Source organism: Lactobacillus sp. ESL0677 (genome assembly GCF_029392875.1).
Classification (GTDB): domain Bacteria; phylum Bacillota; class Bacilli; order Lactobacillales; family Lactobacillaceae; genus Lactobacillus.
Window position 1 is genome coordinate 1,384,114 of the sequence record NZ_CP113946.1, and the last position, 115,343, is coordinate 1,499,456.

Annotated in this window: 91 protein-coding genes, 8 tRNA genes, 3 rRNA genes, 3 pseudogenes and 1 riboswitch (2 of these 106 only partly in view); of the genes and pseudogenes, 21 read left to right on the top strand and 84 right to left on the bottom strand. The window is 38.4% G+C overall.

Annotated features, from left to right (window positions below; genetic code table 11):
* The 12 genes from OZX76_RS06710 to OZX76_RS06765 form a co-directional block, all read right to left on the bottom strand.
* A protein-coding gene (locus tag OZX76_RS06710) for an amino acid ABC transporter ATP-binding protein (protein ID WP_277178917.1) crosses the window boundary here: on the bottom strand, nt 1-29 show its 5' end (the start). Its footprint begins 709 nt before the window's first position; 29 of the gene's 738 nt are visible here — the first part of the coding sequence; the start codon lies at nt 27-29; its stop codon lies off the left edge, out of view.
* 176 nt (nt 30-205) lie between these two features.
* Entirely contained in the window at nt 206-2,140 is a 1,935-nt protein-coding gene (gene thrS, locus OZX76_RS06715; protein ID WP_277178919.1) for a threonine--tRNA ligase, read from the bottom strand.
* 296 nt (nt 2,141-2,436) lie between these two features.
* Nucleotides 2,437-3,339, bottom strand: coding sequence for a primosomal protein DnaI (gene dnaI / locus OZX76_RS06720; protein WP_277178921.1), 903 nt, complete (start codon nt 3,337-3,339; stop codon nt 2,437-2,439).
* A gap of 8 nt (nt 3,340-3,347) precedes the next feature.
* Nucleotides 3,348-4,697: a DnaD domain protein gene (locus OZX76_RS06725; protein WP_277178923.1), complete on the bottom strand. Its 1,350-nt coding sequence runs from the start codon at nt 4,695-4,697 to the stop codon at nt 3,348-3,350.
* Nucleotides 4,690-5,169 (bottom strand): transcriptional regulator NrdR, encoded by a 480-nt coding sequence (nrdR, locus tag OZX76_RS06730; RefSeq protein ID WP_277178925.1) that lies wholly within the window; start codon nt 5,167-5,169, stop codon nt 4,690-4,692. The genes OZX76_RS06725 and nrdR overlap by 8 nt, the downstream gene beginning before the upstream one ends.
* On the bottom strand, nt 5,156-5,770 hold the full coding sequence (gene coaE, locus OZX76_RS06735; protein ID WP_277178927.1) for a dephospho-CoA kinase: 615 nt from the start codon (nt 5,768-5,770) through the stop codon (nt 5,156-5,158). Before coaE ends, nrdR begins: the two co-directional genes overlap by 14 nt.
* Nucleotides 5,767-6,597, bottom strand: a complete 831-nt coding sequence (gene mutM / locus OZX76_RS06740; protein ID WP_277178929.1) for a bifunctional DNA-formamidopyrimidine glycosylase/DNA-(apurinic or apyrimidinic site) lyase — start codon at nt 6,595-6,597, stop codon at nt 5,767-5,769. The genes coaE and mutM overlap by 4 nt, the downstream gene beginning before the upstream one ends.
* A gap of 12 nt (nt 6,598-6,609) precedes the next feature.
* A complete protein-coding gene (gene polA, locus OZX76_RS06745) occupies nt 6,610-9,279 on the bottom strand; it encodes a DNA polymerase I (RefSeq protein WP_277178931.1) in 2,670 nt (889 codons plus the stop codon).
* A 130-nt stretch (nt 9,280-9,409) separates the two neighbouring features.
* Nucleotides 9,410-10,726 (bottom strand): UDP-N-acetylmuramate--L-alanine ligase, encoded by a 1,317-nt coding sequence (gene murC, locus OZX76_RS06750; RefSeq protein WP_277178933.1) that lies wholly within the window; start codon nt 10,724-10,726, stop codon nt 9,410-9,412.
* A gap of 150 nt (nt 10,727-10,876) precedes the next feature.
* Nucleotides 10,877-12,274 carry an ISLre2 family transposase gene (locus OZX76_RS06755; RefSeq protein ID WP_277178935.1) on the bottom strand — a complete coding sequence of 466 codons (1,398 nt, stop codon included), beginning with the start codon at nt 12,272-12,274 and terminating at the stop codon, nt 10,877-10,879.
* Nucleotides 12,275-12,433: 159 nt separating this feature from the next.
* Entirely contained in the window at nt 12,434-15,043 is a 2,610-nt protein-coding gene (gene lanKC, locus OZX76_RS06760) for a class III lanthionine synthetase LanKC (protein WP_277178937.1), read from the bottom strand.
* A gap of 14 nt (nt 15,044-15,057) precedes the next feature.
* Complete coding sequence (locus tag OZX76_RS06765) at nt 15,058-16,782, bottom strand: ABC transporter ATP-binding protein (RefSeq protein WP_277178939.1); 1,725 nt, start codon at nt 16,780-16,782, stop codon at nt 15,058-15,060.
* A 695-nt stretch (nt 16,783-17,477) separates the two neighbouring features.
* Between OZX76_RS06765 and OZX76_RS06770 the strand changes: the two genes are divergently transcribed.
* Nucleotides 17,478-18,320, top strand: coding sequence for an Rgg/GadR/MutR family transcriptional regulator (locus OZX76_RS06770; protein ID WP_277178941.1), 843 nt, complete (start codon nt 17,478-17,480; stop codon nt 18,318-18,320).
* A 91-nt stretch (nt 18,321-18,411) separates the two neighbouring features.
* Here the strand turns inward: OZX76_RS06770 and ytpR are convergent, their stop codons facing one another.
* From ytpR to OZX76_RS06795, 5 genes are read right to left on the bottom strand one after another with little or no spacing between them, the layout of a single operon-like run.
* The gene (gene ytpR, locus OZX76_RS06775) at nt 18,412-19,059 is read right to left on the bottom strand and encodes a YtpR family tRNA-binding protein (protein ID WP_277178943.1); all 648 of its coding nucleotides are present in this window, start codon (nt 19,057-19,059) and stop codon (nt 18,412-18,414) included.
* A gap of 16 nt (nt 19,060-19,075) precedes the next feature.
* The gene (locus tag OZX76_RS06780; protein WP_277178945.1) at nt 19,076-19,396 is read right to left on the bottom strand and encodes a thioredoxin family protein; all 321 of its coding nucleotides are present in this window, start codon (nt 19,394-19,396) and stop codon (nt 19,076-19,078) included.
* A gap of 35 nt (nt 19,397-19,431) precedes the next feature.
* Complete coding sequence (gene trmB / locus OZX76_RS06785; RefSeq protein ID WP_277178947.1) at nt 19,432-20,091, bottom strand: tRNA (guanosine(46)-N7)-methyltransferase TrmB; 660 nt, start codon at nt 20,089-20,091, stop codon at nt 19,432-19,434.
* A 3-nt stretch (nt 20,092-20,094) separates the two neighbouring features.
* Entirely contained in the window at nt 20,095-21,294 is a 1,200-nt protein-coding gene (locus OZX76_RS06790; protein WP_277178949.1) for an ABC transporter permease, read from the bottom strand.
* Complete coding sequence (locus tag OZX76_RS06795; RefSeq protein WP_277178952.1) at nt 21,287-22,027, bottom strand: ABC transporter ATP-binding protein; 741 nt, start codon at nt 22,025-22,027, stop codon at nt 21,287-21,289. Before OZX76_RS06795 ends, OZX76_RS06790 begins: the two co-directional genes overlap by 8 nt.
* A 91-nt stretch (nt 22,028-22,118) precedes the next feature.
* On the opposite strand from OZX76_RS06795, the gene OZX76_RS06800 reads away from it, so the two are divergent.
* The 3 genes from OZX76_RS06800 to OZX76_RS06810 all read left to right on the top strand — a co-directional run bounded on the left by OZX76_RS06800 (nt 22,119) and on the right by OZX76_RS06810 (nt 23,901).
* Nucleotides 22,119-22,550: an HIT family protein gene (locus OZX76_RS06800; RefSeq protein WP_277178953.1), complete on the top strand. Its 432-nt coding sequence runs from the start codon at nt 22,119-22,121 to the stop codon at nt 22,548-22,550.
* 10 nt (nt 22,551-22,560) lie between these two features.
* Nucleotides 22,561-22,893 carry a hypothetical protein gene (locus OZX76_RS06805; RefSeq protein ID WP_277178955.1) on the top strand — a complete coding sequence of 111 codons (333 nt, stop codon included), beginning with the start codon at nt 22,561-22,563 and terminating at the stop codon, nt 22,891-22,893.
* A gap of 114 nt (nt 22,894-23,007) precedes the next feature.
* On the top strand, nt 23,008-23,901 hold the full coding sequence (locus OZX76_RS06810; protein WP_277178957.1) for a peptidylprolyl isomerase PrsA: 894 nt from the start codon (nt 23,008-23,010) through the stop codon (nt 23,899-23,901).
* 50 nt (nt 23,902-23,951) lie between these two features.
* On the opposite strand, the gene OZX76_RS06815 is transcribed toward OZX76_RS06810, so the two are convergent.
* From OZX76_RS06815 to OZX76_RS06835, 5 genes are read right to left on the bottom strand one after another with little or no spacing between them, the layout of a single operon-like run.
* Complete coding sequence (locus OZX76_RS06815; protein WP_277178959.1) at nt 23,952-24,929, bottom strand: HD domain-containing protein; 978 nt, start codon at nt 24,927-24,929, stop codon at nt 23,952-23,954.
* Complete coding sequence (locus OZX76_RS06820; protein WP_277178962.1) at nt 24,922-27,420, bottom strand: AAA family ATPase; 2,499 nt, start codon at nt 27,418-27,420, stop codon at nt 24,922-24,924. The genes OZX76_RS06815 and OZX76_RS06820 overlap by 8 nt, the downstream gene beginning before the upstream one ends.
* Nucleotides 27,407-28,618 (bottom strand): DNA repair exonuclease, encoded by a 1,212-nt coding sequence (locus OZX76_RS06825; protein WP_277178964.1) that lies wholly within the window; start codon nt 28,616-28,618, stop codon nt 27,407-27,409. Before OZX76_RS06825 ends, OZX76_RS06820 begins: the two co-directional genes overlap by 14 nt.
* Nucleotides 28,619-28,626: 8 nt before the next feature.
* Complete coding sequence (locus OZX76_RS06830) at nt 28,627-28,977, bottom strand: YlbF family regulator (RefSeq protein ID WP_277178966.1); 351 nt, start codon at nt 28,975-28,977, stop codon at nt 28,627-28,629.
* A gap of 18 nt (nt 28,978-28,995) precedes the next feature.
* On the bottom strand, nt 28,996-31,053 hold the full coding sequence (locus OZX76_RS06835) for a PBP1A family penicillin-binding protein (RefSeq protein WP_277178968.1): 2,058 nt from the start codon (nt 31,051-31,053) through the stop codon (nt 28,996-28,998).
* A gap of 86 nt (nt 31,054-31,139) precedes the next feature.
* Between OZX76_RS06835 and OZX76_RS06840 the strand changes: the two genes are divergently transcribed.
* Entirely contained in the window at nt 31,140-31,997 is an 858-nt protein-coding gene (locus OZX76_RS06840; RefSeq protein WP_277178970.1) for an RluA family pseudouridine synthase, read from the top strand.
* Between the two features lie 49 nt (nt 31,998-32,046).
* On the opposite strand, the gene OZX76_RS06845 is transcribed toward OZX76_RS06840, so the two are convergent.
* The 8 genes from OZX76_RS06845 to OZX76_RS06880 all read right to left on the bottom strand — a co-directional run bounded on the left by OZX76_RS06845 (nt 32,047) and on the right by OZX76_RS06880 (nt 40,550).
* The gene (locus OZX76_RS06845) at nt 32,047-32,802 is read right to left on the bottom strand and encodes a MerR family transcriptional regulator (protein ID WP_277178972.1); all 756 of its coding nucleotides are present in this window, start codon (nt 32,800-32,802) and stop codon (nt 32,047-32,049) included.
* Between the two features lie 66 nt (nt 32,803-32,868).
* Nucleotides 32,869-33,414, bottom strand: a complete 546-nt coding sequence (locus tag OZX76_RS06850) for a histidine phosphatase family protein (protein WP_277178975.1) — start codon at nt 33,412-33,414, stop codon at nt 32,869-32,871.
* Between the two features lies 1 nt (nt 33,415).
* The gene (locus tag OZX76_RS06855) at nt 33,416-34,600 is read right to left on the bottom strand and encodes an MFS transporter (RefSeq protein ID WP_277178977.1); all 1,185 of its coding nucleotides are present in this window, start codon (nt 34,598-34,600) and stop codon (nt 33,416-33,418) included.
* A gap of 141 nt (nt 34,601-34,741) precedes the next feature.
* Complete coding sequence (fba, locus tag OZX76_RS06860) at nt 34,742-35,656, bottom strand: class II fructose-1,6-bisphosphate aldolase (protein WP_277178979.1); 915 nt, start codon at nt 35,654-35,656, stop codon at nt 34,742-34,744.
* A 107-nt stretch (nt 35,657-35,763) separates the two neighbouring features.
* Nucleotides 35,764-37,449 carry an arginine--tRNA ligase gene (gene argS, locus OZX76_RS06865; RefSeq protein ID WP_277178981.1) on the bottom strand — a complete coding sequence of 562 codons (1,686 nt, stop codon included), beginning with the start codon at nt 37,447-37,449 and terminating at the stop codon, nt 35,764-35,766.
* A 257-nt stretch (nt 37,450-37,706) separates the two neighbouring features.
* Nucleotides 37,707-38,351 carry a L,D-transpeptidase gene (locus OZX76_RS06870; protein WP_277178983.1) on the bottom strand — a complete coding sequence of 215 codons (645 nt, stop codon included), beginning with the start codon at nt 38,349-38,351 and terminating at the stop codon, nt 37,707-37,709.
* Between the two features lie 63 nt (nt 38,352-38,414).
* Nucleotides 38,415-39,257, bottom strand: a complete 843-nt coding sequence (locus OZX76_RS06875; RefSeq protein WP_277178986.1) for an NAD(P)H-hydrate dehydratase — start codon at nt 39,255-39,257, stop codon at nt 38,415-38,417.
* A gap of 3 nt (nt 39,258-39,260) precedes the next feature.
* A complete protein-coding gene (locus tag OZX76_RS06880) occupies nt 39,261-40,550 on the bottom strand; it encodes a serine hydrolase (RefSeq protein ID WP_277178988.1) in 1,290 nt (429 codons plus the stop codon).
* A gap of 99 nt (nt 40,551-40,649) precedes the next feature.
* Here OZX76_RS06880 and OZX76_RS06885 point away from each other — a divergent pair.
* Nucleotides 40,650-40,733 (top strand) — tRNA-Leu (locus OZX76_RS06885).
* Nucleotides 40,734-40,800: 67 nt separating this feature from the next.
* Nucleotides 40,801-41,022, top strand: coding sequence for a PspC domain-containing protein (locus OZX76_RS06890; RefSeq protein WP_277133393.1), 222 nt, complete (start codon nt 40,801-40,803; stop codon nt 41,020-41,022).
* A gap of 121 nt (nt 41,023-41,143) precedes the next feature.
* Here the strand turns inward: OZX76_RS06890 and OZX76_RS06895 are convergent, their stop codons facing one another.
* Nucleotides 41,144-42,787 carry a polysaccharide biosynthesis protein gene (locus OZX76_RS06895; protein ID WP_277178990.1) on the bottom strand — a complete coding sequence of 548 codons (1,644 nt, stop codon included), beginning with the start codon at nt 42,785-42,787 and terminating at the stop codon, nt 41,144-41,146.
* 97 nt (nt 42,788-42,884) lie between these two features.
* Entirely contained in the window at nt 42,885-45,299 is a 2,415-nt protein-coding gene (gene leuS / locus OZX76_RS06900; RefSeq protein ID WP_277178992.1) for a leucine--tRNA ligase, read from the bottom strand.
* A 286-nt stretch (nt 45,300-45,585) separates the two neighbouring features.
* Between leuS and OZX76_RS06905 the strand changes: the two genes are divergently transcribed.
* A complete protein-coding gene (locus OZX76_RS06905; RefSeq protein WP_277178994.1) occupies nt 45,586-46,224 on the top strand; it encodes a phosphatase PAP2 family protein in 639 nt (212 codons plus the stop codon).
* A gap of 134 nt (nt 46,225-46,358) precedes the next feature.
* Here the strand turns inward: OZX76_RS06905 and OZX76_RS06910 are convergent, their stop codons facing one another.
* The 5 genes from OZX76_RS06910 to OZX76_RS06930 form a co-directional block, all read right to left on the bottom strand.
* Nucleotides 46,359-47,810: an MDR family MFS transporter gene (locus OZX76_RS06910; protein WP_277178996.1), complete on the bottom strand. Its 1,452-nt coding sequence runs from the start codon at nt 47,808-47,810 to the stop codon at nt 46,359-46,361.
* Between the two features lie 17 nt (nt 47,811-47,827).
* Nucleotides 47,828-49,027, bottom strand: coding sequence for a methionine adenosyltransferase (gene metK / locus OZX76_RS06915; RefSeq protein WP_277178998.1), 1,200 nt, complete (start codon nt 49,025-49,027; stop codon nt 47,828-47,830).
* Nucleotides 49,025-49,112, bottom strand: a riboswitch (SMK box riboswitch). It overlaps the preceding gene by 3 nt.
* Nucleotides 49,113-49,179: 67 nt before the next feature.
* Nucleotides 49,180-49,252: transfer RNA gene (locus OZX76_RS06920), tRNA-Val, on the bottom strand.
* 4 nt (nt 49,253-49,256) lie between these two features.
* Nucleotides 49,257-49,328, bottom strand: a tRNA-Glu gene (locus OZX76_RS06925).
* A gap of 137 nt (nt 49,329-49,465) precedes the next feature.
* A tRNA-Val gene (locus tag OZX76_RS06930) sits at nt 49,466-49,538 on the bottom strand.
* A 191-nt stretch (nt 49,539-49,729) separates the two neighbouring features.
* Here OZX76_RS06930 and OZX76_RS06935 point away from each other — a divergent pair.
* A pseudogene (locus tag OZX76_RS06935) lies at nt 49,730-50,325 on the top strand (sugar O-acetyltransferase).
* A gap of 281 nt (nt 50,326-50,606) precedes the next feature.
* Here the strand turns inward: OZX76_RS06935 and OZX76_RS06940 are convergent.
* From OZX76_RS06940 to OZX76_RS07025, 18 genes are all read right to left on the bottom strand, one after another.
* Nucleotides 50,607-50,698 (bottom strand) — tRNA-Ser (locus tag OZX76_RS06940).
* 6 nt (nt 50,699-50,704) lie between these two features.
* A tRNA-Asn gene (locus tag OZX76_RS06945) sits at nt 50,705-50,777 on the bottom strand.
* Between the two features lie 12 nt (nt 50,778-50,789).
* Nucleotides 50,790-50,906 (bottom strand): 5S ribosomal RNA (rrf, locus tag OZX76_RS06950).
* Between the two features lie 81 nt (nt 50,907-50,987).
* Nucleotides 50,988-53,896, bottom strand: a 23S ribosomal RNA gene (locus OZX76_RS06955).
* Nucleotides 53,897-54,021: 125 nt separating this feature from the next.
* Nucleotides 54,022-54,094 (bottom strand) — tRNA-Ala (locus OZX76_RS06960).
* Between the two features lie 37 nt (nt 54,095-54,131).
* A tRNA-Ile gene (locus OZX76_RS06965) sits at nt 54,132-54,205 on the bottom strand.
* A 136-nt stretch (nt 54,206-54,341) separates the two neighbouring features.
* Nucleotides 54,342-55,909 (bottom strand): 16S ribosomal RNA (locus OZX76_RS06970).
* Together the 16S, 23S and 5S rRNA genes with 4 tRNA genes alongside form the textbook arrangement of a ribosomal RNA operon.
* 445 nt (nt 55,910-56,354) lie before the next feature.
* Nucleotides 56,355-56,867, bottom strand: a complete 513-nt coding sequence (locus OZX76_RS06975; protein WP_277179001.1) for a hypothetical protein — start codon at nt 56,865-56,867, stop codon at nt 56,355-56,357.
* 159 nt (nt 56,868-57,026) lie between these two features.
* On the bottom strand, nt 57,027-58,388 hold the full coding sequence (locus OZX76_RS06980) for a DEAD/DEAH box helicase (RefSeq protein ID WP_277179003.1): 1,362 nt from the start codon (nt 58,386-58,388) through the stop codon (nt 57,027-57,029).
* Nucleotides 58,381-59,337 (bottom strand): bifunctional oligoribonuclease/PAP phosphatase NrnA, encoded by a 957-nt coding sequence (locus OZX76_RS06985; RefSeq protein WP_277179005.1) that lies wholly within the window; start codon nt 59,335-59,337, stop codon nt 58,381-58,383. The genes OZX76_RS06980 and OZX76_RS06985 overlap by 8 nt, the downstream gene beginning before the upstream one ends.
* A gap of 54 nt (nt 59,338-59,391) precedes the next feature.
* On the bottom strand, nt 59,392-60,528 hold the full coding sequence (gene dinB / locus OZX76_RS06990) for a DNA polymerase IV (RefSeq protein ID WP_277179007.1): 1,137 nt from the start codon (nt 60,526-60,528) through the stop codon (nt 59,392-59,394).
* Nucleotides 60,521-61,969, bottom strand: a complete 1,449-nt coding sequence (gene zwf, locus OZX76_RS06995) for a glucose-6-phosphate dehydrogenase (protein ID WP_277179009.1) — start codon at nt 61,967-61,969, stop codon at nt 60,521-60,523. Before zwf ends, dinB begins: the two co-directional genes overlap by 8 nt.
* A 670-nt stretch (nt 61,970-62,639) precedes the next feature.
* Nucleotides 62,640-63,077 (bottom strand): preprotein translocase subunit YajC, encoded by a 438-nt coding sequence (gene yajC, locus OZX76_RS07000; RefSeq protein WP_277179010.1) that lies wholly within the window; start codon nt 63,075-63,077, stop codon nt 62,640-62,642.
* Between the two features lie 68 nt (nt 63,078-63,145).
* Nucleotides 63,146-64,159: a Holliday junction branch migration DNA helicase RuvB gene (gene ruvB / locus OZX76_RS07005; RefSeq protein ID WP_277131617.1), complete on the bottom strand. Its 1,014-nt coding sequence runs from the start codon at nt 64,157-64,159 to the stop codon at nt 63,146-63,148.
* Nucleotides 64,160-64,204: 45 nt separating this feature from the next.
* Complete coding sequence (gene ruvA / locus OZX76_RS07010) at nt 64,205-64,789, bottom strand: Holliday junction branch migration protein RuvA (protein ID WP_277179012.1); 585 nt, start codon at nt 64,787-64,789, stop codon at nt 64,205-64,207.
* 3 nt (nt 64,790-64,792) lie between these two features.
* Nucleotides 64,793-66,673 carry a DNA mismatch repair endonuclease MutL gene (mutL, locus tag OZX76_RS07015; RefSeq protein WP_277179015.1) on the bottom strand — a complete coding sequence of 627 codons (1,881 nt, stop codon included), beginning with the start codon at nt 66,671-66,673 and terminating at the stop codon, nt 64,793-64,795.
* Nucleotides 66,674-66,675: 2 nt separating this feature from the next.
* The gene (gene mutS / locus OZX76_RS07020; RefSeq protein WP_277181520.1) at nt 66,676-69,249 is read right to left on the bottom strand and encodes a DNA mismatch repair protein MutS; all 2,574 of its coding nucleotides are present in this window, start codon (nt 69,247-69,249) and stop codon (nt 66,676-66,678) included.
* 165 nt (nt 69,250-69,414) lie between these two features.
* Entirely contained in the window at nt 69,415-70,014 is a 600-nt protein-coding gene (locus OZX76_RS07025) for a hypothetical protein (protein WP_277179018.1), read from the bottom strand.
* An 843-nt stretch (nt 70,015-70,857) separates the two neighbouring features.
* Between OZX76_RS07025 and OZX76_RS07030 the strand changes: the two genes are divergently transcribed.
* On the top strand, nt 70,858-71,634 hold the full coding sequence (locus OZX76_RS07030) for a matrixin family metalloprotease (RefSeq protein ID WP_277131623.1): 777 nt from the start codon (nt 70,858-70,860) through the stop codon (nt 71,632-71,634).
* A gap of 259 nt (nt 71,635-71,893) precedes the next feature.
* Here the strand turns inward: OZX76_RS07030 and OZX76_RS07035 are convergent, their stop codons facing one another.
* From OZX76_RS07035 to OZX76_RS07060, 6 genes are all read right to left on the bottom strand, one after another.
* Nucleotides 71,894-72,673, bottom strand: coding sequence for a hypothetical protein (locus OZX76_RS07035; RefSeq protein ID WP_277131624.1), 780 nt, complete (start codon nt 72,671-72,673; stop codon nt 71,894-71,896).
* A gap of 10 nt (nt 72,674-72,683) precedes the next feature.
* Nucleotides 72,684-73,214, bottom strand: a complete 531-nt coding sequence (locus OZX76_RS07040; protein WP_277179020.1) for a hypothetical protein — start codon at nt 73,212-73,214, stop codon at nt 72,684-72,686.
* A complete protein-coding gene (locus OZX76_RS07045; protein WP_277179022.1) occupies nt 73,195-73,839 on the bottom strand; it encodes an ATP-binding cassette domain-containing protein in 645 nt (214 codons plus the stop codon). The genes OZX76_RS07040 and OZX76_RS07045 overlap by 20 nt, the downstream gene beginning before the upstream one ends.
* A 10-nt stretch (nt 73,840-73,849) precedes the next feature.
* Nucleotides 73,850-74,569, bottom strand: coding sequence for a rhodopsin (locus tag OZX76_RS07050; RefSeq protein ID WP_277179024.1), 720 nt, complete (start codon nt 74,567-74,569; stop codon nt 73,850-73,852).
* The gene (locus OZX76_RS07055; protein ID WP_277179026.1) at nt 74,569-75,168 is read right to left on the bottom strand and encodes a hypothetical protein; all 600 of its coding nucleotides are present in this window, start codon (nt 75,166-75,168) and stop codon (nt 74,569-74,571) included. Before OZX76_RS07055 ends, OZX76_RS07050 begins: the two co-directional genes overlap by 1 nt.
* Nucleotides 75,169-75,343: 175 nt before the next feature.
* Entirely contained in the window at nt 75,344-75,751 is a 408-nt protein-coding gene (locus OZX76_RS07060) for a hypothetical protein (RefSeq protein WP_277179028.1), read from the bottom strand.
* A 271-nt stretch (nt 75,752-76,022) separates the two neighbouring features.
* On the opposite strand from OZX76_RS07060, the gene OZX76_RS07065 reads away from it, so the two are divergent.
* On the top strand, nt 76,023-76,859 hold the full coding sequence (locus tag OZX76_RS07065) for a helix-turn-helix transcriptional regulator (protein ID WP_277179030.1): 837 nt from the start codon (nt 76,023-76,025) through the stop codon (nt 76,857-76,859).
* 61 nt (nt 76,860-76,920) lie between these two features.
* Here the strand turns inward: OZX76_RS07065 and groL are convergent, their stop codons facing one another.
* Both groL and groES read right to left on the bottom strand, forming a co-directional pair.
* The gene (gene groL, locus OZX76_RS07070) at nt 76,921-78,549 is read right to left on the bottom strand and encodes a chaperonin GroEL (RefSeq protein WP_277179032.1); all 1,629 of its coding nucleotides are present in this window, start codon (nt 78,547-78,549) and stop codon (nt 76,921-76,923) included.
* 17 nt (nt 78,550-78,566) lie between these two features.
* Nucleotides 78,567-78,851, bottom strand: coding sequence for a co-chaperone GroES (gene groES, locus OZX76_RS07075; protein ID WP_277131648.1), 285 nt, complete (start codon nt 78,849-78,851; stop codon nt 78,567-78,569).
* A 179-nt stretch (nt 78,852-79,030) separates the two neighbouring features.
* Between groES and OZX76_RS07080 the strand changes: the two are divergent.
* Nucleotides 79,031-79,181 (top strand): annotated as a pseudogene (locus tag OZX76_RS07080) (glutathione S-transferase); the annotation flags it as partial.
* Nucleotides 79,182-79,280: 99 nt separating this feature from the next.
* On the opposite strand, the gene OZX76_RS07085 reads toward OZX76_RS07080, so the two are convergent.
* The 4 genes from OZX76_RS07085 to OZX76_RS07100 all read right to left on the bottom strand — a co-directional run bounded on the left by OZX76_RS07085 (nt 79,281) and on the right by OZX76_RS07100 (nt 84,332).
* A complete protein-coding gene (locus OZX76_RS07085; protein ID WP_277179034.1) occupies nt 79,281-79,907 on the bottom strand; it encodes a hypothetical protein in 627 nt (208 codons plus the stop codon).
* A gap of 237 nt (nt 79,908-80,144) precedes the next feature.
* A complete protein-coding gene (locus OZX76_RS07090) occupies nt 80,145-82,037 on the bottom strand; it encodes a M13 family metallopeptidase (protein ID WP_277181522.1) in 1,893 nt (630 codons plus the stop codon).
* Nucleotides 82,038-82,332: 295 nt separating this feature from the next.
* Nucleotides 82,333-83,517 (bottom strand): MFS transporter, encoded by a 1,185-nt coding sequence (locus OZX76_RS07095; protein WP_277179036.1) that lies wholly within the window; start codon nt 83,515-83,517, stop codon nt 82,333-82,335.
* A 167-nt stretch (nt 83,518-83,684) separates the two neighbouring features.
* Nucleotides 83,685-84,332 (bottom strand): redox-sensing transcriptional repressor Rex, encoded by a 648-nt coding sequence (locus OZX76_RS07100; protein ID WP_277179038.1) that lies wholly within the window; start codon nt 84,330-84,332, stop codon nt 83,685-83,687.
* Between the two features lie 306 nt (nt 84,333-84,638).
* Here OZX76_RS07100 and OZX76_RS07105 point away from each other — a divergent pair, with 306 nt between their 5' ends.
* The 5 genes from OZX76_RS07105 to abc-f all read left to right on the top strand — a co-directional run bounded on the left by OZX76_RS07105 (nt 84,639) and on the right by abc-f (nt 89,260).
* On the top strand, nt 84,639-85,505 hold the full coding sequence (locus OZX76_RS07105) for an ABC transporter ATP-binding protein (protein ID WP_277179040.1): 867 nt from the start codon (nt 84,639-84,641) through the stop codon (nt 85,503-85,505).
* A complete protein-coding gene (locus OZX76_RS07110) occupies nt 85,505-86,344 on the top strand; it encodes an ABC transporter permease (RefSeq protein WP_277179042.1) in 840 nt (279 codons plus the stop codon). Before OZX76_RS07105 ends, OZX76_RS07110 begins: the two co-directional genes overlap by 1 nt.
* Nucleotide 86,345: 1 nt before the next feature.
* A complete protein-coding gene (locus OZX76_RS07115; RefSeq protein ID WP_277179044.1) occupies nt 86,346-86,804 on the top strand; it encodes a LytTR family DNA-binding domain-containing protein in 459 nt (152 codons plus the stop codon).
* 9 nt (nt 86,805-86,813) lie between these two features.
* Complete coding sequence (locus OZX76_RS07120; RefSeq protein WP_277179047.1) at nt 86,814-87,221, top strand: DUF3021 family protein; 408 nt, start codon at nt 86,814-86,816, stop codon at nt 87,219-87,221.
* Nucleotides 87,222-87,322: 101 nt separating this feature from the next.
* Nucleotides 87,323-89,260, top strand: coding sequence for a ribosomal protection-like ABC-F family protein (gene abc-f, locus OZX76_RS07125; RefSeq protein ID WP_277179049.1), 1,938 nt, complete (start codon nt 87,323-87,325; stop codon nt 89,258-89,260).
* Between the two features lie 501 nt (nt 89,261-89,761).
* Here the strand turns inward: abc-f and OZX76_RS07130 are convergent.
* From OZX76_RS07130 to OZX76_RS07155, 6 genes are all read right to left on the bottom strand, one after another.
* Nucleotides 89,762-91,093 carry a PTS transporter subunit EIIC gene (locus tag OZX76_RS07130; RefSeq protein ID WP_277179051.1) on the bottom strand — a complete coding sequence of 444 codons (1,332 nt, stop codon included), beginning with the start codon at nt 91,091-91,093 and terminating at the stop codon, nt 89,762-89,764.
* A 131-nt stretch (nt 91,094-91,224) separates the two neighbouring features.
* Complete coding sequence (locus OZX76_RS07135) at nt 91,225-92,553, bottom strand: alpha-L-fucosidase (protein ID WP_277179054.1); 1,329 nt, start codon at nt 92,551-92,553, stop codon at nt 91,225-91,227.
* A complete protein-coding gene (locus tag OZX76_RS07140; RefSeq protein WP_277179056.1) occupies nt 92,546-93,529 on the bottom strand; it encodes a LacI family DNA-binding transcriptional regulator in 984 nt (327 codons plus the stop codon). Before OZX76_RS07140 ends, OZX76_RS07135 begins: the two co-directional genes overlap by 8 nt.
* Nucleotides 93,530-93,531: 2 nt before the next feature.
* Nucleotides 93,532-94,395 (bottom strand): ROK family protein, encoded by an 864-nt coding sequence (locus tag OZX76_RS07145; RefSeq protein WP_277179058.1) that lies wholly within the window; start codon nt 94,393-94,395, stop codon nt 93,532-93,534.
* An 11-nt stretch (nt 94,396-94,406) separates the two neighbouring features.
* On the bottom strand, nt 94,407-95,783 hold the full coding sequence (locus OZX76_RS07150; protein ID WP_277179061.1) for a glycoside hydrolase family 1 protein: 1,377 nt from the start codon (nt 95,781-95,783) through the stop codon (nt 94,407-94,409).
* Between the two features lie 299 nt (nt 95,784-96,082).
* Nucleotides 96,083-97,531, bottom strand: coding sequence for an FAD-dependent oxidoreductase (locus tag OZX76_RS07155; protein WP_277179063.1), 1,449 nt, complete (start codon nt 97,529-97,531; stop codon nt 96,083-96,085).
* Nucleotides 97,532-97,645: 114 nt separating this feature from the next.
* Here OZX76_RS07155 and OZX76_RS07160 point away from each other — a divergent pair, with 114 nt between their 5' ends.
* The gene (locus OZX76_RS07160; RefSeq protein WP_277179065.1) at nt 97,646-98,560 is read left to right on the top strand and encodes a LysR family transcriptional regulator; all 915 of its coding nucleotides are present in this window, start codon (nt 97,646-97,648) and stop codon (nt 98,558-98,560) included.
* Between the two features lie 29 nt (nt 98,561-98,589).
* On the opposite strand, the pseudogene OZX76_RS09840 reads toward OZX76_RS07160, so the two are convergent.
* The 9 genes and pseudogenes from OZX76_RS09840 to OZX76_RS07210 all read right to left on the bottom strand — a co-directional run bounded on the left by OZX76_RS09840 (nt 98,590) and on the right by OZX76_RS07210 (nt 108,164).
* A pseudogene (locus OZX76_RS09840) lies at nt 98,590-100,058 on the bottom strand (hypothetical protein).
* An 11-nt stretch (nt 100,059-100,069) separates the two neighbouring features.
* Nucleotides 100,070-100,858: a DUF4982 domain-containing protein gene (locus OZX76_RS07175; RefSeq protein ID WP_277179071.1), complete on the bottom strand. Its 789-nt coding sequence runs from the start codon at nt 100,856-100,858 to the stop codon at nt 100,070-100,072.
* Complete coding sequence (locus tag OZX76_RS07180; RefSeq protein WP_277179073.1) at nt 100,794-101,768, bottom strand: glycoside hydrolase family 2 TIM barrel-domain containing protein; 975 nt, start codon at nt 101,766-101,768, stop codon at nt 100,794-100,796. The genes OZX76_RS07175 and OZX76_RS07180 overlap by 65 nt, the downstream gene beginning before the upstream one ends.
* A gap of 42 nt (nt 101,769-101,810) precedes the next feature.
* On the bottom strand, nt 101,811-102,518 hold the full coding sequence (locus tag OZX76_RS07185) for a sugar-binding domain-containing protein (RefSeq protein ID WP_277179075.1): 708 nt from the start codon (nt 102,516-102,518) through the stop codon (nt 101,811-101,813).
* A 52-nt stretch (nt 102,519-102,570) separates the two neighbouring features.
* Nucleotides 102,571-103,536: an alpha/beta hydrolase gene (locus OZX76_RS07190; protein ID WP_277179077.1), complete on the bottom strand. Its 966-nt coding sequence runs from the start codon at nt 103,534-103,536 to the stop codon at nt 102,571-102,573.
* A 433-nt stretch (nt 103,537-103,969) separates the two neighbouring features.
* The gene (locus OZX76_RS07195) at nt 103,970-104,293 is read right to left on the bottom strand and encodes a PTS sugar transporter subunit IIB (RefSeq protein WP_277179079.1); all 324 of its coding nucleotides are present in this window, start codon (nt 104,291-104,293) and stop codon (nt 103,970-103,972) included.
* Between the two features lies 1 nt (nt 104,294).
* A complete protein-coding gene (locus tag OZX76_RS07200) occupies nt 104,295-105,713 on the bottom strand; it encodes a glycoside hydrolase family 1 protein (RefSeq protein WP_277179081.1) in 1,419 nt (472 codons plus the stop codon).
* A gap of 1 nt (nt 105,714) precedes the next feature.
* The gene (locus OZX76_RS07205) at nt 105,715-106,998 is read right to left on the bottom strand and encodes a PTS transporter subunit EIIC (protein WP_277179083.1); all 1,284 of its coding nucleotides are present in this window, start codon (nt 106,996-106,998) and stop codon (nt 105,715-105,717) included.
* Nucleotides 106,999-107,132: 134 nt separating this feature from the next.
* The gene (locus tag OZX76_RS07210; RefSeq protein ID WP_277179085.1) at nt 107,133-108,164 is read right to left on the bottom strand and encodes an AraC family transcriptional regulator; all 1,032 of its coding nucleotides are present in this window, start codon (nt 108,162-108,164) and stop codon (nt 107,133-107,135) included.
* A 138-nt stretch (nt 108,165-108,302) separates the two neighbouring features.
* On the opposite strand from OZX76_RS07210, the gene OZX76_RS07215 reads away from it, so the two are divergent.
* From OZX76_RS07215 to pgmB, 3 genes are read left to right on the top strand one after another with little or no spacing between them, the layout of a single operon-like run.
* Nucleotides 108,303-110,006, top strand: coding sequence for a glycoside hydrolase family 3 N-terminal domain-containing protein (locus tag OZX76_RS07215; RefSeq protein ID WP_277179088.1), 1,704 nt, complete (start codon nt 108,303-108,305; stop codon nt 110,004-110,006).
* Between the two features lie 18 nt (nt 110,007-110,024).
* The gene (locus tag OZX76_RS07220) at nt 110,025-112,847 is read left to right on the top strand and encodes an alpha-L-rhamnosidase (RefSeq protein WP_277179090.1); all 2,823 of its coding nucleotides are present in this window, start codon (nt 110,025-110,027) and stop codon (nt 112,845-112,847) included.
* Nucleotides 112,828-113,493, top strand: a complete 666-nt coding sequence (gene pgmB, locus OZX76_RS07225) for a beta-phosphoglucomutase (RefSeq protein ID WP_277179093.1) — start codon at nt 112,828-112,830, stop codon at nt 113,491-113,493. The genes OZX76_RS07220 and pgmB overlap by 20 nt, the downstream gene beginning before the upstream one ends.
* Nucleotides 113,494-113,529: 36 nt before the next feature.
* Here pgmB and OZX76_RS07230 read toward each other — a convergent pair whose 3' ends face one another.
* Together OZX76_RS07230 and OZX76_RS07235 are read right to left on the bottom strand one after the other, a co-directional pair.
* Nucleotides 113,530-114,912, bottom strand: a complete 1,383-nt coding sequence (locus OZX76_RS07230) for a DHA2 family efflux MFS transporter permease subunit (protein ID WP_277179095.1) — start codon at nt 114,910-114,912, stop codon at nt 113,530-113,532.
* Between the two features lie 98 nt (nt 114,913-115,010).
* On the bottom strand, nt 115,011-115,343 hold the 3' portion of the coding sequence (locus tag OZX76_RS07235) for a TetR/AcrR family transcriptional regulator (protein WP_277181524.1). Its footprint extends 213 nt past the window's final position; only the last 333 of its 546 coding nucleotides appear in the window; the start codon falls outside the window, past its right edge — the gene reads right to left on this strand; it ends in the stop codon at nt 115,011-115,013.

The window sequence follows — 115,343 nt, forward strand, 5'->3', positions numbered from 1 at the left end:
TGCACATTGTTGAATTCGATCATCGACATAAATTTCTCCTTATTAGTAGAAAATTTAAGTATCAAATTGAACACTCAGCTAGCTAAAATCCAATAAAGCCAATCGTCTACACCACTGTTGTAACTCGACGAACAATATTTTTAGATTTTTTAAATTTAAAAGTGCCGAAATTATTAATACGTTTTCTAATTCTTATTATTGCTGATTATTTTTCACGTGAATATGACTTAACGTCAGCATCAATTTCTTTAATAAATTCATCTAAACTCTTGGCAATCTCATTGTCAGTACCGTAAGGACGGACATTAACACTGTTATCTGCCATCTCCTTATCACCCAAAACAAGAGTGTAAGGAATCTTTTGAGTTTGAGCTTCACGAATCTTGTAACCCAATTTTTCATTTCTAAAGTCAACTTCTGCTCTGAAGCCACGCTTGTTGAGTTCGTCGCGAACCTTCTTAGCATAATCGCCATGAGCATCAAGGTTAACTGGAATAATTTCTGCTTGAACCGGTGCAAGCCAAGTTGGAAAGGCACCCTTGTAAATCTCGATTAAGTAGGCGATAAATCTTTCCATCGTACCAACAATTCCACGGTGAATCATAACTGGACGATGTTCTTCACCATCTTGACCAACGTAAGTTAAGTCAAATTGTTCTGGCAACATGAAGTCAAGTTGAATCGTTGACATGGTTTCGTCACTACCCAAAGCAGTCTTAGTTTGAATATCAAGTTTAGGACCATAGAAAGCAGCTTCACCTTCAGCTTCAACGTAGTCAAGACCCATGTCATCCATGGCACCTTTAAGCATTGATTGACTTCTTTCCCACATTTCATCGTTTGCGAAGTACTTCTTAGTATTCTTCGGGTCACGGTATGAAAGACGGAAGTAGTAATCAGTAATGTCAAAGTCCTTGTAGACATCCATGATTAATTGTAAAGTTCTAGCAAATTCGTCTTTGACTTGATCTAAAGTAACAAAAGTGTGACCATCGTTCAAAGTCATTTCCCGAACCCGTTGCAAACCTGACAGAGCACCAGACTTTTCATATCTGTGCATCATCCCAAGTTCAGCAATTCGAACTGGCAGTTCACGGTATGAACGAATGTGGTGCTTGTAAATTTGAATATGTGATGGGCAGTTCATTGGTCTTAATTCAAGCATTTCGCCGTCGCCCATGTCCATTGGTGGGAACATGTCATCACGGTAGTGTGCCCAGTGACCTGAAGTCTTGTAAGCATCCAAGTTCATCAATACGGGTGTGTAAACGTGTTGGTAACCGCGAGCAACTTCTTTATCAATGATGTAGCGTTCAATCACACGGCGAATGGTTGCACCCTTTGGCATCCAGTAAGGAAGACCAGCACCAACCTTAGGGTCAACGAAGAATAAGTCAAGGTCGCGGCCGATTGTCCGGTGGTCGCGTTCCTTAATTTCTTCGCGTCGTTTAATGTCGGCATCAAGGTCAGCCTTCTTGAAAAAGGCAGTTCCTGAAATTCTTTGCAACATTGGGTTGGAAGATTGTCCTTGCCAATAAGCGCCGGCAACACTGAGCAATTTAAACTGCTTAATCTTACCAGTATTTGGCAAAAGTGCATCGAAGCCAAAGTCAACAAAGTCACCTAATTTATATGCTGCAACTGTGTCGCTTGGTTCAGCCTGCAGTAATTCCAACTTGAACTTGTCATCTTTGAAAATATTTTCTAATTCACTCTTAGATATCTCTACTTGTTCAATCTTAGCGCCACTCTTAACAGCCTTTTGGATAGCCTTTTCTAATTGTGGTAATTCACTAATCTTGATTTGGTTTGCCTTGTCAGTATCAACAAAAAAGCCGTCGTTATCTGCAGCGTGCTCACCTATCCGTAATTCTGGATAAGCCTTTTTAGCAACTGCTTCAAAGACAAAGGCAACAGTTGCACGTAAAACGTTCAAGCCGTCTTCATCTTTATCAGTAATAATTGCTACTTCTGCATCGTCATTTAATTCGTAATCAACTGACTTCAATTCGCCGTTAACTTTTCCGGCCATTGCAGCCTTACCAAGTGAAGTTGAAATATCATGTGCTAAATCAGCAATTGAAATAGCGTGGTCATAGTCACGGTTTGACCCATCAGGCAAAGTAATTGAAAAACTCATGTTTACCTCCATAAACAAAAAAAGCCCCAGTGCAATTAAGCACTGGGACGTATATTAGCGCGGTTCCACCCAAATAGATTAGAGCATCTCTAACCCTCTCTTAAGATTGATAATGGAATCCAGCCTTTGTTAAAACCTTTATTAGTAGAATGAGTGGGGTCTTGCTCATGAAGGACTTCCAGAAAAAGCGTCCTTTTCTCTGAGTTGAGCAACATCATGTTCATTCATTGCACTTAATTATACGCAAACAACGGTTAAATGCAAGAACTTTTTAATAGAATTTGATTAAAAATAAATTAATGCCGGCGATTGGGTCCCGACACGACTATTTCTTTAGCCAGTGTCCGCACCCGTTCCATCAGGCGTTTGGCCTTAATTGGATCAAGAGCATTTTTGGTTTCTTTAAAATGGTCTTCCAAGTCAGCCATCGCAAAATTCGATGAGAAAAATGTCGGCAGAACATTATCCATCCGCGCTTGCAGAATTACACCTAGGACATCATCACGCGACCACTGGCTCAGAGTTTCTGCACCAATATCATCTAGTAGTAATACATCAGCTTGGCTCACGCGGTCAATTTCTTTTTGCAAGCTATTATCTTCAAAATGGCTGGATAAACCAGCGATAAATGTCGGCACATGTAAAAAGACTACCTGCTTACCCATCGCTGCAACCGAATTTGCTACTCCAGCTAATAAGTATGTCTTACCAACGCCGAAACTTCCTGATAGATACAGCCCTTGCTCGTGAGGATTTTGGGAATAGCCAGCCAAAAACTTACCAATAGCTGCCAATGCTGGTCCACGTCCTGCAGCTGTATCATCCACTTGACTCAAGCGCACATCATGCAACGTTTCTGGCAAATTAATCAGGTGCAAATGCTTCTTAGTATTAGCGCGCAAGCTTTGTTCAATTTTGTTTTCATCGGGTACATAACGCAAATCAATTGCATGATCATTTAAGAACAGTTCTGGTCGATAACCCGCTGTTACGGGGTCTTGCTTGTGTTGTGCCAAGTAATATTCGTATAAATTCGACCAGCTCTTCTTGATCATTTCGGATGTAATTTGACCTTTGTGCTGGTTCAAAAACTGCTGCACATTTCTATCCGCCAAAACCTGTTGGTAAATTTGTGCCAAATTATGCTTTTTAGCAATTTCTGGATTTAAATTATTAATAATATCGCCGATTGATTGCATAATTTCACCTACTTCATGCCATTTTTATCTTCTAAATCCTTAAAGAACTTCTTCAAGTCAGCGGAAGAAACATTAGTGCTTTGCGTTGCCGTCTTTTTACTCCAGTCAGTCCCCTTTTCAACACGTTTAGGTTTTGTCGAATAACGGGGGTAATAACTCTTCTTTTGCTGACGTTTCTCCATATATTCCAAAGCCTGGCTCCCAGTCTTAACGCCATGCTGCAGCCAATCATGCAAGATCGTATTGGCCAAACGGTAAGACACAGACGGTCCACTATTCAAGCAGGCATACGTCAAAATATTGAGCAATTCCGCTGGAATATCCTTTTGGTTAAACAAATTATCTAGCACCTTATACTCACTAGCATCAACATAATCATGTTTATCGGTTTTTAAGCGATACAAAAACTGGGCCGGCGACTTAGTCTGCGCCAATTGTAAAATTCGCTGGTCACGCAAGCTCAAACTAGAATTATCCTGAATTGTCGCTTGTGGATCCTGCGTTTGCTGCAGATTTTTCCGCGTGCCCTCTGCGTGAATATTTTCCGCAATAGTTCGCTTAATTAACGGCATGTCAAGCTGATAACTGTCATGCAAACACGGCAAAGTTTCATCCACAAATTCCTGCTCTGACAAGCCATAAGTACGCATTATTCCCCGAATAGCCGGACGATTTTTATCAATTTCACTAGCTGCAATCTGGTAAATTTCAAACTGTTCTTTCATAAACTGCCAGTCAATTTGATCCTGCTCATTAACACTGGCTGTCGCAGCCTGCTTGACCTGATTTTCCTGTGCAGCTCGCTGAACATCAGACGACGGACTAATTGCTTCTTCATCTGGCAAGCGAAAGACATCCATAAATGAAGCAGAAACATCCTTAGCGGTTTGCACACCGTTAACCTGATTCTCACTACGCTTATTTTCTTGCGCAAATAAATGGCTTAATCGCTGAAAAGTTGTCACGCCAACTTTTTCTTTTAACAAACTTGCCAGTAATGCCGTCGCAAAAAACTCACTACTGTCAGGTACGCGGTTTAAAGAAAACAGCAGCACTTGCCCCATGATCTCATTCTTGATAATGCGGGTCTTAACCAATCCTACTGCTTCTAACTTATGCAGCGCCTGAAATAATTCTTTCAAACTGCAGTCAAGTTGCTCCTGCAGATGGTAAATACCCTTGCTATCTGACAAAATTGCGGCAGCATCGTAGTCTGCCATTAGCGTTAAATAAAGAGCAACCCCACTAGCACCAATTAGCGGCTGATAAAGCTTAATTAAAACTTGTAAATCTTGCGGAAAAACCGTCACGCGATTAATGATAAAAAAGGGCTGCTTGGGATTAGAAGTCTCAAACATCAGTAGTTCCCTTCTCCTCACGTTTAGCAATCATGTCTTCCATGGTCTTCATAAAACTGGACATATCTTTAAATTCTCGGTAAATGGAAGCAAAGCGAATGTAAGCAACATCGTCAATATCAGCCAGCTCATCCATCACAACTTGACCGATTTTCTTTGAAGAAATCTCACTAACGCCTTGTTTTCTTACCTTATTTTCAACATGGTCAACCAGTTGCTCAAACTGCGCGCTAGTAATCGGCCGCTTTTGACCGGCAGCCATCACACCATGCAAAATCTTTTTACGACTGAATGGCTCTCTTGTACCATCATTTTTAATAACTAACAACGGGGTCGTTTCAACACGTTCAAAAGTTGTAAAACGAAAGCCACAATTTTCACATTCACGTCTGCGTCTAATTGCCCGGTTTTCATCGCTGGGCCGAGAATCAATGACACGTGAGGCATTTTGCCGACAATTAGGACATTCCATTCTTCTCTCCTTTTAACTTAAGTAACAACTCAGCCAATTTGGCTTCTAATTCTTCTATTGTACCAGTATTTGTAACTACATAATCGGCCAACTTGATTTTTTGTGCAAGTGGCATCTGACTTTTAATCCGATTTAGTGCCGCTTGGCGCGTCAATTGATCACGCTGCATTAACCGCTCAATCTGCATGTCTTCGGGAATTGCAATTAGCAAAGTTTTATCGCAGTATTTTTGACCGCCTGATTCAAATAAGACCGGGGCATCAACAATGATTAACTGCTTGCCCGCTTGCTTATTTTGCGTAATTTTAGCCTGAATTGTTTGAAAAATCAATGGATGAGTAATTTTATTCAGGATTGCCAGCTGCTCAGGACTACTAAACACCACTTTGCCAAGCTGATGCCGATTAATTGTTTGGTCTGAATTTAAAAACTTTTTGCCAAAATATTGGATAACTTGCAGATAGCCAGCTTCACCAACATTTAAAATTTGATGAGCAATTAGGTCGCTGTCGATAATGGGCAGCCCCTTTTTTCTAAAAAAGGCATCTGCCGTACTTTTACCACTAGCAATACCACCAGTTAGGCCCAACACTAGTGTCATTTGTAGACCACCTGACACTTAGGACAAAAAGTAGTACCACGACCATTAACCTTGATTTTTTCGAGCAAATTGCCACAGCGCGCACACGGCTCCCCCTGATGACCATAGACTCGCAGCATCTTTTGAAAGCCACCGGTTTCGCCGTTAGCATCAAGATAAGTATGTACAGTAGTACCGTGTTTTGTAATCGCCAGTGCAATCAGCTCATTAATATTATCATGCAGCTCTGCCACTTTCTTTTTAGGAATTTTATTAGCGCTACTTAACGGGTGAATTTTGGTTTTCCACAAAACTTCATCGACATAAATATTACCTAAGCCCGCCACAATGGTCTGATCAAGCAAAGTGCTTTTAATATTTTTCTTCTTGCGACTAAGACCTGCTGCTAAAAATTCCGTTGTAAAGGCGGCAGAATTCGGCTCAAAGCCCAACTTGCTAATTCCAGTAACTACCCGTTCAGTTCCCGTTGCTACTAACTGCATCCGCCCAAATTTGCGCACGTCATTATAGCGTAGCGCCGTATCATCGGTGAAAGCAAACTGCACGTGATCATGTTTATCTTTAGGTGCAGCAACCATTGTCAGCCGATATTTACCTTCCATGCGCAAATGCGACACGATTGTCAGATCACCACTTAAGCGAATTAATAAATACTTGGCATAGCGATCAATCGTTAAAACCTGCTGTCCTGCAACTTGCTTAACAAATTCATCGGGATCACTAGCAATAATTTTGGGATACCACAGTGTTACCTGTTTGATTGTTTTTCCCTTAATTAAAGGAAGCAAGGTGCGGCGCACTGTCTCAACTTCTGGCATTTCTGGCATTAATCTATCTCCTTACTTTGCATCGTACCAATTATGGCCCCAACCTGAGTCAGCAATCAGCGGAATATCAAGTCGAACTGCAGACTGCATCACTTCTGGGACAATCTTCTTAATCGTTTCTAGTTCATCCTTAGGAACATCAAAAATCAACTCATCATGCACCTGCACCACCATCTTGGTCTTAAGGTGCAACTCGTCTAACTTTTGTTGCATGTTAATCATGGCAATCTTAATAATGTCGGCAGCTGACCCCTGAATTGGCGAATTAATCGCGGTTCTTTCCGCAAATGACCGCACATTAAAGTTCTTGGCATGAATGTCAGGCAAATAGCGCCGCCGGTGCATGATTGTTTCGGCGTAGCCTTTTTCACGTGCTTCCTGAACAGCCTTGTCCATATAATCGCGAATTTGCGGATATTGTTCAAAATAATTATCAATAAATTCTTTGGCTTGCTTGCGGCTAATGTTCAAATTCTTGGACAGGCCATAATCGGAAATGCCATAAACAATCCCAAAGTTAACGGCCTTGGCCCGGCGACGCATCAGCGGTGTGACTTCATCTGGAGAATCTAAATGGAAAATCTTCATCGCGGTATGTGAGTGAATATCATACCCGGTCTTGAAGGCTTCCTGCATATGCTCATCACCAGAAACCTGCGCCAATACCCGCAATTCAATTTGCGAATAATCGCAAGAGAAAATATAGCCATCAGGAGTACTTGGCACAAACGCCTTGCGAATTTGCTTGCCTTCCTCTGTTCTTGTTGGGATATTTTGCAAGTTAGGATCAACTGAAGACAATCGACCTGTTGCCGTTAACGTTTGTAAATAACGCGTATGGACGCGACCATCTTTTTGAATTACATCCAGCAATCCCTTGACGTAAGTTGACTGAATTTTAGCAATTTGCCGGTAAGTCAAAATCTCGTCAATAACCGGGCTCTGCTCTTTTAACTGGTTTAAAACATCAACTGAAGTGGAATAACCAGTTTTAGTCTTTTTAACCGGTGGCAAGCCCATCTTTTCAAACAAAATGTGCCCTAATTGCTTAGGCGAGTTAAGATTAAAGCGCTCCCCAGCCTCTTGGTAAATTTTGTTCTCAAGTTCCTGTAATTCAACTGCAAACTCGTTCTGCAACTGAATTAAAGTGCCAGCTTGCACCTTAATGCCGTTTATTTCCATCACCGCTAAAACGCGTGCTACTGGAATTTCAATGCTAGCATACAGATCGTCTTGCTCATGATCCTTAAGGCGCTTGAGTAATTCATTCTTTAATCTAACAATTGACTGAGCCTTGCTGGCCAAATGACTGAACAAAATCTGGTCGTCATCAGGAATGTGTTCCTTTTTGCCCTTACCATAAACTTCAAAGTCACTCTTAACAGAATAGTCACCATACAAATGGCAAACCTCACCCATGTCATTGGAGTTGTTTTCATTATTTACCAAGTAAGATGCTAGAAGCATGTCGTAATCAATTCCATGAACATGAATATCTAATCGGTTAAGGCCAACCATTGTCCGTTTAAGGTCAAAGACATCCTTCTTAATTTGAGCATTTTCTAAAAGTTGCTTTAACGGCTGGATTTGCAACAACTCAATATCACGACTGACATAAGTTTGCTCACCAATTTTAAGAGCAAAACCGACAAAGTCAGCCAAGTGATAATTAGCACCCAGCATCCCCAAATAAAAACTAACAGTCGTCTGCTCGTCAACCTTAATTTGTTCTAATTGCTCCTTAGTCAGTTCAACATAGTCAATCTTAACTTCTTCTTTCGGGACATCATCATCGCCAGTAGCAGCGGCATCTAGTTGACTTAAAAATTTGCGAAAATTCATCTTTTCGTAAAATTGCCGCAACTTGTCCTGATCAACTTTTTGCCACTTAACATCTGCCAAATTAATGGTCACTGGACTTTCACGGTCAATTGTCGCCAACTTTTTAGCTAAAAATGCCTTGTCCTGATCATTAATCAAGTTTTCCTTTAACTTGGACTTCTTCATGTCGGCGACATGCTCATAAAGACCTTCAACCGAGCCATATTGCTGGATTAAGCGTGAAGCCGTCTTCGGACCAACCTTGGTTACGCCAGGATAATTATCAGAATTATCACCCATCAATGCCTTCATATCAATGAATTCGGTTGGTGTGACACCATTAACTTCCTTCATGTGCTCAGGAGTGTAGGCTTCGAGGTCTGAAACTCCAGACTTAGTTACCATGACTGTCGTCTTTTCTGAAGCCAGCTGGGTTAAGTCCTTATCCCCAGTAACAATCGTCACCGTCATATTTTGTTCTTCACCAAGACGCGCAAAAGTACCAATAATATCATCGGCTTCATAATCTTTCAATTCGTAGGTGGCAATCCCCAAATCATGCAGCAATTCCTGAATATATGGTAGCTGCTCCAATAATTCTGGTGGTGTCTTTTGCCGACCACCCTTGTAGTCGCCATACATTTTATTTCTAAAAGTTGTCTTGCCGGCATCAAAGGCAACCAGGACATAATCTGGCCTAACGTCTTTTAATAAAACATCCAGCATATTTTTAAAAGCATAAATAGCATTGGTGTGCAGACCCTCAGCGTTTTTGAAATTTTCGAGCTGCCGATAAAGTGCATAAAACGCACGAAAGGCAACAGAGTTACCATCAATTAAAAGTAATTTTTGATCAGCCATAATTCTCCTCATTATTCAATCGTCAGTTAATTCACATACCATTCTAACAGTTTTAACGGCTTCTAGCAGGTTACTGACTTAATTATGGTTTAAAAAAACTAGTCGCATTGCAACTAGTTTCTTAGTTAATTTATTTCTGCAATAATTTAGCGAAGGCATCCTCGTATTTTGGAATGTCACCGGCACCCATGAAGATAATGACGCTGTCATGATTCTGGGTTAAATCAGCGATATTTGCTAAATCAATTACTTCAGAACCCGGAATTTGTGCGGTTAAGTCTTCACTAGAAATATCACCGGTATTTTCACGAGCTGAAGCGTAAATCGGTGTTACATAAGCCTTGTCGACACTACGCAAGATTTCCTCAAAATCCTTAGCATATTTTTTAGTTCGAGAAAATGTGTGTGGTTGAAAGACAACAACTAGGCGTTTACCCGGGAACTTTTGGCGAGCAGCTTGAATGGTAGCCCGCATCTCAGTTGGGTGGTGAGCGTAATCATCAATCACATTAATGTCGCCATAATCAGTTTCGGTGAAGCGGCGCTTAGCACCATGATAAGTTAACAAGCCCTCTTGAATATCTTTTAACGGAATATTTTCAGTATGCGCAACCGCAACAACCGCCGTTGTATTCAAAATATTATGGTCACCAAACAAATGAACAGTAAAGCGACCAATGTTTTCACCATGAGCCAACACATCAAAGGTTGAACCAGTCGTTGACCGTTCAATGTTCACAGCTTGAAAGTCATCACGATCATCAAAACCATAAGTGTACTTAGGAATACTGGTCTGCAATGCTTGCAGACGGCTGTTGCCACCCCAGACAAAGAGTCCCTTCTTAGTTTGATCGGCTGCCGTCTGAAAGGCTGAGGTGTAATCAGCTTGATCTTTAAAATAATCGGGATGATCGAAGTCAATGTTAGTCATAATTTGATAATCTGGGTGATATGCCAGGAAGTGGCGGCGGTATTCATCAGCCTCATAAACAAAGAAGCGCGAGTTCTGAACTCCCTTGCCCTCGCCATCACCGATTAAATAAGATGTCGGTGCAGCTTCACCAAGCACATGAGCTAATAATCCAGTGGTTGAAGTCTTACCATGCGTTCCAGAAATACCGATACTGGTATGCATAGCAACAACTTCCTCAACTGTATCTGGATAGCTCTGCCAAGCAATTCCTTGGTCCTCACATGCTTTAACTTCAACGTTATCATCTTTAAAAGCATTGCCTTTAACAATTACCTGACCAGTAGGCTTAATATTAGCTGCCGCAAAGTCAGCAACTTCAATTCCAGCTTTTTCCAGCGGCACTTGAGTAAAGGTGTACTTCGTAATGTCACTGCCAGCCACATTGTAGCCCAAGTCGTGCAGCAATAATGCTAAGGAAGCCATTCCTGTACCCTTAATTCCAATAAACCAAATTTGTTTGTTTTTATCTAACATTTCATTTGCTCCAAATTTTATTCAATAATCGTTTATTATTTTACCATTATTGCAGACAAAAGAGTAACAAGTGCCGAATATAGTTAGTGTCAACTTTTTGTGGGTAATAAACTTTAAGCCTTTACCTGCTGCTATTTGTAGTTTTTGCTTTTAAATTATTTGCTCGGGTAAATCAAATATCTGCCCGCCATTAATGATCCCTTGATTCCAATAATGTATCTTGGTCGTTTCGCCAAAGTCTGCTTGAAAATGCTCATAATACGGTCTGTTCTTTGCCTTAAAACGATGGTCTACTTGTCTAATTCTTTGCTCTTTAGCAGCTTTTCGTTGCTCGTTAAGCAAATATTGGCTAATATCGCCGCCATTTAACTGGAAGATAATGCTTCTGGCTACACTTTCAGCTCCTACCTTACTCCAGCCCATTGGTCTTGAACTCAATCTTTCTGACAAATAATGACTGATGTGGCCTTCAGCGGTGCAACGCTGATAATCAGGTTCTTGCGTATTGAGAATAGCTTGCCAATTACTTAAAAGATAAGTTTTAGCTTGGTTAAGAGCTGCAGTTTGGCTTGGCGTTAAGCTAGGATCACTAAAACGAGTTTCAAAGTATAATTCTACTTTATCCCGCTGACCACTTAAAGCCCAATGATATAAGCAATAAGCGGCGGCTGCCTTAGTATTAACAGCGGCTTGACGGCAATACTTTAATAAATGAAAGCGATCCAAGACAAACTTACAGTTAGGTAGATATTTAGCGCCCGCCTTAATCCAAGGCGCGCCATCACCAGCAAGATAAAACTGCTTAGCTTGCGGATAATTGGCTTCTAAATAACACAGCACCTCGTCCCACAGCTGTTCATTAGCCGCGCCAGCATAAGTACCAGTAAAATATTTGGGCTGAATTAAACAATGCCGTTTTTGGCTCTCATCATAGCCTTCATGTAAGTATACTAACTTCATAAAATGGTTACTGCCATCTTGAAAAGCGACATGATCTTCATCAGCTTCTAAATAAACAATTTGCTTATTTCGTGGTTGCACCTGATCAGGTTGATTAGGCAATAGCTGGCCTGCACGATGAACAATATTCATAACCGTTGTTTTAGAATGGATATCACTGTATTTAAGTAAATCAATGGCTGCCTGATAATGATATTTAGCTACGTTTTCTAAAACAGCCGCCTTAAAGCCTAAGGTCATCCGGCTATACTTGGTGAAAGCTAAGGCTTGATCAAGCCAAAAGAAATAATGTTGGTCTTGTTTATCTTGGTAATAAGTACGCTTAAAAGTTAATTGCCCATACAAAGTCTGCTTAATACATGTACGCATGGCTTTAACTTCATACTGCTTTTTGCGACTAGGCAACTGCTTATAACTAGCATCAAGCTGCTCAAGATAAGAACCAATTAGCTTTAAACCCCAATGGCGCAATTTCTGCATGAATGCTTCTAAGACATCATCGAAAGTAAGCTGACAGTCCAGCAGCTTATTAGTATCAGTAGTTAAATTATCTAACAAAAGCTGTAAATCTTGTAGTAAACTAGTCATATAGAAGAAAACCTTTCTGAATGTAAATTTTGTTCAAACTACATTTTAGCAGAAGGTTCTCTTCTATTTTTTATTTTCCCCACAAATACTTTACGCTAACCCGAATATAATCAATAAAGCATCAGGAACTATGAAATTTGATTTGCCATTTCAATTTATTTAACAGAATAATTTAAATTGATCGCTTTTAAAAAGTGGCAGCCATGATCCCCACTTATGCTGCTTAATATCATTAAGTACTAGTAATAAGCCACTATTACCAGTTGTCAAATCAAGTGATAGTTTATAGCCGAATCTTCCCTGAACGAAAACTGCATCTCCTTGACCTACAATATAATTATTAAGCAATTTTAGCTTGTGCGCTAATCGATTATCATCGGTTAAATTGGCAACTGCAGTATCCAAAACTATTAAGCTAATAAAGCCATCAAATAAGCCATCTAAATATGTTACAAAAACATCATTGGTTTTAATTAATTTTTGTAATATAGCTTTTTCATTCTGACTAATACTTTCGGGGCTGTCTTGCATAAATTCTATTAATAATAGCGCCAAACCCGCATTACCATGATTTACATACGGCATCAACCGTTCATAAGATAGTGTATTGTCTTTAATATAAGCAACTGTTTGATTAATTTCGAGTGAATTGTTCAATACCAAATGCAATATTCTTAAAGTCTCTATTCGATATTTTTCAGACTGAGTAGCAACATGCATTTTCCACAAAAACAGAGCTGCACCTAACCAGCCTGTTAACAAACCACTATCACATTCTTTAGTATATTTTTCTGATTGAGTAAGTTCACTAACCTTCTTAGCTAATAATTGTGCTTGCCGTAAATATTTCTGATCGTTATTCTGCAAATAAAACGTTAAGTAAGCTAGACCTACTCCAGAAATCCCAGAATAAATTGAAATATCTTGCTTTAATTTACAAGACAACAATTTGTCCATAATTAACTCGCTCAACTCTTGATAGCCCTGTTCAGCTAAAACCACTGCAATACCTGTAAATCCTGTAAGTAACCCGCTATTATTATCCTGATTATCTAGCAATTTTTTAATAATAGGAATCTGCTGGTCAATCCAATTATGAATCTGGTGATTAATCTTGCTATTTAAACAATTGGACCTTGTCAACGCCATAATTGCACCAAAAGCACCGTTAGCTACTGAATAATAACTAATTTGAGAATCATATTCAGGAATATCACCACGAATTAAGCCCCGAAAATCAAAATCAAGATGTTGGATAATCCCTTGTGCTATTTCTGAGATATTTTTATCAAGGTTATCTATATCAAAACTTGTTTTTGGCTTAGATAAATTTGCTTGATAATGTTGTGGGTGTCGTGTAGCAGTATTAAAGTCTAGGCTCAACTTATTTTTCAAGCAATGAAAAAAGTCTATAATTTCAGGACCAAATTCATCAGCAATATTTTTATCCTGTTCTTGCTCGATTTCAGGAGCCCAATCAAAACCACTGGCTATCGGTAAAATCATATAACGTGCAATCTTATACAAAGCAATGTTATCAGCTTCCTCAAAAGTGTGAGCATTAACATCAGCATAACCTGGTGTTGCCATCCCCGGCTGATATTTAGCAGTCAATTTTTGCGAGTTTTCAAAGTCAATTAATTTAATGATATTGTCTGTTAAATTAAGTAAAATAACATTATCTGGCTGTAAATCACCAATCGCTATGCCATAACTATGGATATGCTCAACTGCCACTGTCAATGCATTAATAATTGCAATACATTTTTGGGCATACTTCTTTTTTTCAGCTTTACTTGCAGTAAACGGATACTGACTATCAATAAAGTCAGCCAATGTATCTCCTTCAAGATATTCTTCTACCAAGTATAAATGCTTCCATGCCTTAAATTTTTCAAAGACATTAACTGTCTCTGGAACATCATGCAACTTTGCCAAAGCCTTATATTCGCGTTCTACTCGCTCAAAACCATCCAAGCCATTAGCATCAAGACCGGCATGAGCACGACCTTCTTTTAAGACGCACTCATTACCATTTAAAGTTGCATGATAAACTCCACCAGCATTACTAAAATGCAACGCAGAGTCAATTCGATACTTCATCAATTGCTTAAATTCAGATTTGTTATATTGTTGAACATTAGATTGCAATTCAGCAGGTTCCACAATGAACTCAGGAACTTGATAGTATGGCGCTCTTTTATCTTCAATTAGATTTCCACGATTATCCCTGATGCAATATACTTCTTTACCATTAATTTTTGCTTTGATTTCTTTAAATGCACCGTAGCGATAAAAAATATGGGTATCGTGCCATTCCTTATCGCTTAAAATATATGGACCCTCTAAAAAGTCACTCGTAACTTGCGCTAGTTCATCAAGCAGCTCCACAAATTCTTTATCAGTTCTTGGGTAAACGGTAATGAACTTTCCTGAGCTTGCGCGGTCGCCATACTTTGAATTGCTTAGGACCAACTCATCAAAAGTATTCACAAATTTATATGTTACATGTTTAACTGCCAAATATTTACTAACAGCTAATAAGAGTTGCTGAGCATCCTTAATATTAGCTGAAATATGGATTTTCCAACCTTGTTCAGGCAATTGATGATCAAACAAAATGTAATGCCAATAATTATCACTATAATCATAAAGCTTGCCAGTTGGCTTAATATATTTAAAACCATCCTGCTGATTATTGTTAGGTTGATAAAATAATGTCTTGTCATCCTTGATAAACCCGAGATAGTCATTACCCGTTAATTCCATTATTGCCCTACTTTCTATTCATTAACTGCTAAAATTTGTTCCTTAACAAACTGCTGATACTTAGGAACTTTTTGCATTAAGTCTTTATGCGTGCCACTGCCAATAACGCGATGTTGATCCAAAAAGTAGATTTTGTCTGAATCAACAATTGTTGACAGTCTGTGTGCGATCACAATTAAGGTTGTCTTCTGCCCCATCATAATTTTATTCAATGCATCCGAGACAATTTTTTCGGAATCAGGATCTAAGTTGGATGTTGCTTCGTCTAATATTAAAAAGTTAGCGTTTCTTAAATATGCACGTGCCAATTGCAAACGCTGCCTCTGACCACCAGATAGACCCACACCTTGCTCCCCAACAACCGTTTGCAATCCTTGCGGTAATTTTTTGATTTCAGCAGCTAAGTTAGCTTTTTCAAGTGCCGACCAAATTTCACTGTCTTTTGGTTTTTGGGCTAAACCAAAGGTTAAATTCAAATAAATTGTTCCAGAAATAATTGTATTTTCTTGTGTCACAACAGCAAACATGTCCCGCCAAGTGCTCAACTTATATTCTGACGCTTGTTCTTGACCCAAAAGTAGTTTTCCATGTTCTATCTCATACAGTCTTGCTAATAAGTTAATAATTGTTGTTTTCCCTGCACCAGATGGACCGACAATTGCTGTCTTCTTACCCGCTGCAAACTCAAGTGACACATTTTGTAAAACTGGTTCTTGATCGTTATAAGAAAAAGACACATTTTGCAAAACTAAATCGCCACATACAGGTAATTGTGATATTTGTTTTGTATAAACATCCTGTTCACCTTGCGTATTTAGAATCTTATTAAGCTTGACAGTCGCACCTTTAGCTTGCTTATATCCCGCATAAAAGTTGCCTAAAGAGTTAATAGGATCAATTACCTGGAAAAGATATATTAAAAAAGAAACTAATGTTCCAATACTCAAACTCTGCTGCTGGACACGAATACCACCATAAATAATAATCATTAAAATGATGCCAAGAGTAAAAACGGTTTGGATTGGCCCAACAATTGAAAAAATCTTGTCAGTTCTCTTAGATACCTTAAAGAGATTATTAACAACGTCTTTAAAATTAGCTAAAACTGGCCGATAGGCATTATTTAACTTAATGCTGCGAATATTGTAGAGATTTTCTGTACTTTGACCTGACAGTTCACTCAGCTTATTCTGCGTAATTACTGATAACTTTTCGCTAATCTTCCCGATAGGAATAGCAATAAAAATAATTAATGAAAAAGACAAAATAATAAATAATGTTAATCGCCAATCAAGACTAAAGAGAATTAAAAATGAACCAACAATCGTAATCAAACTATTAATCGTCGTTGGAATACTGCCAGTCATAAAATCCTGTACAACCTCAGCATCATTAATTACTCGACTTGAAAGCTGACCACTTCTTTTATCAGCGAAAAAGCTCATTGGCAGTGTAAGTAAATGCTGCTCAACCTGCATCCGCACAGCAGCAATCTTGCGATCGCCAGCAACACTGATGAGATACTCACTAATTGCACTCACAATAGCACTTAGAATAATTGCCACGGCAACTACTAACGCCAAATTGATATTCAAATGATGAACAATCTTGGTTTTAGCATCCACTAACTGCTTAATTACCAATGGTACCCAAATATTGACAAAGGTTCCACAAACACTAAGCAATATCCCGAAAACAAATCCCCACGATAAAGTATATAAAGTTATCTTCTTTTCCATAAGTAGACTCTCATTCTATTTCAACTAGTAAAGGCACATCCTAAAATAGCCTAAAGATGTGCCCTTAAAACTTAAAACAGAATTTATAATATCGGTGGCAATTTTATACTTCCGAGTGTATGCCCACAAATCAAAGACTTATATGTATTACCATCCGCATCTACACAAACATGAAATTTTAGTTTTTTCTTTCGCTTATGACATTTATGCTTTTTTTGTAGCTGCAAAATATTATTACTCATTATTATCACCTGCAATATTAATAATAAATATCAGAAATTTTATGTCCATGAACTACATTTCCACATAAAAGTGAAACATTGCCATGCTTTTTGTTATTCCTGTGCTTATGACCCTTATGCTTTAAAGCATATTTTTGTAAGGCTAAAATACATTCAAGCATAATTTACACATCTCCTTACATCAACTTATAATTTCAAGAATTTGAAATCATGATAACAAATATAAGTTCTATTCTTATGCTTTATTCCATGAATACCACTTTTCTTTTTGTTACCATCATGAGCTAATTTTTCTATTTGATTAATAAAGTTATCTATAATTTCATTCAATTTACATCACCTTCCTTTCAATTTAATAAATTTTTATTGACATTTTTATTAAATCAGGGTTATAAATACAAATGACAATTTGTTACCAAATTTCACATTTGTATATTTTTAGAAAGAGAAATTATGAAAACTTTTGGTGAAACCCTGCAGAAAATCCGTAAGTCACGAAACATTACTCAACAACAGTTAGCAAGTAATACTCAGATAAATAGATCAACAATCTCTAAAATTGAGCATTCAGCTGAAGAACCTGCTTATGAATTGGCAGTTAAATTAATAAATAATTTAGGAATTACACAAGAGGAGTTCTCTTATATTCGCAATAATTATCAGCTTGATACACATGACAAGATAATTTACGATTTTCTCAATATCGCTTACAGCTCGGAAACAGATAAGATCGACAAAATAATTGAGCAAATTGGACAACGTAACATATCAATTTCAGACCCAATTATGAATATATTGGTAACTATTCTACAGGGGCTAAAGGCTATTAATGCAAATGAATTGAACTTAGCTAAAGAGCTCATTTTACCTATTTGGAATGATTATTTAGCTAAAATTGAAACATGGACTATTTTAGATTTGTACGTAATAAATTTGATTTTTATTATTTTCGATGAAGAAACTATGGCTAGTATATCCGAACAGGCAATTCAGACAATTGAAAATAATTATCCATTTTTAAAATCATTAGAAGTCAATTTTCTTCTTAATCAAGCCATTCTTTATATGGAACGGCAAGATTTCAGCACTGCAATTACTAGTTTAAATAGAGCATTACCACTTATTGAGCATTCTTTTCGTTATGACAAACTGTTTTTAGCCAAAGGCAGACTAGCTATCTGTCATCATAATCAAAAAGAAGCTCTACATTGTTTAAGTGTTCTAAAGGAAATGGAGGCTACCAGTGTCTATCAAGCACTAAGCGAAGAAATAACCAAATTCAATAATCAATTTTAAAAAAGTATACGTAAAAAGGCTGTCACAATCGTGATAGCCTTTTTAATTACTATTTAACTTTATAGAGTAAAATTCAAATTTTCCAGACGACTTATAGCTTAATCTTGCCGCTAGCTAGCAGTTCATCGCATTTTTCTGGTTCAAAAGCAGCGCCAACCGTAAAGTCATCAGGAACAACCATGATCCCGCGCTTTTGTTCTGCATGTTCCAAGCCTAATTCACGAGCCGAACAAATCATCCCGTATGAGGCAACACCGCGCAAGTCACCGGGCCAGATTTGTTGACCATTAGGCATTAAAGTACCAGGAAGGGCAACGACAACTTTTTGACCTTGAGCAATATTAGGGGCACCACAAACGATTTGGTGTTCCTCGCCATCGCCAACTTCAATTGTTGTGACGTGCAAATGGTCAGAATCTGGGTGCTTATCGCAAGTTTTAACCAAGCCATAGACAAGTGTTGGCTTGCCATAGGCTAATTCAGCGTCAAAGCCTGCTTCTGCCAATTTTTTATTCAAAGCAGTCAGGTCATCAGCGGTTAACTTAACTTGTCCATCTGGCAATTGAGCGTAGTCAATTACTTGGTCAACGTTAAAAAAGTTATAACCAGTAACGTTGCCCTTTTCATCAATAACTTGGGTAATGTCACCCTTTTGGACGTATTCACTCTTACCACTATCTTGACCCAAAATCACGATTAAGGTGTTAGGGTAACTGCGTTTATTAATACTAGTAATCATTAAATTATCTCCTTCATTAGTCGAGTGACCGCAAAAAGTCCTCAACTTCGTCTTTAGTCTTGCGATCCTTATTTACTAGTCTACCAATTTCTGCGCCATCTTGGTAGACAACAAATGAAGGAATTCCCATAATATTTAATTCTTTAGCCAAATCAATTGAGCCATCACGGTCAATTTGATAGAACTTACTATCGGCAAAATCTTGCTCAATCGCAGGCATAAATGGGTCTAAGAAGCGGCAGTCTGGGCACCAATCAGCCGAAAATTCCAAGACAGTCCGGCCATTTTTAGTAATTTCAATTAATTTTTCTTGAGTTAATTCTTTAATTTGTTCCATCAGTAAAACCTCTTTTATTGTTATTCAATACTTAACTATTTTACTCCAAAATCAGCATGAAGAGCATAAATTGGATTACCTTTAGCAGCAAATTTGTGTTCATATTCTGTTTCAACGTTTTGCGTCACAATTTCTTCTGCCTCATGGTGTAAATCAACAGACACAAAGTCAAAGTGCATCCCGTAATTGTTCATACTCTGCAGCGAATACGCAAATAGCCCAGCATTATCCGTTTTAAACTCAATCTGGCCTGTGTCAGTCAGGACTTTTTCATATTTACTTAAAAATGATTGGTAAGTCAAGCGGCGTTTTTCGTGACGCGTCTTTGGCCACGGATCGCTAAAGTTAAGGTAAATGACATCTGTTGAATTGGGTGCAAAAAACGCATCAATTGCTGCCGCATCGGCACACAAAATCTGCAAATTATCTAGTTGCTTATCAAGCTTTGTGCGCAAGATAATGCCAGCAGCCGTAATTTGCAGTTCAACCGCCACAAAATTTTTCTCTGGGTGCATCTCGGCCAAGGTGGTAATAAAATGCCCTTTCCCTGAGCCTACTTCAATTTCTAAAGGTTGTTCAGGCTTAGGGAACCGCTTTGCCCAGTCAATCTTTACTTCTGGGTCTGGTCGGTCTAGAACACTCTCTGGATGGTTCTTCACTAATTCTACGGCCCACGGCTTGTTACGTAATCTCATTTATTAAATCTTCCTCTTCTTAATCTTATATGGTAGATACAGCTGCACAATAGATACACTAAAACAGGCTAGTAAACCAATTGCCTCCAGCAACTGTAAGTTAATCGGCAATAATAGCAGCCATGACACGCTAATCAATAACCATTGTAATAACATTGGTAAACTTAAAGCAACAATTAAGTCGTGGCCCCGATTTTGACGCATAATTGGTGCAACGCGATACATAATATTATCATCGAACTCGTCAGCCATAGGCAATAATTGATAAGCCGTCAAAAAGATTACTAGGCAAGATAATCCAAGTGCCCACGCCCAATTTTGGACAAGCCATGAGATAAGAATTGCAAAAGCGGTCATTCGCACCAACAAATTTAAATTTTCCGGATTCCGCAATAGCGCACGCCGATACAAAAAACGGTTAGGATTTTCGCTTTTAAGTGACCGCGGCAACAAAAAGTCTAGATACTTCCGCCGCTTGATAGTGACTTGCTTTTCTTTAACATCGGTAAACATGCTGAAGCCTGTATAGACCCGATTTTTACGTTTTTCTTCTAGAGCTACAGCATAACGCCAATCAAATAGTGTTTTCCGTTCCAAAAAGAAGTACATCGCAACAATGCCAGCTACTAATAAGACCAGTAACAACCAAATTAATATCGGCTGCATTATTGCTAAACACAGAACAATTAATAATGCCAAGTTAACTAAAACTAATGAAATTTTCCGACCAAAATACAGATTTTGCTGGGTGATTTTTAATTGTAAAATCTTACTAAGCCATACGGCAACTGCAAATTCCCAATAGCTTACCGGTGCTAGTCCCGCCTTAATCGTTGCAAACGGAAATAAAATGCCGGCTAGCAGCACAATTAATAATGTTGGCAGTACCATACTGTACTTAACTAAAGGACTTAAATATAAGTTCATCTGCTCATCTTGCGGCAATAAAAATTGTAAATCTGCACGCTGCAGGAGTGTAACTAGATTGCCGGTTAATAAGGGCAGCCATAATAACGCCGCAACTAGTGGCCGGTAAAACCATAATCCTTGCGGAATTGTCTTCATGCTTTGTGCATACCAATACATCAAGGCACCAAAGAGAAAAATTAACGCTAGGATAAAAAAATCGTTGAAAACTAACATTAAATATTTTAATGACTGTCGTAAATTACTCTGAAGTCGAATTTGAGCCAATCTACGCATGGTGCTGCTCCTGATTCAAAACTTGATAAAGCTTATCAAAAGCATCGCTGGGCTTCAAACCATAATGTGCCCGAATTTCATCAAGGCTGCCAATTATTTCAATTGTCCCATTATTTAAAACCGCATAGTTAGAGATTGCCTGTTCAGCGTCCGCTAAAACGTGGGTCGTCATCAAGACCATCTTATCGTCAGCAATTGCCTGTTTAATTAAGTCAATTAAATTAGCAACTGCCAACGGGTCAAGACCAGTGAACGGCTCATCAATCACCAATAAGCTGGTATCGGCTAAAAAGGCCGTCACAATCATTACCTTCTGCTTCATCCCTTTTGAAAAGTGAATTGGCAGCCAATCCAACTTGTCATCTAAGCGGAATAATTTTAATAATTTCTCTGCTCGCTCCCAAGCTGTTTGCGGAATTAGTTGGTAAGCCAGCATTGTCAATTCCAAATGTTCCGCCAAGGTTAATTCTGGATATAAAACCGGTGTCTCTGGAATATACGCAACCTCTTGCTTAAACTGCGTCGGCTGCTTAGTTAGTTCCACGCCATTAAGTCTGATTTTCCCCTTTTGCGGTCTTAATAAACCCAAAAGATGCTTGATTGTTGTGGACTTTCCCGCACCATTTAGTCCAATTAAACCCAAGGCCTCGCCCGGTTTAATCTCTAAGTTAATATTTCTAATTACTGGCACGCCCGTGTAGCCACCAGTTAAGTGCTCAATTTTCAGAACCATATTTCCTGTCTTTCTTTTAATGAATTTACTCATTTTATATGATAGCATGATATTAAAAGAAACTAAATTTTGAAATAAAAGAGGTATAAAAATGAATGAATTAAACGAAGACTGTTTATTTTGTAAAATTATCCGTGGTGACGTTCCTAGTTACACTGTTTTTGAAAATGATGATGTCAAGGCTTTCCTTGACCTATCACAAGTAAACCCGGGTCACACCCTGATGGTTCCCAAAAAGCATATTACCAACTTTTTTGATTACACATCAGAAGATGCGCGGCGCTTTTTGCAATATATCCCAGAAATTGCCAATGCAATCAAAAAGTTTGACCCTAAAATTACTGGCATGAATATTAATACCAATAATGGCAGTAGCGCCAACCAAGTTGTGATGCACTCACACATCCACTTTGTTCCCCGGTTTGAAGGCGACGGTCTTAAGCTTGCCACACGCAACAATGCAGATAAGTACAGTGAGGCCGATTACCAAAAGATTGCTGACGCAATTAAAGCCCAATTTTAAGGAGTAACTTATGAAACATTTTAGTTTAGGTATTGCTGCTGGTGCGGCTCTTGGCATGGTCTTATCGATACTAACCGATAATAAAGGCACTAGATACAGTGCACCAATTAAACATGAAGTTGATGGCACCGTAGAAGACACTAATAATCTTGTCTCGTCTGTCGCTAATTTAAAGGAAGCTAAACAAAGATTAACTGCGGTTATTCCTGAGACGCAAAAGGCAATTATCTCCTTACAAAATGATATTGGATATTATCAAGCAAAATTGGCCCGTCTAGTCGAAGATTTAAAGGGTCAAAGTGACGAATTAACTGCTGATTTGAATACTAAAGCCAAAAAATAGTAAAGAAAGTTTGAATTTTCTGTGAAAATAGAAAAATTAAAAACGCTGCCAGCTAATTTATGTTATATTAGTTGTCGATGACTTAATTTATTAAGGATGTGGAGAATCTATTTTATGAAAAAATATTTGAAAAAGGCAGCCGCAGTAATCGCTGTAGCTGGAATTGCATTATCAACTGCTGCTTGTTCTAATGGCGGTAAAACTGTTGCTTCATATAAGGGTGGTAAGATTACTCAAAATGATTACTACAACGAAATGAAGAAGTCCCAAGCTGGTCAATCAGCTTTGGCTAACATGATTATCAACCATGTTTTGGAACAACAATACGGCAGTAAAGTTTCAAAGAGCCAAGTTAACAAGCAATTTGATAACTACAAGAAGCAATACGGTTCTCAATTTAGCGCTGTTTTACAACAACAAGGCATGACGGAATCAAGCTTCAAGGATAATTTGAAGACTACTTTGCTTTCCGAAGCAGCTTTGAAAGACATCAAGAAAATTTCAAAGAGTCAAGAAGACAAGGCTTGGAAGTCATACCAACCTAAAGTTACTGTTCAACATATCTTAGTTACTAAGAAGTCAACTGCTGAAGACATTATCAGCCAATTAAAAGACGGTAAAAGTTTCAAGGCTTTGGCTAAGAAGTACTCAACAGATACTGGTACTAAAGCAAACGCTGGTAAGTTACCTGCCTTTGATTCAACCGACACAAGTTTAGATGCTGGCTTCAAGAAGGCAGCATTCCAATTGAAGACTGGTGAAATTACTAAGACTCCAGTTAAATCACAATATGGTTACCATATTATCAAGATGATTAACCACCCAGCCAAGGGTTCATTTGCTTCACATAAGAAGGAAATTGACAACCAAATTTACCAATCAATGTCACAAGACCAAGAAACAATGCGCGATGTTATCGCAACTGTTTTGAAGAAGGCTGATGTTTCTATCAAGGATAACGACTTGAAGAATGTTTTGGCATCATACGTTTCTACTTCAAAGAATTAATTTGAAATTAGTAATAAAAAAGAAGTTCGCTTGCGAACTTCTTTTTTTGTTTATTCTAACTTGTGCGACTTACTTAATGGCTCATCAACCTTAGGACGGTAAAATTTCCGTCCACCTTGGCTCATAATATTGTCAGTAAAATTGCCGGGCCGCGTATGTTGTAAGGCATTGGTAATGGCATAAACTGCCGCATCCATGTCATCAATACGGTGCAGTAATTCTGCTTCAAGCAGGGCCGGCAACTTTGGCGAGCCATACTCAAACTTACCGTGGTGCGACAATACCATGTGCCGCAATAATAATAAGTCTTCTGACTCAGTGTCAATCTTCATATCTTGTGCGGCCATCATAATTTGTTCATCAATCAATACCAAGTGACCAATAAGGTTACCTTCTGTTGTGTATTGCGTAGCTGCAGGGCCAGTTAATTCCAAGACTTTACCCATATCATGCAAAATGCAGCCAGCGTATAATAGCGACCGATTAACCTGCTGGTAATTATCCGCAATTCCCTTTGCATCCCGCAGCATCGACACCGTGTGAAAGGCTAAGCCGCCGCGCACAGCATGATGGTTACTCTTACCTGCAGGATAATCAAAGAAACGCTGATCCCACTTTTTCAATAAATAACGCACTATACGGTTCCATGTTGGATTTAAGATTTCAAACACATATTGGTTGATCTCTTCCTTCATGTCCGCAATCTTTTCGGGAGCCGACTTGATAAATTCTTTCAAATCATAGCCCTCCTCTGGTCCAACCACTCGTAAACTGTAAATCTTAATCTGCGGCTGATCTTGATATTCTTCGCGTCTACCATTGAGCTCAACAAGTGTGCCAGCACTAAAGGTTGCTGCATCCTGATTATTGGCATCCCAAAAATTACCACGAATTTCACCAGAGCTATCGCCAAAAGACATTGCTAAATATAACTTGCCCTTTTTGGTGTGGCGCAACTGGGAATTTTTAATTAAAACTACTAACTCTAATTCTTCACCATCATTGTAATCCAATAGGCGTCTAAACATTTTCAGTTCCTTTCGTAAAAGTCAGCGGTTGCAGCTTTAATTGCTTAACTAATTTCGTTTGTGCCGTAAAAATCAAAACTTGTGTAGTTTGTGCAATTTGCTTTAAAAGCTGTTCAATTTGGCCCGTTCTTTGATCGTCAAAATTAACAAATGAATCATCAATTAGGATTGGCAAATTAATTTGGTCCTTAACCTGCTGAACAAAAGCCAGCTTTAAGGCAAAGTAAAGTTGTTCCTGCGTACCGCGCGAGAGGTATTTCACCTTGATAGTCTTACCATCAGCTCGTGTGACAGATAATTTTTTATCAATTTTAATATCATTATACCGGTTATTTGTTAACAGTCGCAAATATTCTTTTGCATCGGTTAACATTTTGGGAAAACGTTCATTGGAAGCAAGGTCTAACGCACGACTAATCCACTTACTGGCAAACAAATTAGCTAAATATTCAGCGCTTTGATTGCGAAATAGCGTTTGTGTGTTGGCCAGTTCTTGTTTAGCCGTAAAGACAGCCGTCGAGCTAGCGAGATTAGCCATCTTAACGTTGGTTTCGGCAACCTGACCTTGAAGTTCATGATTTTGTTCTTCAGCCGCAGCGATTTTTTGTCGCAAAACATTTTCCTTTGCCTGTACCTTAGGCGCATCTTGTAAAAATTGGGCTAACTGTGATAAATCATTTTGCAAATTAGCCGTCAAAGCTGCAATCTGAGTTTTAATTGTTTCTTGTTGCTGCTTAAAAATTTGGAGCTGATCATAATCAGCTAAGGTTTTAACACCAGCTTCGGCTAACGCGGCTTTCAATTTTAATTGTACTCGCTGCAACTCGGCATTATTTTCTGCCAAGCTACTTTCCACTGTTGCCTTAACTTCTGCTTGATGCTGCTTTTGCTTTTCTTGTTCAGCCAGTGAATCAAGTGCAGTAATCACACCTGCAAAATCTGTTGGTACATTGTGGTTTAAGACCATACTCAATTCGCGTGCTAATTGGTCAACTCGCTCTTGCAAATCAGCTAGCTGCTCGCGATTGGTCTGCTCATTTTGCTTCTGCAATTGATATTGTCGCCACTGATTGAGCAAATTAGACAAGTCCAAGGTTTCCGGATTAAGGTGATACTTTTGGCTAAAAGCAGTTTGCATTTGCTTAATTTTAACTTGCTTTGCACGCACGGCTGCTTGCCTATTCTCCTGCATTTTTTGCTGCTTAATAGCCCACCCAGCACCAATAATTCCGCAAACTAATAGAAGACCGCCGACAATTTGCGGACCAGTCATTAGTAAAATCACACCAATGAGTGCCAAAATACCAGTTACTACCAGCCAAATTCGATTATTAGAATTATCACTTTGAACTGCCGGCTGCTTAGATGGTAATTCTCGATAATCTTGCTGCAACTTAATAATTGCCTCTTGATTAAGCCCAATAATCTGGCGTAAATCTGGCGTTAGCGCCAATAATTGTTGCTCAGCCTGCGTAATCTGTTGCGCCTTTTGCACACATGAAGAATACTCTGCTTTCCATTGCAATAATTCTGGCTTTTTCTGAACCAATTTGGCTGCTCTAGCATTTTCAGCAATATCAGTAAACTGCGTTAGTCGCTTTCTTAAGCCCGCAATCGTCTGTTGTAAGTTCTGTTGCTGGACAGCAAATTTTTGTGCAAGTTGATACTGCTCTGGATCAAACTTAACCTCTTTTAACTGCTGCTTCAACTCCTGCAGTTTTTGATAATTCGGCAGCTGCTTACGCAACTGCTTAATCTGATTCAGTTCACTTTGCAACTTGTGTAATTCCGCTTCACTATTTTTTTGCGAATTTTTCTGCTCAAGTGCGCTAGACTCTAAGACCTGATAATCAGTAAATTCACCCTCGGTTTCATCTAACTGTGCTCTTTGCTCCTGCATCTTCGACAGCAGCTTATTTACTGGCGGAAGTGATCCTCGACTCTTAAATAATTTATCCGCAGCTTTGGCAAACTTGTCCCGCAAATCAATGAGTTGGTCGCTATTGGCAGCACCCAAATAATAAATCCGCTCCAAGAGATCTGTCTGGCTAATGTCAATTACTTTAGCCAACATATCTTGATTAAAAATAAAACTTGCAGCATAAAAATCACCGTCAATATTTTTAATTTGGTCAAAAAAGACACTTTCAGGAACAACTTGCCCGTCACATTTAACGGTCAATGTTCCCAATTTTGATCCCTTACCGCTGGCATACAACCGTTCTAGTTCAAACTGCTGCCCATTTTCCGCAGTAAAAAATAGCGAGCCACCCATTGGACTGACACGTGCCAACGGTTTGTAATCTTCAAAAAAGTCGCTAGTGCGTTTGCCCAAATGAAAGCCAAACAAGACTTGTTTAATAAAGGCCACAACCGTGCTCTTGCCCGCTTCATTAGCACCAAAAAAAACATTCAGATTTTCAGCTGCTAAATCAAAGGTAAAATTTGAAAACTGGCCAAAATTAATAATTTTTATCTTAATCAGTTTCATCGTTAATCCCCTTTAAATTATTGTTCAGCTTAACTGCAGCTAAATCCTTAACCTCTTGTAAAAATTGCGGATCTTGTGCAAGTATTGCAGCTAATTCATCCTTTTTAATCCAATCTTGACTTAACTTAGCAAATGTTTCTGGCTCAAACAGCTCCTCCTCGGCTTGCGTGAAATAAGCTTGGTCATTGGCAGCAATTTCTAAGCGACTATTAGTAGTGAAACGCACATCTACTAATTGCGACTCAAAAGCCAATTTTCGCGAAATTCCCTGCCAATAATTAGTATCCTGCACCAGTTCCCGCTCTTGATCGTTCAAATATTCGGCGCCAATAATTTGCAAGCTATAATAAGTCGTTGCTTCTGGTTTAAGGCTTGCCAAAATATGCATTTGTAAATCATTAGGCGTAATTTCAGCAGTTAAAGTCAGTGTTGCTTTTGCCCAACCAATTGGACTAGTTGGCATGAATTTAATTTGCGTCTTCTTGGTCTGCTCGTTAATTATTCCCAGATAACAGCCCTTAACGCCCAACTCGTTAATGTGGCGGCCCTGAATATTACCGGGGTAAACAATTAGCGGTGTTTCTGACAAAATTTGCCGCAAGTGAATATGGCCAAGAGCAAAATAATCATAATTTAGATTTTTTAATTCGCTTAAATTAAACGGTGCATAAACATTTTGACTGGCTTGCCCCGCCTTTTCTTGGGCGTGCATCATCCCAAAGGTATAGTGCGCAGTTTTAGCAGGAAAGTGCGGCACGAGGTCAGAAGTAATGTGATTGTTAAGATAAGAAAAACCGCTAACGTCGTAGTCAAAGCCGCTTCTAGTTTGGCAAGACACAGTTTCAACCTGCTCACCATCGCCCAACAATTTGAAGTACGGACTAGCTGCCACTAATAAATCTGCTGCCTGCATGTGATCATGATTACCAAAAATCATTACTACCTGAATTTGAGCATCTGTTAGGCGCTTAATTTGGTCAGCCAAAAACAACTGACTGCGGGGATTAGGCCGGCTGCTATCAAAAGTATCGCCAGCAATTAATACTAGATCAACCTGTTCTGCTAAGGCGAAATCAACAATCTTACTTAAAGACTGATTGGGTGCTTGTTGAATTTGAGAAAATCGCTTAGATGGCAAAAAAGATAGCCCCAAAAATGGACTATCTAAATGTGCATCCGCAAAGTGGATAAATTTCATAATTTTTTCTAGTTTCTAAGACCTTCATAAAGATCATTAATCGGCTTGGTAATTGCCTTTTGAACATCATCAATTGTCTTATACAACCCTTGTTCTGCTTGCAAAAGTTTTAAAATTTGTGGATCCTTTTGTACTTTTTCATTCAATTGCTTATATTCGTCTTGAATATCCTTGCCAATATCCTGACCTTGAGCTTGGGCTTGCATAATTTGCGCTTGCATCTTGTCCATTTCCTTAAACAAGGCTGAACTGTCAGCGTTCTTCTTAACGCCGTCAATTGCTTCTTCTAAAGCCTTGTATTCGTCGATTTTCTCCAAGTCAGAAGCTAATTGATTAGCTGAGTCGTAGATGTTTACCATATAAAAAGTCCTCCTAAATTAATGGCCAATTAGGCCCTTAACATCATTATACCATTCATTGAGCTTTTGACTCGCCGAACCAAAACCTTTTTCAATTTTATCGCCAAGACCACTGGTCCAATCCGAGCCAGCACCATTTTGCTTAATAATTTGGTTAGGCGCCTTCTCAGTAAACTGATTTTGCGCGGTATACGGTAAAATGCCTTCCATTTCGGCCTTATAAAGCCGCGTAATGCCAGTTTCCGAAACGCCATGCATGTAATGCTCCCTGTTGGTCTTATCAAAACCAACCCAAGTTGCTACAACAACATCCGGCGTGTAGCCAACAATCCACTGATCCTTGGTACCAAAGCCATACGAGTTCGGTACTTCTGTTGAACCCGTCTTTCCGGCAACGCGGTAACCATTTGGTTGCGCCGAAGTTGCTGTCCCGCTACTGAAAACGCCTAGTAACATTGTCGTCATTTCTTTAGCAGTATTAGTTGAAATCACACGGTGAGTACCCGGATTGTGATTTTCAGCCAAGACATTGCCGCTGGCATCAGTTATCTTCGTAATAAAGTACGAGCTATTTGGCAGATTACCCTTATTGGCAAAGGCAGAATAAGCTCTAGCCATTTGCAAAGGTGACACACCACTGGACAAACCGCCAAGAGCCAAAGCTAAGTTTTGGTCGGACTTAGGCACCTTGAGGCCAAAGTTACTAGCCGACTGTACACCCTTGGCAACACCAATTTTATCGAGTAGCCAGACTGCTGGTACATTCTTACTTTGCGCTACAGCTGTGTACATCGGAATTTTGTCAGAATAACCATTATCAACATTATGCGGCTCATAGCCATTCTTGCCAAAGCGTTGCAGCTTATTTGAAAGTTGTGAGTCGTAGTGATAACCCTCTTGCAGTGCTGGCGCATACGTAACTAGCGGCTTAATCGACGACCCTGGCTGGCGCTTCATTTGCGTTGCCCGATTATAACCGCGAAAGACGTGCTTGCCGCGGCCACCAATAACTGCCCGCACAGCACCAGTTGCCGGATCCATCACGACACTGGCCCCTTGAGTTTGGGCACCATCTGCCGCATTTTGTGGAAACAGCCAATCCTGATTAAATTTATCCTGCAATTGCGCCTGATAATTTTGGTTCAATGTCGTATAAATTTTCAGGCCCTTGTTCATCACGTCTTCTTCTTTTAAGCCATAACGGTTAATCGCCTCATCAACCACCGCATCAAAAAAGTACGGATAACGGTAACCATCTTGATTATGGTAAGCATCGACCAGCATTAAGCCCTGTTTTTGGGCAGTCTTAGCTTCTGATTGAGAGAGCTTTTTATTTTCAACCATTAGCTTTAAAATTAAATTTCGCCGCGAAAGTGCATATGACATGTGGTCAATCGGATTATATTGGCTAGGATTACGTAAAATCCCAGCCAAAGTAGCACCCTCACTGGCAGTCAGCTGGCTAGCATCCTTGCCAAAGTACTTTTTACTAGCATCCTGCACGCCCCAAACGCCATTGCCAAAATAGGCATTATTGAGATACATTGTTAAAATATCTTTTTTAGAATAAACGTGCGTAATCTCAATAGCAAAAAACAGTTCCTCTAATTTACGTGAAAATGTTTGCCGCTGCGTTAACAGCGCGTTCTTGGCAAGTTGCTGGGTAATAGTTGACCCACCACCAGAAATTTGCCCATGATGAATAACAATGCCTAAACCAGCCCGAGCCATCCCCTTGATACTGAAGCCTGGGTTAGTCCAAAATGTCCGGTCTTCAGTCGAAATGACGGCATTCTTGACATTTGGCGAAATTTTATTATATTCGACAAAGGAACCTTTTTGTGAATACAGCGACCCTGCCTTTTGACCTTTATAATCATAAATGGCAGTCGTTGTTGACAAAGAGGCCTTTAAATTAGATATATTCGAAGTTTTTACTTTAACGGTATAATACGTACAAACCAAAAGGATCACGCTAAGCAGGATTAAAATAATCCAGCGACCGATATAAAAACGGTTATCAAAGCGACGCCACGCCCCACTCAAACCGTTTTTCTTTGGTTCATTATTGTCCATAAATTCTGCTCCTTTTAGAAACACCTAAAATTGTATCATATTAGAAGAGGATTAGTTTTATTTACAAAAAGACTTAATAAATATTTATGAGCTATTATTTTACACTTAATTATCCCAAAAATCTCAAACCATGTTCTGTTGGTGACTTGTTACGCCAGCTGTTAGTGCCGCGCAAGTGGCGTCATTTCTTACGAATTGAGCAAAAAATCCGCGTCAATGGACATTATCGGTATTTTAACCAATTGGTTTACCCAAATGACAAAATCGAATTAGAATTGGACTGCGTTGAATCTGAGCAAGGTGCTTATCCAGCTAGTGGCAATCTGCCCGACGTTATTTATGAAGATCGTGATGTGCTTGTGATTAATAAGCCTGCTGGGCAAAAGACACACCCTAACTTAGCCGAAACCGATACGGCACTAAATGACTGCGCTACTTATTTAGGCTTCAGTCCCTTTGTGGTTCACCGCCTAGATATGTTAACCAGCGGCTTATTGCTAGTTGCCAAAAATCCGGCGGTTGTGCCGATTCTTAACCGCGAATTGACTACTAAAATTTTTCATCGTGAGTATATGGCGGTCGTTAATCACCCAGAGAAATTGCAAGCAAGTGATACAATTACTCTACCTATCGGTCATAACCCCAATGACCAACGCAAGAGAATGGTCCGTGCAGATGGTCTGACCTCAATTACCCATTATCAAGTTTTAAGCCAAACATCTGACACAGCACTAATTAAATTGCAGCTTGAAACCGGCCGAACACACCAACTTCGTGTTCACCTAGCTGCCATTGGCTGCCCAATTGTTGGTGATCCACTCTATAATCCGGAATGCAGACCAGATGAATTTTTACACTTAACTGCCTACCAGATGTCGTTCACTAAGCCGTTTGCCTTTGATCAAGTTCAGGTTAAACTGCCGCAAGAAAAGCTAAAATTTTAAGATGCGCAAACTAAAAAGACTTCTTTTCCATTTTGGAAAAGAAGTTTTTTTATGATAAAAATGATCGGCAAATTTTTACTAACAAGTTAGTCGCACCTACCCCAGCCCGCTTATCATAATATGCACTAAAGCGGCTGTCACATTGATAGAGCTGAATAATTCCCAAGTGAATTTTAGTCGAATATTGCGGCAATAATTGTTTAAGCCAAGACTGGTGTTCTGTAAAAATATCTTGTTTCAGTTCTGCTTCTTTTTCTGGATTAAGCAGCACAGTATGTAAGTTTTGGATTAATTTTGTTTCATTATTAACTAGACCGCGATATGAACTCTCTGAAATTTTGGTGAATTTTTCTTGAGCTGCTTCATAAGTAGCCTCACCATATTTTTGCCTAAGCTCGTCACCATAATTTGCTTCATTTTCTTGCAATAATGTTTCTTTCAGTCCGGCAAATTTTTCTATATCTGTCATTGTAATTTCTCCTTTTCTTGCCTGAATAGTTTGTTTAACATTATTGATTACTTGCTCCAGTTCTTGCTTTTGCTTATTCAGCATTTTCATTTGTAAATCTAGCGCTGCATCAAGATTAAATTCTGGATTTTGTAAAATATCCTTAATGACGCTTAATTTGAAGCCCATCTTTTTGAAAATAAGGATTTGCTGTAAAGTAGTCACATCATTTTCCCGATATACGCGATAATTTGATGAAGCATCCCGCTCAGGCTTAATCAGTCCAAGTTGCTCATAATAGCGCAAGGTGCGTGCAGATAAACCCGTTAGTGCCTGAATTTTTTTGCTAGTAATCAATATTGGTACCTCCTATTCACAACTATAGAGGTTGACGCAAGGTCAGGGTCAAGAGAATTATCGTAATTAAATAAAATCTGCTGCAATCAGATGCGTCTTTGTCATTTTCAAGCACAAAATCGCCGCATACGGTAAATTTTGCCAAACACTGAATCCTTGGCCGTGATGTAAATAATCATAGACCAAACTCATTACTGTTCCGTGAGTACCAATTGCAACAGTACCTGATTCAGGTATTTTCTTTAAAAAATCAAGATACCTTGTCTGCGCTTCTACTAAAGATTCACCGCCTTTTGCAGTATAAGTAAAATCCTGCCACTGCCTTTGAATGTATTCACGAAAAGCTTTTGCATTACTAAACCACTCTGGCATTCTGCGCTCAATAAGTAAATTGCTGGTTTGAATTACCAGATTTTGTTGCCGCGATAGCGGTGTTACTATTGCCACAGCTCTAGCAAACGGACTTGAATAAATGGCAGTCAAAGTTACGTTTTTAAATTTAGAAGCAACTTCTGTTGCTTGCTGCTGTCCCAGCTTGGTTAACGGTCTTGTCCAATCATCATGCACGCGCGTGTCAGGTTCACCATGCCTGATTAAATAAATTGTGGTCATTTTAGTTCTCACTTCTTTGTAATAATGGTACAGCTAATAAAATTAAGGCAAAGTAAGCAGCCGAAACCCAGTACATAACGGTTAAATTACTATTTGCAGCAATAATTTTGTCATCAATAATTAGCGACAAGCTGACAATAATTTCCACCAAGAACGAAACGACAGATAACATCAACGACTTGTTATTTTCGCCATAAATTGCCCGATTGCTAAGAGCAGAAATTTGTCCAGATATTAGACCCATTAACAATTCAACAAGCAAAAAGATAGCTAAAAGTATATACCGATTGCTGAAAATAGAATTACTGCATAGCAGCAACATCATGCACAATGTACTGGCGATCGTTAATTTCGTAAAATTTTGTCCAGACATTTGCTGAAATACCCACGCTCCACCAATCGTCGCACACATAAAAGCTGTATAGACTATCGACAAGTTAAACCCCAACTGTTTAACATAAATGATCGACCAATAAATCATTAAAAATTGAGTCCCACAATCGTAACCAATATTAACCAGAAACAGAATCCAAAATGCTTTTTTCCTAATGATTATTGCTATCGCTTTAAGAAAATTAATGTGCTCAGTAGTAACTTGTGCCCGATTATCATGAAAACCCATGACTTTAATAAAAATTAAGACAAACAATGGATACACAGCCAGACCAAGCAGACCGAACCAGACAGGAGCCGTTATTTTAAAACCAAACAGCCACGTTCCAATATTGCCACCAATTAGCGTGGCAATATTTAAGAGGGCTGCTTGCTGACCCATCAATCTACTACTAGGCTTAATCTGATTTATTTCTTGTAAATCTGTAATGTACGCTAGCAAAGCTCCAGAATTAAATGCCAAACCAATGCCATACAAAAATTCCGCCAGAGAAAATATGATAAAACACGGATTTATTATCAATAAAAAGAAACTAAAACTAATTATTATTGCAGACAGGTTAAGCACTTTCAGACGGCCAATTTTATCTGCTAAGAATCCTGATGGCAGCATCCCTACTAAAATTCCCACACTTTGCCAAGACTTAATTGCAGAAATTTGAGCATCAGGAATACCACTATTTGCATAAAATAAAGAAAATATCCCGGCCATTGAAGAACGAAACAAAGTGAAAAATGTGGTAAATGTTAAAAAAGTTATCGCAATTTTATCGGCAACAGTTCTAGCTTTCATTTTATTAATCACCTCTTTTTAATATTTTATTAATATAGCACAAGAAAAAATCATTTTCAAAATTTGCTAGATATGTCTTATATCAAAAAAGCCCTACCTGACTTCAATTAGTCAAATAGGACTTTTATTGGTTATTAAAAATTATTCTTCGTTCAATGAGCTTCTGTCAAAAGCAGCATTTTTAAGCTCTTCGTCGATTGAAGGAGTTCCAAGCCAGCCAATCATTTCTTTCATGGCATCAGTAATGGCTTCAGTACCTGGCAATAACAACTTACGTGGGTCATAACCCTTGTTAGCTTTATCTTCATCCTTGTGAGCTTCGAAGTACTTACGAGTAGCACCTTGGAAGGCCAATTGGAATTCAGTATTGATGTTAACCTTAGAAATACCAAGTGAAATAGCTTTCTTAACTTGGTCTTCAGGAATACCTGAACCACCATGCAAAACAAGTGGTACAGGAACAGCGTCAGCAATTTCCTTCAAACGGTCAAAGTTCAAGCCCTTCCAGCCAGCTGGGTAAACACCGTGGATATTACCAATACCACAAGCAAGCTTGTCAACACCAGCAGCAACGAAAGTCTTAGCGTCTTCAACAGATGCTAATTCACCACCATCGGCACCTTGGTTCTCACCAATTTTACCAATTTCAGCTTCAACAGAAATGCCACGTTCATGAGCTAACTTAATGATTTCCTTAGTCTTAGCCAAGTTCTCATCAGTTGGAAGTGCGTGACCATCAAACATAACTGAGGAGTATCCAAGTGCGATACATTCCTTAGCTGATTCAAAATCACCGTGGTCCAAGTTCAAGACAACTGGAACAGAAATGTTCATTGCGTCCATTGTATCTTCAACAATGTCCTTAACAATCTTGTAGCCACCCATGTACTTAGCAGCACCAGTTGAAACTTGAATTAAAACTGGAGTTCTAGTTTCTTCAGCAGCACGCAAAATTGCACGGGTCCATTCTAAGTTGTTAGTGTTATATGCACCTACTGCATAATGGTTTTTACGAGCGTCTTTAAAGATCTGATTACCATTATCTAAATAAGCCATTAAAAATACCTCCTATATAAACTTACATTGATATTGTACCGTAATAATTAATCATTGAACAATCTTTTATTTTATGTAAGCGCTTGTTTTGGAAAAATATTTTTCAATTACATTTCCTTTGGTGCGTTAACTCCTAGAAGGCGAAGGGATTCTGTTAACACAATTGATGTTGCTTCAACTAGCGCAAGGCGGGAAGCAATTTGCTCATCAGTGGTCAAAATCTTGACATTGGCATAATACTTGTTGAATTTTTTAGCTAAATCCAGTGCATACTTGGCAATAACTGATGGCTCAAATTTTTCACTGCTGCGGGCAATAATTCTAGGGAAATCAGCTAAGGCTTTAGCCACACTAAAGGACCAGTCATCTGCCAAACTCATGTTAGTTATATCTGGTTTTTGATCCATCTTTGCGGCTTTACGCAATACACTCTGTGCGCGGGCATTAGTGTATTGCACATAAGGACCAGTATCCCCTTCAAAACGGACAACTTCTTCTAAGTCGAAGTCAAAGTTATCTGTCCGGTCATTCTTTAAATCGTGGAAGATGACAGCCCCAACACCAACATCATGAGCAACTTGCTTTTGCTCAGCTAAGTCTGGGTTCTTTTGTTCAATTTGCTTCTGAGCAAGTGCTACAGCATCTTTTAAGACCTTGTCTAAGAAAACAACGTTACCTTTACGCGTTGATAGTTTCTTGCCGTTTTGCGTAATTAAGCCAAATGGCACGTGGTGGATTTCATCAGCCCAGTCATAGCCCATCTTTTTCAAGACAGTCTTCAGTTCCACAAAGTGTTGTGATTGCTCATTACCAACAACGTACAACATTTTGACAAAGTTGTAGGTCTTCATCCGGTAGATAGCAGCAGCTAAGTCCCGTGTCAAATAAATACTGGTACCATCTGACTTCACAATCAAGGCCGGATTTTCACCTTCACCCATATCAACGACTTGGGCACCCTGAGACTCATGCAACAAGCCCTTTTGCTTTAACTCATCAATTACCGGCTGCATCTTATCATTGAAGAAAGCCTCACCCTTATAAGAATCAAACTCAACGCCTAATTCCTTGTAAATACGCTTAAAGTCAACAAGTGAAACTTCACGGAACCATTGCCACAACTCAACTGCTTCTGAGTCGCCATCTTCCAGCTTTTTAAACCAAGCACGGCCCTCATCATCAAGTTCTGGATGCTTCTCAGCTTCCTGATGGAACTTAACGTAATATTTAAACAAGTTCATGATTGGGTCTTTTTTAACGTCTTCTTCAACGCCCCAATGCTTATAAGCCGCAATCAACTTACCAAATTGCGTGCCATAGTCACCTAAATAGTTAATCTTAATTGGTGTATAGCCAACCTTTTGCAGCGTTTTAGCAATCGAATTACCAATCACTGTTGACCGCAAATGGCCCATTGACATCGGCTTAGCAATGTTCGGACTGGACATATCAATTGGAACGTTGCCTGTACCTAGTTCCTGATCACCATAGTGTTCTTTTTGCGTTAAAACATCGGTTAATGTTTGTGCAATCAGCTTTTCATGATTGATGGCAAAGTTAACATATGGGCCAACTGCTTGAATGTCGGCAAAATTCGGACTAGACAATTGTGCTGCAATTTCCTTAGCGATTTCAGCCGGATTTTTGTGCATTACTTTAGCTAACGCAAATGCTGGAAAGGCATAATCACCCATTTTTTCATTTTTTGGCCGCTCAATTAAAGCCGCAATTTTTTCTTTTGGTAAGTCAACTTGCGGTGCTAGTAGCGCAACTACTTCATTTTTAAAATCCATTTTTACCTCACTTTACGAAAAAAGTCCCTTCCTGCCATGCAGAAAGAGACGAGTTTTTACCCGCGGTACCACTCTATTTGATACAAAGTATCCGCTTATTAAATTTACTAAATTATCGGTTAGACACGCCTTCACACAATTTTTCTAGCCTGCCTTACACCACTCGCAGACTCGCTAATTAGGAAATTGCTTACTACTTCTAACTTCTCCAAAACACGATTATAACAGGAAAAAGAGTACTCGCCAACTCTTTTCACCTAATTATTCTTAATAATCACCTTGGTGCCAGTCCTGATATTGGTCATTATCCACGCCGAGTCCGGCACGCTCAAGCGAACGCAGCCGTGCGAACCAGATTGTTTACCCAACTTTTTGGCTTCTTTTAAATTATATTTGCCGTTGTCTTTAGTTGGTACCGAATGGAACAGATAGACATCTTTTTTATCCCAGCTCGTCCAATTATTGCCACCCTCATTTAAATTAGGATTGTAAAAGGACTCACCGCGATTATCCTGAATGCGAAACGTGCCTGTCGGCGTTAGCGACTTACCGTTTTTGAAGACGCCACCACTGGCTAGCATCGTATAAATGCGCTGATTATTACGCAAAATGTAAACCCGGTTACCTTTAAGCGAAACCCGAATTGTAATGTCATTTTCTAGCGGTTTAATCTTAGGATACGGCTTACGTTCGCTCGACTTACGCCAATTATATGGCTGGCGCAAATCACTAGGATCTTGATAAGGACGAAAAGAAGCGGCTGTCTTTTTAACTACAGTTTCTTTTTTAGTAGGCCTACTTGCTTTTTCTTGGGTTTGCGGCATTGAAATTCGCGCCAAGCTGATGACACAGATTAAAATGACAAAACAAAAAGTAAGCGGCTTTAATAGACTCTTTTTCATTCTCATCCTTTCTTTCTAGCACGTAGCCTTATTCTACAACAAAACTTAATTTATATAACTATTTTAACCTGCGTATTTTTTCATTATTTGCGGCAATAATGCACTGACTTTAGTTGGCCGAACCACGTAATCCGTTTGGGCAATCCGATCACCAGCCAGCGAATGAAGGTAAACAGCAGCTAAAATTGGCTCAAGGCCATTACCAAATTGTGCGCAAAAGCCGCCAATAATCCCGGCAAGTGTATCGCCCATTCCGCCTGTCGCCATCCCAGGATTACCTAACGGATTCACATAAACAGCCCCATCAGCACAATAAACATGCGTATGGTTCGATTTTAAAACCAAAATTGCGTTCTGCTGCGGAAATAATTCATTTAATGCTGTTAAATTAGCACTGTCAGTTTGAAAGGCAATCTTTAGTTGGCTCAACCTCTGCCACTCCATTTGGTGCGGCGTCAAAATAATTTTACCAATATGCTGCGGAATCAAACTATGTTGTTTGGCAATTAAATCAAGACTGCTAGCGTCTAAAACCAACGTCTGCTTCTCAGTTAAATTAGCGCACAGCACCTGCATTAATTCTTGAGCAAAATTGCTGAATCCCAATCCTGGACCACAGACAATAACGTCTATCTTTTTAATTAACGCGGGCAAATCATGATCACGCCAATCAATGTACATCACTTCAGGGTCACGCGCGTGTAACGCTGATAGATTAAGCGAGTGTGTCGCCACCGCTACAAGCCCCGCACCACTGTTTAAAGCGCCTTCGGCACTCATAATTATTGCGCCGCCATAATTTTCACAACCACCAATTAATAATACGCGCCCGTAATCGCCTTTATGGGTATCGCTGCGTCTTTTTTTGATTACTTTAGTTAAAATATCTGCTGAAATTGCTGTCACTTTTTAACCTCCAATGAGCCAACGCCAAAAGCGAACTAAAAAATTAACCCTTGTTGTTCCCTGAAACGCCTTGGCTGGCAGGCGAACTCCACTAGGATTTGATAGTGAAATTAACGGGGCTCTGCCGGCTTTAAACAGATAATTCGTTGCTGTCTGTCCGACTTTTACAGGTGCTTCAACCTGGTCATCGGCTAATTCAACGTGCAGCTTGGCACCGCTAATCGGAGCCCAGACTTCGCTGTTTTCTTTCATACCAATATTAATTTGCCGCGCTTTACCGTTATGAACTTTCATCCTGGTTAGCCCCGTAATTACTTCGTTTTTGGTAAAAATAATCGGTCGATAAGTACGATAAAGATAGCTTAATAGCTCTTTAGTCTGGACAAAGCGCGACGGGTCGCTGCCATCACGGTGTGCGGCACCCATTACAACGGTAATAATTCGAGCACCGTTATGCTTGGCCGTTGCGATAAAGCAGGCGCCAGCCGCATCCGTTGTTCCAGTCTTTAAGCCGTCAACTTTTAACTGAGGATTATACTGCGACAGTCCCTTAAGCATCCAGTTAAAGTTCACCATTGCTGTTCGCGTGTTTTGATCTATAAAATCCAAGCGAGCAATCTTCGCCGTCTTAATAACTTGCGGAAAATCAGTGAGTAAATGCTGCCCAACAATTGCCATATCCTTAGCTGAAAGTTCATTTTCAGCCTGACTTGCGGCACCCGGATAAGCATCAGCACCCACATCCTTATTCGGCAAGCCACAACTTGTATAAATTTGGGCATCATTAATCTGCCATCTGGTCAGTTGCTGCCGCATCTTTTTGACAAACGGCTCCTGGTCGCCGCTGACAGCTTGTCCTAATAACATCGCAGCACCATTAGCCGACTCAATTAAAGTCGCCTGATATAGCTGCTTAATGCTATATTCGTGGCCCACATGCAGTGGCACGTTAGAAAAATCCTTGTTGTTGGCCACCCGGATAATCGCATCAGTTGGCTTCATCTTAGTTTGCCACGTTAATTTTCCCTCTTTAATTGCCGTCAAAGTCAAATAAACCGTAATCAACTTGGTCATCGAGGCGATTGGTAGTGGCTGATTAATATTCTTGCCGTACAATAACTGACCGGTCTTGCTATCAATTGCAATTGCCGACTTAACATTTAAATTCAACTGGTTAGTATTATAATCATTTGGCACTTGAGTTGCTGCAGAAATTGGAACTGCCGGCAACATTAGTAACACAATTGCCACCAAAGCAACAATAATTCTGTTAAATTTATGCTTAAAAGTCATAAATCCTCCTTAATTAGAAAAAATTTTAGATATTTTCTGTTTTATGCTTACATTTTACCAAATTTTTGGTATTATTATTACTGTGCTAAAAATATTTAAGCCCCGATGGCGGAATTGGCAGACGCGCAGCGTTCAGGTCGCTGTTTAGGTAACTAAGTGAAAGTTCGAATCTTTTTCGGGGCATTGTAAAAGCTGATCTGTGATGATTGGCTTTTTTTTATAACCTAAATCATGGTAAAGGAGCAGAGTAATGCAAAAACATTTAACAAAATCGCACGACAAAATTTTGACTGGCGTTCTAGGTGGCATCGCTGAATATTTCGATTGGGACAAGGCTTGGACAAGAATTGCCGGCGGTGCCCTAATTTGCTTTACTGGTTGGGGGTTAATACTTTACATTATTGCTGCCTTTGCAATTCCAGAGCACGGCCATCGTGACAATATTCTTAATGGCGAATATCATAAGCATTGAGTTATTAGCTATCTAAGTATTATGGTATAATAGAATTCCTTGGCAGGGGCGTACAAAGCAGCTTTGACGCTATTTTGTAACCAAAAAAGGCGCTATCACAATTACGTGATAACGTCTTTTTTTATGCTCGAATATGTAATTTTCTTAAAATAGGAACAATCTTGTCACCTAAAATCTTTTGCGCCAAGTCAGACTTAATTGCCGCAAAGACGTAGAAGACGCCACCAACAAGAACAGGAACAGCAACAATCAATAGTGCTTGCCAACGAACTGCTGGGTTTAATACAAGTTCCATAGCCTTTTCAACTGCTATCACAAGTAGAAACATAATTACGGAAAATGAAGTAATGCCGATAAACCGCCGGCTGGTTCGGCTGCTATTAAAGTCATAACTCACTTGCAAATGCTTCAGAGCCAAGAAAATAATAACTAGCATCCCCAAATTAGTAGCTACTAACGGGCCATAGATTTTGAAAACGTACACCATTGGGTACTGCGTGATAACTTTAATTATCAGTCCTAGCACAAGATATTTTATCGCCAGACCATTTTCTGATAATCCTTGCAGGATAGCCATTAAAACGGTAAACAACCCTAGCGAAATCGCCGTAAAGGATGATAAATATAAAACATCTGCGCCCAACTTATCATAACCATAAAAGATGGTGTAAATCGGTGTCGCTATCGCTGCCATCCCAAATGCTGCTGGGATCATCACGAACAAAAATAAGTCTAGCGTATTACCAATTTGCTTTGAAATACCACGAAAATCGTGCTTAGCATGGGCTGCTGACAATAATGGAATTGCCGTAACTGCCATTGCACTAGCTAGGGACACAATAATCATGATTAACTTATTCGCATTAAGCGCGAACAAGGCATACCAAGTCTCAATTGTGTTGTAACGAGCCTGCACTAAGCTTGCAATCATTGGGTGGAAAGTATATTGGTCAACTAAGTAAAATAGCTGAATTCCCGCATCAATAATAATGAACGGAATTGCCTGAGCGATGATTTCGCCAAACAGCCCCATTGTTGAAACTTCAACTTCATTATTTGAATTAGCAACAAGGTTATTCAACTTGTGCCGCCGCGTAAACAAAAACCAGACTAAAATTGCAATTCCAAAAACTGCTCCAATGGCCGCTGCTAAGTTTGACTGGACAACTGCGTTAACAAAAGAACCGTGCTGCACCTGCATAATAATATATGCAGTTAGCAGCATCCACACGACACGCGCAAGCTGTTCCACAAATTGTGAAATTGCCGATGGCATCATATCTGCATACCCTTGGAAATATCCCCGCATGATACTCAAAATCGGAATAATCAAGATGGCATAAGACAGACTGCGCATTACCGCCACTTGTCGCGGATCACTACGTGACCCATTCGAAGCTAAAAGTGGTGAGGCAAAATACATCACAGCAGCTGAAACAATGCCTAAGACCACCATCAAAATTAAACCTTTACGAAATAATTTACGACCAACGCCATATTCATTAAGGGCGTTATATTTGGCGACCTGCTTAGCTACTGCTCCGGGAATCCCAGCTGTTGAAATCAAGATAAAAATACTATAAATGTTATAACTTCTAGCCGTCAGCGCGTTAGCAATATTGCCATACGGCTGCATCCAGATGAACCACGGAATGATGTACAATGCACCCAAAAGTCGTGATGTAATCGAGCCAAAAGTCATCCACGCACTACCCTTAATGAAGGTATCCTGCGTGTTTTGCTCTTTTAAATTATTTTCTTTCATTAATTTTCCCTAAATCTAGTGTACTAACTATCCTATTTTGCAAGCAAAGCTAATAATTCTCAATCACATAGCTATTCATTTTAGGAAAAATTAAATTTTATTTGGCAACAATGTTAACAATCTTATTCGGTACGACGATGACCTTTTTGACATCTTTACCAGCTAAGAATTTTTGAACATGTGGCAATGCCAAAGCCTGCTCTTGCAGCTCATCCTTAGCTGTATCCTTAGCAGCGTTGAAATTGCCGCGCAACCTGCCGTTTACTTGAACCATAATTTCTACCGTTGATTCAATTAACTTAGCTGGATCATAAGTTGGCCATTTAGCAAAGGTAACTGATTGGTCATGACCCATGATTTGCCAAATTTCTTCCATCATGTGTGGTGCAACTGGTGCCATCAGAGTAATAAAGCCTTCTGCGTATTCCCGTGGGATTGTCTTAACCTTTTGGGCTGCATTAACAAAGACCATCATTTGCGAAATCGCAGTATTGAAGTGCAAAGCCTCAAAGTCTTCGGTTACCTTCTTAACGGTTTCGGCATATACCTTGTCCAGCGTACCGTCATTTTCGTTAACGATGTTTTCTTGTGGGATTGCCTTCAAGTCCAAATCGTTTACAAATAGACGCCAAACGCGATCCAAGAACTTCTTGGTCGAAGCAGGACCATTGTCATCCCAATCAATTGAGGCATCTAATGGGCCCATGAACATTTCGTAAGTTCTCAGGCTGTCTGCGCCGTATTCATCAATCACATCGTCTGGATTAACAACGTTGCCTTTAGACTTAGACATCTTTTCGTGGTTCTTTAAAATCAAACCTTGATTGTATAGACGCTGGAACGGTTCCTCATTTGGTACAACACCCAAGTCGTAGAGAACCATGTTCCAGAAACGTGCGTAGAGCAAGTGCCGCACTGCGTGCTCTGCCCCACCAATGTACAAGTCAACTGGCAACCACTTCTTAAGCAAGTCATAGTCAGCTAGCTTTTGGTCATTATGCGGATCAACGTAACGGATAAAGTACCATGATGAGCCAGCCCAGTTAGGCATCGTGTTTGTCTCTCGTTTACCCTTGCGGCCATTTTCATCAACAACGTTAACCCAATCTGTCAAGTTAACAAGTGGACTTTCAGGTGTTCCTGAAGGTTTAATATCAGTTGCGTGTGGCAAAACTAATGGTAATTGGTCTTCTGGAACCAAAGTTGTTTCGCCATCTTCCCAATGAATAACAGGAATTGGTTCACCCCAGTAGCGCTGGCGACTGAATTCCCAATCACGCAGCTTGTAGTTGACCTTCTTTTCACCAACATTGTGTTCTTCTAGCCAAGCTACAATTTTCTTCTTCGCATCTTCAATCTTTAAGCCGTTTAAAAATTCGGAATCAAAGTGGACACCATCACCAGTATAAGCTTCCTTAGTGATGTCGCCGCCCTTAATAACTGGCTTAATTGGTAAGTCAAACTTTTTAGCAAATTCATAATCACGGTCATCATGTGCTGGAACGGCCATTACCGCACCAGTACCATAAGTCGCTAAAACGTAATCAGAAATCCAAATTGGAATTTCTTCATCATTAACCGGATTGATTGCGTATGCACCAGTGAAGACACCAGTCTTATTCTTGTTCAGATCAGTTCTTTCCAAGTCAGACTTGGACTCGATTTCCTTAACATATGCTTCAACATTTGCCTTGTAGTCAGCTGTTGTGATTTTTTCAACTAGTTTGTTTTCTGGCGCCAAAACCGCATAGCTGGCACCAAATAAGGTATCAGGACGAGTGGTAAAAATGTCAAAGGTCTGATCAGAATTCTTAATTTTGAACGTAACCTGTGCACCAACTGAACGACCAATCCAGTTCCGTTGCATTTCCTTAACGTTTTCCGGCCAATCAAGCTTATCAAGACCAGCAAGTAACCGATCAGCATAAGCCGTAATCTTCAGCATCCATTGCTTCATATTACGACGATAAATTGGAAAGCCGCCCCGCTCCGTCTTACCGTCAACAATGTCTTCATTCGCAACAACTGTTCCTAAATCCGGTGACCAGTTAACCGGTACTTCTGCTTCATAAGCCAAACCATGCTTGTACATTTGTTCAAATGTCCATTGGGTCCACTTATAATATTTTGGATCACAAGTTGCAAGTTCACGATCCCAATCATAAGAAAAGCCAAGCTTGTGCAGCTGTTTTTTAAAAGTAGCGATATTTTCCTTAGTAACAACAGCCGGATCCTTACCCGTCTTTAACGCATATTGTTCTGTTGGCAAACCAAAGGCATCCCAACCCATTGGGTAAAGCACATTATAGCCCTGCGCCCGCTTCATTCTGGCGGTAATATCAGTTGCTGTATAACCTTCTGGGTGACCAACGTGCAATCCCTTACCAGATGGAAATGGGAACATGTCCATGACATAATAATTTTTCTTCTTCGGATCGTTACCCGTTTTGAAAGTTTTATTTTTGGCCCAATAATCTTGCCATTTTTTTTCGACGACTTTGTGATTGTACATCTGCTTCACCTCATAAAAAAAGTCCTATGAAACTAATCATAGGACGAATAATCGCGGTGCCACCTAAGTTTCATGCTGCAGCATGACCCTCTATCGCTCCTTAACGCGGTAGCACAACGAAAGGTTTTTTCTCAGGCTCAGTTCACAATTAGTTTTTTTAGTCTTGCACCAACCGACTTTTCTCTAAGGAAAAACATCATTGCTACTAGTTCCTGACCTTTATTTTTTTATCAATAATGATTATAATTTACCACAAATACTAAAAAAAACAAGGGGAGAAAAACATTTGAGTAATACAACACACACTAAAAGAGACACAATTGTGCCTGCAACAATTTTTTTGGTCATTTATGCAATCTGGGCCATCCTAGTTTCTTCAAGCAATCAAATTATTCATCAATTTGACAATGCAATAATTGGAATTATCTGTAATACGAACTCGGCCAATATTAAATTCGCAACGACTTTTACCAATTTAGGTAATACGAGTGTCATTATGGTTGAGACGCTTATCTTATTCATTATTCTTCTGATTTTTAAAAAATACGCTTATGCCTTCTTTACGGCAGGAACCATGATTGCGGCTAATGGCTATAACTGGATTATCAAACACGCAATCGCCCGCCACCGACCATATGTGCACCACTTAGTTGCCGCTCACGGCTATAGTTTCCCATCTGGCCATTCTGTCGGAAGTGCTACTTTATTCGGAATTTTAATTGTGCTAACTATTTTATTAATTAAGAACAAGGCCATTAAAACAGTTCTGTGCATTATCTGGGCTTGTTTCCCATTACTAATTGGCTACACCAGAATCTTCACGCACGTTCACTATCCGTCAGATGTTCTCGGTGGCTTCTTAGAAGGGATTACCTTTGTCCTGATTGGTTATTCCTTCTTGTATCATTACTACCTAAAAGAATAAACTGCTAACAAAAAAGTCGACTAACGTCGGCTTTTTTTCTACTCAAACTCAAGTACATCAAGTACTTGTTTTGTGATTTAAGCAAAAAAAGACCAACTTTTAACAAAATTGTTGGCCTTTTTAAATAAATTTACTTAATTCTCTTTTTGCCTTTTATAACTGGCATTAATCAAAATTGAAATTACAATGGCAATCATTGAGACAACGTATACTCCCTTTAGGGCGCTAAACAACACCTGCCGCAATTGTGGAACCAAGTTAGCAGCCAATTCCTTGGCTTTAACTGAAGATACAATTTTGTTCATCATCGCTTGGGTTAAAGCCGGATGCTTTGCAATTTGTCCAGCAACAATCGTATTAAAGGTGATGCCATAAATTGAAACTAACATCGTCTGCCCTAAATAACGCATTAATGTATTAAATGACGTAGCAACCCCCACATTTTCAGGCTCTACTAGAACTTGCGAACGAACTTGGGACGCAGTGATAATTGCCCCGAAAGCTAAACCATTCATTGTCGCAATGATACAAAATACCCAAAATGGTGTTTGCATTGGCACAATCAGCAATAACAGGTCTGCAATTACTAGTAATCCCAGCATACCGAAGAAAGTTTTGCGAATGCCAAAGCGACCAAGCAAGCCACCAATTAAGAACGAACCAACAACCCACATTACAGAACTTGGCGTAACGGCAAAGCCCGCAATTGTTGCGCTCGTTCCCTTAATTCCCTGCATCCAGGTCGGAATATAGAATTCAAAACCGATTACGACACCTGAAATAAATAGGGTAATCAGGTTTAATGCGAGGAACTCTCTGCCTTTAAGCATCGAGAGTGGCATTATTGGGTCGTCTGCGTTCTTTTCAGCGTGATAAAAGGCAACTGCACTAATGATAATTACAATCACTAGAGCGGCTGTTATCAGCCAATTAAGCGAGCCTAATTCTTGCAGTACATACATCAAGGTTAACAATAGGACAGTTAACCAACATGTACCCTTAACGTCCAGCTTAACTGCTACCTTCTCCTTTGGTTCATGTAAAAAGAACACAACTAGCAAGAATGCAATTAACCCAATCGGCACATTGATATAAAAGACCCAGTGCCAAGATAAACTTTGAACAATAAAACCACCCAAAAGCGGCGCGATAACAGAAGCAACTCCCCAGAAGCCAGAATTAAGTCCAAGCATCTTGGTACGCTTTTTTAAAGTATACAAATCTGCAATAATAGTCATTGCCACAGGCTGAACTGCACCAGAACCAAGCCCCTGCACAACTCGAAACAGAATTAACTCCATCATATTGTGTGCTTGCCCGCAAAGAGCTGACCCAACAACAAACAACGCAATACCAAACAAAAAAACTGGCTTGCGACCAATGCTGTCTGCCAGTTTTCCGTATAAAGGAGTCGATACAGCTGTCATAAATAAGAAAATTGAAACAACCCAGTTCATAATTTCCAACCCATTCAGGTCAGAAACAATGGTTGGCATTGCAGTTGAAACAATGGTTCCTTCAATCGCAGCCATAAAAGTTGTCATAAAAATCGCAAGCGTAACAACAGGTACGTTTGTTTTTTTCATAATGCTCCTCCTTAAAATTATTTATTTTTCTTTACAAAATCCAAGATTGCTTGAACTTTATCGGTCTTTTCCCACGGCAAATCAATATCAGTGCGACCAAAATGGCCGTAGGCTGCAGTTTGCTCATATATTGGTCGCCGCAAGTCAAGCATCTTGATAATACCAGCTGGTCGTAAATCAAAGATTTCTCGAACCGCTTTCGTCAAGAGCTCATCGCTAACCTTTCCAGTGCCTGCAGTATCAATCATTACTGATACTGGATGAGCTACACCAATTGCATATGCTAACTGCACTTCACAGCGGTATGCTAGACCAGCTGCCACAATGTTTTTGGCAACATAACGCGCCGCATAACTAGCACTGCGGTCAACCTTTGTTGGGTCTTTACCAGAAAAGGCGCCACCACCATGGCGAGCATAACCACCATAAGTATCAACGATAATCTTGCGACCAGTTAAACCAGAATCACCTTTAGGTCCGCCTATTACAAAGCGACCAGAAGGGTTAATCAGGTATTTTGTTTGCTCATCCAAATACTTAACTGGAATAACCTTGTTAATGACTAAATCAATCATTGCCTGACGGATTTCTTCATTAGTAACTTGATCATCAGTTTGCGTTGAAATGACAACCGTATCAACCCGCTTAGGCTTACCGGTTTCATCATATTCAACGGTAACTTGCGCTTTAGAATCTGGACGTAACCATGTCAAAGTTCCATCTTTACGCAATTGTGCAACTTGACGCATTAACCGGTGCGCAAGTGAAATTGGCAACGGCATCAACTCTGGCGTTTCTTTAATAGCAAAGCCAAACATTAATCCTTGGTCGCCTGCACCAATTTGATCTAAATTATCTTCGTCAGATTGATTTTCACGAGTTTCTAGCGAATGATCAACACCATCAGCAATATCAGACGATTGCTCATCAATATCAACTAATACAGCGCAATTATTACCATCAAAGCCAAGTTCTGGCTTATCATAACCTATCCGTAAAACTGTTTTACGAACGATTGATTGAATATCAACGTAAGCACTAGTCGATATTTCACCAAACACATACACAATTCCCGTGGTAACAATAGTTTCACAGGCAACGTGTGCATCTGGGTCTTGAGCAATAATTGCATCTAAAATTGCATCAGAAATTTGGTCTGCAATCTTATCTGGATGCCCTTCAGAAACAGATTCCGAAGTAAATAAACGTTTTTCCACAATAGTCCCCCTATATAGACAATAGCTATTCGGTTACAAGGCATCTCCACTTACCTAGCAGATCCTCTCAGGACTTGAACCGATAAATATTAAATTGTTTCGTTCTTTTTGTATAAAAAAAGACTACCGTAGATTCGGTAGTCTTAGAACGATGGAGGATACAGGGCTCGAACCTGTGACCTCCTGCTTGTAAGGCAGATGCTCTCCCAGCTGAGCTAATCCTCCAAAGTGACCCGTACGGGATTTGAACCCATGTTACCGCCGTGAAAGGGCGATGTCTTAACCACTTGACCAACGGGTCATAGCCTGAATCAAAGCACTTTAACTAGTATACAAGATACTTAGAAAAATGCAAGAATTCTTTCTCAATTCTGAAAAATAATATTTAATTATTTCCATAAATAATGGCGGTGCAAATCTTTCACACCACCATTATTATGGAGGATACAGGGCTCGAACCTGTGACCTCCTGCTTGTAAGGCAGATGCTCTCCCAGCTGAGCTAATCCTCCGAGGTCGTTGTCATCTCATGACTACTCTTAATACTATAACAAAAGGTCGCGGTCTTGTCTATCTTTTTTTTGCTTTTTTTGTAAAATTCGTAATTTTTTACTTAACTATAATTAAAAATCTAGCAAAATAAAATCAATTTAAAAAGTTTTTAGGAAGTAAAATTATAGCCAAAGATTTTAAATATTAGCAGATATTAAAAATAAAAATTATATCAAGCTGTACATATTAAACCAGAAAATAACTCAATTCATGGTAAAATAATTGCGCAAAAAATTAACCAAGAAAAAATCACTGATAAATAAAAAATAATAGCCCTAGAAAGGCAACTTTTTGCTAATTTGGGCAAAAATAGTTACGTAGTTCCCCCTCTTTATGTCGATTACGGACGTCATACAAAAATAGGCAATAATTTTTACGCCAACATGGACTGCATTTTTTTGGATGTTAATCAAATTATTATTGGTGATAATGTTTTAGTTGGTCCACGTGTTAGTTTTTATACCGCTGGTCATCCTACTGATGTTCAAATTCGCCAAACTGGGCTTGAATTTGGAAAAATAATTGTTGTCAGCGACAATGTTTGGATTGGTGGTAACGCGGTAATCCTGCCAGGAGTTACTATTGGCGAGAATGCGATTATTGCTGCTGGAGCAGTGGTAACTAAAGATGTAGTTGCTAATCGGTGGTAATCCCGCTCATTTGATTAAACAGCTTGGTAACCAAGAACATGATTTTTGGCTAAATGAGGAAAGAAACTACTTTCAAGCTAGAGATGAAATGAAATAATTTAAAATCATTTTATTCAGTCAAAAATTAGTCCATACGTTTAAGTAAGATCGAAGTTAATCCTAAGGCATGTTTAAACTCTCATTAATCTCTTTACACATTTAATTTGAACTACTTTTATATAACTAGCAAAATGTAAGCCTGTTAAGCCATATTCAACAGGCTTTCCATTATTTTATTATAAGGCATGGGCTTTTTTATTTTTTTGTATCAATTAATAATGTGGAAATAAATATAAAAGAAAAGAAGCCCTGATAAATCAAGACTTCTTAACGTATATACGGAGCGTGAGAGATTTGAACTCTCGATACAGGATTAAAACCCGTATACATGATTTCCAATCATGCTCCTTAAGCCACTCGGACAACGCTCCAATATACTCCGGCTGTCAGACTCGAACTGACGACATCTTGATTAACAGTCAAGCGCTCTACCAACTGAGCTAAGCCGGAATATTAAAAAAAGCACGGCAGCGTCCTACCCTCGCAGGCAGTCTCCCACCAACTACTCTCGGCGTGAAGAAGCTTAACTGCTGTGTTCGACATGGTTACAGGTGTTTCCTTCTTGCTATTGCCACCGTACTTTTTCTTTTGAGTTCTTACACTCAAAACTAAATATAATCTCTTGAAAAAACTGTTCCGCAATCCCAGACTGCTCAAGCTCTGGTCAAGTCCTCGACTGATTAGTACTAGTCCGCTCCAAGTCTCACGACTCTTCCACTCCTAGCCTATCTACCTCTTAGTCTTAGAGGTGTCTTACTACTTTCGTATGGGAAATCTCATCTTGAGGGGGGCTTCGCACTTAGATGCTTTCAGCGCTTATCCCTGCCATACTTAGCTACCCAGCTATGCCTTTGGCAAGACAACTGGTACACCAGCGGTATGTCCATCCCGGTCCTCTCGTACTAAGGACAGCTCCTCTCAAATTTCCAACGCCCACGACGGATAGGGACCGAACTGTCTCACGACGTTCTGAACCCAGCTCGCGTGCCGCTTTAATGGGCGAACAGCCCAACCCTTGGGACCAACTTCAGCCCCAGGATGCGACGAGCCGACATCGAGGTGCCAAACCTCCCCGTCGATGTGAACTCTTGGGGAGATAAGCCTGTTATCCCCAGGGTAGCTTTTATCCGTTGAGTGATGGCCCTTCCATGCGGTACCACCAGATCACTAAGCCCGACTTTCGTCCCTGCTCGAGTTGTCTCTCTCGCAGTCAAGCTCCCTTATACCTTTACACTCTGTGAATGATTTCCAACCATTCTGAGGGAACCTTTGGGCGCCTCCGTTACTCTTTAGGAGGCGACCGCCCCAGTCAAACTGCCCATCTGACACTGTCCTATATCTCGCTTAGAGATACTAGTTAGAGTAGCCATCAAACAAGGGTAGTATCCCAACATTGCCTCCAATAAGACTAGCGTCCTATCTTCTCTGGCTCCTACCTATCCTGTACATGTTTAACAGCTACCCAATATCAAATTGCAGTAAAGCTCCATGGGGTCTTTCCGTCCTGTCGCGGGTAACCCGCATCTTCACGGGTATTATAATTTCACCGAGTCTCTCGTTGAGACAGTGCCCAAATCATTACACCTTTCGTGCAGGTCGGAACTTACCCGACAAGGAATTTCGCTACCTTAGGACCGTTATAGTTACGGCCGCCGTTTACTGGGGCTTCAGTTCGAACCTTCGTCTTTCGACTAAGCTCTCTCCTTAACCTTCCAGCACCGGGCAGGTGTCAGCACCTATACGTCGTCTTACGACTTTGCAGATACCTGTGTTTTTGATAAACAGTTGTTTGGGCCTATTCACTGCGGCTGGCTCTTACACCAGCACCCCTTCTTCCGAAGTTACGGGGCGATTTTGCCGAGTTCCTTAACGAGAGTTCTCTCGCTCACCTTAGTGTTCTCCACTCGACTACCTGTGTCGGTTTGCGGTACGGGTACGTTATCTCTCACTAGAAGCTTTTCTTGGCAGTGTGACTACAGAACCTTCGCTACTTTATTTCGCTCCTCTTCACGACTTGTGATTATCGAAAGCAAGCATTTGACTCACTCTCTCACTTATCGCTTGAACATGGCTTCCAGCGCCATGCGTTCCTTGCCTCCTGCGTCCCTCCTTCGCTATTAACGATTTAACGCAGTACAGGAATCTCTACCTGTTGTCCATCGGCTACGCCTTTCGGCCTTACCTTAGGTCCCGACTTACCCTGGGCGGACGAGCCTGCCCCAGGAAACCTTAGTCTTTCGGCGGATAGGATTCTCACCTATCTTTCGCTACTCATACCGGCATTCTCACTTCTAAGCGCTCCAACTATCCTCTCGATTAGCCTTCACCGCACTTAGAACGCTCTCCTACCACGTGTATTACTACACATCCACAGTTTCGGTACTATGCTTAGCCCCGGTAAATTTTCGGCGCAGCGTCACTCGACTAGTGAGCTATTACGCACTCTTTTAATGATGGCTGCTTCTGAGCCAACATCCTAGTTGTCTACGCAACTCCACATCCTTTTCCACTTAGCATAGATTTTGGGACCTTAACTGGTGATCTGGGCTGTTTCCCTTTCGACTACGGATCTTATCACTCGCAGTCTGACTCCAGTGCTTTGATATCTGGAATTCGCAGTTTATCTGAATTCAGTAACCCCTGACGGGCCCTTCGTCCAAACAGAGCTCTACCTCCATTATCATCCTCGCACCAGGCTAGCCCTAAAGCTATTTCGGAGAGAACCAGCTATCTCCAAGTTCGTTTGGAATTTCACCGCTACCCACAGCTCATCCCCGCAATTTTTAACTTACGTGGGTTCGGTCCTCCAGTGCGTTTTACCGCACCTTCAACCTGGCCATGGGTAGGTCACTTGGTTTCGGGTCTACATCAACTAACTATCTCGCCCTCTTCAGACTTGCTTTCGCTGCGGCTCCGTCTTTTCTGACTTAACCTCGCTAGTTAACGTAACTCGCCGGTTCATTCTACAAAAGGCACGCCATCACCCTTTAATGGGCTCTGACTACTTGTAAGCACACGGTTTCAGGTTCTCTTTCACTCCCCTTCCGGGGTTCTTTTCACCTTTCCCTCACGGTACTGGTTCACTATCGGTCACAAATTAGTATTTAGCCTTGCGAGATGGTCCTCGCTGCTTCAACCGGAATTCCTCGTGTTCCGGCCTACTCAGGATCCTGCTCGGCGTGACTTCAATTTCGCTTACGGGGCTCTCACCCTCTCTGGCTTACCTTCCCAGATAATTCTGCTATCTCTGCCACTACCTTCTTGCAGTCCTACAACCCCGATTGATAAATCAACCGGTTTGGGCTCTTTCCTCTTCGCTCGCCGCTACTAGGGAAATCGATTTTTCTTTCTCTTCCTGCAGCTACTTAGATGTTTCAGTTCACTGCGTCTTGCCCTACCTGACTATGTATTCATCAGCTAGTAATATGATTGCTCATACTGGGTTCCCCCATTCGGATACCTCCGGATCTCTGCGTACTTACTGCTCCCCGAAGCATTTCGCCGTTCGTCGCGTCCTTCTTCGCCTTCTTGTGCCTAGGCATTCACCGTGCGCCCTTCTTTACTTGACCTTACTCTTAAGATCTACTCTCTCGGTCGCTCTTGCAATCTGTTTCTTATCTCTTTGATTGTCTCTCGGTTTTTTCTTGGATTATATTCAGTTTTCAATGTACTAACCATGAGTCTCTCGACTCAATGGAGGCTAACGGGATCGAACCGATGACCTCCTGCGTGCAAAGCAGGTGCTCTCCCATCTGAGCTAAGCCCCCAAATACTCTTCTGCGACAGTCAATAACCTGATGTCAATGGGCCTAAATGGACTTGAACCATCGACCTCACGCTTATCAGGCGTGCGCTCTAACCAACTGAGCTATAGGCCCGTCTCTTGCGTATCTGTTCTTTATTCTGCTGTGAGGTACTACCCTCAAAACTAAACAATGTTCTCGCTCCGTGTGCTTCCGTTGCTCCTAGGCTTCCTTTAGTATCCCTACTCTCCACCTATTCGCTCTTCCTTAGAAAGGAGGTGATCCAGCCGCAGGTTCTCCTACGGCTACCTTGTTACGACTTCACCCTAATCATCTGTCCTACCTTAGACGGCTGACTCCCCGAAGGGTTATCCTACCGGCTTTGGGTATTACAGACTCTCATGGTGTGACGGGCGGTGTGTACAAGGCCCGGGAACGTATTCACCGCGGCGTTCTGATCCGCGATTACTAGCGATTCCAGCTTCATGCACTCGAGTTGCAGAGTGCAATCCGAACTGAGATTAGCTTTAAGAGATTCGCTTGCCTTCACAGGTTCGCTCCTCGTTGTACTAACCATTGTAGCACGTGTGTAGCCCAGGTCATAAGGGGCATGATGACTTGACGTCGTCCCCACCTTCCTCCGGTTTGTCACCGGCAGTCTCATTAGAGTGCCCAACTTAATGCTGGCAACTAATAATAAGGGTTGCGCTCGTTGCGGGACTTAACCCAACATCTCACGACACGAGCTGACGACAGCCATGCACCACCTGTCTTAGTGTCTCCGAAGAGAACTTCATATCTCTATGAATTGCACTAGATGTCAAGACCTGGTAAGGTTCTTCGCGTTGCTTCGAATTAAACCACATGCTCCACCGCTTGTGCGGGCCCCCGTCAATTCCTTTGAGTTTTAACCTTGCGGTCGTACTCCCCAGGCGGAGTGCTTAATGCGTTAGCTGCAGCACTGAGAGGCGGAAACCTCCCAACACTTAGCACTCATCGTTTACGGCATGGACTACCAGGGTATCTAATCCTGTTCGCTACCCATGCTTTCGAACCTCAGCGTCAGTTACAGACCAGAGAGCCGCCTTCGCCACTGGTGTTCTTCCATATATCTACGCATTCCACCGCTACACATGGAGTTCCACTCTCCTCTTCTGCACTCAAGAAAGGCAGTTTCAGATGCAATTCCCCGGTTGAGCCGAGGGCTTTCACATCTGACTTGTCTTCCCGCCTGCGTTCGCTTTACGCCCAATAAATCCGGACAACGCTTGCCACCTACGTATTACCGCGGCTGCTGGCACGTAGTTAGCCGTGACTTTCTGGTTGATTACCGTCAAATAATTAGCAGTTACTCTAACTATCCTTCTTCACCAACAACAGAGCTTTACGATCCGAAAACCTTCTTCACTCACGCGGCGTTGCTCCATCAGACTTGCGTCCATTGTGGAAGATTCCCTACTGCTGCCTCCCGTAGGAGTTTGGGCCGTGTCTCAGTCCCAATGTGGCCGTTCAGTCTCTCAACTCGGCTATGCATCATCGCCTTGGTAAGCCGTTACCTTACCAACTAGCTAATGCACCGCGGGTCCATCCTCTAGTGACAGCTCAAAAGCCGCCTTTCATAGCTAGATCATGTGATCTTACTTCTTATTCGGTATTAGCATCTGTTTCCAAATGGTATCCCAATCTAGAGGGCAGGTTACCCACGTGTTACTCACCCATCCGCCGCTCGCGCTTTTAACATCCTACCCGAAAGTATTCAATTAAAATTGCTCGCTCGACTTGCATGTATTAGGCACGCCGCCAGCGTTCGTCCTGAGCCAGGATCAAACTCTCATTTTTAATGTTTGTTTGAATGTTTGCTCATTCGTTCCAAGATTTGCATCTCGGATTTATTTGCTTGCGAAATTGACTTCGCTTTTTTGTTTTGGGTTCTTACACCCGCACACTTTGCGAAAACATTGTTCAGTTTTCAAGGTACTACCCGCTGCTGTAAATAGCTTTACAACCGCGCTTGTTTAATTTTAGCAGATGTTCTTTCTTTTGTCAAGAACTTTTTTCTGCCCCACCACTGAAGAAGTTTTGCTTTCCCTCAGCAGCGTTTATTATCTTACTAAACCTAGCTCTTCTTGTCAAGACTTTGGTTTAGTTTTATTTCGCCGCCCGCTCTGACAAACTTTGACTTGTCTTGCCCGACGACAGTTATTAATATTACCAACTTGTTCCTGCTTTTGCAAGCTTTTTTTACAAAAAAATGGGATGTTATTTCTAACATCCCTTAAAAAGCCTAATTTCTCAACGGTTTTTCTATATGTGATAGTAGCAAATTAATGCACTGATAAATGTCTCTTATGTCAGTTTTGCATTCGTGAATAACCCAATTATAGATAATTGCATAAACACCACTTGCAACTAAATCGATTTGTCTAACTGAAAATGCACCTCGTGGTCGCATGTAGTTTTCAATTGCGATTGCCAATTCCTTAGTTAAGGTAATACAAAAGTTTCTGGTATCTTTTCCAATTAGCAGCAAATTATAATAGAAAATATGATTGTCCTTAATTTGCGTTAACATTCGGTAAAACATTCGATTCATCGTCTCGCCATTAAAACTGCGCAGCGTTCTTTGTACTTGTAAAGCAACCACTGAGATAAACATGTTCGCCATGTTGCCATAATGATTGTAAAACATTCCCCGATCAATCTGCGCTTTTTTACAAAATTCCGTTACAGTATATTTGTCACAAATATTTTTGCTCAAGTCCTTTTTAAGGATCTTTTCAGAGTACGGTATAGCCATGTTCTAATTCTCCTATTATTTTAATTATAATAAATATATCAATAAAAGCGCTAACAAGCAATAACTTTTTATTTAAAGTTAATCGCTAGAACACTGTCATAGCAATAATTGTATTATCTAAACAAAAAAGCAAAGTTGAATTACAACTTTGCTTTTAATTTAACGATTATTTTCGCGACGCTGTTTACGCTGACGCTTAGCCTTACGAACTTCATGGCGTTGCTCAATCTTGCGTTTTTGCGCCTTATCCTTTTGGATGGCTTGCTTGATCTTCTTCTTATAACCCGGTTTACGCTTCTTCTTTGCTTTTTTAACCAAACCATTCAACCTATTATCAATCTTGCGGTTGGCAGCGTTGCGGTCGATGCGGCGATGATAATGTTTACGTGGAACCAATTCACCATTTTTAATTTCAACAAAATCAAAGTGGACACCCATCTTTTCTAGTCCCGCAATTCGGTTCATTTCTTCTTCGCGAATTAGAGTGACAGCATGCCCAGACAAGCCATTACGACCAGTCCGACCAATTCGGTGAACGACAAAATCTAAATCACGCGGAATTTCATAGTTAATTACTAGACTGACACCATCAATATCCAGTCCACGTGCCGCTAAATCGGTTGCAACAACATACTGATATTGTCCAGCTTCTACTTCACGCAACGCGCGTTTACGTTCACGTTCAGTAATTCCACCATGAATTTTAGCTACTTTTAATCCCTGCGACTGCAAGTATTCAGTCAATTCATCAACTTTTTGCTTAGTATTAGCAAACACAAGTGCCAAATATGGCTGACCCATCGTTAATAATTGGTACAAAATCTTTTTGCGGCTTTTAGCACCAACATCTAACAAATCATTCTTAATTGTTGTTGAAATAACGGTTGGATTATCAATCACAATTTGCTCAGGCTTCGCCATATATTTTCGCAAAAAGTTGCTTAATTGGACTGGAATTGTTGCTGAGAATGCGGCAAACAAAAGGCCTTTAGGCATTCTTTGGGCAATAAAATCAATATCGCTCAAAAAGCCCATGTCTAGCGTCATGTCGGCTTCATCAATAATAAAGTCCTTGACGTAGTCTAAAAAGAGCAGTTTCTTCTGGACAAAATCATGCAGCCGACCCGGTGTTGCAATCACAAGTTGTGGCTTGTTGCTCGTAATCTTCTTTAATTGGCGTTCACGGTCTGTGCCCCCTGCCAAATGAGCTATCGAAATTTCTAATCCTGATGCATCCCGCAGCTGCCTTGCAACTTGGTAAAGCTGCTCAGATAACTCCCGGCTCGGCGCTGTAATAATCGCCTGCGTATATGCCAATTCTGGATCAATGTCGTTAAATACAGGTACTAAAAAGGCGTGGGTTTTCCCCGACCCAGTAACAGCCTGAACCACAACATTCTTATGTGCTAACAAAACAGGAATAACTTCTTCCTGAACCTTAGTCGGCTGCGTAAAATTAATCTTGCTTAACCCAACTTGTAATTCTGGTTTAAGCTTAGCGTCTTTAAAAATATTATTCATGTGCTTCTTGATATTCCTTAGTTACTTGTACCAATTCAGCAAAAATCTGCTTAACTTCAGCTAAATCTTGAGCATTGGCACCACTAGCTAACGCGTGACCGCCACCATCATGCTTAGCTGCTAATTCGTTAATGACTGGACCCTTTGAGCGGTAATGCACACGGTAGGTCCCATCAGGCTTTTCGACAAAAACATTCCAGGCAATAATGTCCTTAATCCTGCCCGGTGTTGAAACCGTGCAGGAAGCTTGGTTAGAGTCCACCCCTAATTTTTCCAATGCTGCTTGCGATAAAATTGCGTAGGCTGCACCACTAGGGTCAACTTCCATGTAATCGAGAACATCTGCCTGCAATTTTGCTTGCACAAAGGTAACGTCGCTAATGTTGCGGGCAATTTCAGTAATATTAATTCCCGTGCTTGCAAGTTTAGCAACAACGCTAAATGTGTGCTCTGTTGTTTCAGGATACATAAACCGACCGGTGTCGCCAACAATACCAGCATACAGCGGATACGCAACTTCTGCCGTAATTGGCATCTTTTCAGCTGCTAAAAAGTCCGCAATAATCTGTGAGGCAGCTGGTGCTTGGTCATCAACGTAACTCATATCCGCATATGGTTCAACATCCGGATGGTGGTCAATTTTAATTAAAAAATCACCTTGATCGTATAACTTATTCGAAATTCGAGCCGTGTTGCCAGTATCGGTTGTAATAACCAATGCACCCTGGTAGTCTGCCTTAGTTACTGGGTCCATGCGGTTAATCCAAGCAAGGTCGCCCTCATCATTTTCACCAGCACACAAAATCCGCTTATCAGGAAACCGAAGTTTTAATGACCGTGCTAGACCAGCTTGTGAGCCCAAGGCATCTGGGTCTGGGCTAGTATGACGATGCAAAATAATTGTCGAATATTGTTCAATTTTTTGATATATTTCCGCAAAAGTGCTCATAATTACTCCTTCATCTTATTAATTGTTTATCCTCTAGTTTACCAGAAAAAGCCGTCAGTCTGAAAATAAGTCTAGGTCAACATCTTCAAAATCAGCCTCTGAAAAATCGGTTGCGGTTACTCCTAACAAGCGAATACCACCGTTAAGAAAGCTATTGGCCAGCGGCTCAAATAATTCGCGCGCTGCTTGATAAATTTCGATTGCATTGTGCGTTGCATGCGGCAACTTTCGCCGTTTAGTGACTGTCACAAAATCATTATTGCGAATTTTTAAAACAACCGTATTAGCAAAAAAGCTACGCTCTTGCAGCTTTTCTTCCAGACTAGCAGCGTAATTACGCAGATTAGTCAGCGCCGTCTGTTCATTATAAACGCACGGCTCATAAGTGCGCTCAATGCCAATCGACTTGCGATTATGTTCATCATCAGGAACAACTTGCGAGAGATCAATGCCATTAGCGTGTTCAGCCATTAAATAACCCATCCGGTTAAAATGCTTAATCAGCTCCCGTACATGAATCTGCTGCAACCCGCGGCCAGTATAAATCCCCATCTGATGAAGACGCTCCTGTGTTCTTGGGCCAATACCATGAAATTTTTCGATTTTTTGCCTTGCTAAAAATTCGCGTGCTTCTTCAGGCAAAATCACTGTCCGCCCAAACGGCTTGGCATATTCCGAGCCCATTTTAGCTAAAAACTTATTATAAGTAGCGCCAAAAGAACAATTCAGTCCCTCCTCTTCGCGAATTCGCGTTTGCAGGCCAATCGCCAGTTCAACCGCTGAAGTCGAACCCAACTTATTCTCAGTTACATCTAAATAGGCTTCATCAAGTGCAATCGACTGAACAGAATCCGTGATTTCATGCATCATTTGATGAATTTCTGCCGAAACTGCTCGATATTTTGTAAAATTGGGGCGCAAAAAAACCAGTTTGTCTGCCGGTACTAGCCTGACTGCCTTAATTGACGGCATCGCTGAATGCACGCCATACCTGCGCGCAACGTAATTAGCTGTTGCCACCACACCATGACCATGATTTTTCCGAGCATCTTGGCCAATAACCAGCGCCTTATTTTTTAAAGTCGGATTGTCGCGCATTTCAACGGAAGCATAAAAAGCATCCATATCGACATGGATAATGCGCCGGTGAGTATCATTAACCGGCAGCAAGTCGTCACTTGGGCTAGTCATAGATCCAATGTTCAGTTGCTGATTCAAAAATGTGATCGGCAGCTTTTGGCCCCATGCGGTAAGGCAAATATTCCTCAGGCTTCTTACCAGCCTGATTGTCCTGCTCCCAAGCACCTTCAATCAAATCAATAAATTTCCAGTAATTTTTCAATTCGCTCCAATGAGTAAAGTTAGTCGAATCATTAACAAAAACATCATGCAGTAGCCGCTCATAACCGTCCGGCACCTCAGCTAATTCAGACTTGGAAAAAATATAATCTAAGTTTTCACGACGAATGCCACTGGTGGAAATTTTCTTACCATTAATTGTAATGAAAATTTCCATTTGTGGATCAATAACGATTGTAATATTGTTCGAATGAGCCTGCCCATAAGGGTTAGACATGTGCTTTAACACAATATCGATTCGACTTTCCTTTTCCTTAAATTCCTTACCCGTTCTAAAGTAGATTGGCACCCCAGCAACAGGTCCTTTTTGAAATTTAATCTCTCCAGCCGCATAAGTTTCTGTTGTTGAGTCTTCCGCAACATTGGGCTCCTGCTTATAACCAAATGTCGTGTCACTGCCCAGATATTGCCCGCGGACAAAGTGCTGGTCAATCTCTGCCTTATTAGGCATTATCAAGCTGTCAAGCAGCTCTTGCTTAGCTTGGTGAATACTCTTTGATGCCAAATCTTTGGGTTCCGGCATTGCTAGCAGCGTAATAATTTGGAAAATATGGTTCTGGACCATGTCGCGCAAAGCTCCAGAAGTTTCGTAATATCCCCCGCGAGCCTCGACGCCAAGCTGTTCTGCCAAAGTAACCTGAATATTTTTAATGTTAGTACTATTCCACACACTTTTTATCAGCGGGTTAGTAAACCGCAGCGGCAAGATATTCTGGACCATTTCTTTACCCAAATAATGATCAATTCGAAAAATATCGTCCTCCGCAAAAGAAGCAGTAATCTGCTTGTTCAACTTTTCAGCAGTAGCAAGGTCACGGCCAAACGGTTTTTCGACAACTATTCTGTTAAAGCCGGTACTAGTCAGGTTCTGGTCATTAATATGCGTGGCAATCGTACCAAAAAAGCGTGGTGCCATCGCCATGTAGAAAATGCGATTGCCTTGAGCACTGTAAAACTCATCAAGCTCTTGCGCCAATTTTTTAAGTGTTTGGTAATGTTCAACATTCGTTACATCATGGGATTGATAGTAAAAATGGCTGGCAAAAGCTTGAACTTCGTTTTCGTCAACCTCTTTATGAGTTTCATGAATTGCGTCACTAACCTGTTCACGCAGATAGTCGTGCGTCCACGGCCGCCGCGCCGTACCGATAACGGCAAAATTATCATGAATCAAACCTTGCTCGTATAAATTAAATAATGCCGGATACAATTTACGGTGAGCCAAGTCGCCGCTGCCGCCAAAAATAATCATTACAACTGGAATATTGTTCATAAGGGTACCCTTTCCTAAAACTAAACTTAAGTTAATTCCATTTTATACTATTTTGTAGCCAAACATTAGTTTTAAGTCGGTCTTGACCAATAATTTTTAAAGAAAAAGCACCAAAGTTTAGTTAAAAACAATGGTGATTTACGATTATTTTTGCGGTGCTAAGCCCTCAATTAACAACACTCTTGTCAAGATCGCCGGTCAGTTTAACAATACTAATCACATAATCAATCCGTTTGCTGAATTTCTTTTTATTTAGTCCTTACATGCTAGCAAAAAAAGCAAAATTCTCGTAAGCTGTTAAATTTTCATAAAGTGCAGCAAATTGGGCCATAAAACCAAGCTTTCCTAAAATCTTTCGATTAGGCATTAAGGTTTGCAAAACTTCAATGCTATCCTGTTGCGGTTTAGGTGTCCCCATAATCGAATTAATCAAGGTCGTTTTGTCAGAACCACTCAGTCCAATTATTCCTAGAATTTCGCCGCTATCAATTTAGAGATTAATATCAGTTAAGACTATCATCTTGCCATAGTCTTGTTTTAAATTGCTAATTTTAATCGTTATTGCCAATCTTATCCCAGCTTGCCTTTAACCAAAGTCAAGTTAGCCAAAATATACTATTTAACAAAAAAGCTCATCGCAGATTGCAATGAGTTTCTTTAGTTTAAATTTTTATTCTTCAGTTGAGTTATCGTCTGAAGTTGAATTATCTGACTTTGGCGTTACTTCGTCAGGCTTATCAGCAGGTTCTGCTGGTTTTTCTTCCTTTGCAGGTTCACTTTCAGCTGGTTTTGCTTCAGCAACTTCAGCTTTGGCAGCTGGTAAAATTTGTTGAACAGCCATGCGACTAAAAGTAAGGTAAATTCCATCAGCGTCAACAACAACCGTCTTGTCCTTAGCATCAACAGAATCAATCTTAGCGTGCAAACCGTCAATTAAAATAACGTTGTCGCCCTTCTTCAATTGGTTCATCATTTCCATTTTCTTTTGTTGTTGCTTCTTTTGCGGCTTAATCATTGTAAAGTACATGAAAGCAATCAAAACAATAAAAATAATAATCATCATGTAGCTGCTACTACCACCAGCTGCAGCTAAAAATAGAGTATTCACTTTTACACCTCATCAATTTCATAAATATATTAACTTCTTAATTATACATAATTTTACAGCGGTTTGCACTACTCATTGGGAATTGGTAAGCCCAATTGCGCATAGGCCTTTTCTGTGACCATGCGACCTCGCGGCGTCATTAAAATAAAGCCGCGTTGCAATAGGTATGGTTCGTAAAGCGATTCAATAGTTTCAACATCTTCACCACTATTAGCTGCTAGAGTGCGCACACCCACAGGGCCGCCGTGATAATTTTCAATCATTACCCGTAAAATCTTGCGGTCAGTCTGGTCCAGTCCCTCACCGTCAACCTGTAATTGCTTGAGCGAACTAGCGGTTGTTGCAAAGGAAATAACTTTTTCGCCCTTTACTTCCGCAAAATCACGCACGCGCCGAAGCAATCTATTGGCTACTCGCGGCGTACCGCGCGACCTTCTAGCTAACTCATGAGCTGCTTCTGGCGCAATCTCAATGTTAAAAACATTGCTTGAGCGCTGAATAATTTGTTCCAATTCATCAACTTGATAGTATTGCAAATGCTCAACAATCCCGAACCGATCACGCAAAGGCGCGGACAATTGCCCTGCTAAAGTAGTCGCCCCAACTAAAGTAAACGGTGGTAGCGGCACATGAACCGCATGAGTTGTCTGCCCCTCACCAATTACAATATCGATGTAGTAATCTTCCATTGCAGAATAAAGCACTTCTTCAATCGGCTTAGCCAAGCGATGGATTTCATCAATAAATAGGACATCCCCCGGATTAAGGTCAGTCAATAATGCTACTAAGTCGCCCGCTTTTTCAATTGCTGGCCCACTAGTACTCTTTAAATTCACGCCTAGTTCATTTGCAATCACAAATGCCAAAGTTGTTTTACCTAAGCCCGGTGGTCCGTAGAGCAAAACGTGGTCCAGTGCCTCATCACGCTGCTTAGCGGCTTTGATGTACACTGCCAATTCTTTTTTTACCCGATTTTGCCCCAAATAATCAGCCAGACGCTGTGGTCTTAATGAAAATTCAGTCTGTTCTTCATTTGGTCCCTGACTTTCGCCAGAAACAATTGAGTCATCATTATCTGTCACCAGTTTCACTTCCTTTGAACACGTTACTCTTTATTATAGCAAGATTTACTTCTTTAAGAGAAGGGCCAATCCCTTTTTAATATATTGATCGGCAGTCGTCGCATTTTCTTTTGCCAGTTTTGGCGCTACCCGGTCAACTTCCTTTTGTGTATAGCCAAGTGCCAGTAATGCTAACAGAGCATCGTTAAGTTCTGGCGTAATTTCTTGATCGGCAATCTTATCAACGCGCTGAACAAAGTCTCCCAACTTTCCTTTCAGATCAAGCACAATTTGCGACGCAGTCTTTTTACCAACACCCGGAAAGCGAGTTAAGTACTTAACTTCACCCTGCTCAATGGCTTCGGCTAAGGAATTACTATCCTCAGCCGCCATAATTGCCAAGGCAGACTTAGGTCCAATGCCACTGACACTAAGCAATTTTAAAAACAGTCCCTTATCTTCTTCGCTTTGAAAACCATATAAAGTAACACCAGTATCACGAACAATTTGCTCAATATAAACCTTGGCTTGCTCGTCCTGATGATACGCAAATGGAGTGGGGCTAAAAACTTTATAGCCCACACCATTAACATCCAGCACTATATAGTTTGGCATGATTTTGGTGATGACACCATTTAAATATTCATACATTAATTATTTATCCTTTTTAAACATTTTATTCAATTCACTCTGCCGCAAACGCACCAGCACTAAGTTGCCGCGAGCATCGTGATAAGGGTCAGCAGTTTGCCGTAATTTAGTCAAAAGTTCACCGGCTTCTGCATTTGTTAACTTGGTTCGGCCCGTAATTTCTTGATCAGCCTGCCGCGCCGCAATTCGCTTGACCAAATTCGCAGTATCAGTCTGGTCAACATTCAAAAAGCTATCCAAAATTGCCCGAATTGCCAGTTCAGGATCGCCCTTAATCCAGGTTGGATAAGACCGTAAAATAAAGGTATCGGTACCAAATTCTTCCAAGAATAAGCCAATCTTATTAATTGCCGCCAGATTATCCTTAATTTGAAGAAAATCCAAATTGCCAAAAGAAAGTGTCAATGGCGTTAATAAGCCCTGCTGAGTGATTTTTTGCTCCAAAATTGCTTGCTCAATCGCAATAAAACGCAGCAATCGTCTTGTAGCAACTTGGTCAACTAAGTATAAATCTTCACCACTTGCAGCTACCAGGTAAGTTCTTGTCTGGCCAACCAAGGTTAATTCTGGTAGGTTATTAGCCAGAACTTCATCCCCAGTCGACACAACTGCCGAATTACTTGAGCTATTCACAAATGGGGTCAACTGCTTTTGCCGAGTAACATTGTCGCGCCAAGTCTTCGTAATCAAGTACCGGTCATCATCACGCGGGATTGTTAAATCGATATATTGCGGGTGCTTGAGTGTCGTAATCTTGGGAGCAGAGCTTTCATGAATCTCATTAGCTGGCACAACCCGCTTGGTATCAACAACATTTTTATTCAAATTAAACTTAAGCTGGTCAACCAACGTCTCTTGTTTAGCCGTTGTCAAATTTGCTAGCCCATCACTATGATTATCTAGCGACAACAACGTGCTGCTAATCGCATTCGTAATCAGGCGGCTGACCTCACGTTCTTTAGACAAACGCACCTCTTGCTTTGTTGGGTGAACATTGACATCGACTAGTAGCGGGTCAACCTCAACCTTAACAATCGCAATTGGATAATGTTTACTAGCTAAATGCGTGCCGTAGCCATCCATCACCGCAGCCGCCAACTGATAATTTCTAATATAACGACCATTTAGCAAAATTGAAATAAAATTACGCGTCGATCGCGTTAATTCGGGCTTTGACATTAAGCCAGTAACCGTAAAATCGCTATTGCTGCTCTCAAAAGGCAGCATTTTTTCAGCAATGTGGCGGCCATAAACACTGGAGACCGTCTGCTGTAAGTTGCCATTACCGGCAGTTCTTAATAAAACGCGCCCTTCATTTGCCAATGTTAAAGCTAAATCAGGGTAACCCAGAGCAATTCGGTTCACAATGTCGACAATCTTCATGATTTCGGTGCGGGGACTGCGTAAGTACTTTAATCGAGCTGGCGTGTTATAGAACAAGTCTTTAACCGTTATCTGCGTGCCTTTTTTAGCCGCAGCATCTTCCTGCAGCGTTTTGACACTGCCAGTAAATTCGGCTCGCGTTCCTACAGCTTCATTAACATTAGTTAAAATTTCTACATGACTAACTGCCGCAATCGAAGCCAGAGCCTCGCCGCGAAAACCCAGAGTCCCCACATTAAACAGGTCACGCTCATTAGTAATCTTACTCGTTGCGTGCCGAGTAAAAGCAAGGTCAATTTGATCGCTAGCAATTCCCGAGCCGTTATCTTGAACGACGATTTCCTTTAAACCCGCATCAATAAAATCAATTCGGATTCGGCTGCTGCCAGCGTCAATCGCGTTTTCCACTAATTCCTTAACCACACTTGCTGGCCGCTCGATTACTTCCCCAGCCGCAATTTGGTTAGTTAAGTTTGTTGATAATTCATGAATTTGCGCCATGATTACTGCTTATCCTTCAAGTCTTCCTGCCAGTTTTCAACCAGCTGCATTACCTCAAGCGGGGTTTTATCCGCCAAGTAAAGATTTGAAATTTCATCAAGAATATCTTTTTCCTTGCCCGTAACCTCATCTTCTACTGGTTCTTCAAGTTGGTCTTCAGTATTGACTTCATTAGTGCTAAATAAATCCAGTTGAGTAGCTGCTGGGCCTAAATTGCTGCCTTGAGCTTCAAGTCGTTTTAACAATTTGGTTGCTTCACGCAAAACTTTACGCGGTAATCCCGCCAATTGCGCTACGTGGATGCCGTAACTTTGATCAGCTGGTCCCGGTAAAATTTTATGTAAGAAAATCAGCTTGCCATTTTCTTCAGTTGCACCAACATGAATATTCTTAAGGTGTGACAGCTTCTGCTCCATCGCTGTTAATTCATGGAAATGCGTCGCAAATAAAACTTTGGCACCAACTTCATCGTGCAAATACTGCACAATTGCACCGGCCAAAGCCATCCCATCATAAGTCGCTGTGCCACGACCAATCTCATCAAATAATACCAGACTGCGCTTCGTTGCTGATTGCAATGCGGCATTGGCTTCCGTCATTTCAACCATAAAAGTACTCTGCCCTGAAATCAGGTCATCAGCGGCCCCAATTCTGGTAAAAATTTGGTCAAAAATTGGCAAATCAGCACTGTCTGCCGGAACAAAGGAACCAACTTGCGCCATCACTGCGATAAGCGCCATTTGCCGCATGTAGGTACTTTTACCAGACATGTTAGGACCGGTAATTAAGAAAATATTGGTATCTTCGTCGAGTTTAACATCGTTAGGGATGTATGCTCCTGCCTTCATTACCTTCTCAACTACGGGATGGCGTCCTGCCACTACCTTGACATCTTGATTAGCAGAATGAAAAGCCGGCCGGCAATAATTGTTTTCTTCTGCAACTTGAGCAAACGAACAAAAGACATCAAGGCTGGCTAATTGTGCGGCTAATTTTTGCAAAGCAGCGATGTACTTCTTGACCTCTTCACGTAATTTAACAAACAAATCATATTCCAAATCCGTTGACTTGGTCTGTGCTTCTAAGATTAAATTCTCGTGCTCCTTTAACTCCGGCGTGATATAACGCTCGGCATTAGTCAACGTCTGCTTGCGGGTATAACGCTCAGTTGGCACTTTATTCTTGTTGGAATTAGTCACCTGAATGTAGTAACCAAAAACCTTGTTGTAACCGACTTTGAGGTTATCAATTCCTGTCTTTTGGCGTTCAGAAACTTCCATTTCTGCCAACCACTTTTTACCGTTATTCATTGCGTCACGATAACGGTCAAGCTGGCTATCAACTCCTGGCCGAATTAGCCCACCATCAGTAGTAACAACCGGTGGTTGGTCAACAATTGTTGATGTAATTAATTCCGCTACACCTTTTAACGGATCAATCTTAGCGGCAAAATTTTGTAAAACCGAACTATCTGCATCTTGTAATGCCGTTAAAATTGTCGGTACAGCCTGCAAAGAATGAGCTAGTTGTAATAATTCACGGGCGTTAACATTGCCAAAAGCGATTCGTCCCGTTAAACGTTCCAAATCGTAGACACCCTTGAGCGCATCAATAATATTTTCCCGCGTAAAATACCCGTCAAGTAAGGCTTGGACCATTTCTTGACGCGCAGTTAACTTTTCAATTGATAGTAATGGTCGTGCCAACCATTGTTTGAGCAAACGACCACCCATTGCTGTGTGCGTCTTATCAAGAACCCAGAACAGGGATCCCATCTTTTTGCCGGTCTTAGCAGAAGCTGTTAGCTCCAGATTGTTCTGCACCGTATGCGACATTTGCAAATATTGGCTGACTTCATAACTTTGAGCCACTTGTAAGTGTGCCAAGCTGCGCTTTTGCGTGGTTAATAGGTAGCCTACCAGTTGTTGCACGGCCGCTTTTTCGACATGATTAGTCAGCTTTTGTTCAACAAAGGAAACTTCCGCGTGCTTTTCGGTCAGTTCAACTGGTGCCGAAACCGTAATGTTAGCTTTATTAAAAAATTCGCTATTGTCATTACTTAAATGTCCATTATATACGACCTCACGCGTGCGCAATGACAGCAACTCATTAGCCACTGCCGCGAACGTCTTTAAATGGGTCGCAAAAATTTCACCGGTTGACAAATCACTATAAGCTAGGCCAAAGCCGCTCTTGGTTGTCACCACCGACGTTAAATAATTGGCATCCTTGGCTTCGCTAGGTTTGTCATTCATGCGCGTACCCGGCGTCACTAATTGGATAATCCCACGCTTAACCATTCCTTTGGCATCCTTAGGATTTTCCAGCTGCTCACATAAAGCAACTTTGTAACCCTTCTCTACCAAAGTGTCAACGTAAGAATCAACGGCAACGTGTGGCACACCTGCCATTGGAATTGGATTTTCACTTTTATTTGACCGGTGAGTTAAGGTCAATTCCAAAATTTGTGCACCCTTAATCGCATCATCTTCGAATAATTCATAAAAATCACCGACGCGATAAAAAAGGAAGGCATCGGGATATTGCTTTTTAATTTCGTAATATTGCTCCATCATCGGAGTTGTACTTGCTTTTGCCATTTATTCCTCTTCTTCTTTGCTATTACTGCTATATTATACGCTATCTCTAAGGGCAAAAGAAAAAAGTCCGCTAGTTAATTGAATTATCTTTAGTATAATAAAGAATTTAATGTAAGTATAATTAATCAGATTTGCTAAAAGTTATTCATTCTCAGAAGCTTTTTTATCAATTGCATCAAGATAACTTCTAAGATCCTCAACTTTTTCACTTATTAAGGCTTTAGCTACCTTTATTTTCTTTGCTTCACGAACTTTAAGGATTTCATCTGTTTTAAGTAATTGGGCTAAGTCAAACTGATCGTTACAATCTAGTAATTTACAGAATTCTGGATAATGTCTTCTTAGTCGTTTATAAAAGTTTTCAAAATTAGCAGTCCCATAGCCCTTGGTTTTGCTCGTCTTAACCATACCAGTACTTAAAATCTGTAATAATGTTTGCTCTTTAAAATAACAAAAAGGACTTATTACTTGCTTATCGTGTACTGCTAAATTGAAAAATTCTGTTGAAATAAAGACCCAAGCAATATATTCGCGCAGAATTTCTTTTGCCATTTTAAAATCCTGCCAATCAGCAGAAGACCAGCTATCGTCTTTATTAACAGACTTAATTCTTTGATACAAACTCGCTAAGTTAAAGAATAATTCGTAAAGCTCCCAAGTTGAAGAAAATTTCAGGTTAAGGTCAACATTATGTTTTAAAGCAATATCAAGATGTGACAACAGCTTATTATCTTGAAACATGCTGTGATCCCTTTCGTCCGAAATACTATTTAAATTGTGAACTATCACAAAAATCAAAATAATCATGATGATGATTACAGTACAAGTTAACCATAAAAATTGCTGCGCAAATAATTTGTTTTTATCAAAATTCACTAATGTAAGTAATAGGACTAGTAATATTGCAATTACCCAAATTAAGTTTCGATTTACTCTTTCCTTGTTGCTTTTAGTATTCCTGGCTCTTTTACGTGTCATATTTACACCTTACTTTCTTTAAATATTTTACAGTTTACAACAGATCAAATCTCGATAATTTGATAATGACAACAATATTATAAACTGACTTCTATTTGTCTTTAATCCTGTTAACTAATTTGGCCACGCCAAAACCCCGAAATTAGTTGCTTCAATTTCGGAGATCATCTCATCAATTGGATTTTTTAAATTAGTTTTTGCCTAAACTTTTTGGCAAATTTATTGGTCAAACTGTGAGGCCATGTAACTACTAGCTTTTAAGCAAAATTATGCCGCACATTTCACCAGTACTCAAAAAGAATATATAAATACATGTAAGCGTATTTTGATAATTATTAAATAACTACAATCACCAATTTATAAATTGAATTGAGCATTTTCATTGTCTTGACTACTCTATTCCAATATAATTAATATTTGTGAATTAAAGCAGTGCTTATACTACCATAACTTACATGCTGGCATAAAAGCAAATTAAAAAATCGTTTCTCATAAACAGTACACGAAACGATTTTTTATTTGCTTTTTAAATTATACACGAATCATCGATCAAGATTTTTCTTAATCGTCTAAAAACACTATACCCAAATTAAGGAGTGCGACCTAGTGAAGTTATTAAAGAACAACTTATCTGCAATAACAATATTTTTATTACTTTTTGAAATTAGTTCCCCAGTTTCCGCTGCTAAAGCTAGAAAGTATACATATAACGGCTCAGATCTAATTAAGCAAGACTATTACAACATCAAGGAAACCAAAAAATTCAAATACAATTTACATGGAAGAGAAGCTTATAACGCAGCAGCTTTTACACCACAACGCAATAATCTCTTAGGTTACAGTTGGCCTGACAAAAACAATATCACCTATACTACAGATGGTACTGCACGCCAAGCAGCTCTTACAGATGATTCTATACGACGTATTAATAGCATGAATGTTGTTAAATTAACACCTACAACAAATAATCCAGATATTACCGTCCATTATGTTAGTCAAGAAAAAATTAACAGCTTTAATACTGATCCTAATCATGATCCACATATTTCAGCTTTAGGTCTGACTATTTACGGTAATGTCTGGTTGACGGCCAATAAATACGCCCCAGAAACTTTTATTCACGTTAATATTTATGTTAATAAAGACGAAAATAACTTAAGCAATAGCCTAAACAGTAATCTTAAATGGCGTCTAGACTATCGTAATGAATCAATCATTATTCATGAATTTGGACATGCATTAGGTCTAGGACATACTGGTGGTTATTCAAACTTAATGTCTTCAAGTAACTACCAATTTAGTCAAACTGCAACTAAAAATCATACGCAAATCTTAGACCAAGATTTTTACAATCGCCTGAAAACACTTTATACAGCAAAATAATTGAAGTCTATACCGATCAGTAAATACCAGAAAGCTAATATTTCCGGACAATATTAGCTTCAAAATATTACTACAAAACACTATACATTTACGATATTTTGTAAACAATATAGTTAATATATAATAAAATTAATCCAATTGCAAGTAACTTTTTTAAATTATCTACTGCTCATTTGCTATCTACAATAGTACCCTTGTTATTAGGTCGTTTCTGTAAAAAACAATTTATTTAAATAATGTTTTTTTACATCAAAAATTACTATTGAACAAGTCGCTTCCTGGCCAAAAAAAGCATTACGAAGCAATAAACAATCATTAATAATGTCACAATTCCAGTAACTGCCAAACTAACATTAGTAACTGGACCATTATGCAAAAAGTCTGCTGGTGAATAACTTATATTATTCGGCAACTTGATAAATGAATTTAACACGAAAATGGCAATTTGCAATATCAGGCTTGAACATAGAGCTACAAAACGGTTATTAATCCAAATTGACGTAACCATCACAAAAACAGCAAATAATCCACCCCAAATGCCGGCAAATAAAATCGCTAGCACTGAATGGACAAACGGATGAGTATAGTATAACGAAACAAAAAATGTATTAATGTTAATAATTAATGCTCTTCCATTTAACAAGTTATCTGGCTTAATATTTGGCAGGCGCAGCAACCACAAAGTTAAATTTACAAGTAAAGGCAATGCGATTACTACAAAGCCAGAAATAAAAGCAATAAACATATATTTGCTTAACACATTTTGCAAAGTATTATTTAATTTAAATTTAGCCAGTAACCCACTGTCCTGATCCTCTTTTAACATTATTCCTGCCGGTAGACTTGCAATTAGCGGCAATAAAATAAAAAAGATAGTTGAAGTAAAACTAAACGGATCAATCCCCAGCCAGCGTGTATACGGCGTATCTTCAACTGGAATTTGTCCCTGTAATAAAAACTGTGCTATGCAGACTAACAGCCCGATAGTCAAGGCCAGCAGTAACCAGCGTTTATTCAAACGCGAATATAAAAATTTCATTCTACTTACCTCATTCTAGTAATAATGAATATTTAACATAATGATCCTGAACTGGGATTAAAAAGCTAAAGCGCGTTTTTGCAGAACGTTGATCATAAGTTTCTCTCGGTACTGAAAAATATAGGGTATACTGCTGCTTTTCCTGAAGATGCTTTTGCAAATAATTATAACCAACACGCTTGCCATTTTGATTTAGCAAATAAACACACGGATTACTGATACCATACGGAACATTTAAATACATATTATCCCGAAAATCTGGATCATGATGTTTCTGACCATAATTAGCTGTCCCTGTTTGCTTAAGCGTTAAGTTAATTTGGGCACTAACCTCATTTTTCGTCTGCGTCAACTTTGCATGATGAACAACAAATTCAACAGCGTGAGCACGGACTAATTCATTCTGCTTAAAAAATCGTTCTTGTGTCACTCCTCGCTCTACTGGATGGGCATTAATCTGCTGATAGCGAAAATATCCGATTAAGCCAACGATAATTATACATAGAACGGTTAAACTACATTTAATTTTCCTGCTTTTCATTGATAATCGTTCCTTCTTTAATAGTCAGCTGCTTAGTTGCCACCTGCTCAATAAAATCTCGATCGTGCGAAGCAATAATAAAAGTCGATCCTGTCAAATTATACTTTTTAATAATGTCAATCAACTTAGTAACGCTTTTTTCATCTAAAGCATTTGTTGGCTCATCTAAAACAATTAATGGATACTTGCCAAGAAGAGCTTGAGCAATCCCCAATTTTTGTTTCATCCCTAAAGAAAACTTCTTTACCTTTTGTTTAGGAAACTTATCTAAGTCAAAATATTTCAGTAATTCAATAATTTGTTCATCATGGATATTTTGATCTAATTTTGCTAATATATCCAAATTCTGGTATGCGGTAAAATTCTCAATTAAGCTTGGATTTTCAATCAAAATTCCCGCCTTAACTGGGTAAGGATCTTCAACTTGAACTTGCTTATTATCAACTAATATTTTACCAGTAGTCTTAATTAAGCCTAAAATTGCTTTTAAAACTAAGGTCTTACCTGAACCATTAATGCCCTCAAAGACAGTAATACTATTTTGTGCAATATCGGCATTAACATCATGCAGAAGTGGCCTTTTCTTGACCTCTTTGCCAACTTGCTCTAGTTTAATGTAACTCATCTAATTCTCCTTAACTCAATCTAGTAACACGGTTACTAAGCCAATAGATAATACCAGTGACCAAAATTAATAATATTAATTCAAATAAATTTGAACTATTCATGCGAACAAGCATCAAGCTATTTAACGGATTATTTTGCCAAGCCGTGTAGGCGGTAATAATTAAGAGACAAAGTGGCACCATTACACCTAATGCTGAATTAAAATTATTAATTGCTGCTTGTAGTAACAATAAAAAGTCGATACCTAGGCAATTGATTAAAAACAGTAGCAATACTGACTGAATACCAACATAATTACCAACCCTTAATTTGGGAAGTTGTAATAATTGTGCACTTATTGCTAAAACCAATATAGTAACGCCACTATAAATTATCGCAAGGAGTGCCAGCAACACAAAATTTATTTGAACAAATTTTCGCGGCGCAAATTGTAATCCTCGTAAATGCAGTGTTCGAGATTGCCATAATTCCTGTAAACTATTCAATAAAATAAGCAATGGGATTGAAAAATATGCAAACCAAAGTACAGGCAATTGAACTTGATGTTGAAATACTTGGATAAATGAAACTCCTTGAAAGAAAGCAATAAAAGCTGATTCATGGGGATTGCCCACAAGTTGAATGCTAATCATTACAATTGCCAAACTAATAAATGTTAGCCATGCTAAACAGCGATAACGAATTATTTGCCAAAAGTAGAGCAACTGGCTCCAAAATAAATTCATCATTAAAAGTCCCTCTTTTCAATGACTGCCATCAGTAGTGCAGCTATAATGCACAAAATACCAAGCATTATCGGTATCCCAGCAAAAGCAATTTTAGCAAAATTGGGCGCAATAAAATCATAAAACAAAGAAACATGGTTAGATGTATTAAGACTAAAGGAAGCACCATTAATAATGAACACAATAAAAAACGCGGCTATTTTATTCTTAAAATAAAGATATAGCGTAATTACCAGTAGCCCGAAGACATAGCAACTTAGCCACAAGTAAACACTACGAATAAGTAAAGTTACCAAAAGATGACTTAATAAACCAAAAGTATTAGTTAACCCAACAACTAAGATATTGCCAAGCAGCCAAAATAAAATCATTAGTAGCCAAATTAATGTCACCCGATAGATTACCTGTATGAATAATATTTTTCTTGTTTGACATCGTAAAGCATCATTGATGCGCAAATTCGTTGTCGCTAACACTGAAATTAATAATGTCGGTACTAGCGCAATACAAATTGTAAACCGTGGCAACATTGCATTTAATAAGCCATAATCTGAATAGCTATTTAATTGTAAATTAGCATAAGTAGATAAGGATATTAACAATGTTATTAAACTGCATAATACGTATTGTTTTACATACGCGCGATTTAATAAAGTCTGTTGTTTTAAAAAATTAGCATGCATATATTTTTAATCTTTCTAAACAAAAACTATCTTTTAAAATCTAAGCACGAGAAGAATAACCTCTCTCCTCGTGCTTGATTAACACTTATTACGACTATTTACAATCAGGACTCCACCATCCGTGAGCCGACCCTTTACTGTAGCTTTGTGATTCTATTCTAACCGAAACACCTTTGCCATAATTTTCCACTGCAGTATTATACAAATGTGTTATATCTCCTGCGTAACTTCTGTAAGAGTGACCAGAAGAAACATCACGACCATCATACAAAGCTGCCCAAATTGTAATATAACCAACATCAGTAGTTTTTGTATGATTAAAGTACGCTGACTTATTTTCTTTACTTCTTGCTGGGGTATGATCATTTGCAGACCATACACTATAAGAATTACTCCAAGTCGTATTTCCCGTATTTCCAGCAAAAACTGTTGTAGCAGTTGCACCGCTACCTATTAACATTGCACCAGCGGCCATTAAGGTTGCTAATCTTTTCTTTAACATAATTAAATGCCTCCTAAAATTTTAAATTACAAAGAATTTCTATATAGCCAAAACAATATTGTTTTAAGTAATTCATTCATAATATTCCCTTACTTTCAATAAAAAATAGCAGATCCAACAGAACATAATCTTAAAGAGCTCCTTATCAAATGTTCTTATAATTATCATAGCGCTTTCTAAAAACAATTTCTGTGCGTTTTACGCACAATTAAATTTTATATTGCAAATTTATCTCCCTATAATGTAAAATTTAAGTAAAGAGGTGTTTCAAATGTCGGACTTTGGTCAAACAATTCAGCAATTACGTGTTTCCCGTTCAATCAGCCAAGAGGAATTAGCTACTGGTATCTTCAACCGTAGTCGGTTATCAAGAATTGAAAGTGGTAATGCCCATCCTTCTCAACAAGTTGCCAGTCAATTAATTTCTCGCTTGAGTCTGACTCCTAAGGAATTTGAATATATCCAGCATAACTATTCAGCATCCAAAAAAGATCAAATTTTATATCAATTTTTTAATCTTAAAGATAGTACGGAAACAAAAAAGATAAATTCACTTATCAAGAAATGTAACAATATCAAAACAGATAATGACATTAACAGAATCAAAAAAATTTTACAAGCACAGTTGTTATTAAGTCATCCCGATGACTTAAAACAAGCTAAAAAGCTAGTTCAATCTATTTGGTACGATCATTTAGCCGATGTCAAAGTACTAACAATTATTGATCTGTATATATTAAATATGATCGCTTATGCCTTTGATAATAAAACTAGCCAACAAATTATTTCTAAAATACTTAACGCCATTAATAAACATTATCCCTTTCTCAAATCATTAAAGTGTAGCATATTAATTAATCAAGCAAGTTTGTCACTAGACCAGCACGATTTTAATGCAGCTAAAGATGCTTTAACTCAAGCTGCCGAATTAGCCCAAAAGAACAACCAGTATGATAAGTTACTCCTTTGCAAGTCAGAATTAGCAATTTGTAATCAAGACCAACAACAAGCAACTTATTATGCCAACCTACTAAACGAAATTGGTGCTACCGACTTAGCGCACCTATTAAAAATGCAAATTAAGCAATTCTCTTATCTTTTCAATTAATTTTTACCACGCAAAAAAAGCCGCTCGTTCAAGCGACTTTTTTATTATCAACTATTTTTAATTACATCATTCCTGGAGCGCCAGCACCAGCACCTGCGGCTGGATCAGCTGGTTTGTCTTCTGGAATTTCAGCAACTACTGCTTCAGTAGTTAAGAGCAGTGCAGCAATTGAGGCAGCATTTTGTAAAGCAGTCCGAGTAACCTTGGTTGGGTCAATAATACCCGAGTCAACCATGTTTTCCCACTTGCCATTAGCAGCGTTGTAACCAACTTCGTTGTCTTGCTTTTCAAGTTCGTTCAAGATAACTGAACCATCTTCACCAGCGTTTTCAGCAATTTGACGAACTGGAGCACTCAAAGCACGTAACACAATGTTGATACCAGTTTGTTCATCAGCAGTTTCACCCTTAAGGTCCTTAACAGCTGATTCAACATCAACTAAAGCAGTACCACCACCAGCAACGTAACCTTCGTCAACAGCAGCACGAGTTGAGTTCAAAGCGTCTTCAATACGGTAACGACGTTCTTTCAATTCAGTTTCAGTAGCAGCACCAACGTGAATAACTGCAACACCACCAGTTAATTTAGCCAAACGTTCTTGCAACTTCTTCTTGTCAAAGTCTGAAGTTGTTTCGTCGATTTGCTTTCTGATTGAGTCTTCGCGTTCCTTGATTGCATCGTCAGAACCAGCACCATCAACAATGGTTGTTGAGTCTTTAGTAATTGTAATCCGACGTGCTTGACCTAATTGGTCAATTGTTGTGTCCTTCAATTCAAGACCCAAGTCTTCAGTAATTACAGTACCACCAGTTAAAGCAGCAATATCTTGTAATTGTTCCTTACGCCGGTCACCAAAGCCAGGAGCCTTAACAGCAACAACGTTGAAAGTACCACGAATCTTGTTCAAAACAAGTGTTGGCAAAGCTTCACCAGAAACATCGTCAGCGATGATTAATAATGACTTGCCTTGTTGCACGATTTCTTGCAATAATGGCAAAATGTCTTGAATATTAGAAATCTTCTTGTCAGTAATCAAAATGTATGGGTTGTCAAGGTCAGCTTCCATCTTGTCGTTGTCAGTTACCATGTATTGTGACAGGTAGCCGCGATCAAATTGCATCCCTTCAACAACTGATAATTCAGTTTCAATACCACGAGAATCTTCAATGGTAATTACACCGTCATTACCAACCTTTTCCATTGCATCGGCAATTAAATTACCAACTTCTTTAGAAGCACTTGAAACAGCGGCAACTTGAGCAATTTGGTCTTTTGAAGAAACGGTGTGGCTAATCTTGTGTAATTCATCAGTTACAGCCTTAGTAGCCTTTTCAATCCCGCGGCGAACACCAACTGGGTTAGCACCAGCAGTTACATTCTTCATTCCTTCACGGATGATTGCTTGAGTTAAAACAACAGCAGTAGTAGTACCGTCACCAGCAATATCATTTGTCTTTTGTGCTGCTTCAGCAACTAACTTAGCACCCATGTTTTCATAATGGTCTTTTAATTCGATTGCTTTAGCAATTGTAACACCATCGTTAGTAATTTCTGGATTGCCATATGATTGTTCCAGAACAACATTCCGACCCTTAGGACCAATTGTTGTCTTAACAGTATCAGCTAGCTTATCAACACCCTTTAATAGGGAACGTCTTGCATTTTCTGAAAATTTAATATCTTTTGCCATCTTCATTCGCTCCTTAATTACTTAACGATTGCTAAAATATCTTTTTCGTGAAGGACTAAGTATTTTTCACCTTCGTATTTAACATTAGTGCCAGAATACTTATCATATAAAACAACGTCGCCCTTTTTAACTGTCATTGGAATCTTACTGCCATTTTCTGCATAAGCACCCTCACCAACAGCAACAATTTCACCTTCAGTTGGCTTTTCCTTAGCATTTGATGCAAGAACGATACCGCCAACAGTCTTTTCTTCTTCTTCTTTAACTTTTACGATCACGCGATCACCAATTGGTTGTAACATGACTGCCTCCTAAAATTAAATTTGATAAATCTTTGTTTGCAATTAATCAGTTAGCACTCTTATTAGCCAAGTGCTAACTTACATGTATTATAATAACCTCTTTTACTAAAAAATACAAGAAAAAGTTAGCACTTTTTCATTTAAAGTGCTAATTAATTTTCTATTGCACTAGCAGAATTGCAAGCTATGCCACTGCTGAATATTGGCAGCAGTGAACTTGACTCAATTATATTGCCACAGAAACTACACAAGAATTTCATTTCACCATGCAGAAAAGAAAATCAGCTGCCCAACACTGCGATATCTAAAGAATTGGTCTGCCAACGCGTTTACGCCCGGCGGTGCAACGCGTTTTAAAGCAAGAAAGAAAATCGCACTCATTAACAGAGCAATAAATAAGCCAGTTTTAAAACAAACTGACTTTAGCATTTACTTTTTTATAATAGAGGCAATTCCAGCAATAATATTGTGATATTGCTTTTCATTTTCCACAAATGCATCATTATTAATAATAACATCGGCAATCTCTTTAACTTCTTTAGCGCCGTGCTTAATCTTAAATTGATCTTTTTTCTTAGTTCGAGCGACGATTTCTTCAAATGTAAACTCTTTGCCATTATCAATGGTTTGCTTTTTAAATTCACGAGTAGCACGAACCTTAAGAGGAGCCTCAATATAGATGTTCATCATCTTTGAACCCAATAGTTGTTTTAAATAAACGCCAAGCTCTGCACGATAAAGGCTTTCAATTGAAGCATAATGGACGTTAGCCTTTTCCATTTCACCTACAAGACGATAAAAAAATTCTCTGAAAATTTCTTGTTGATTATCGGCATAAAGATTTTGAAAGTCTGCTTCTGAAGGATGATCTACAAATTCGTAACCACGCTCACGCATCATGTCCTTTTCAATCTGAATAATTTTCATTCGCTTAATCCCGATACTATCAAGATAAAGACCTGCGGCTGACTTGCCACATTCACTTAAGCCGCCTAATGAGAACATGCCTTTGACATAATTTTTTCTGGCAATAAATTGTTCCTCGGTAATTTTCATCATTAACCTCTTTTCTAATCAAATAGTTTTCTGTTCACGCTTTTATAGGCTCTTATTATGCTCAATAAGTTATCGGCCCACATTACAGCGTAAATAATTAAATAACCTTTCTTGCCATTTTACAATTACTTTTTTAATGTTATCGTTAACAAATTATTATTTTAAGCAGAGTAAAACCCCGAAGTTAAATCATCTTAATTTCGGGGTTTTATCTTGCTATGACTTATGAAACAGGTGTTACCAAATTAGTACTCTCTTTTTTGGTGACAGCCACATGCCATCAGACTTTTTAACTTTAAAGACTTTATAGAAGTCTGGCTGACACTGCACCTGAACGTTTACTCGCAAAGCATTTGGTGAGTGAACATCAATAGCTAGCCTAGCCGCTGTCGCTTGCGGAGTCAATTTTAACCGCCAAATTCTGGCGTAATTATTAAAGAGTTCACGTAAATTGACGTGATCTTTCTTACCAGCGGCAATCGCTACGGATAATCCACCTTGATCGGCAATATTTTCCGATACTGTCAGCTTACCGCTAACCTTTTTGCCGTCATATTTGATACCGTCGAATAATTTGGTTTCTGCCTTGACACGTTTATTAAATGCGGCGTAATCCTTCTTAGTCCACCAATCATTCAAACTACCATATTCATCAAACTTAGAACCATTATTGTCAAAGGCATGGGAGATTTCGTGACCAATAACTGTGCCAATACCACCCAAGTTAGCAGCTTTACTCTGCTTCTTGCTATAAAACGGTGCTTGCAAGATAGCGGCAGGAATATTGATATCATTTAAGCTAGAATCATAAAAAGCATTAACTTCATCACCAGAAATGCCCCAATCATCACGATCTACTGGCTCATCTAACTCTGAAATGGTTTCTTTAATGTCCTGAATCGCCATCGCTTTTCGATTAGCGTATAAACTACCACCTTGGCTTGTTGGAACGACTTTTACATCATCATAAAAGTCCGTCACATCACTTGGGTAACCAACCTTAACCTTCATTGCTTTTAATTTAGCAATCGCCTTTTGTCTAGTTGTCTTGGACAGCCACTTATTCTTCTGTAAGCGTTGCTCGTAAATCTTCAAAATTTGCTTAACCATCTTGGTGACGTCTTTTTTAGCAGCAGCGCCAAAATAAGTTTGGCCATAATATTCACCAATTAGATCATCATAATCACTATCAGTAATTGCATATGCTTGTTTTGCAACTGAAGGCAACTCTTTTTGACCAGATTCTGCTAGTACAAAGGGGGCACTGGCTTCAACGAATTGCTGTGATAAATCTCCTGCAGCATTATTAATGAAGGCAACAATCAACCAACTCTTAAGTTCAGCGAAATTCTCTTTATTAAGCAAACCGTTAACATTATTCAAAAAGTCCGGATTAGTGACAACAATCTGGTCAGGTTCTTTACCAATTGTTCCTTGTAAAAAGCTGGACATATCAAAGTCACCAAATTTTGCTTTAAAATCATTAACGCTCATTGGATGATAAGTGCTAGTTACTTCGGCGGTGTCTTCAGCTGACTTGGAGTTCTGCGCCATTTTGCTATCGAACTTAATGGCATTTTCGGTATAAGTAGTTGCATCATCCTTAGACACACCAGCTAGCTCCAATAATTTAACCGATTGCTTCTTAAAAATGTCAAGTAACTGCTTTGAATTAGGGTCCTGATAGCTAGTAGCGTCAGGTAAAATTGTACTGACGCTGCCAAAGTAAAGAGCATTCTTTTTGGCATCTTTCAAATCAGGCTCTACATCCCAACTAATTGGCAGTGGCATATTTTCATTAAACAGTTTAGCTGCCTTGGTATTAAAATCAGCAAAGTCCTTAATCCCTTCCAATGCTGCCAAATCCTTTTTAATTGGCTTGGCACCATCGCGATTACGTTGATCCATATCTACTGCTTGCTTATATAAATCAACGGCTTTGGCAAAATTGGGAATATTCGGCAGCGGCTTTTTACCATTAGCAAAAGCTGCCATATCCTGACTTAATTCGTTATTTACCTTAACTGTAAGATTATCGGCAGCACCAGCACTGACACCATCAACTGGTATTTTGGCCTTCTTTAACCATTTAGAATTTACCGCCAAATACAAATTATCCTGTGGCCGCATGCCAAGCTTAGGCTTAAGCAGGTTGCCACTGCCCCCACGCTTATCCTTAATTTGCTTCTTGTGATGCGATTTAGCTTTACTCTTGCTAACGGCAGCTAAGACTGGTTGACTAACATAATTACTAATATTAGTTAAACTAATCGACCCACTCATCAAAATGGCGGTCAGTATTGCTAATACTTTTGATTTTTTGTTCATACCTTTATCCCATATACTCATATATAAATAATTTAATTATTCAAACTTCACTATAGCAATATTTTACTACTGTCAATATATTTTTTACAAGAGCTTTTTATGATAGTATCAACTTAATTAACTTTTTTTGAAACATAATATAAATAGAAATGATCATCGCACCAATAGCTACTGCAAAAATCAAATGAGCATCCATCTTCACTAAAAAGCCACTAATCACTGACATTATTGGTCCCATAATTCTTGTTAATGTGGTCGATGCCGACGTGACTATTCCTCGAAATTGCTTCTTTGTCAAAGCCTGCACAATTGTGAAAAAATTTGCCTGTGACCACACACTACCAATAGAGACCAAAGCATAACCAGCAGTCACTAGCCAAAACGAATGCAGTAATAACATCACAATAAAACCGGTTAGAATGATTAAACCACTAATTAACAATTGCTGACCAACCGCGATCTTTTGGTTAAACCGCAAATAAATAAAATTAACGGCTATCCCAGCTACCGAAGCGATTGTATAAAAGGTACTAATCTCAGTAACTGACCCCTTCAATGTTTGTTTTAAAATAAACGTTAACATTGGCACTACAACTTGAAAGCCTATATTTGCTGCCAAAAACCCCGCAATTAACCATTTTAAGCGAATATCATGCCAAATAAATTTTAAGCCTGCGATAGTTTTATTAGCAACATTTTTCGTCTTAGCTGGTGACGTCTCTTCTGGAATATCCTGAATTATGATTACCAAAGACAAAAAGCTGACACTATCTAACAAAAAGCCAATTAAATAGCCAACCAAATTAATTATCAGGGATGCAATTCCCGGTCCAAACATGCGCTGAATTGAAGAAATTAGTCCAACACTACCTGATATTTGGGCTAAATCTTGCGGAGATAGATTTTGGGCAATCAGCGTCTGGTAACCAACCCAAGATAACAAATCAAAAAAGCCAAAGACAAAAATTACTACCAAAATACTCCATAAAGGCAATTGTTTGTTAATCATAATTGGAACAAGCAATGCCAGCAGCATTTGCATTACTAACGCGGCCAGCATCACGTCTTTTTTGCGATAAATATCAAAAAGCGAACCAATTACCAACCCAAACAAAGCAGTTGGTAAATATTCCATTGCACTAAGCAGACCCATTGTTACGGATGAATGGTTAATTGTCAGCATTAACAGTGGCACCGCAAACGTGTAAAATTGGTCACCAAGTCCCGATACTGCATAGCCTAACAATAGTTTTCGCTTATTATTTAAATTTTTATTTTTCATTTTCCTCGATTGTCCATAAAAGCTGTATTATTTTTTCAAAACAATACAGCTTTTACTTCTGCATCGATTACAGTCATAACCTTGATTGTAGCCACCTCCAAAATAATTACACCCCTATATTATACAAACTAAAAAGCCACCTACACGAATGTAAATGGCTTTTTAGCTTAGATATTTTTTTTACTATCTTTATCAGCGTCCAAAAAGTAAATCAAGGTTTGTAATTCTGTTGCCAAATCAACATTCTGAATCCGAATACCAGTCGGAGCTGAAAGTCTAATTGGCGTAAAGTTCATTATCCCTCTAATTCCTGACTCAATCATCTCATCAGCAGTTGTCTGAGCAGTTTCAGCTGGAACAGTCAAAATTGCAATCGAAATCTGTTGATCACTCAATTGCTGCTTCAATTCTTTCATGCTATAAACTGGCACACCACTCAAAATTTTACCAGTGATTGCTTCATTAATATCAAATGCACAAGAAATGCGAATGTTGTTGCTGCGCTTGAAGTTGTAATTGAGCAAGGCATGCCCCAAATTACCAACACCAACCAAGGCAACATTAGTCAACGTATCCTGATTCAATATTTTCTTAAAAAATGATAAGAGACTCTTAACATCGTAGCCATAGCCACGCTTACCCAACGCACCAAAGTAAGAAAAATCACGCCGAATCGAAGCACTATCAACTTGGACTGCTTCTGATAATTCGGTTGAAGAAACTTTTTCTTTGCCACTCTCATTTAAAATAATTAGATATCGATAGTAAAGCGGCAGCCTCTTTGCTGTCGCTGTAGGAATTTTAATCTTTTCCATTTTTCAAAAAGCCTCCAACTTTTTATTTGTGAATTAAGCACTAATCAGTATTATTTTACCCGTAAAATTACGTCTAATGCAAATATTTTTTTCACAATCTTGTAAATTCTACCATAGGAAAGTTCTATAACCAATAAATAAAAACTTGCATTATGCAAGCAGTGCTTTTTCACGTTTACTTTTGCCACCACTCAACCAGCAGAACCAACTTCTTACTGCGCATATTTCACCACTTAGAGAGTTTTTCCTGACAAAAACATTGTAAATTCATAAACTAATCCAGTAATTTACACAAAGGAGTAAAAAATGTTACTTAAAACTAAAAATTTATCTAAAAAGTACAAAAATAAGTTGGCAGTTAACAAAGTTAATCTTGAACTAAGACGCGGCAGCTTCGTCACCTTACTGGGGACCAATGGTGCTGGCAAGTCAACCCTAATTAACATGTTGGTTGGCTTAAAGCAGCCTACCTCGGGTGAGATTATTACTGGCACGAATACCAAAATTGGGGTCGTCTTTCAAAATAGTGTTTTAGATCCTGAACTGACAGTCCATGAAAACTTGGTCGTTCGTGCGCACCAATATCAGAATTGTCCTTTAACTAGAATTAACGAATTAGAAAGCCAACTAGGTTTACGCAACTTTATTAACCAGCGGTACGGCACTCTTTCAGGAGGTCAAAAGCGCCGAGTTGATATTGCTCGTGCATTATTAAACAATCCGGATATTTTGTTTTTAGATGAACCAACAACAGGACTAGATGTGCAGACACGCACAGCAATTTGGAAATTAATCCTTAAATTGCAAAAGCAACAACAATTAACAATCTTGCTGACAACCCATTATCTTGAAGAAGCTAATGAATCGGATTATTGCTACGTTTTAGCGCATGGCCAAATTATTGCTGCTGGTACTACCCAAGAGATTATTAGGCAACATGCGGAAAATCTGCTTCATTTGCAAGCCACTGTGCCAGAGCAATTAATTACCCTACTAACCCAGCTATCAGTTCCTTTTGAACAAGAAAAATGCAACTTCTTAATCAAACCAGCGACAACAAAGCAAGCACTACAAATTTTAGAAGTAGTTAAGCCTTACTTAGCAGAGTTTTCATATTCTCCCGGAGATATTTCAACGGCATTCATGAACATCACTGGTTGGGAGGTAGCCTAATGTATTATCTAGTCAAAAGAAATCTCACCTTATTTTTCCGGAATCGTGCCCGCGCCTTCTTTTCACTTTTAGGTGCCTTAATTACCTTTGCCTTATACATCGTTTTTTTAAAGCAAACACTAAAAAGCTCACTACCACACATTAACAATATCCAGCAGATTTTAGATAATTGGCAAATGGGTGGAACTTTAGCTGTGGCAAGCATCACTACCACCTTGACCGGACTATCGTCCGTTGTTTCAGATCGTGAAAATAATATTTTACAAGACCTTTCCTTGACCGAGCGCAGCAAGTGGCAGATTAGGTTGAGCTATCTAATTAGTAGTGTCATTGTCGGCAGCTTATTACAAATTATTTTGTTAATATTTATGTTGGCTTACTTTATCAAAACTGACAATCTTGCATTCACTTGGTCTAACTTGCCCATTATCTTGATAATTATCCTTGTTAGCTCTCTATTAAGTGCCATCTGCAACGACTTGTTAGTCAGTTTCATTAAGACCTTTGCCACCCTTACCCAAGTTAACTTAATAATTGGTACGGCCAGCGGTTTCCTTGTTGGGTCTTACATTCCACTGGGTGTCGCACCTAAGGCTGCACAACTAGTAATGAAGTTAACTCCGGCAACTTATGTCGCCTCACTTTACCGCTATTTGTTTGTCGGTAACACTATCCCTGTCAATTTACGCACGCGCTTTGTTAAAGATATGGGCATCAGATTGGAATGGCACAACCATTTATTGACAATGCCAGAAACACTAACAATCACATTTGCAATTTTATTGGCAGTTATTATAATTGATTATCTAACACAAAAATTTAATCCTAGGGAGGCATAATGTGCAAATTAAGTTCCAAGAAGATTCCACTGTCAGTCCAGAGAATCCCACGGTAATTGTAAAGGCGGCAAAAAGGCAGGCGCAGACGCTTGATATTTTGCAATACCTTGAACATTTTGCGGAAAACAATAAAACAGACATTATTCCGATCAAGGCGATTGACCAAATCGTCATGGTCAAAAGCAAAAGTATCATCCTAGTAGATATTGTCGATAATAGCCTACTAATCTATACAACTAACAGTGTTCTGCAAACTAAAGAAACTCTGAGTCATTTTAGTGAGAAGCTTAATCATGACCATTTTTTACAAATTTCAAGACATGCAATTATCAATGTTGACCATTTATTGACGCTTGAAGACAGTTTCTCTGGAAATTTAACGGCAAAATTAACAAACGACATCAAAACTAGCATTAGTCGTAAATATGTCAAAAGTTTAATGACTTTCTTGGGCATCTAGGAGGATATCATGAAAAAAACATTCGCCAACATTATCACAGAAGGAATTATTGGAATTGGCTTTGGTTCGTTTTCATACCTAGTTTTTCTTTTATTTAAATGGCAAACAACACTTCCGACAGCGCAGAATATTATTAGTATTTGGCTGATGAGCTTTTTGATCGGAGCTTTGACCGAAATTTTCGACTTTTATGGCATGTCCATCTTAACCTTGTTAGTTCACTTCTGCAGCACAGTAATCTTAGTGTTAGCTATGACAGCATACAACGGCTGGCTAGCAACCCTTAGCCATTCGCCTCTTGCGTGGACATCAGTTATCGGGCTCTATCTCTTTATTTGGCTAACTTTGTTCACGTACCAGCACCTGTCGGTCAAACGAATTAACCAAAAACTAGCACAAAGGAACCAAAAGAAGTAACAATCACAAACAGGATAGCCAAAAATGCTATCCTGTTTTTTCCTATAATATAGCCCCAACAAATAAAGTTATTATGCTAAAATGGTTTCTAGGTGAAAAATATGATAATTGCACAAGGGCACGATTTAGAAAAACAATTCGGTGCCAATACTTTATTTAAAAACGTAAACTTTTCAATTGATGCAAACGCACGCATCGGTCTCGTTGGCCCTAATGGGGTCGGCAAGACGACGCTGCTTAAGATTATGACAGGCGAAGAAGACGCAACCCACGGCGAATTTACAATTAACAAAGGGATCGCTGTCGGCTACATTGCTCAGGAAAATAGCCTCGATGAAACCAAAACTATCTGGAACGAAATGCTGGGAGTTTTTGCTTCATTAATTAAAATGAGTGAAACTATCCAGGCAATGCAAGAAAAAATTGCTAACCATCCCGAAGATGAAGCTTTGCTCAAGCAATACGACCAAATGCAATTTAACTTTGAGCAGCAAGGTGGCTACACATATCAATCCGATATTAAGAGCATCTTAAATGGTTTTAAATTTCCTGAAGATACGTGGACCAAGGTAATTGGCAGTCTTTCTGGTGGTGAAAAAACGCGCTTGGCCTTTGTTAAACTGCTGCTGCAAAAGCCGCCGCTACTCTTACTTGATGAGCCGACCAACTACCTCGACTTAGACACATTGGACTGGCTTGAAAACTTCCTTAAAGGTTATTCTGGCGCAATTCTGGTTGTTTCCCACGACCAGTACTTTTTGGATCACCTTGCTAACCAAATTTTTGAATTACAATTTGGTAAACTGACCGCATTCAAGGGTAACTACTCCGATTATGTTACCCAACGAGAACTGCGCGATCGTCAACAAGAAGAAGCTTACGAAAAGCAGCAGGATAAAATCAAAAAAGACGAAGAATTTATCCAAAAGAACATTGTTCGGGCCACCACTACTAAGCGAGCACAAAGCCGGCGCAAGCAACTCGAAAAAATCGAACGGATTAAACCACCTAAACATAAAAACAAGGTGCGCATTACCTTCAAGAGTGAGCGACCATCTGGTAAAGAAGTGTTGATTCTCAGTCACTTGTCAATTGGTTATCCAACCAAAACAATGGTGCAGGATATTTCTTTTCAGGTTAATAAGGGTGACAGGGTTGCGGTTATTGGACCTAACGGGATTGGTAAATCCACTCTCTTAAAGACAATCATGAAGGATTTAACTCCCAAAAATGGTTCAATCAAGTACGGCGCTTCTCTTGATATTGGCTACTACGATCAGGAGTTGCAACAACTTGACCCAGGCAAAACCGTGCTTGATACAATTTGGGATCGTCATAAGACAATCCCTGAGCGAGATGTGCGGTCAATCTTGGCCAGTTTTCTATTTACTGCCAAAGACATCGACAAGACAGTTGGTCAATTGTCCGGCGGTCAAAAGGCCCGGTTGACCCTAACCGTTTTATCACTTGAACATAACAACTTCTTGCTAATGGACGAGCCGACCAACCACTTGGATATTGAAGCTAAAGAGGTGCTAGAACAAGCTTTGCAAAAGTTTGACGGTACCCTGCTCTTTGTCTCCCATGACCGGTACTTTATCAATCAGTTAGCCAATAAGATTGTTGCCGTTCAAGATGGTCACGCCCAAATTTACGAAGGTGACTATTCTTACTACTTAGATGAAAAAGCTAAACAAACTGCTGCATCAGCTAGTGCAGTAACTACGGCTAGTCAGGATCAGGTTGCTGCGCCAGAAACAGCCGCTGCCAATTCTACTAAACTGTCATACCAAGAACAAAAGCAGCGCGACTCACAAAAACGTAAGTTGCAACGTCAGGTAGAAGACATTGAAGCTAAGATTGAAGAATTGGAACAAAAACAGCAAGAAATTCAAACGCAAATGGCCAATCCCGATATTGCTTCTGACTTTGGTAAATTAGGACCCCTGCAAGAGGACCTCACTGCTACTCAGTCTGAATTAGACAAAGCCAATGAAGATTGGGAGCAAGCATTAACCGAATTAGATAATTTTGAATAATGGAAAATTGAAAGCTAGAAATCACGTAAAATGTCTAACTTTTCTATTGCACTTCAGATAACTCTGATGTTGGTGTTTGACTTTTAAGTTTGATATTCCATTAGCTTGAGCAGTTTTAACCCAGCACCTAATTATTGGGTTAATTTGGTAATCATGTGCCAATGACTGCATTGAAGCTACACCGTTAAGATATTTAGTAACAATTTCTATTTTTAGTTCAGTTGAATATCTAGTTATGCAAAAAGTGCTCCTAACTGTTAGATCTATGTCTAACAATTATTGGGCACTTCAAAAAAACTCAACTTTTAAAAAATATGATTTAAGAATTGCTATTAAAATTGAATATTATTGTGCATATCTTTAATTCTCATAACTTTTTGTAGTGTAATCTAAATAAAAGAACGTATCAAAAAGGGAATGTTGGTTTTTAATTCTAACATTCCCTTTTGTGTCGAGTCTTTTTCCTAGACACTTTTCGTAATTTTTTGATTTTAGGCTAAATTATTCTTCAGCTACAGCTTTCATCCCTTTATTACTTGCCATTACAAATGGTAAGTAAAGGAAGATATCCATGATAAACAATAACAATGAAAGGATAGTCGCCGGAATATCACCAGCAGTTGTAATCCAAGTCGTTAAAATTGGTGGAATCGTCCAAGCTGGAATAACTACACTTTTTGCAACTAAGCCGAGAGCCGTTAAAGGATATGCAATTGCTAAGTTAATCAATGGAACAAAAATAAATGGAATAACAAAGTATGGGTTCATTACTACTGGCATTCCAAACATAATTGGTTCTGAAACATTAAAGAAGCTTGGCAGTAAACCCAATTTAGCAACATCACGATAGTCCTTACGTTTAGAAGCAATAAAAATCGCGATCAAGAATGGTAAAATTGCTCCCGTACCGCCAAATAAAGTATACATACCAATCCAAGGATTAGTAACAATATTAGGTACAACTTTATGGGCTGCAAAAGCTGTCATATTCTGTTGAATGGCTGCGAGCATTGGCGGCGACGTAACTGAAGCAACAATGTTTTGTCCATGAAGACCAAAGAACCATAAGAATTGTGTAGCAAACTGAATAACAAACAGCCCAATCCATGATTGCATTGCCACTTGCAATGGCTTAGAAATAATAGCCTGAACTAAGTCAGTAAATGATTGATGGAAAATTTGTACATAAGTAAAACTAACAACTGCAAAAACAATAACTACCAATGATTCTGGAATTAGTGAATTAAACGATTGTGCAACTGCTGGTGGAACCCCATCCGGCATTTTTATTCTTAACTTTTTAGCTTTATAAAAAACTAACAGTAATTCAGTACTTAAAAGTGCTGCAATAATTCCAACAAACATACCACCAGAAGATGTCAGCGCCTGTGTATAAACGCCACCAACTGTTACAGTTTTTGCTGTTCCCGATACGACAGCTTGATTGTTCAATGGGAACATAATCAAAGCAGTAGCAACACTCAAAATACCGGCATGAATTGGACTAATATCTTTAGATCCAATTCGACCATCAGCAATATAGCTATTCAGTAAACGATAGCCAATTACGAAAGTAACAAAAATGGTCATAAAGCCTAAAGTACCACTATTAACCATGGTACCCATATCCATCAATTTAGCTGCATAAGGAAAAGTCTTCAATACAGTTGGATTGCTAAAAACTAGCGAATTTAGCAATATAAAAACTGAGTTAACCATAATAATCGGTGTGATATCTACAAAGGCATCACGGATAGCTACTAAGTGTCGTTGATTTCCAATTTTAGTGGCTAATGGTAAAACTAGTTTATTAATTTTATCAGAAACACTCATTATTTATCTCCTTTGAAACTCATTAGAACATTTTTGAAACGTTTCAATAATTACATTATACTGCTAAGTTGAAATCGCTTCAATACTTTTTAACAAAAAATGCTGGTCAACATCGTTAACCAACATTCAAGTTATTCTTTGATTTTCAATTTTAATACGCCATAAGGATATTTTGTTTGCGGAATTGTAATTGTATCTGCGATTATTTTTATTAGATTACCTGTTTCCAAGTTAATAATTGTATCTTCTATTTGTCCTAAACTTGCTAGTGACACTTTTTGGCCAACTTCATCTTTAGCAAAAAACAAATAACGTGTTTGTCCTTTTTTCGTCACTAATAGATTTGCAGGTGCTAATTCTGGGCATCCACGACTACCATAAACAGCTTCGCCAAAGACCTTTAACCAGGTGCCCAGCTCTTGCATCAGTGCTAATGCTTTTTTAGGTAGCGTACCATCAGGTTTAGGACCAACTCCTAAAATCACATTGCCGCCTAATGAAATGATCTTCACGATATTTTTAAGAATTTCCGCAAAACTCTTATATTGATCGTGAGGAACATAACCCCAATTTTTAGCTAACGTAATGTTGCTTTCCCAAACCTTCTTTGGTGGAACATCGGGAATTTTTTGCTCGGGTGTAACATAGTTTTCATACTTGCCACCAATTGTTCTGTCAACAATTAACGTATCAGGTTTTTGTTGCCAAATTTTTTGTACGATTTCAGCCATTGGCAAGTATTCATTGTTCTCACTATTGACCCAGCCACCATCTAGCCATAGGATATCAATCGGCCCATAGTTTTGACAAATTTCTAATAATTGATTTTCTACAAAGTTAGAAAACTTGTGCCAAAGCTCCGGCTTTTCCTTAGGGTTATAACTCGCATAACGACCTTTAGGATCTGAACCTGGTTCCCAATAATACGGGCAGTGCCAATCAGCCTTAGAATAATACGCCCCAGTTGCCATTCCTTCTTTTCTAAAAGCGTCATTAATAAAGCGCAATAGGTCAGCTTGTGGATTATCATGAAAGGCAGAATCCGCACTAGTTATCTTGTAATTACTATATTTCGTGTCATACATGCTAAAGCCATCATGATGCTTAGTCGTGAACAACATATATTTAAAACCAGCAGCTTTAACAGCTTTAGCCCAATCACTTGGGTTAAAGTTTACCGGATTAAACTCACGGTTTAGATTCCAATAATCGTGGCGCAAAGTTGTTAAATCTTTTCTCCAAGCCCCATGTTTTCGTGCCCAATCATCTTCTTTAGACAATTGCCAAGATTCCACAATTCCTGCTTGCGAATATAAACCCCAGTGAAAAATTATTCCTAACTTTTGGTCTTGAAACCAAGAAAGCTTATCGAGAACCGCTTGTGGCAGATCTTGGTAATCTTCCTGCTGCGTAGCTAAATTTTCAACAATATCCTGTCTTTGCTTTGCCTTATCAGTCATTCTTTAACTCCTTTTGCCAAAAGATTTCATCTTGAACTAAAGCCTTATGCTCTACCTTTTGTCCCTTAAGTAAATTAAGTACCGTTTCCGAAACAATTTCTGCAACTTTGTTTACAGGCTGCTTAATCAAGGTCACTGGTAAGCGCATGTTTTGTAATAAGTTTGAGTAACCAAAGCCGGCAACAGCAATGTCTTTACCAACAATTTTCCTGGCATCACGAACACCTTGAACTACCTGAATAGCATTAGTATAGTTGGTTACAAAAATCGAATCGAAACCACGCTGTATTAACTTAGGAACTAATTCATAAGCTCCAGCTGTACCATAATCAACATAATACACATTTTCTGGATTAAGACTTTTAGCCAAGCTTTTATAAGCTGCATTAATTCCCGCAAGTCGCTGCTGCAAAACATAATCACTTTCAGTTGGAATAATAAAAGCTGTTTTTTGACGCTTATGCACCATCCGCTCAACTACTTCTTTAGCGGCAAGTTGGTCAGCACTTAAAACTTCTGGCACCGATTGATCTAATAAAGATGCTTCTACAGAAATTACCGGAACATTTAGTTTACCCATTTTTTGAAAAGAATCCCATTCTGTTTCAGCTTTTAAAACAATCAATGCATCAACTGAGCGTTCAATTAATTTTTGCAGTTTATATTTAAAAATCTGTTCACTATTACGGTGACTCGTTAAAAGCAAAAAGTAATCTGCCTGATCAAACAATTGCTCAAGGCGTGCAATTAATTGAGAACTATAAAAGTTATCCATGTTATCAACTAATACACCTACTGAAAAAGATTTGTTCATTTTTAAAGCTTTAGCCGCTTGGTTAGGAATATAGTTTAATTTTTCAATTGCAGCCTTAATTTTTTCTGCATTAGTTGCTTTTAGCTGATAACCATTTAAGTAACGCGAAACTGAGCCTACTGAAACATGCGCTTCACTAGCAATGTCTTTAATCGTAACCATCTTTATTCCCTACCGTTTACAACAATAAAATTATAAGCAGCCCCATAAAGATTAGCATCATTATGATATTGACAGCTTTTAACAACAGGCATAATCTCAGCTACACTTTGTTCCGTAAGCTGATCTTGCAATCTCTTTGCCAATTCTGCACTAAACCCAGGATGAGCTGAAACACCACCGCCAATAATTAATGCATCAAAGTCAAAAGCAACTTGAATATCGTATAGTGCATTAGCTAAATCATCATAAATTTGCGTAATTAACTTTTGTGCAAGTTGGTCATCTTGTTCTGATAGAGCAAATAGTTTTTCGCCATTAACTTGACTAGCACCAGTTTGCTTTTCGTAGGCTGCCGCAGCTTTGACTATTGTCGCCCGCAAGCTCAAGGTTGGCCCTGCTGCTGTCTTGATTAAGCCAAACTCGCCACCAAATAAATGACTACCTTTATATAATTTTTTATCAATAAAAACAGCCCCGCCAATTCCAGTACCAATTACTATGAAAGCAACATTTTGGTAGTCTTTGCCAGCACCAATTTTGACTTCGCAAATACCAGCACAATTAGCGTCATTTTCAATTGCTACTGGCAATTGAAATTCTTGCACTAATTCCTTAAAAATCGGTCGGTGATGAATATACGGAACGGCACTGATACCATTAATTTTACCAAGCTTAGTATCAACTGCACCTGGTGCACTAATGGCAATACCTGTAATTTCTTGGTCATCAATTAATTGATGCATTTTCTTAATTAAGTCAGCAAAAGACTTTGGCGTAGTAAAGCTGGACTGATCAATTAAACAATCGTTAACAAAATATCCTGTCTTAACGGTTGTCCCACCAATATCAAAAATTGCTAATTTCATCGTCTACCTCCTTAAGCTAAATCATTACCGTTGCTTAAAATTACTTTTTTAAACCACCAATAGCTCTTTTTAGGAACTCGTTTTAGATCAAGCAAATCGTGGTTAGTGCGGTTAACATAGACCATGCCATAGCGCTTATCCATATTACCTGATGAACTAGGAATATCAATCAAACCCCAAACAAGATAACCAATTACTGGAACGCCATCAATTGCCATAGCATCTTTCAGTGCCTTAATGTGATCACGATGATAGTCAATTCGGTAATCATCCTGAATCTCACGGCCTTCATATTCTTCACGGACACCAATGCCGTTCTCAATTGGAAACATTGGCAAATGATATTGGTTATAAGTTTTAGTCAAAACATCCCTAAAACCTCTCGGATCAACTGACCAGCCCCATTCGTTTACCTTTAAAAATGGATTTTCTTTATTTCCATACTGCAAGTAATAGTTAGGTAAGGTATTTTCCGGAACTAATGTGCTACTGATCGTCGCACTTTGATAATAGCTAAAAGCAATGTAATCACTTCTCATTTGTCCAATCTCGGTTAAATCTTCAGGTAAAACATCGACTTTGATGTGATTGAGTTTAACACAATTAATTACTTCACTTGAATAGCGACCATAAACAAAAGCATCAAGCAAATTCTTATTCATGAACTCATCAATTTGCCGCGCATATTGAATATCTTTAGGTAATGATGAAACTGGATAAACTTCACTATAAGCTAACATACCACCAATTTTACAGTCTGTTGCTTGGTGCAAGTAATTGGTAATTCTAGCATGAGCTAACATAATATGATGGCTAATTGTATACAATTCAGCTGTTGTTTCTTTGCCTTTAAGACAGCCAGCAATTTTAGAAGCACCTGGCATAAAATAGAGGTTTTGCTCATTGAAAGTAATCCAATATTTTACCCGATCGCCAAATAAATCTATCATTTTCTTACCGTAGCGGACAAAGGCGTCAACTACGTGACGGCTCATAAAACCGTTATATTTTTGTGCTAAATTAAGCGGCATGTCAAAATGATATAGACAAATCATCGGCTCAATTTTGCGTTTTAGCAAATTATCAATCAAATTAGAGTAAAACTCAATTCCCTCAGGATTAAACTCACCATCTCCCTGAGGATTTACCCGACTCCATGAAATCTGGAAGCGATAACAATTAACTCCTTGCTCAGCTAATAAATCCAAATCTTCTTGATAGCGATGATAATCATCAATTGCATCATCCCAAGTCGAAGAGCCATCACTAGCGCGATAAGTATCATAAACAGAAGCACCCTTGCCACCTTCGTTGACCCCGCCTTCCGTTTGCATGCTTGATGTTGAGTTCCCCCATAAAAAGCCTTGGGGCATTATTTGTTTGGCCATATTTTAACCTCATTTCATAAATATTGAAACGTTTCAAACAAATTATAAAAAAAATCTGTTGGTATGTAAAGCAAATAAAAGATGCTATACACTTTTTCCTGTTGATGATCCTTATAGTATTTTTTAACAGGATATTTTTATACAAAAATAGAGGCCGCCTCAAATTTCCTAATATCACTCAAGAAATGTTGTATTAAAAGAAAAAACTTTAAGCATCATCGCTTAAAGTGCATCTAATTAATTATTTATCTTCATCAACAGGATTTGATAAAGAGCCCTAATTTCGAAATTTTTAAATTTTATTTGTTATCAGCAATAACATCAGCAACGTGTTTACCAGAATAGAAGACAAAGCCTGCTTCGGTTCCTGGCATGTTCGGACCATAAGTATCCCCGATTAACATTCCGGCTGCGTCATTACCAGCTGCGTACAGGCCACTAATTACTTTACCATTTTTATCTATTACATTGTGTTCCGTGTTGGTCTTTAAGCCACCCATTGTGCAAAAAGCGCCAATCCCCAATGCCAAAGCATAGAATGGACCATTTTCTACTGGAACCATAAAGTCAGATTTCTTGCCAAATTCGGTATCTTTACCGTCATTAGCCATTTGGTTATATTTAGTAACTGTTTGCTCTAAATCAGATAGTCCCAATTTTTCAGCCAGTTCTTTAATTGAATTGGCTTTAGTAATATATGGAGCCTTATCATCAAGTGCTTTTTGAATTTCTTCCTTCAAGTGTGGCAATTTGGTGTCATGATAATCCCAAGTACCCATTGCTTTATACAATTTTTCGTCATTAAGATGGTCAATTGTACTTTGATCAACAATAGTAAATACTTTACCTTGAGTAAACAAAGCATTACCAGCCAAAGCAAAATTATCTACAACTTCTTCATTGACAAACCGGTCACCATTTTCATTTACCCAAAGTAGTGATTGTTGGTCTGCTGCACCATTTAACTCTGAATAACGATAAACGTAGCCCGGTTTAGTATGGTCTTTCAGATAGCCACCAAATAACATAGCTGTACCCATAGCATATTTTTGTGCTCCGGCATTCCAAGCAAGTTGCAAGCCATCACCTGTGTTTACTTCAGCATTTACAGGAATTAATTGGTCCTCATCGTAATGAGTATCATTCTTAATTAATTCTTTATTGTTCAAATAACCACCAGTTGCCAAAACTACAGCTTTTGTGTCAATTGTCTTGGTTGTGCGGGTATTCAAATCTTCAACAATAACTCCTGAAACATTTCCTTGGTCGTCAAGATTAATTTTAGTGACACTAGTAGAAGTTATAACATCTGCGCCTTGCTCTTTAGCTTTTGGCTCAAGTACATCATGAATAACAGATTTTCCTAAGCCTTTAAACAAGTGCCAAGTACGATAACCACTGCCTAAAGGTTCAACATCAAGATATTCAGCACCAATATCATGCAACCACTTAATCATACCTGCAGAAGCGTCAATGTATTCTTTCCATATTTGAGTATCAGCACGATAATGTGAATACTCTAATTCTTCATGAAGTACATCTTCTTTGGTTAATTGAACATTGTGCTTCTTTTGTAAATATGAACCAACTGCAAAAGCTCCTTCAATATACTCACCACTACCACCAGTTTTCTTGCTTTTTTCAACAACTAACACTGATAAGTTACGGTGACTTGCTTCATAAGCTGCTGCAAAACCGGCAGCTCCACCACCTACAATAACAACATCATAAGAATTTTTAATTTTCATTTTTGAAACCTCCTATTAATTTACTCTTAAAGTATAACCGCTTCCAAAAATATTGTGATATGCTTAATTTGTACTCAAGGCGGACATAAATGTACGAGTAGAAGGTAAAATTTTATGGATAGTGATCAATTAAAAGTATTTTTAGATGTTGCTCAACAAGGCAGCTTTGGTCGTGTAGCAAAGCAAAAGTACGTGACTCAAAGAGCAGTATCACGTCAAATTTCACGACTTGAAACAGAAATTGGTGTCAAATTATTTACTAGGTCAAATAACCGAATAAGCTTAACTCCCGCTGGAAAATATTTTGCTGGACGAGTTCAAGAATACTTAAATAATGTCGATTCAACTATAGCAGAGTTACAAGAAATTTCTCAATCTGCCACTAATTCTTTGTACATTGCTTATTTTTCAATTTTTGATGCCTATATCATGGAAAAAGAAATCATCAATTATAAATCGCAAAATCTACCTCAAATCAACTTTTTTACATCAGAAGAAAGTGTTGAGCATATTTTAGCTGATCTAACTTTAAACAAATTAGATTGTGCCTACATTAATCATTATGGCAGCTACGATATTCCTCATGCAGAGCAATATAATGTAGTTCCTGTCTATTCCAATGAAATGGTTTTAGGTATCAGCAAACATAATCCATTGAGTAGCAAGAACTATATCAATGAAAGTGATTTAAATGGACAAAATTTATTGTATTACAGCAGTGAAAAATCAGATTTTATGAGAAAGACTTTCAAAGCAACCTTAAACCACAGTTCGTTTCAATATCACATTCAACGAGTATCATCAATTGAGCAATTAATGACAAGTACTGCATTAGATCAGGGTATCTCATACATCCCAGCTGGATTAATAGATTTAATCATGCAAAGAGATCCAGAAATAGTTTATCGACACTTTTTATCAGAGCAAAAAAAGCAAAATTATACTATGCAGCTAATTTATCTGAAAAACAATAAATCAAAACCACTAAAGCAATTCGTTAAATCAATCAAAATCCAAAAAGCTTTATAGCTTACGCTATAAAGCAATTATGTTCTTTATTAATCAAAATAATTTTCTATTGTAATAAACATACATCCATTAGCAGGGATTCCCATTTTAATTTTTCCATTCTCACAATTAAGTTTTTCAACTTTTAAAGAAGACGCTTCATCTAATTCCTTAATTTGGTTCAAAGTAGTATACTCAGGCGCCCCTATTTCTTGCCAATATCCTTTTGCATTAGCGTGATCATCATCAATTCTAATTAAGCTTACCTTTTGATTATAATTTTTCCCTATATCAATTAAAATCTCTAAGTCACTTATTTCTTTTGTTGGTACATTGTGATTATAGATAATTAACTGAATCGCTCTATTTTTCTTTACTGCTAACATTTCAGCTGTTGCTTCAGGTTGTGAAGATGTTACTTGTAAACGGATATCTCCTAATTGATGGAATAGTTCAAAAATTCGATATGCCGGTTTGGCAATACCCTGATATGTTTGCAAACCAAAACCACCGTGAAATACATTTGGCTTTTGATACTGTTCTTCAAAAATATCAGAAAAAGTCCAGAATGAATATCCATCAACTAATCCGTCATTATCAGCCAAAGTCTTGGCAACCATTGCAGCAGCATAAGGCTCATCATGAATAGTATCGCCCAATCTAGCTGATACATTCCATTCAGTATAATATAATGGATAATTCTTAGCTTGCTGCTTAGTTCTTTGTGTCATTTCTTTCAAAATACCACGATGATACGTTGTTTTCTTACCATGAGTTTTCGCAAAGTAGTCATCAATACTTAAGCCGCTTTTCCAAAGTGGATCATCTGTTGGATAATGATGTGTTGTTAAAAAGTCTAATGGAACACTATTATTCTCACAAAAATCAATCATCTCAGGAATCCAGGAATTAAATGAAGTTGATGGACCACCAATTTTCAAATTAGTATCAATTTTTTAATTGCTCTTGCCGTAATTTCATATAAATGAAAGTAATCATCTTTATTTCCCGCAAAGAATAATGGTAAGTTTGGTTCGTTCCAAACCTCGAAAAACCAGGACTCTACTTCTTCTTTACCGTATCTTTTCAAAATATGTTTGATAAATTTACTAATTAATTCTTGCCATTGTTCATCAGACTTAGGCATAGAATTGTTACCGCCGTATGGGAATATTTTTCCTTTACCAGATGCTAAACATTCAGGCATGAACCCTAACTCTACAAAAGGTTTCATACCTATTGAAAGCAGAAAATCAAAAATAGTATCGATATTTTCAAAATTATAAATCATACCATGTGAAATTCCGTCAAGCCCAGTCATTTCTGTGCAGACGCTCATTTCATCATTAAAAATACCATGAAAACGTACATATTTAAATCCTAACTCTCGATGTGCTTTTTCCAATTGTTTTTGATAATCAGCTCTTAAAGCTGTATATGCGTGACTACTACCAACACATAATTCCCAATAATGAGGAAAACTATGCTGCTCTTTTGCATTAACCTTAAAATTTATCATTAGAAACCCCTTTATAGTTTTGTAGTTACAGATAATCCAGTTTCAGTTTTTACATTCAAGCTGACTGCTTCTTTTTCCGTTCGCTCTACAATAATTAATGCTCTACCGTGATAAGTGTTACTACTCTTATTATTCAATTCAGTTACAGGTTTAGGATTGCCACTACCAACTGCTACAATTTTTGCATTTCCCGAAACAACTTCAGCAGTAAACAGAACATCCTCATCTGTTATCATTGTTCCTTGATCATCGACTAGCTTCACATCGATATAAGATAGATTATGACTCTCATGAAAATCCAACTGATTAAATAGCGTTTCAGGTTTTAATTTCAACTGTGTAGTTTCTTGAGCTGAAAGTAACTTTGTTCTTACCAGTTCCTTTCCATTATCGTAAGATACTGCAACTAATTCACCTTTAGTATAATCTGTTTCAAACAAAGTTCGATAATTAACTTTCTCTCCTGCAGGCTTTCTTCCTAAACTGCAACCATTTAAAAACAATTCGACCTCAGTTCCTCTGCTATAGACTTCCACAATTACTTTAGAATTTTCAGGTACATCCCATGACCAGCTTGATACAGTATCACTTAAAATCCATGGAGTTAACTGAACTGGTTCCCCATAATGATGTGGGTCTTGTACTGCAATATACGGAGCTTGACGTAAGCCAAAGACAATTTCACGATAATAGGAAATAGGTCTTCTAAAACCAATTAAGTCGATATCACCAACATTAGAAGTTAGAATTGGAAATTTTGCCCCCCAAGCCACCATCACCAAAATGATAACTAGGAACACCAACACCTGCTTCACCTAAATAATCCCAACCAGTCCAAGTAAAGTCACCAATTACCTGTGGTAACTTCAAGACGTTATCCCAATTACGAGCAATTTCAGGTGGATAAGTTTCACTGCCTACCATAATTCGATTAGGATAAGAATCACTATCTTTTTTATATCTTGCTCCCATATAGTTATAACCAACTATATCAATTTGAGCAGCTACCTTTTTAATTTGTTTTGAAATAGCTGGATCAGTGACTATTTGATCAAGATACTTATCCATGTACGTCATAAATTCATTTACGTTTTGATTACTTAACTTCTTTTTTTCTTGCTTATATGTAACATTGGCAATGATTTTCAGCAAATCAGTTCCGACAGTGTACATACCATTAATGGCAGCAAGAGTATATCTGGTATCGTCAAGATTCTCAATTACGCTATTGATTTGTTCACAAATTTTCAGCCCTTGATCAGTGGCAATCTCTGGAATTTCATTACCAATAGAATACAAAATAACGCTGGGATGATTAAAGTCCTTTTTAACCATTGCTGCTACGTCATTATGCCAATCAGAAGAAAAATCAAGGCTATAATCATAATCGGATTTACTTCGATTCCACATGTCAAAAGTTTCATCCAAAATATACATTCCTAATTCATCACAAGCACGAAGAAGTGCTGGTGCAGCCGGTTGATGAGCCATTCTAATAGCATTAAAGCCGGCCTTTTTCAGCAAATATATTTGACGGTAAGAATTTTTTTGTAATGTCATAGAACCTAGTAAGCCACTGTCATGATGAATTGCAGCACTTCTTAACTTAACTGAGTTTCCATTAACTGCAAGTCCATTAACAGGATCTAAAGTTAATTGTCTGATACCTGTAACTACTTTTTCTTCATCAACCAAATCATTATTTTGCAATAGCCTAAAGTCCACTGTATATAGATTCGGATGTTCCGCATCCTATAATTTAGATTGATTAATATACAATTGTTGTCTTAAATTTCGTTTTTCATTGGCAAACAGAACTACCTGAGACTCTTCCTTGGTAACTATTTTGTTTTCGTCATCATAGACAATTGTTTGTAAACAAAATTCATTCTTATATCCCGTATTATTAATCGTTACTTCAGCTTGCAAAGTAGCAAGTGAATTCGTAATTGATCTTGTTTTGACAAAAATATTATCAGAACAAATATAAGTACTATCACCAGTTAATAAATAAACGTCCCGATAAATACCGGCTCCAGAATACCAACGGCTGTTAGGTTCTGCACCTGATTTTGTCACGACACGTATTTCATTATGCTCATCAAAGTTTAAATAATCATTTAAATAAACGTAAAAATTTGAGTAGCCATAATGATTTTGACCTGCTAACTGACCATTAACAAAAACTTGAGCATCTTTATATACTCCCTCAAAATTCAAAATAAAATTTTGATTAATTTGATTTTGTGTAACAAATAAGTCCTTCGTATAAACAAAAGTTCCGCCATCATAATAGCCTGTATTTCCACCATTACTACTATTTTTATTTCGTTTACCCGCCATCATTGCATCATGTGGTAGCGTAACTTTTTGCGCGTTATCTGGAGTTGTCCAAACTAATGAAAACGAGTTTTTATCTTCCCAAAAATACCAATCTTTATTCCAATTTTCTTTTTTCATTGAAATGTACTTCTTTCATAACAAAAAGTGTGCTTTAAACGCACACTTTTATTTACTTGATTTTTTCTTGTATTTTTTCAAAATCACTTTTTTCAGGTAAATCAGGTGCAAAATACTTTTCTAACCATTTAGTACATAAAGTTGTCCATTGACCAACTTTCGGATTTATTTGTGATTTTGCTTCGGCAACCGCTTGAGTACCTAAACTTAAGCCATGACCACCTTCACCAAAAATATGAATTTCATAAGGAATCTTATGTTCTGCTAATACTTTTGCTAAGTTTAAAGAATTAATTGGTGTAACCAAAGGGTCAGTAGCAGTCGTCCAGATAAAGAACGGAGGTGTATCACTATCAACGTGATCAACAGGACTCACTTCTCGTTCTGTTTCCTCATCAGGAAATTCTTGACCCAAAAAGGCAACATTTGAAGCTTTCATAAATGCATAATCCATTGGTGAATCTTTTTTAGCCTTTACATCCTGATCCAATAAATGATAATCAGTAATTGCATAGCCTAAAATTGTAACTGCTGGACGTAATTCTTTTGCAGTAGCTCCCAAGTAATCAGTCAAAACTGGCTCATTAAATACAGTTGAGTACAATGCTGCAACATGGCCGCCTGCTGAAAAACCACATACTCCGATCCTTCTTGAATCAACATGCCATTTTTCAGCATTCTTTCTTATCAACAGCATTGACTGTCCTAATTCCCGGATTTGTCTCGGATATTGTGATTCTTTCTTTTCTGGTAATGGCTTAGATAAATCCGGCATAGCTAAGCTACCTTTAGAATAGGTGGTATATCTAAGTACAAAAGTATGGTAGCCCTGATTAGCAAAATACATTGCAACAGGTTCTGCTTCACGATCAGAACAACTAAAATATCCTCCTCCTGGACAAATAATTAATGCTGGTCGTGGTGTTCCTTTGAGCATTTCAGGTGAATCATCTAATAAATATGCTGTTAAAGTAACGTCAGGATTATTTTTATCTAAATTAAATTTTTCAATTTGCATAATTTTACCTCACAATAATTAGTTTTTTAATTTGCTCGTTTAGCGATCTAATTACCAAATAACTTAAATAGACAAGACATTAGTCATAAAAATATTCAATCTTCTTGTCACACTTGTAGACTATCATATTACTTAAAATCATAATATAGCTACTTTGAATTTTGATTAATAGTTTTAAAGCCAATCTTTATTTGCTATCATCCTTATAAAGTTAAATAAGCTTCGTTGATTGTACCTAGTATTTTAGCCGAAATTTTTCAACTATCATATAACAATAACTTAGAACTCCAAAAGTCACTAGCAAATATTACTAATTTACAATTCTTAAATTCAAAAAAAGAATGTTAGTTTTTATCCTAACATTTTTTTTTGATGAGTTTTCCTCAATAACTTTTATTGTTCTACTAAATTAATAAAAGTAGCAAATATTAAATCATCTATTTTCCATTAATTGATATGCTTGAGCTAAAACTTTTGCACCATCCATCATTCCATATGCTTGCATATCAATTACAGCTAATCCAACATTTTTTCCTTCTATTTTTTTCTTAAAGTCATCTTCCATATATCGAACCTGAGGTCCAAGTAAAATACAATCAATATTCTTTTCAGACATTTTACTATCAGCTTCAGATGCTGGAGCAGCGAAAATTGCAACATCCTTATTTTGCTCTTGAGCTGCTTTTTGCATTTTTGTTACTAACAAACTAGTACTCATTCCAGCAGCACAGCACAACATAATTGTTTTTTTAGCCATTTTAAAATTCTCCATTAATCTCTCTTTTGGTGACATTTTTAGCATTTTCTTTTATTACTTTTTGATAAAAATAGTAACTATCTTTAGGATATCGTTTTAACTGCTTTTCAGAATAATTATCACGATCAACAAAAACTAAGCCATATCTTTTATCTACACCATCATTAACACTTAACAAATCCATAAAAGACCATGGATTGAATGATATTACATTAACACCATCTTTTATGGCCTCGCGCAATTCAAAAATATGACCATTTAGGTATTTAATTCTTTTTTGATCGTGAATCTTACCATTTTCTAGCTCTTCATGCTCAGGCCAACCACATTCAGTAATGACAATTGGAATACCCGGAAAACGATCATTAACTACTTGTAATGCTAACCTAAGCCCAACTGGATCATAAGAAAAATCCCATTCAGAATTCATTAAACGCGTATCAGTAATTTTCTCAACATTAGATATTACACCATCAAGCATTTTAGGGTTTTGATCATTGCTTAGCTTAAATACAGAAGTAGAGTACCAATTTAATCCCAAATAATTTGCTCTACCCTCTTTTAAAATATTTGCGTCTTCTTCATGAATATCTAATGTTAAACCACTGTCTTTCAAGTAACGCAAATAGTAAGATGGTAATTCACCACGGATAGCAACATCCATGTCTATAAATGAGATCATATCTTCCATTGATTTACTCTTCAAAGTATTAGCTGAAGTATGATCATATGGAAAGTTCGTCATGTAAGAAACTGCCGGTCCAATTTTAGAATTTGGAAACATTTTGTGACAAAGAGAATATACTCTAGCTTGTGCTAAAAACATATTATAGTTAGAATTTTCACCCTTTTGTCTTAAATCATGTACATTATCGGCTGTTATTCCATTCATTGAAGGAACGTTTGCAAGCAGTGACTGTTCGTTAATTGTTAACCAATACTTTACACGATCTCCAAATAATTCAAAAACGGTTTTTACGTAGTGATAATAATCATCTATAGCTTTTCTACTTGCCCAACCGCCATATTGCTCAACTAAAGATTCTGGAAAATCAAAATGGAAAAGTGTAACAATCGGTTCTATTTTATTTTTTATTAGCAGATTTATTAATTTATTATAAAAGTCAATTCCCTTTTGGTTAGGTTGAGCATCATTTCCATTAGGAAAAATGCGAGCCCATGAAATTGAAAAGCGATAACTTTTTAAGCCCAACTTTGCCATTAGGTCAACATCTTCTTCAACATGATGATAATGATCAACTGAAACTGAGGTATCAAGATACTTGCTTTTTTGCGAACGCAAATCAGCAACTGTTAATCCTTTACCATCTTCATTAGCTGCTCCTTCTACTTGAAAAGCAGAAGTGCTTGCACCCCATAAAAAATTTGAAGGAAAATCATCTTTTAATTGATATTGCATATTATTCTTCCTTACTATTTTCTTCATCAAGGGCTTGTTTGTCAGCAACTTTAAAGAATGGTAAATAAATAATCATCATTAAGCCAAAGTTAATCAGCCAAATGACTGCACCTTGCCAACCCATAATCATTGTATCTGCAATAATTTTAGGCATTGTCCAAGGCATACCCATTCCTAAACTTGGGTTATAACTTGTAATAAAACCTATCTTAACTGCTAATAATGCAACACCGCTAGATACAAAAGATGAAAGAATGAATGGAATAAACATAATTGGATTTAAAACAATTGGCATACCAAAGATTATCGGTTCATTGATATTAAATAAATTCGGTAAAGCAGAAACTTTAAAGAATTTCTTATAGCGTTTTGATTTACCCCAGAGCAAACCAATCAATACTAAACTTAATGTAGCACCAGCAGCATCATTATTTGTAAAGGCAAAAACAACTAAGTTGCTTAGGTATGGAATAGTTTTACCAGCTTGAAAGGCTGGTGCACTACCTACCATCATTGAAATAACCAACGGAATAATCACAGATTGAATTGCTGCTGGGTGAATACCAAATGTAAACAGTAAATTCGATAAAGCCATAATTAAGATTAAAGTTATTGGGGAACCGCCAACATGTAATAACGGTGTTGTAATCAATTTATTTACAAAATCAAATACATTACCGAAAGAAGAATAGTCAAAAATTACTCTAACAATAAATACGGTAATAAAAATAATAATACCAATCAATAAAGGCTCAATTGATGAACTTACCATGCTAGGAACTGAATCAGGCATTTTAATAACCAATTTTTTGTTATGGCTTAATTTAACATAAAAAACACCAATTAAAATCGATAAAATAATTGCCACAATAATTCCTTCACTGCCCATATAAGACATTTGAAAAGCATTGATTGGCTTTTTACCAGGTATAATCTGAGGAGCCAAGACAAAGAAACTTGCTAAACTGAATAATCCAGCGGTCACACCATTTTCGTTACACTTTTGAGCATAATTATATGCAATTGTAAAAGCAATGAAAACGGCTAAAATATTCATTGTTCCATTAACGATTGCCGTCATAGATGGTGTAACACCAATTTTATTAAACCAATCAGCAACCGGTTTTATTGGAAAACTTGCAAAAATCGAAAATATTGATGCACCAATTGTTACTGGCAGAGTCATTACCATACCAGATGAGATACTCTGCAGGACTTTATTTTGTCCTAATTTATTTGAAAACGGGACTAAAGTTTTTTCTAGCCATGTTTGGAAATTTTTCATTTTTGTACTCCTAACTAAACTAATTCGCTTTCATTTGTGATTTTAGTATATTAGTGTTGTTCATAGAGCACAATATTCAAAAGCCAGAAAAAATATGTTCATTTTACAGATTAGTATTTAAATAATCAAAAATTTTAATATCGAGAAACACCGCTTGATCTAGTATTTAATCGATACTCAGCCGGTGACATTCCAAAGTATTTTTTGAAAATTTTATAAAAGTATGATGGATTTTCATAACCGACTTTATTAGAAATTTTTGCAATAGACGCATTCGTATAACTTAAATACCTCGCTGCTACATTCACTCGTTGCAAATGAACTAGGTTGATAAAGGTTTTACCAGTATGCTTTTGCAAATAATCAGACAAGTAATTGGGATTAAAACCAAAATTAGCTGCCATCTTGGTAAGAGTAATGTCTTTATAATTTCTTTCAATATATAGCAGCAATGAAAGAAGGTTGTTCTTTTGGTGCTGATTGCTTTTTATCTTAATGTCAGAGTAATTGACTTGTCGAATTAGGCGAGAAAACAACGTCAATATTTCTAATTTAATAATTTGATCTGATTGAATCTCTGGAAAATAGTATTCGCCGATAATGTCATAAACTAGATCAACTATCTTTTGATTATGATTTATTTCAAATAAGCTGTAACGCCCTTCCCCATATTCTTCATCTGATAATAAAGAAAACAGCAGGTTAGAAATTGCTGAGCCACTCTCTTTTGCCTGCAAAAAATTCAATTCATTTAAAGAAAAGGCCGAGGTTTTTAAAGCTATATTTACAACAATTCCCTTCTTGCTAATCGGTTTAACCTGATGAATTGTCTGATTACCCATAAAAATAATGTCCTCTTGCTTCACTTTAATCTTAGTATGCTCTAAAACAATCTCACAATCTTCAACTAGTGGAATCATAATTTCCACATAATCATGGATATGAAAAGGAATAAATGATCCAACTGGTTGGACAGAAATAGTAATTGCACTACTATTCAAAATCAAATCATCCGAATACGTATCATAAAATTGATATACTGGCTCACCATCAACCATTCGTACTTTATGAGCTATTTTCCCGTTATCTTTAATTTCTGCGAAAACATCATCCCAGCTTCGCTGATGATTTTTTGTACGTAAATAATTAATTAGCTTATTAGTCAAATTGCTTCCTCTTTAGCCATACTATAAATCTGTGAAATAAACACAGTTCTTATGTTTTTTAACGATAGTATACTATTAAACAGTAAGATAAACTAAACCTAAATTCAATAATTATTAAACAATGGATAGAGGTAAACCATGACAGATTTAACTAAAAAGCCTTACAACTTAACCACTGAGCAAATTGACTTTGTTCAAAAGAAAGTTGCAAGCATGACAATAGATGCTAAGATAGGTCAGTTATTTTTCGTAATTGGGCAAGATGAAGATACAACTAATCTAAAAGACTTCATCAATAAATATCAACCAGGTGGAATTATGTATCGACCTGATAAAGCCCAAAAATTACAACATGAAATTGAAACTATCCAAAAAGAAAGCGAAATTCCACTATTTATTTCTGCTAACCTTGAAGCTGGTGGCAATGGCCTAATCAGCGAGGGTACTTGGTTTGCTCGGCCAATGCAGGCAGCTGCAACCAATGACCCGCAATCAGCTTACAATCTTGGCGATGTTTCTGGATATGAAGCCAAACAAGTTGGCGGAAACATGTCATTTTCACCAATTGTTGACCTTGATGAAAATTTTCGTAATCCCATTATGAATACACGTACCTTTGGCAGTAATGAAGATACTGTTACCAAAATGGCTGATGCAGAAATTAACGGCTTGAAAAACAATAACATTATTCCTGTTGCTAAGCACTTCCCTGGAGATGGTGTTGATGAACGCGATCAGCACTTACTCAGTTCAATTAATTCTTTATCTGCTGAAGATTGGATGGAATCTTATGGTCAAATTTATCATCATTTGATCGAAAATGGCCTGCCAAGTATCATGATTGCTCACATTATGCAGCCTGCTTGGGAACGAAAATTAAAACCAGGAATTGAAGACAAGGATTTACGACCTGCCACTACTTCTAAATTGCTGATTAATGGGTTATTACGTAAAGTTTTAAAATTTAATGGTTTAACAATTACTGATGCAACACCAATGATTGGTTACAATGTCATCATGCCGCGTTCTAAAGCTCTGCCAACAACAATTAATTCCGGAATTGATATGATTTTATTTAATAAAAACATTGATGAAGATTATCAGTTTATCAAAGATGCAGTAAATGATGGCACTCTTTCAGTAGAGCGAATAGATGAAGCAGTCACACGAATAATCGCCACCAAAGTTGCTCAAAAAGTAATGGATACCAACTGCAAATTACTCGAACCAGCGCCAGCTAAGTTTGATTTGAAATTAGCTGAACATGAAAAGCTTGCTGCTGAAGTTGCCAGAAAATCTGTAACTTTAGTTAAAGATCGAGACAAAATTCTACCTATCACTCCTCAAAAATATCCACGCTTACGCCTTGTTGTCTTAGGCGACACTGATGATGGTGGCTTTAAAGAAGGCGGCCAAGTTACTGCTAAGTTCAAGAAGAAATTAGAAGCACTTGGCTTTCAAGTTTCAGTATTTGATCGTCAAAATTTAGACTTTTATGAAGTGTTTGAAGGCGGTCTGCAAGATGAAAAGGACAAGTTCGACCTTGCCTTATACATTGCAAATGTAGAAACAGCTAGCAATCAAACCACAACCAGAATTGATTGGATTCACCTAATGGCGGCTGATGCACCTTGGTTTATGCGCAGCATACCAACTGTCTTTGTATCAATGTGCAATCCATATCACCTGTTCGATATTCCAATGGTTTCCACTTATATCAATGCTTATACCGGAAATGATGTAACCATTGATGCAGTTCTGCGAAAATTAATGGGTAAAGAAGAATTCTTGGGTCACAGTCCCGTCGATCCATTCTGTAGTCGCTTTGAAACCAGACTATAAAAGAAAATGTGATCGTCAATGCAAATTTTAGAAATTTCAATTAATCATATGCATGAACCAATTGGTTTTGATTTTAGTAATAGAGTTCGAATAGAATTTAGTGCTGAAGTTGAAAACAAAGTTGATTCAGTTCAAAAAAGATTAATTATTAAAACGGATAGTCCAATTTTTGATTCATCTTGGCAAAGCTACGACAATAATGTTTTTGATGAAGCTATTCCTCTAGAACCTCGCACTCGCTACACAGTAATCATTCAATTAAAGCAAGCCGATGAAATTAGCGAAGGTTCAACATTTTTTGAAACAGGAAAAATGTCCGAAGCTTTTAAAGGTAAATGGATTGGTAACTCAAACAGTGATTTACAAAATACACTATTGCGGAAACATTTTAAAATTGAAAAGCCAATAAAAAGTGCTCGGTTATACATTACTGGTCTTGGTTTATATGAAGCCTACCTTAATGGTGAAAAAATTGGTAATGAATTTCTCGGTCCTGGTGTAACAGCCTACGATAAATTAATTCAAGTCCAAACTTACGATATCAACAATTTTTTAACTAATAACTCACAACAAGAACTGCTGATTTCCCTTGGTGATGGCTGGTATAAAGGAAACTTCGGCTTCGATGGTGGCAAAGACAATATCTATGGCTCAAGACAAATGGCACTAGCTGAATTACACATTAACTACCAAGATGGTACAAGTGACGTGATATTAAGCGATCATTCATGGCAAACAACTGCTGGAAAAATTACTAAATCAGCAATTTATTATGGTGAAGATTATGATGACAGAATTGCCATCACTAATTGGCAGCCAGCAGTAGAAATTGATCATTCATTTGCGCCTTTGCATGATCGACTAAGTTTACCAATTAAGAATCATGAATTTTTGCCAGTTAAGAAAATCATTCATACTCCAAAAGGAGAAACTGTTTTAGACTTTGGTCAGAACCATGCAGGTTGGCCAGAATTTTTAAATCATGAACCTACTGGAACGACTGTTAAATTGCAGATGGGAGAAATATTGCAAGACGGCAACTTCTATCGTGACAATTTACGTGAAGCCAGAGCTGCTTTTGTTTATACATCGGATGGCAAAGAAAAATGGGTGCGGCCCCACTTTACTTACTATGGTTATCGCTATGTCAAAGTTACAGGTTTGACCAAACCAATTTCTGCAGCCGATTTCCGTTCAAATGTTATATACTCTGATATGAAAGTCACTGGCGGCATTACTACAAATAATTCAAAAGTTAATCGTCTGTTTCAAAATGTTCTTTGGGGACAAAAGAGCAACTTTATGGATGTACCAACAGATTGCCCTCAACGTGATGAACGCTTAGGCTGGTCTGGAGATGCGGATGTCTTTTCAGGAACAGCTGTTTTAAACATGAACAGTTATGCTTTCTTTAAAAAATATGCTAAAGATATACTGATTGAACAAAAAGAACATCATGGCATGTTAACGATGTACGCTCCAGCTATGGGTGTCGATGATGGTGGTGCTGCCGTTTGGGGCGATGCCGCGACTATTATTCCGTGGACAGCATATTTGTCTACTGGTGATCCTGCAATTTTAAGACAGAATTATTCAGAAATGAAAGCATGGGTTGACTGGATTAGTGCTCATAGTTCAACACCGAATCTCTGGACTGGACAATTTCAATTTGGAGATTGGCTTTCACTAGATGGTGAAAATCCTGCACTTCCAACTGGTAAAACAGATGAGGATTTTATTGCTTCAGTATATTACTATTATTCAACCTTAATTGTCTCTAAAACTGCTAAAGTACTTAAACTTAAAACAGACGAGGCTGATAAATATTTAGTAAGGGCTAAAAAAATAAAAGAAGCAATTCGTAAAGAATACATTACTCCAAATGGTCGGTTAGCAATTGATACTCAAACTGCTTACGCGTTAGCTCTGTACTTTAATTTAATTCCAGAAAGCCAAAAGAAGCGCGTAGTAAATGACTTGGTTACTAGACTAGATAAAGATAATAATCATCTTAAAACAGGCTTTGTTGGTACGCCAATAATTTGTCAGGTCTTATCAGATAATGGGTATCATAAGCTGGCAACACAGATTTTCTTAAATGAAGATTTTCCAAGTTGGCTATATGCAGTTAACTTAGGAGCAACGACGGTTTGGGAAAGATGGAATTCTGTATTACCTGATGGTTCGATGAATCCTGAGGTAATGAACTCGTTAAATCATTACTCTATTGGAGCAATTATGCAGTGGGCATACAAATATGTTTTGGGGCTTAAAGAACAAACAAATGGTTATCAAAAGGTTCTACTTTCACCACAATTTGACTACCGCTTAAAGCATGTTACTGGCTTTTATGAAAGTTCATATGGTCAATTAAAAGTAGATTACCAATTGGAAACTGATGAAAATCATACCGTAAAGATAAAACTTGAAGTTCCGTTTGGTCAAACCGTTAATTTAGAGCTTCCTAACTATCAAGAAGGTAGTATTAAAGTTAATGGATTACAGACGGATGACAAATTAACTTTAACAAACGGCATATTTAATATTACCTTTATACCTCAAACTAGCTATATTGAACATTATTCTTTAAATATGCCGGTTAAACTATTAATGAGTGATTCAGAGTTACTTACACAGCTGACGCCAATTAATTCAGTATTTTCATTTTTTAAAGACAAGACAAACTTGGACAATTTAGGTTCAATGTCATTAAAGCAACTAAATACCATGTTACCCTTTATTAATATTTCCGATACTGACTTCAGTAAAATTGAGCAGATATTAAAACAAACACCATTATCAGAAGAAAGGAAGTTTTTGCATGAAAGGCGTTCTCTTTGATTTGGACGGCGTTATTGCCGATACCTCAATTTATCATTTTCAAGCATGGCGCAAATTGATTAAGGATCATTTTTCATTAAACTTGCCTAATGAATTAGAACAACAAACTAAGGGTGTTAGTCGCACAGATTCCTTAAAAGCTATCCTGAATTTTTTAAATATTGATGTCAGTAAAGAGCAATTTGAACAATTAGCCGCTGAAAAAAATCAAACATACCAAAAATTACTAAACAATTTAACTCCAAAAGATATTTTACCGGGAATCCAAAAATTAATTAGTGATTTTAAGAGCCATGATGTCAAGCTTTCACTTGCTTCTGCAAGTTTAAATGCTCCTTTAATTTTAGAAAAATTAGATTTACGGCAAGACTTCGATGCCATAGCTAACCCGAATGAAGTTAAGCTTGGAAAACCTGCACCAGATATTTTTCTTCAAGCTGCAAAAGAAATTGGTGTGCCGCCAAAAGATTGCGTTGGCATTGAAGATTCCATTGCCGGAATCGATGCAATCAATCGTGCTGGCAGCCTATCAGTTGGTGTTGGCGCAAAAGAAGAATTAAGTAAAGCAAAGTTACTATTTCCAACAACAGCAGATCTAAATTACAATCAAATTGAAACAGCTTGGGAACAAGCATCAATTAAGTAAATATTTTGAAATAACAAAAAAACCCTAAGAATTTTCTTAGGAGTTTTTGCGTTGCATCATCAGATAAACAACAGCTAATAAAACTTGCAATCCTGCCAAAAAGCTTAAAATGATAAATGATTTATTAATGCCTGCTAATGTCACTTTCCCATGACCAACGCTAGTCATAATTCCTGTAAAAGCAACCATACTAATCGCACCAGCATATGTCCGCATTGCACTGATTAAAGCCGACCCGTGCGCTGTCAAACCGCTATCAATCTTCAGCATCCCCCAAGTAACTAATGGCATCATCAACATCGAAATCGCTAGCATCCGAAAGGCATAAACAATTGAAATATACCATGTGGGTGTCAAAGCGGATAGATTTGCCAAACCCACGCAACTAATAAATAGAGCAAGACTACCCATGATTAAAATCGGTTTAATACCATATTTATCAAACAATTTTCCTGCAATTGGACTAAAAATCATCATGACAATTGATCCCGGCAGAGTAATCAATCCCGTTGCTGTCGAAGAAAAGCCTTGAATGTTTTGTAAAAATAGCGGCAAAATTAGTGAGCCTGCCATCATCACAGCATACAAGATCATGCTTGCTAGCAATGCTAAGGTAAAATCCGCATTTTTTAATGGTTGTAAACTTAAGAACGGATTTTTAGCTTTGACCTGCCGATTGCAAAATACAATAAGTGCGATGCAGGCAATTAAAAGTAGCAGTACAGCAAATTTGCGATAATCGTAACTGCCGAGTTGGTCAATTCCAAGCGTTAAACCACCAAAGCCAATAACTGATAACAGTAATGAAACGTTATCCAAACGCAACTTTTCACCAGTTGATACGTTACTGACACTTCTTAAGCTAATCAACAAAACAATTAGTGTAACTACTAGAACAAAACCAAAGATTGCGCGGTATCCTAATTTGTCCGTTAAATAGCCTGACAAGGTTGGCGAAAATACAGGCACACCACCTACTGCTAACCCATAAATTCCCATGTACGTTCCTACAGATTGTGCAGGGAAAATTTGAACAATTACAACTTGCGTTAATGATACGAAAATTCCACAACTAATTGCTTGGAACACGCGTCCTAAGATCATTATCGTCAAAGTATTGGCAACAGTACAGACTAGTAACCCCATGCTGAAAAGTATCAAAGAGGTAATCACAATTTTACGCGTTGAAAAACGTTTAAGTAAAAATGGTGTTACTGGAATCATAATTCCCATAGTCAGAGTAAACGCACTGGTTAGCCATTGACCCTGGCTAGCATTAACTTTTAAACTTTTCATAATCACTGGTAAAATCGTTGTCATCGATGTTTGCATCAGTGAACTCAGAATGCAGCATAGCAGTAAGACGACAAACAAACAATTGGCTTGTTTAGTCGTTAACTTATTTTGTTTAGTTGACATAAAACAGCTCCTTAATTAAATATTGGACTATTTCATGCTAACAACCTCAGAAAACTAAAACAACCAACATTTTTTATCAAAATGTTGGTTGACATCGGTTATGCATTCTTATTAATTTTATTAAGCAAAATCGTTACTAGACTTGCAACAGGTGTTTGGCAATCATTTTTTAGCCATAATTTGATTATTGCCGCCATCCCTCCATTAAAGAAATTAAGATCATAAATAAATTCTTCTGAACCACAGCCATTATTTTGCTGTTTAAGTTCTTCTGCAATGACAGAATTGTCAAGAACATTCAATGTAGTTGCCTGATTTTTAGTAACAAAATAATAGTAATAAAAATTCTGCTCCTGCTTGATTAAGGTCAAAATTTTGGTTAACGCCTGTTTGAGATTTTGGTGTTTGATCGCGTCATCAGCTAAGATTTT

Excerpts from the sequence above, each read along its gene's own strand:
- thrS (WP_277178919.1), bottom strand. The coding sequence starts at position 2,140 with ATGAGTTTTTCAATTACTTTGCCTGATGGGTCAAACCGTGACTATGAC.
- dnaI (WP_277178921.1), bottom strand. The coding sequence starts at position 3,339 with ATGCAATCAATCGGCGATATTATTAATAATTTAAATCCAGAAATTGCT.
- OZX76_RS06725 (WP_277178923.1), bottom strand. The coding sequence starts at position 4,697 with ATGTTTGAGACTTCTAATCCCAAGCAGCCCTTTTTTATCATTAATCGC.
- nrdR (WP_277178925.1), bottom strand. The coding sequence starts at position 5,169 with ATGGAATGTCCTAATTGTCGGCAAAATGCCTCACGTGTCATTGATTCT.
- coaE (WP_277178927.1), bottom strand. The coding sequence starts at position 5,770 with ATGACACTAGTGTTGGGCCTAACTGGTGGTATTGCTAGTGGTAAAAGT.
- mutM (WP_277178929.1), bottom strand. The coding sequence starts at position 6,597 with ATGCCAGAAATGCCAGAAGTTGAGACAGTGCGCCGCACCTTGCTTCCT.
- polA (WP_277178931.1), bottom strand. The coding sequence starts at position 9,279 with ATGGCTGATCAAAAATTACTTTTAATTGATGGTAACTCTGTTGCCTTT.
- murC (WP_277178933.1), bottom strand. The coding sequence starts at position 10,726 with ATGTTAGATAAAAACAAACAAATTTGGTTTATTGGAATTAAGGGTACA.
- OZX76_RS06755 (WP_277178935.1), bottom strand. The coding sequence starts at position 12,274 with ATGACTAGTTTACTACAAGATTTACAGCTTTTGTTAGATAATTTAACT.
- lanKC (WP_277178937.1), bottom strand. The coding sequence starts at position 15,043 with ATGGAATTAACGGGTAATGACTATCTCGGGTTTATCAAGGATGACAAG.
- OZX76_RS06765 (WP_277178939.1), bottom strand. The coding sequence starts at position 16,782 with ATGGAAAAGAAGATAACTTTATATACTTTATCGTGGGGATTTGTTTTC.
- OZX76_RS06770 (WP_277178941.1), top strand. The coding sequence starts at position 17,478 with ATGAAAACTTTTGGTGAAACCCTGCAGAAAATCCGTAAGTCACGAAAC.
- ytpR (WP_277178943.1), bottom strand. The coding sequence starts at position 19,059 with ATGATTACTAGTATTAATAAACGCAGTTACCCTAACACCTTAATCGTG.
- OZX76_RS06780 (WP_277178945.1), bottom strand. The coding sequence starts at position 19,396 with ATGGAACAAATTAAAGAATTAACTCAAGAAAAATTAATTGAAATTACT.
- trmB (WP_277178947.1), bottom strand. The coding sequence starts at position 20,091 with ATGAGATTACGTAACAAGCCGTGGGCCGTAGAATTAGTGAAGAACCAT.
- OZX76_RS06790 (WP_277178949.1), bottom strand. The coding sequence starts at position 21,294 with ATGCGTAGATTGGCTCAAATTCGACTTCAGAGTAATTTACGACAGTCA.
- OZX76_RS06795 (WP_277178952.1), bottom strand. The coding sequence starts at position 22,027 with ATGGTTCTGAAAATTGAGCACTTAACTGGTGGCTACACGGGCGTGCCA.
- OZX76_RS06800 (WP_277178953.1), top strand. The coding sequence starts at position 22,119 with ATGAATGAATTAAACGAAGACTGTTTATTTTGTAAAATTATCCGTGGT.
- OZX76_RS06805 (WP_277178955.1), top strand. The coding sequence starts at position 22,561 with ATGAAACATTTTAGTTTAGGTATTGCTGCTGGTGCGGCTCTTGGCATG.
- OZX76_RS06810 (WP_277178957.1), top strand. The coding sequence starts at position 23,008 with ATGAAAAAATATTTGAAAAAGGCAGCCGCAGTAATCGCTGTAGCTGGA.
- OZX76_RS06815 (WP_277178959.1), bottom strand. The coding sequence starts at position 24,929 with ATGTTTAGACGCCTATTGGATTACAATGATGGTGAAGAATTAGAGTTA.
- OZX76_RS06820 (WP_277178962.1), bottom strand. The coding sequence starts at position 27,420 with ATGAAACTGATTAAGATAAAAATTATTAATTTTGGCCAGTTTTCAAAT.
- OZX76_RS06825 (WP_277178964.1), bottom strand. The coding sequence starts at position 28,618 with ATGAAATTTATCCACTTTGCGGATGCACATTTAGATAGTCCATTTTTG.
- OZX76_RS06830 (WP_277178966.1), bottom strand. The coding sequence starts at position 28,977 with ATGGTAAACATCTACGACTCAGCTAATCAATTAGCTTCTGACTTGGAG.
- OZX76_RS06835 (WP_277178968.1), bottom strand. The coding sequence starts at position 31,053 with ATGGACAATAATGAACCAAAGAAAAACGGTTTGAGTGGGGCGTGGCGT.
- OZX76_RS06840 (WP_277178970.1), top strand. The coding sequence starts at position 31,140 with ATGAGCTATTATTTTACACTTAATTATCCCAAAAATCTCAAACCATGT.
- OZX76_RS06850 (WP_277178975.1), bottom strand. The coding sequence starts at position 33,414 with ATGACCACAATTTATTTAATCAGGCATGGTGAACCTGACACGCGCGTG.
- OZX76_RS06855 (WP_277178977.1), bottom strand. The coding sequence starts at position 34,600 with ATGAAAGCTAGAACTGTTGCCGATAAAATTGCGATAACTTTTTTAACA.
- fba (WP_277178979.1), bottom strand. The coding sequence starts at position 35,656 with ATGGCTTATTTAGATAATGGTAATCAGATCTTTAAAGACGCTCGTAAA.
- argS (WP_277178981.1), bottom strand. The coding sequence starts at position 37,449 with ATGGATTTTAAAAATGAAGTAGTTGCGCTACTAGCACCGCAAGTTGAC.
- OZX76_RS06870 (WP_277178983.1), bottom strand. The coding sequence starts at position 38,351 with ATGAAAAAGAGTCTATTAAAGCCGCTTACTTTTTGTTTTGTCATTTTA.
- OZX76_RS06880 (WP_277178988.1), bottom strand. The coding sequence starts at position 40,550 with ATGACTTTTAAGCATAAATTTAACAGAATTATTGTTGCTTTGGTGGCA.
- OZX76_RS06890 (WP_277133393.1), top strand. The coding sequence starts at position 40,801 with ATGCAAAAACATTTAACAAAATCGCACGACAAAATTTTGACTGGCGTT.
- OZX76_RS06895 (WP_277178990.1), bottom strand. The coding sequence starts at position 42,787 with ATGAAAGAAAATAATTTAAAAGAGCAAAACACGCAGGATACCTTCATT.
- leuS (WP_277178992.1), bottom strand. The coding sequence starts at position 45,299 with ATGTACAATCACAAAGTCGTCGAAAAAAAATGGCAAGATTATTGGGCC.
- OZX76_RS06910 (WP_277178996.1), bottom strand. The coding sequence starts at position 47,810 with ATGAAAAAAACAAACGTACCTGTTGTTACGCTTGCGATTTTTATGACA.
- OZX76_RS06975 (WP_277179001.1), bottom strand. The coding sequence starts at position 56,867 with ATGGCTATACCGTACTCTGAAAAGATCCTTAAAAAGGACTTGAGCAAA.
- OZX76_RS06980 (WP_277179003.1), bottom strand. The coding sequence starts at position 58,388 with ATGAATAATATTTTTAAAGACGCTAAGCTTAAACCAGAATTACAAGTT.
- OZX76_RS06985 (WP_277179005.1), bottom strand. The coding sequence starts at position 59,337 with ATGAGCACTTTTGCGGAAATATATCAAAAAATTGAACAATATTCGACA.
- dinB (WP_277179007.1), bottom strand. The coding sequence starts at position 60,528 with ATGACTAGCCCAAGTGACGACTTGCTGCCGGTTAATGATACTCACCGG.
- zwf (WP_277179009.1), bottom strand. The coding sequence starts at position 61,969 with ATGAACAATATTCCAGTTGTAATGATTATTTTTGGCGGCAGCGGCGAC.
- ruvA (WP_277179012.1), bottom strand. The coding sequence starts at position 64,789 with ATGTATGAATATTTAAATGGTGTCATCACCAAAATCATGCCAAACTAT.
- mutL (WP_277179015.1), bottom strand. The coding sequence starts at position 66,673 with ATGGCGCAAATTCATGAATTATCAACAAACTTAACTAACCAAATTGCG.
- mutS (WP_277181520.1), bottom strand. The coding sequence starts at position 69,249 with ATGATGGAGCAATATTACGAAATTAAAAAGCAATATCCCGATGCCTTC.
- OZX76_RS07025 (WP_277179018.1), bottom strand. The coding sequence starts at position 70,014 with ATGTTTCAAGATAATAAGCTGTTGTCACATCTTGATATTGCTTTAAAA.
- OZX76_RS07035 (WP_277131624.1), bottom strand. The coding sequence starts at position 72,673 with ATGAAATTTTTATATTCGCGTTTGAATAAACGCTGGTTACTGCTGGCC.
- OZX76_RS07040 (WP_277179020.1), bottom strand. The coding sequence starts at position 73,214 with ATGAAAAGCAGGAAAATTAAATGTAGTTTAACCGTTCTATGTATAATT.
- OZX76_RS07045 (WP_277179022.1), bottom strand. The coding sequence starts at position 73,839 with ATGAGTTACATTAAACTAGAGCAAGTTGGCAAAGAGGTCAAGAAAAGG.
- OZX76_RS07050 (WP_277179024.1), bottom strand. The coding sequence starts at position 74,569 with ATGATGAATTTATTTTGGAGCCAGTTGCTCTACTTTTGGCAAATAATT.
- OZX76_RS07060 (WP_277179028.1), bottom strand. The coding sequence starts at position 75,751 with ATGTTAAAGAAAAGATTAGCAACCTTAATGGCCGCTGGTGCAATGTTA.
- OZX76_RS07065 (WP_277179030.1), top strand. The coding sequence starts at position 76,023 with ATGTCGGACTTTGGTCAAACAATTCAGCAATTACGTGTTTCCCGTTCA.
- groL (WP_277179032.1), bottom strand. The coding sequence starts at position 78,549 with ATGGCAAAAGATATTAAATTTTCAGAAAATGCAAGACGTTCCCTATTA.
- groES (WP_277131648.1), bottom strand. The coding sequence starts at position 78,851 with ATGTTACAACCAATTGGTGATCGCGTGATCGTAAAAGTTAAAGAAGAA.
- OZX76_RS07085 (WP_277179034.1), bottom strand. The coding sequence starts at position 79,907 with ATGAAAATTACCGAGGAACAATTTATTGCCAGAAAAAATTATGTCAAA.
- OZX76_RS07090 (WP_277181522.1), bottom strand. The coding sequence starts at position 82,037 with ATGCGGCCACAGGATAATTTGTATTTGGCGGTAAATTCTAAATGGTTA.
- OZX76_RS07095 (WP_277179036.1), bottom strand. The coding sequence starts at position 83,517 with ATGAAAAATAAAAATTTAAATAATAAGCGAAAACTATTGTTAGGCTAT.
- OZX76_RS07100 (WP_277179038.1), bottom strand. The coding sequence starts at position 84,332 with ATGGAAAAGATTAAAATTCCTACAGCGACAGCAAAGAGGCTGCCGCTT.
- OZX76_RS07105 (WP_277179040.1), top strand. The coding sequence starts at position 84,639 with ATGTTACTTAAAACTAAAAATTTATCTAAAAAGTACAAAAATAAGTTG.
- OZX76_RS07110 (WP_277179042.1), top strand. The coding sequence starts at position 85,505 with ATGTATTATCTAGTCAAAAGAAATCTCACCTTATTTTTCCGGAATCGT.
- OZX76_RS07120 (WP_277179047.1), top strand. The coding sequence starts at position 86,814 with ATGAAAAAAACATTCGCCAACATTATCACAGAAGGAATTATTGGAATT.
- abc-f (WP_277179049.1), top strand. The coding sequence starts at position 87,323 with ATGATAATTGCACAAGGGCACGATTTAGAAAAACAATTCGGTGCCAAT.
- OZX76_RS07130 (WP_277179051.1), bottom strand. The coding sequence starts at position 91,093 with ATGAGTGTTTCTGATAAAATTAATAAACTAGTTTTACCATTAGCCACT.
- OZX76_RS07135 (WP_277179054.1), bottom strand. The coding sequence starts at position 92,553 with ATGACTGATAAGGCAAAGCAAAGACAGGATATTGTTGAAAATTTAGCT.
- OZX76_RS07140 (WP_277179056.1), bottom strand. The coding sequence starts at position 93,529 with ATGGTTACGATTAAAGACATTGCTAGTGAAGCGCATGTTTCAGTAGGC.
- OZX76_RS07145 (WP_277179058.1), bottom strand. The coding sequence starts at position 94,395 with ATGAAATTAGCAATTTTTGATATTGGTGGGACAACCGTTAAGACAGGA.
- OZX76_RS07150 (WP_277179061.1), bottom strand. The coding sequence starts at position 95,783 with ATGGCCAAACAAATAATGCCCCAAGGCTTTTTATGGGGGAACTCAACA.
- OZX76_RS07155 (WP_277179063.1), bottom strand. The coding sequence starts at position 97,531 with ATGAAAATTAAAAATTCTTATGATGTTGTTATTGTAGGTGGTGGAGCT.
- OZX76_RS07160 (WP_277179065.1), top strand. The coding sequence starts at position 97,646 with ATGGATAGTGATCAATTAAAAGTATTTTTAGATGTTGCTCAACAAGGC.
- OZX76_RS07185 (WP_277179075.1), bottom strand. The coding sequence starts at position 102,518 with ATGAAAAAAGAAAATTGGAATAAAGATTGGTATTTTTGGGAAGATAAA.
- OZX76_RS07190 (WP_277179077.1), bottom strand. The coding sequence starts at position 103,536 with ATGCAAATTGAAAAATTTAATTTAGATAAAAATAATCCTGACGTTACT.
- OZX76_RS07195 (WP_277179079.1), bottom strand. The coding sequence starts at position 104,293 with ATGGCTAAAAAAACAATTATGTTGTGCTGTGCTGCTGGAATGAGTACT.
- OZX76_RS07200 (WP_277179081.1), bottom strand. The coding sequence starts at position 105,713 with ATGCAATATCAATTAAAAGATGATTTTCCTTCAAATTTTTTATGGGGT.
- OZX76_RS07205 (WP_277179083.1), bottom strand. The coding sequence starts at position 106,998 with ATGAAAAATTTCCAAACATGGCTAGAAAAAACTTTAGTCCCGTTTTCA.
- OZX76_RS07215 (WP_277179088.1), top strand. The coding sequence starts at position 108,303 with ATGACAGATTTAACTAAAAAGCCTTACAACTTAACCACTGAGCAAATT.
- OZX76_RS07220 (WP_277179090.1), top strand. The coding sequence starts at position 110,025 with ATGCAAATTTTAGAAATTTCAATTAATCATATGCATGAACCAATTGGT.
- pgmB (WP_277179093.1), top strand. The coding sequence starts at position 112,828 with ATGAAAGGCGTTCTCTTTGATTTGGACGGCGTTATTGCCGATACCTCA.
- OZX76_RS07230 (WP_277179095.1), bottom strand. The coding sequence starts at position 114,912 with ATGTCAACTAAACAAAATAAGTTAACGACTAAACAAGCCAATTGTTTG.